Raw genomic sequence first — 114,536 nt, 5'->3', positions numbered from 1 at the left:
GATGCGCGCGCTGCGCGACGCCATCCGGAGCGGGCGGCTCGCCCCCGGCACCCGGCTGCCGCCCTACCGCTCGCTCGCCGCCGACCTCGGTGTCGCCCGCAACACGGTCGCCGACGCGTACGCCGAGCTGGTCGCCGAGGGCTGGCTCACCGCCCGCCAGGGCTCGGGGACGCGGGTGGCGCCCCGGGCCGACCCGCCTCCGGCCCGGCGGACCGGCCGTCCTGCCGTACGGACCGGCACCGCCCGCGGCGTCCACCGCGCCGACGGCGGCGGGGAGACCGCCCCGCGCCCCGTCCACAGCCTGCTCCAGGGCCGGCCGGACGCCGCCGCCTTCCCGCGCGCCGCCTGGCTGGCCTCGGCCCGGCGCGCGCTGACCGCCGCGCCCAGCGAGACGTTCGGCCCGGCGATCCGCACGGCCGCCCGGAGCTGCGCCGTGCCCTGGCCGACTACCTCTCCCGGGCCCGCGGCGTGCGCACCGCCCCGGACCGGATCGTGATCTGCTCGGGCTTCGCGCACGCCCTGCGGCTGCTGAGCGGCACCCGCGCACTGCGCCACCAGGCGGCCGTCGAGGCGTACGGCCTGGACTTCCACCGCTCGCTGCTGGCCGCCGCCGGAATCCGGACGGTGCCGCTCCCGCTGGACGAGGACGGCGCCCGCACCGAGGAGCTGGCCGCCCGCCGGGACCTGCGGGGCGTGCGGACCGTACTGCTCACCCCGGCCCACCAGTTCCCGACCGGCGGGCCGCTGCACCCGGAGCGGCGCGCCACCGCCGTCGCCTGGGCGCGGGCGAGCGGCGGGCTGATCGTGGAGGACGACTACGACGGGGAGTTCCGCTACGACCGGCGGCCGGTCGGCGCCGTCCAGGGCCTCGATCCCGACCGGGTGCTGTACGCCGGCTCGGTCAGCAAGAGCCTCTCGCCCGCCCTGCGGCTGGGCTGGATGGTGCTCCCGGACGCGCTGGTGGACCAGGTGCCGGCCGCCAAGGGCGAGCGCGAGGGGTGGGCGAGCGCCCTCGATCAGCTGACGCTCGCGGACTTCCTGGAGTCCGGCGGCTACGACCGCCACGTACGCCTGATGCGCCAGCGCTACCGGCGGCGCCGCGACCAGTTGGTGGCCGCGCTCGCCGAGCGCGCCCCGCACATCCGGGTCTCCGGCATCGCCGGCGGGCTGCACGCGGTCCTGACGCTGCCGCCCGGAACCGAGCGCTCCGCCGTGCGGGCCGCCGCCTCGCGCGGGCTCGCCCTCGACGGGCCGGCCGGCTACCGCCACCCCGATGCCACAGGACCGGCCCATGACGGCCTGGTGGTGGGCTATGCGACCCCGCCCGATCACGCGTTCGCGAAGGCGCTGGACGCGCTGTGCCGGGCGCTGCCGCCCGGTGAAAACCCTCGGTGAGGCCCCGCCGGTCCCCTGGGGAGACCGGTGGGGCCCCGGGGAGCCCCGTGGGGAGTGACGCGCGGCTACGACGCTCTGAGCAGAGAGTCCTCGCGCCACTTGAGGATCTTGTCGAAGCTCACCACCACCCCGCCGCGGCCCGGTCGGTCGCGATAGCGGACGTGATCGGTGAGTGCCTCGATGAGAAAGAGCCCCCGCCCGTGCTCCGCGTGTGCGGGAGCCGGACTGTGCGGGTGCTGCGGCCTCGGCGCCGCTGCCGGACGCCGCTCGCTCCGAGTGCGCGCCTCACGGCGCACGGTGCCACGGCCGGAGAAGCCGGGGCCCGAGTCGGTGACCTCGATGCGGCAGGTGTCGCCGTCGATGAAGGCCGTGACGCGATAGTCCCCGCCCGTACCGTCGCTGCCGCCGTGCTCCACCGCGTTCGCACACGCCTCGGAAAGGGCGACCGACAGATCGTAGGAGATTTCCGGATCGACTCCGGCCGTCTCCATGGTGCCGAGGAGCAGTCGTCGTGCGAGCGGAACGCTCGCCGCCTCGCGGGGCAAATGGAGTGACCACCAGATGCTCATGCTCCAGCCTCCCGGCCGCGGCTCGACATACCGTTACGTATTGCCTGGGTCCATGGTCCGTAAGCGTCCGATTGGCGTGACTCCGCTCATTCGGCGGACGCGCGCGGTAGGCGCATCGGTGTATAGGCCTGTCCCGGTGTGCGCCGGTACGCCCTACCCGCCGTAGAGAACGCGTTTACCCAGTGGGATGATGGCGCGGCCATGGCTTCCCCTGTCGCCCGTGCGGGTGCCGATCTGCGCATGCTGCGGGCCGCGGTGTTCACCGCGGTCTGTGTCGTGCTGTCCGCGGCGGGGCATGTGCTGGCGTCCTGTGCCACCGTGCCGCTGTGGACGCTCGGCGCGGGGGCCGCGGCGATGTTCGCGGTGGCGCTGCCGCTGGCCGGGCGGGAGCGGGCGCTGCCCGGGATCGCGGCGGTGCTGGCGCTGGGGCAGCTCGCGCTGCACTCCCTCTTCGGCTACGGACAGCAGCAGGCGGCCGCCGCCGCGGAGGCCGCCCACCGCGTGGACGCCGGCGAGGGCCGCGTCATCGGCATGGCGGCGAAGCTGCTGTGCACCACGCTCCCCGGCCGCCTCGACGCGGCCGCGGCGCACCGGATCGTCGCCCGGTCGGGCATCGACCCGTCGTCCCTGCACTCCGCGCCCGCCGGCGCGGCGCCCGGCCCCGAGCACCACATGGGCCTGACGACCCTGCTGCCGTCGCTGCCGATGACCCTGGGCCATCTGCTGGCCGCGCTCGCCGTCGGCTGGCTGCTGCGGCGCGGCGAGATGGCCGTGTGGCGGGCGGTACGGCTGTCGCTGGACGGGGCGCGCGGGGTCGCGGAGGTCGCGCTCGTGCGGTCGCTGCGCGCCGCGCTGGGCCTCGTACGGACGCTGCTCGCCGGGCTCACGGACGCCGCGTCCGGCGCCGCGCCGCCCCGCCCCCGTACGGACGGGGCCGACGAGGGCGGGACGACGGCCGTCGTCCTCCAGCACAGCGTGATCAGGCGGGGACCCCCGGCTTGCGAGCTCGCGGCCTGACGCGACACTCCTCCAGCGGGACCGGAGGGTGGCCGTGCCGGCGCCGCACGCGCGCCAACCCACCGATCACTCCTCCTCTGGAGCGTTTACATGAACGCCATGCGTCTTCGCCGTCTGCCGGTTCTCGGCGGCCTCACCGCGGGCGCCCTGGTGCTGCTCGCCGCGGGCCCCGCCTTCGCGCACGTCAGCGTGCAGCCGGGGCAGGCCGAGAAGGGCGGCTACAGCACCGTCGACTTCAAGGTGCCCAACGAGCGGGACGACTCCTCGACCGTCAAGCTCGAGGTCAGCCTGCCCACCGACCATCCGCTCGCCTCCGTGATGCCCCAGCCGGTGCCCGGCTGGGACGTGAAGGTCACCAAGTCCAAGCTCGCCAAGCCCATCGAGACCGACGACGGCAAGGTGACCGAGGCGGTCACCAAGATCACCTGGACCGGCGGCACGATCGAACCGGGCATGTTCCAGCAGTTCCCCGTCTCGGTCGGCCCGCTGCCCGAGGACGCCGACCAGCTCGCCTTCAAGGCCCTCCAGACCTACGACGACAAGCAGGTCGTGCGCTGGATCGAGGAGCCCAAGGAGGGCGCGCCGGAGCCCGAGAACCCGGCGCCGGTCCTCAAGCTCACCGACGCCGCCGACGGCTCGGACGGGCACGGCTCCGCAAGCGCGGGCGACGCCAAGGGGGCGAAGGCCACGGCGGCCGGTGACACGGCGAAGACCGCCGCGGAGCCGGACGGCGACGGCACCGACACCACCGCCCGGGTGCTGGGCATCGCGGGCATCGTCATCGGCGCCGCCGGAGTCACCTTCGGAGTGCTCGCGGGCCGCCGCCGCTCCGCCTGACCCGCATGACCCGCATGACGAGCCGAAACGCCGCGTGACGGCATGGCGTGACCGCGCGTCCTGACCCTGCGCCGCGGTACGCCCGGCGGCGGGCCCCCGGCCCGCCGCCATCACGCACCACCGATCCGACCATCTCTTTGGAGAACAGCTCCATGCGCACCAAGATCCTGGGCTCCGCCCTCGTCGCCGCCGCCGCGCTCACCCTCACCGCCTGCGGCGGCTCCGGCGACGGCGGGGACAAGGGGGACAGCGCCGCCAGCGTCTCGGGCGGCCGGAAGACCGGACAGGCGATCGTCCTGAACGGCGACGCCAAGGCCAAGCCCGACCTCGTCCTCACCGACACCGAGGGCGAGAAGTACGACCTGGTCAAGGAGACCAAGGGCCACCCGACCCTGGTCTTCTTCGGCTACACCCACTGCCCGGACGTCTGCCCGCTGACCATGAGCAACCTCGGCATCGCTGTGTCCAAGCTGCCCAAGGCCGAGCGGGACAAGCTGCGGGTCGTGTTCGTGACCACCGACCCGGAGCGCGACACCCCGCAGCGGATGCGCAAGTGGCTGAACGCCCAGGGCGGCACGGACTTCGTCGGGCTGACCGGCGACTTCGACACCATCCAGGCCGGGGCCAAGCCGCTCGGCATCTTCATCGAGAAGCCGAAGAAGGAGAAGGACGGCAGCATCACCGTCAACCACGGCGCCCAGGTGCTGGGCTTCTCGCCCAAGGACGACAAGGGGCACTGGATCTACACCACCTCGACCTCGCCCCAGCAGTACGCCAAGGACCTCCCGAAGATCATCAAGGGGGAGAACCCGTGACCGCCACCCGGCACCGGGCCGCCGCCGCGGCCGCCCTCGCCCTCGGCCTGACCGGCGCCCTCACCGCCTGCGGCGACAACGGCGGCGGGGACGGCGGGGGCAGCGGGGACCGCCCCGAGCTGTCCGTCAGCGGCGCCTACATCCCGCGACCCGCGATGGCCGACATGGCGGCGGGCTTCCTGACCGTGACGAACAAGGGGGGCGGCGCGGACAGGCTGACGTCCATCACCACCCCGATCGCCCGCGACGTCACCCTGCACACCACCAAGGGCACCCGGATGAAGCAGGTCAGCTCGCTCGACGTGCCCGCGGGCGGCCGACTCCGGCTGTCCAGCGGGGGCGATCATCTGATGCTGACAAAACTGGCCCATAAGCCGAAGGTCGGTGAGAAGGTCGAATTCACCCTGCACTTCGCCATGTCCGACCCCATCACGATCAAGGTCCCGGTCGAGCCGATGACGTACCGTCCCAAGGACTGACAGCCGATGCCCTCGCTGACCTCCCCGACCGCCCGGCCCCGAAGCGATGCCCCAACCGGTGCCCGGGCCTCCGTCGCCGCCCGGCGGCTGCTGTCGGTCCTCGGCGCCCTGTTCGCCGCGCTGCTGTGCGCGCTGAGCTTCGGCGCCGGGCCCGCGTCCGCGCACGCCGCGCTCACCTCCACCAGCCCCGGCGAGGGCGCGGTGGTGAAGTCCGCGCCGTCGGACGTCACGCTCACCTTCTCGGAAGGCGTGCTGCTCGGCCGGGACGCGCTGCGCGTCCTCGACCCCAAGGGCAAGCGCGTGGACGCCGGGAAGGCGGCCCACACGGGCGGCAAGTCCTCGACCGCGTCGGTCGCGCTGCGCTCCGGGCTGGCCGACGGCACCTACACGGTGGCGTGGAAGGCGACCTCGGAGGACAGCCACCCGGTGAGCGGCGCGTTCACCTTCTCCATCGGCGCCCCGTCCAAGACCTCGGTCGCGGCGCCGACGGGCGGGAGCGGCGACAGCACGGTCACGACGCTGTACGGCATCGGGCGGTACGCGGCCTACGGCGGCTTCGCGGCGCTGGTCGGCGCTTGTGTGTTCGCCGGGCTGTGCCGGTCCTCCCGCCCGGTCCGGAAGATCGCCGTCGGCGGCTGGGCGACGCTCTTCGGGTCCACCGTGCTGCTGTTGCTGCTGCGCGCGCCGTACGCCAATTCCGAGGGGATCGGCAAGGTCCTCGACCTCGGCGGGCTCGGCGACGCCCTCGACACCAAGCCGGGCGCGGCGCTGGTGTCCCGGCTGCTGCTGCTCGGCGTGGCGGCGGTCTTCCTCGCCGTGCTCTTCGGCTCGTACACCCGCCACACCGAGGCGGCGGAAGATGACGCCAAGCGCCGCCAGGACCTTGCCTTCGGGCTCGGCTTCGGCGGTGTCGTCGTCGCGGTGGGCCTGGCCTCGACCTGGGCGATGGCCGAGCACGCCTCGGTGGGCATCCAGCGGCAGCTGGCCATGCCGGTCGACGTGATCCACCTGGTCGCGGTCGGGGTGTGGGTGGGCGGTCTGGCCTCGCTCGCGGTGACGCTGCGCGCGGGCGTGCCGATCGAGCGGGCTGCCGTGGCCCGCTTCTCCCGGCTCGCCTTCGGTTCCGTCATCGCCCTGGTCCTCACCGGGCTGTACCAGTCGTGGCGGCAGGTCGGCTCGTGGAAGGCGCTGACCGGCACCGACTACGGGCGGGTGCTGCTGGTCAAGGTGGGCCTGGTGGCGGTGCTCGTCGGCATCGCCGCCGTCTCGCGCCGCTGGACCGCCCGTCTGTCGGATGCCACGGCCTCCGCGGACGTCCCCGCGGACGCCTCCGCTGAAGCGGAAGACGAGGCCAAGGCGGTGGTGAAGGCCGGGCAGCCGGTCCGAACCGGCGGCGCCGGGGCCGGGGAGGGCTCGGACGGGGGCTCCGACGGGGACGCCGGAACGAACGACGATCCCGTACGCAGCGCCCAGCTCGCCCGTCAGCGGGCCGCCAAGGACAAGACCGCCGCCCGGCGGGAGCGCGACGCCGACCCGCAGCGCAGCGGGCTGCGCCGCTCGGTGATCGCCGAGACCGTCGTGGCCGCCGTGCTGCTCGCGGTGACCACCGTGCTGAGCGGCACCCAGCCGGGCCGGGCGGAGACCGGGAAGCCCCCGGCGGCGGCCGCGGTGGACCCCGCAGGGCCGAACGTCGATCCGGTGAGCGTGGAGATCCCCTACAACACCGGCCCCAAGAGCGGCCGCGGCAAGGCCATCGTCATGCTCGACCCGGCGCTGCCCGGCGACAACGCGCTCAACGTCTTCATCAGCGACTTCGCCGACCGCCCGATCGACGTGCCGGAGGTGAAGGTCGCCCTGACCCTGAAGCAGAAGGGCCTGGGCCCGCTGTCGATCCCCCTCAAGCACCGGTCCACCGGGCACTGGAGCGCCCAGGGCGTGCAGCTCCCCATGCCCGGGAAGTGGCTCCTCTCCCTCACCGTACGTACCTCCGACATCGACCAGGTGACGGAGACCAGGAACGTGAAGATCGCACAATGAGCACTCAGCAGGCCCCGAAAGCCCCCGAAACCACCCAGGACCGGCAGGCGCCCCCGCCCGGGGTGTCCCGGCGCCGTCTGCTGGGCACGGCCGGCGCCGCGGGCGCGGCCGGGCTCGTCGTCGGCGGAGCGGCCGGCGCGTACGCCGCGGAGGCGACGCGGGACACCCCCCGGCCGCTCAGCTCGGTCGGCCGGGCGACCGTCCCCTTCAACGGCGAGCACCAGGCGGGGATCACCACCCCGCTGCAGGCCCATGGCCATCTCGTCGCCTTCGACCTGGCGCCCGGTGCGAACCGCCGGCAGGCCGCCGCGCTGCTGCGCCGCTGGTCCAGGACGGCGCGCGAGCTGACCGAGGGCAGGACGCCGCCGGACGACACGGGCATCGCGCTCGACGCCGGACCGTCGTCCCTCACCGTCACCTTCGGCTTCGGCCGCTCCTTCTTCGGCAAGGCCGGGCTGAAGGACCGGCTCCCGGAGGCTCTCGCTCCGCTCCCCGACTTCGCCTCCGACGCGCTCGACGCGAAGCGCAGCAACGGCGACCTGTGGATCCAGATCGGCGCCGACGACGGACTCGTCGCCTTCCACGCGCTGCGCGCGCTGCAGCGGGAGGCCGGGGGCACGGCCCGGCTGCGCTGGCAGATGAACGGCTTCAACCGCGCCCCCGGGGCCACCGGCCACCCGATGACCGTGCGCAATCTGATGGGCCAGGTCGACGGCACGAACAACCCCAAGCCGCAGGAGCCGGACTTCGACCGGCGGATCTTCGTCCCCGGCAACGGGGACCCGGCCTGGATGGCGGGCGGCTCGTACGCCGTGGTGCGCCGGATCCGGATGCTGCTCGACTCCTGGGACAACCTCTCCCTGGAGCGGCAGGAGAAGGTCATCGGCCGCCGCAAGTCGGACGGGGCGCCGCTGTCCGGCGGCACCGAGACGACCCCGGTGCGGCTCGACAAGATGAACGCGGACGGGGCGCTGGCCATTGGCGGCGCCGCCCACGTACGGGTCGCGGCGCCCGAGTCGAACCAGGGCGCGGCGATGCTGCGCCGCCCGTTCTCGTACCACGACGGCTTCCGCGACGACGGGGCGCCGGACGCGGGGCTGCTGTTCATCGCCTGGCAGGCGGATCCGATGAAGGGGTTCGTACCGGTGCAGCGGAAGCTGGACCTCGGGGACGACCTGTCCCGGTTCCTGCGGCACGAGGCCAGCGCGCTCTTCGCGGTGCCGGGCGGCTGTGCCCCGGACGGGTACGTGGGTCAGGCACTCTTGGAAGGGTGAGCGCGGGATGAACCCTCTCGTCCCCGGCCGCCGCTGGGTATCGTGGCGGCTCTCATACGATCACAGGGAGCCACCGTGATGTCGGCCAGCCACTATGCCTACCTCGGCCCCGAGGGAACCTTCACCGAGGCCGCGCTGCGGTCCTTGCCGGAGGCGGCCACGCGCGAGCTGGTCCCGATGGTCTCGGTGCCCGCGGCGCTGGACGCCGTGCGCGGCGGCGCGGCGGCGGCGGCCCTGGTCCCCATCGAGAACTCGGTCGAGGGCGGGGTCACCGCGACCCTCGACGAGCTGGCCACCGGCGAACCGCTGATGATCTACCGCGAGGTGCTGCTGCCGATCAGCTTCGCGCTGCTGGCGCGGCCGGGCACCACGATCTCGGACGTCAAGACCGTGACCGGGCACCCGGTGTCCCAGCCGCAGGTGCGCAACTGGCTCGCGGCGAACCTGCCGGACGCCCTGTGGGAGTCGGCGGCGTCGAACGCGGACGGCGCGCGGCTGGTGCAGGAGGGGCGCTACGACGCGGCGTTCGCGGGCGCGTTCGCGGGGCCGAAGTACGGCCTGGAGCCGCTGGTCACCGACATCCACGACGCGCAGAACGCGATGACCCGCTTCGTGCTGGCCGGCCGCCCGGCCCGGCCCGCCGCCCGGACCGGCGCGGACAAGACATCCGTGGTGATCTGGCTGGGCGACGACCACCCGGGCGCGCTGCTGGAGCTGCTGCAGGAGTTCTCGGCGCGCGGCGTCAACATGATGCGGATCGAGTCGCGCCCGACCGGCGAGGGCATCGGCCGCTACTGCTTCTCGGTGGACTGTGAGGGGCACATCACGGACCGGCGGGTGGGGTCGGCCCTGATGGGGCTGCGGCGGATCTGCCCGAAGGTGCGCTTCCTGGGCTCGTACCCGCGCGCGGGGGTGGAGGCGGCGGACCTGGCTCCGCTGCGCCACGGCACCTCGGACGAGGCGTTCGCTGAGGCGGCGGAGTGGCTGGCCCGCTGCCAGGACGGGCGGGGCTGATCCCGGCCGGAAGCGCCGCGTCCCGGTCCGGTCAACGCCGGGCCCGGGCGTCACCGTGGAAAAGTTATCCACAGGCTCGGCTCCGCGCTGGGGACAAGTCGACAACGCCCATCAGACAATGTCGACACATCACCACAGTCGCCTCATCGGCTTACATCACTGGATATTGCACATCTGTCACCACAATTCCATCGATCCGCTCTTTGGAGTGAGGGATTCCTCTCTTAAAGAGTGTGTGAACGCGGTTCGATAGGGGAATCCATCGCCGAGCACTCGGCGGACTAAACGATCACCGCGACATCCACAGATCTCACACACAGGCTGTGGATAACTCGCGGGTATACCAACAGGCCTGTGGACAACGAAACGCCAACTCGCCCCGCGCGCAGGGGAAGACAGTCATCTCTTTGCCCCTTTTCAGGGAATCCGCGCGCATTGCTTGACGTCGACCCACACAGGAATTCCCAGGTTTTCCCACAGCCCTAAATGGGGGCAAAAAGGGGCACACCGGAATATCGCGTCGAGCCCCCGAGGTCACACCGGTAACCTGGGGGGGTGATTGACCTTCGCCTGCTCCGTGAGGACCCCGACCGTGTGCGCGCCTCCCAGCGCGCCCGTGGAGAAGACGTCGACATCGTCGACGCGCTCCTGGCAGCCGACGAGCGGCGCAGGTCCTCCAGCGTCCGCTTCGACGAGCTGCGCGCCGAACAGAAGGCGCTCGGCAAGCTCGTCCCCAAGGCCTCCGGGGACGAGAAGGCCGAGCTGCTGAAGAAAGCCGGTGAGCTGTCCGCCGCGGTCAAGGCGGCCGACGCCGAGCAGGACGCGGCGGCCGAGGAGACCCAGACCCTGCTGCGCCGGCTGGGCAATCTGGTCCACCCGGACGTCCCCGTGGGCGGTGAGGACGACTTCACCGTCCTGGAGACGGTCGGCACCCCGCGCGACTTCGCGGCCGAGGGCATCACCCCCAAGGACCACCTGGAGCTGGGCGAGCTGCTCGGCGCGATCGACACCGAGCGCGGCGCCAAGGTCTCCGGATCGCGCTTCTACTACCTCACCGGCGTCGGCGCGCTGCTGGAGCTCGCGCTGGTGAACGCGGCGATGGCACAGGCCACCGCGGCGGGCTTCACCCCGGTGCTCACCCCGGCGCTGGTCAAGCCGAAGGCCATGGAGGGCACCGGCTTCCTGGGCCAGGCCGCGGAGGACGTCTACCACCTGGACAAGGACGACCTCTATCTGGTCGGCACCTCCGAGGTGCCGCTGGCCGCGTACCACATGGACGAGATCCTGGAGGCGGAGCAGCTGCCGCGGCGCTACGCGGGCTTCTCCTCCTGCTTCCGCCGCGAGGCCGGGTCGTACGGCAAGGACACCCGGGGCATCTTCCGGGTGCACCAGTTCGACAAGGTCGAGATGTTCGTCTACACGACGCCGGAGGAGGCCGAGGCCGAGCACCAGCGGCTGCTGGAGTGGGAGAAGCAGTGGCTGACCTCGCTGGAGCTGCCGTTCCGGGTGGTCGACCTGGCCTCGGGTGACCTGGGCTCGTCCGCGACGCGGAAGTTCGACTGCGAGGCGTGGATCCCGACCCAGGGGAAGTACCGCGAGCTGACCTCGACGTCCAACACCACCGAGTTCCAGTCGCGGCGGCTGTCGATCCGGATGCGCGAGGGCAAGAAGGTGCGTCCGCTGGCGACGCTGAACGGCACGCTGTGCGCGGTCACCCGGACCATCGTCGCGATCCTGGAGAACCACCAGCAGGCCGACGGTTCGGTGCGGGTGCCCGAGGTGCTGCGGCCGTTCCTGGGCGGGCGCGAGGTTCTGGCGCCGGTCGCCCGGTGAGCGCCGGCGCCCTTCCGTATCGCCTGGTCGCGACGGATCTGGACGGGACCCTGCTGCGTTCCGACCACACCGTCTCGGCCCGTACCCGCGCCGCGCTCGCCACGGCCACCGCTGCCGGGGCCGCCCATATCGTCGTCACCGGGCGCACCGTCCCGGTGGCCCGGCACATACTGGACGACCTCGGCTACGAGGGGCTCGCGGTGTGCGGCCAGGGCGCGCAGCTCTACCACGCGGGCGAGCACCGGCTGCTGACCTCCGTCACGCTGGACCGCCAGGTGGCCATGCTGGCGCTGGAGAAGATCGAGGCGGAGACCGGTCCGCTGCTGCTGGCGGCGGCCCGCGACGGGCTCGACGGCGAGGTGCTGTTCGGCCCGGGGTATCGGGTCGGGCACGGGGAGATGCCGGTCAGCTCCTTCAGCGACCCGGACGAGGTGTGGTCCGCGCCCATCAGCAAGCTCTACATCCAGCACGCCGAGCTGGGCGACGACGCGCTCGCGGACGCCGCGCGGATCGCCGCCGGGGGTCTGGTCGGGGTGACGATGGCGGGCGCGGGTCTGGTGGAGCTGCTGCCGCTGGGGCTGACCAAGGCCACGGGCCTCTCACTGGCCGCCCGAAGGCTGAAGGTGACGGCCGCGGACACCATCGCGTTCGGCGACATGCCCAACGACATCCCGATGTTCGCCTGGGCGAAGCACGGGGTGGCGATGGCAGGCGCGCACGACGACCTGAAGGCCGTCGCCGACGAAATCACCGCCTCCCATGACGAGGACGGCATCGCCGTGGTGCTGGAGCGCCTCTTCGGCTGAGCCATCGGCGGATGACGCGTGACGACGGGCGGCCCCTGGCGGGCCGCCCGTCGTCATTTCTCCTGCGGGGTCCGGCTCAGCCGAGGTTCTTCACGGCCTGGTAGTAGGTCCACGCGGTGCCGTCGCAGGTGGTCTTCGTGGCACCGGTGTAGGCGGTGCACACCCGCTTGAGGTCCTCGTAGAAGGCGCTGTCGAGACGGGCCTTGTTGGCGTCGAAGATGCCGAGCGCCTTGTGGTTGCGGTACCCGAAGTCGTGGCGGGCGCACGAGGTCTGGAAGGGGAAGCCGAAGGGGTTGTCGGGCGAGCTGCTGCAGTAGTCGGTGGACCAGTCGAACGCGTACGCGGCCCACGCGCCCTGGTTGCCGCGGGCCGCGAGCCAGGTGTTGTAGCTGGCGGCACTGGTCTGGGTCCAGCCGGCGAGCACCTGCGCCTTGTCGGCGGGGACGGCCTCGGCGGGGGCGGCCAGGGCGACGGTGGCGGCCGCGGTGACCGCGGTGGCGGCAAGACTCGTGGCGAGACGACGCATTTCGGGTTCCCTCCGTTGGTTGCTGACGGCAGCTCAAACCGCCAGCTCGGGTGGCGGGTTGCGGAACGGTGTGAGGTGGCGCACAACCAGAGTTCGGCAGGTTCCTGACAAGCGTCAAGATCTGGACAGGCGTATGGATGAACAGAGTTCGACCAGCGGAGGTTCGGAGGTTCCTCCAAGTGGACCGGAAGAACGGCCAGTTCACCCCGTCCTTCGGCCCGCCGGTTCAGAAAGGAAGGCGCGACGGGTCGCGCGGCGTGGGGGGCAACGGCCCCGGCCCCTTGATCCTGCGGATGATCGGCGAGGTCTCCATATGCCGTACCGCGGGCAGCGCGGCGATCCGCGTCGTCAGATAGGTGTACAGCGCGGAGACGCCCTCGCACACCACGCTCGCCATCAGGTTGGTGGGCCCGGTGGTCGCGCACGCGAACGCGACCTCGGGGTGGTCCGCGAGCGCCTGGCCGGTGGCGGCCAGATCGGAGGGCGGCACCGACAGCCACAGCACGGCCGTGATGTCGTACCCGAACATGCGCTGACGCTGATCGACGTCGAAGTACAGCGTGCCGTCGGCGCGCAGCGCGGCGAGCCGGCGGCGTACCGTCGACTGCGACCAGCCGGTGGCGGCGGCGAGTTCGGCCAGCGGCGCCCGCCCGTCGCGCGCGAGGACCGCCAGCAGCTTCCGGTCCTCGGCGGTCAGGGCCCCGGCGGAACCCCCGGGGTGGTCCACCCCGGGAAAGGCGAGCCGTGCCGCCTGCTCGGGGCTCAGCGCACCCGACTTGTTGACCAGACCCAGCGCACCACCGAAGAACTGGTGCAGGACACAGTGCGCGCTCACCCCCGTCACTCGGGGCGTATGGGGCAGTTTGCGCAGCAGCAGCGCGTCGTTGTCCTGGCCGGACGCCGCCCGCGTCGTCGCGACGACCTCGGTCCCGTCGGACAGCACATGCACCCAGGAGGTGTCGGTGCGGCGGGCCAGCGCCTCGGCGACCGGCACCGCCGCGTCCGGCAGGCACCGCACCCGCACCATCCACGCCACCTCGCCGACCGCCATGGGGTCGGTCAGGCCCAGCACCCGGATCGCCCCCGTCGTCCGCAGCCGGGTGTAACGGCGCGCCACGGTCTGGTCGGAGACGCCCAGCACCTCGGCGATGCGGCTGAAGGGAGCCCGGCCGTCGAGCTGGAGGGCGTGCAGCAGCGCCCGGTCCAGATCGTCGCACGCGTCGGATTTCACCGATCAAAACTAGCCGGTGTCGGATAACGCCACCAGGCCCGGGCCGGCTGGAGGTGGAACCGGACCCTTGGCGACGGTGAGGGCCGCGGGGCCACGGCGACGGGCCGGCCCCCGGTTACCTCTTGGAGACTTTCCATGCGCAGCACATGGTGGCCACTGGCCGCCATCACACTCGGCAACTTCATGCTGCTGATAGACGTGACCATCGTGAACACCGCGCTGCCCCAGGTGGCGCACGGACTCGACGCGTCCTTCGCCTCCCTGCAGTGGGTGATGGACATCTACGCGCTGGCGCTCGCCGCGCTGCTCATGGTGGCCGGTTCGGCGGCCGACCTCTTCGGACGGCGGCGGCTGTATCTGCTCGGCCTCGCCGTCTTCGCCCTCTCCTCGCTGATCTGCGGGCTCGCCCCCGACGCCGGGGTGCTGATCGCCGCCCGCGCGGTCCAGGGCGCCGGGGCCGCGGCCATGTTCGCCACCAACACACCGCTGCTGATGGCCACCTACACCGGACGCGCCCGCGGCATCGCCTTCGGGGTGTGGGGCGGTACGAGCGGGGCGGCCGCGGCGGTCGGCCCGGTGCTGGGCGGGGTGCTCACCGAGTACGTCGACTGGCGGGCCATCTTCCTGGTCAACCTGCCGCTGACGGCCATCGCAGTGTGGATCACGGTCCGTACGATCGGCGAATCGCGCGGTGCGCCGGGGGCGCGCATCGACTGGCCGGGCGCCGCCTTTTTCACCGCGTGCGCCGGCGCGCTGACGTACGGGCTGATGCGGGGCGGCGAAGAGGGCTGGTCCGACCCCGGGGCGGTCGTCGCCCTGGCCGGTGCCGCGCTCGCGCTGATCGTCTTCGTCGCGGTGGAGCGCGGGGCCCGGCAGCCCCTGCTCGACCTGCGGCTTCTGCGCCGCCCGTCCTTCGCGGTGCTGATGGGCGCGGCCCTGCTGCTCCAGGCGGCGGCCTTCCCGTACCTCACCTACGCCGGGCTGTGGCTGCAGTCCGTACTCGGCATGAGCCCGGTACGGGCGGGGCTCGCGGTGACACCGATGGCGGGCGTCTCGCTGGTCGTCGGAGCGGCGGGCGGGCGCCTGCTGGAGAAGGCCGCGCCGGGGCGCACGCTCGGCGGCGGACTGTTGCTCGTAGGGGCGGGCGCGCTCGTCAACGCCACACTGGTGGACGCCACTTCGGACGGGACGGCCCTCGCCCCCGGCCTGGCGCTCGCGGGTCTCGGCATCGGCCTCGCCATGCCGGTCCTGGTGTCGGCGGCCCTCGGCGCCGCCCCGCCCGAGCGGGCGGGCATGGCCAGCGGCGCGGTGAACACCTTCCGCCAGCTGGGATACGCGCTCGGCATCGCGGTCCTGGGCACGGTCTTCTCGTCGCGGGTACGGGACGTGGTCACCGACAGCGGCACCGTCCCGTCCCGGGCATCAGGCCGGGCGGCCGACGCGATCAGCGGCGGTCACGCCGACGCCGTCATCACCGCCGCCCCGCCGCACCACGCGGCCGCGGCGCGCTCGCTGGTCCACGAGTCGTTCGCCGCCGGCCTCGACCGGATCTGCGTGATCTCCGGCATCACGGCCCTGGTGGCGGGCCTCCTCGTCCTCACCGTCGTCCGCGGCCGCCCGAAGCCCCCGGCCCCCGCCGGGCCACGGGCCGAACCGTCCCCGACGGAGCCGGTCGCGGCGTGAGCGCCCACCCATCCGGACGCACGCCGTCAACACGGCGGAATCGCGTAACCCTGCTGCAGTCGGATCGTTGTTCTAGATACGCGTTATGCGCGGAGGCAACGCGAGTTCGAGCTTCGGACGGGCGACGGATCGCCGGATGGCACGGCGGTTGGGTCTGAAAGAGGTATGGCAGCCTCCGCTCCTGGTCCCTGGATACGGGCGGCCATTGGTCCCTGGCTAGTGGGGCACGACACCACCCGTATCCACACCGGAAGGCACAGCCATGCCTACGCCACCCGAGACCGCGCTGCTGGAGTCGCGCGCGCTGCGCGACAGCGTGATCGAACGGACCGACATCCTCGACAAGGTCAAGATCCTCGCCATGCTCCCCGACGGGGTCCACGTCACCACACGCGTCGTCGCGGCGTACTTCGAGGTTGGGGAAGAAGCCATCAAGAGCCTGGCCAAGCGACACCGGGAGGAGTTCCACAGCAACGGGATGCACACGCTCCGAGGCTCTGACCTGCAAGTCTTTGAAAGGTCCAACATGGACCTTTCAGATTCGAGTTATCCACAGGGTCGCGCTCACCTCACCCTCTACCCCCGTCGCGCGGTGCTCAACATCGCCATGCTGCTGCGGGACAGCGATATCGCCAGGCGGGTACGGAAGTATCTGCTCGACGTCGAGGAGCATGCCCGGGCGGGGCAGGAGTCCGGCGCCGGGCGGCTTCCGCTCGAACAGATCCTGACCGAGCGGCTGCTGGAGGGGCCGGTCGGCAGCCGTCTCGACGCCGTCGAATCGCGGCTGGCCGATGTCGGTTCGGCGCTGCGGGAGCTGACCCCGTGGCTGGCCAGGATGTCGGCCCGGCTGGACGGCGTGGACCAGCGGCTCGACGCGCACGGCCGGGTGATCTGCGCCATGAGCGAGCGGCTCTGCGACCTCGGCGAGGACATGAAGGAAGTCCGCCGGGATGTCGCCCGGCTCAAGATCGCGGTGGAGCCCGGGCGTGCGGTCCGGGGCAAGGGGCGGCGTCGGCGGTAGCCACCGCCTGTCCGGTGGGCCGGTGCCCGTCCGGCTCACCGGGCAATGTAGGTGTCATAGCCATCTAGATTGTAGGATGACTGGGCAACCGGTTGAATCGAGGATGGAGCCACAGGACATGGCCTTGCGTGCCGCCGGGCGGCAGTCGCTCGTGGACACCGTCGTGGAGCAGTTGCGCGCACAGCTCGCCGAGGGCGAGTGGCGGGTCGGCGATCGCGTCCCGACCGAGCACGCGCTCGCCGAACAGCTCCAGGTCGGCCGGAACACGGTCCGGGAGGCGGTGCGCGTCCTCGTGCACGCCGGAATGCTCCAGTCCAGGCAGGGCGAGGGCACCTTCGTGATGTCCACCACCGACCCGGCCGAGGTGATGCGGGACGTACGGCGCGCCGGGATCCGGGACGTGCTGGAGCTGCGCATCGCGCTGGAGGCGGAGGGCGCCCGGCTCGCCGCGCTCCGGCATCAGCCCGGCGATCTGGCGCGGATGCGCGCGGCGCTGGCCTCGCAGGCGGCCTTCGAGGACGCCGAGGGGCAGCCGGAGTCCGGCAGCCATGAGCTGTACGCGGCGCATGACGTCGCGTTCCACACCGCCGTGGTCGACGCCGCGCACAACGCCGCGCTGAGCGCCACGTACGGCTGGTTCAGCAGTTCGGTGCGCGATGCGCTGGTGGCGTCGCTCGGCGACCGCGAGATGCCACGCATCGTGCCCGGCGACCACCACGCCCTCATCGACGCCATCGCGTCGGGCGACCCGACGGCTGCCGAGGACGCGGCGCGCGCCCTGCTGGAGACGCCGAAGCGCGCCGTCGAGACGCTGCTCGCCAACGGCTGAATTCCACCCCACCACCCACACCCCCACCACCACGGAACGGAGCCGTCCTTGTCACGCCCGCACACCCCCGCCCCCGAGGCCGGGATCGAGCCGCCGCTCGTCGACGCCGAGACGGATCTGCGGCCGACCCCGGAGGTGGCCGCCGCCCGGCGCACGCTGCGCGCCCACCCGGCGCTCGTCCTGGTCGGCATCGTGCTGGCGTCCCTCAACATGCGCGCCTCGCTCGCCGGGGTCTCCCCGCTGCTCGGCGAGATCAGCGGGGACTTCGGGCTGAGCGCGACCATGGGCAGCCTGGTCACCACGATCCCGCTGATCTTCATGGGGGTGGCCTCGCCGCTCGCGCCGAGGCTGGCCCGGCGCTGGGGCACCGAGACCGTGCTGCTGGCGGCGCTGGTGCTGCTGGGCGGCGGGATCCTGCTGCGCGTCGCGCCGCCGCTGGTCGCGCTGTTCGCCGGGTGCGCCCTGGTCGGCAGCGGGATCGCGCTGCTGAACGTGCTGATGCCGGGCCTGATCAAGCGGGACTTCCCGGACCGTGCGGCGGCCATGACCGCCCTCTACACCACCGCGATGATCGCCGGGGCGACCACCTCCGCCGCGGCCGCCGTCCCGCTGGAAAACGCGCTCGGCGGCTGGCGCGGCTCCCTCGCCTCCTGGTCGCTGCTGGCCGCCGTCGCGGCGCTGCTGTGGCTCCCGCAGGCGGTCCTCGCCCGGCGCGGCACGCAGCACGGTCAGGCCGCCGCGACGCCGGTCCGCAACAGGGACGGCAAGGGGGACGGCAACGGGGCCAGGGGCACGCTGTCCCGTTCGCCGCTGGCCTGGCAGGTGACGCTGTTCATGGGGCTGCAGTCGCTGATGGCGTACGTCACCATCGCCTGGATGCCGACGATCCTCACCGACCACGGCATGGACAAGGCCACCGCCGGTCTGGTCTTCGCCTTCAGCACGCTGGTACAGATGTCCGGTTCGTTCGTGGTGCCGCTGCTGGCCGGGCGGATGCGCTCGCAGCGGCTGCTGGCGGTCGTGGTGGCCGGAGTGATGGCGGCCGGGGTCACCGGGCTGCTGCTGGCCCCGGTGGCCGGGGCCTGGGCGTGGGCGGCGCTGATCGGTGTGGGGCAGGGCGGCACGGTGGGCCTCGCGCTCACCTTGATGGTGCTGCGGACCAGGGATGCCCACACCTCGGCGCGGCTGTCGGGGATGGCGCAGACCTGGGGGTATCTGCTGGCCGCCGCGGGCCCGCTGGCGCTCGGCGCGGTACACCAGGCCACCGGCGGCTGGACGCTGCCGCTCCTGCTGATGCTCGCGGTGTGCGCGGCGCTGGCCCTGCTGGGGCTGGGCGCGGGGCGCGACCGCACGATCGCGTCCTGACGCGCACCGCGCGCCACCCCCGGACACAGCGGGGCGGCGGTCGTCGTGACGACCGCCGCCCCGGGGGATACCGGCCGCCTCGTCAATCGCCGGCGGCCGTCATCGACCGTGTCGCGCTCACTCCTCCCCGGCGAGGGTGAGGGAGCGCATCTTCTGCCCCGCGTACCAGGTGGCGGCCCCGGTCACGACGATCAGCAGGATGACGCCGGTCGTCAGGCCCACGTCCGAGGTGACCGCCTCGTCCGTGATCTTCTGGGCGATCGCCAGCGACCACTGCTGGACGCTGAGGGTCTTGGCCCCGGCCACCAGGCTGCCGAAGAAGGCCTCCCAGACCAGGGCGTAGACCAGGCCGAACACGACCGCGTGCCGGGTGATCGTGCCCAGCAGCAGGAAGATCGCGCTGTAGGCGACGGACGCCACGGCGGCGGCCACGGCGTAGCCGACCGCCAGGTTGTGTCCGTTGCCGCCCAGGATGAAGCCCGCCAGCAGGGTGGGCAGGGCCGAGAAGGCGACCGTGACGCCGATCGCGACGATCAGCTTGGTGACGATGATCGTGGGCCGCTTCACCGGCTTGGCCAGCAGATAGATGACCGAGCCGTCGTCGATCTCCGGTCCGATCGCCCCGGTCCCGGCGATCACGCCGATCAGCGGGACCATGGTGGCGATCGCGAAGCCGCCCAGGACGGAGTTGGTGGTGGAGTCGTCGCCTCCGGTCAGCAGCCGTACGGCGAGCGAGATGGCCACCAGCAGCGCGGGCAGCAGGAAGAGGATCAGCGCGCGGCGGCGGCCGAGCAGGGCTCGGTAGGTGAGCCGGGCGACGGTGGGATGGTAGAGCGCGGGCATCGCAGGGGCTCCTTTCAGGCCGCGACGAGGTAGGAGAACACGCTCTCCAGGGACTCGTCGGAGGGCGAGACCGTGAGGAGCCTGATGCCCTGTTCACGGGCGACGCGGGGCAGCAGTTCGGTGAAGCGTGTGAAGTCGACGGCCTGGATGTGGAGTCCGCCGTCGGCGCCGTCGCTCGCGTCCACCTGGATCCCGGCGGTCGACGGGTCGGCGATGAGGGCGGCAGCGAGCGCGCGGTCGTCGCTGGACCGTACGAGATAGCGGTGCGGACGGTCCGTCATCAACCGGCGGATCTTGCGGAAGTCGCCGGAGGCGGCGTGCCGTCCCGCGACGATCACCTCGATGTGCGAGGCCAGTTGCTCGACCTCCTCCAGGATGTGCGAGGAGAACAGCACGGTGCGGCCCTCCGCGCCCATCCGCCGCAGCAGCTCCATCAGCTGCATCCGCTGGCGCGGGTCCATGCCGTTGAACGGCTCGTCGAGGAGCAGCACCGACGGCTCGTGGACCAGGGCGGAGGCCATCTTCACGCGCTGGCGCATGCCCTTGCTGTACGTGGAGATCTTGCGCGCTCCCGCGTAGTCCATCTCGACGGTGTCGAGCGCCTTGCGGGCGGCGGCGCGGGGGTCGGGCAGTCCGTGCAGTTCGGCGTTGGCGATGACGAACTCGCGGCCGGTGAGGAAGTCGTACATCCCCTCGCGCTCGGGGACGATGCCGATGTGGCGGTAGGCCTGTTCGTTGCGCCAGATCGCGGCGCCGTCGAGGGTGACGCTGCCGGTGGAGGGGGCCAGGAAGCCGCCCATCATGTTGATGAGGGTGGACTTCCCCGCGCCGTTGGGGCCCAGCAGCCCGGTGACCCCGGGGCCGATCGTCATGGTCACGTCGTTGACGGCCACGACGTTCCCGAACCAGCGCGAGACGTTGTCGATGGCGATCGTGGTCACAGCCCGACCTTTCGGTAGCGGCGCAGCAGCAGCCCGAACGAGCCGGCGATCAGGCCGAGAAGGACGAGGACGTAGACGGCGCCGGGCCCGGCACCCGGGCCGAAGCCGCCGGGGAAGGAGGAACTGGCGCCGAGGAACGCCGTCTGCACCCCGTCGATGATCGTGATCGGCGAGAACAGTCCGAGCCAGCGCACCGGGCCGGTGGCGTCCTGGGCGAACGCGATGGCCTGGACGGTGGACACCGCGCCGTAGGAGATGGTCAGCACGGCGATGACGGCGGCGACGCCGAAGCCGCGCCGCGGGGTGGCCGCGGCGATGACCAGGCTGATGCCGGCGAAGAGGAGCGAGAGCAGTCCCACGGAGACCAGTCCTTGCGCGAAGCCCTTCGTCTGGTCGGCGAAGTCGAGCTTGGCGAGCAGGGCCCCGGCGTACAGGATCACCAGGGGCGAGGCGGTGAGCAGGAAGAGGGCGGAGGCCATGGCGCCGAACTTGGCCACCACGTAGTCCACCGTCTCGATCGGGCGCGAGAAGTAGAGCGGGATCGTCTTGAACCGCAGATCGCGGGAGACGGCCTGCGGCGCCTGGGCGGCGATGTACAGGCCGATGACCGCCTGGAGCATGATCGCGTAACGGGTGTACTCGACCGGGAGCTTCTTGAGGTCGGTGGCGATGGCGACCGAGACGCTGATCGCCGCGGGCGCGCACATGACGGCGAACAGCAGCATCGGCGCGACCTTGGACTTCGCGGAGCGGCCGAGGCCGTAGGCGCCGCGCAGGGTCTGCGCGAAGAGCGAGCGGCGGGCGTAGGCGCGGCCGAGCCGGGGGCCGTCGTAGTGGCGGTAGCCGATGTTGTGAATGACGTCGGCGCGCTGCTGGGGCACGGTCTCAGACGGCATCGACGGCACCTCCGTTTCCCTTGCTGGTCCCGTGTGCGACGCCTTGACCGCCGCCCTGACCGCCGCCGTCTTCGGAGCTGAAGATCTCGGCGATGCGGTGGCGGCGCTGCTCCATGCGGACCAGGCCGAGACCGAGACCGGCGATGGCGTCCCGGACCGTGTCGTACGTCTCCTCGCCCGCGACGTCCACGAGCAGCAGATGGTCGGAAGCCGGCGCCCCGTCCGCTCCGCGGCGCGCGGGCGAGGCGGTGAGCCCGGCCCGGTCCAGGGCGGCGCGCAGCGCGGCGGTGCCGTCCGGGTGCTCGTCGGTGTCGGTCACCTCGACCGCGAGGGAGGCCGTCACCTGGGTGAAGTCGCTGGTGGAGCTGGAGCGCAGCAGCTTGCCGCCGTCGATGACGACGACGTGGTCGCAGGTGCGCTCCAGCTCACCGAGCAGGTGCGAGGTGACCAGGACCGAGATGCCGAAGTCGGTGTGGATGCGGCGGATCAGGCCGAGCATGTCGTCGCGGCCGACCGGGTCGAGGCCGTTGGTCGGCTCGTCCAGCAGGACCAGCTTCGGGTCGTGCACCAGCGCCTGGGCGAGCTTGACGCGCTGCTTCATCCCGGTCGAGTAGCCGCCGATGGGGCGATATCGCTCCTCGTACAGCCCGACGTGGCGCAGCGTGTCGGCGGTGCGCTCGCGGGCGGCGGACGGCGGCAGGCCGGACATGCGCGCCATGTGGACGACGAACTCCGTCGCCGACACATCCGGCGGCAGGCAGTCGTGCTCGGGCATGTAGCCCACGCTCTCGCGGATGGCACTGCCCTCGGTGGCGACGTCGAGGCCGAGGACGGCGGCGCGGCCCTCGCTGGCGGGGGACAGCCCGAGCAGGATCTTGATCAGGGTCGACTTGCCGGCGCCGTTGGCACCCACCAGGCCCGTGACGCCCGGTGTGATGTCGACGGACAGCCGGTCGAGCGCGGTGACCCTGGGGAACCGCTTGCTCAGGCTTTCGGTGGCGATCACAGTCACGTGTTCGACGGTAGTGGTGTGAGCCATGGTCCACGTCACCCCAGACGGCTGGTTTTCCCTACTCCTCGGGTCTGACACGCCCGTAGGGGGGAGGGGGTGCCTCTCCGGCGGCGTCCCGGGGCGTCACGCCCGGGCGGCGTCCGGGGCGAGCCGGGCCCGGGCGCGCTCGGGGCAGCGAGCGGTGAACAGGACCGGCAGGACGAATCCGGCGGCCCGCACCACCAGCGGCACCCGGCTGCCCAGACCGCCGGCCACCGAGGCGGCCGGCGCCGCGGCGGTCGGGGTGAGGACCGCCCAGACCGAGGAGATCACCCGTTGATCCGCCGGACACGGCGGTGTGCCACGCCTCGTGCGGTGCCTGCCGCCGGGCGATACCGGTGGTGAAGGGGTGCCCGACCACGAGCGTCGCCCAGGCGGTGACGGCCGGCCTGCCCATCGACAGCCCCCGCCCCCGCGGGCGTCAGAGCCCCGGCGCGCCCCACACCGGGAACCACCGGCTCAGGTCCTGCTCGATCCGCAGATCGTCCCCCAGCAGCGCCCGGGCCTGGAGTTCCAGGGCGTTGTCCCGCTTCTCGGCGGCGCCCGGCAGCGGGGCGAAGGGATAGAACGTGCCGCGCTTGTACAGGTAGACCAGCGCGAGCGAACGCCCCGCCGCCTCGTGGAAGCCGAGCAGCGAACACAGCAGCTGCGGGCCGAACCCGCCGTCCTGGAGCAGTGTGTTGACCGCGTGCAGGTCGTTCACCAGGGCCGCCACGTCGTCCGGCGGCTGCCGTGCCAGCAGCCAGGTGTAGCCGTATCCGTCCTGGCTGAACTCCACGGGCACCCCGCCCCGGCCGGTGTCAGCGTCCAGCAGCTCCCGTACGTCCTGCTGGAGCCGGCCGAAGGCACCGCCCTCGACGCTCGCGAAGCAGACCGACCCGAGTCCGGTCGGGGTGAACCCGGCCCCCGCCTCCAGGGTGACGGCGGCCGACGGCAGCCCGAAGAGCTGGTCGAGGTCGGGCCGTACGGGCTTGCTGCGGCCGAGGATGATGTCGAGGAGTCCCACGCGCCCTCAGCTCCTCCCCGGCTGGCCCAGCTGGGCGGCGATGCGCCCGAGCTGCCCGAGCCGCTGCTCCAGGCTCGGGTGCGAGGACAGCAGCCGGCTGAGGCTTTCCCCGGAGAGGGCGGGGGCGAAGAAGAAGGCGTTGAACGGCTCGGCCTTGCGCAGATCGCGGGTCGGGATGCGGGCCATCTGCCCGGTCACCTTGGTGAGGGCCGCGGCCAGCGCCGAGGGGCGGCCGGTCAGCAGGGCACCGGCCCGGTCGGCGGACAGCTCGCGGTAGCGGGACAGCAGCCGGGTCAGCAGAAAGCTGATCGTGTACACCACGGCGCTGACCAGCGGGATCAGCAGGACCGCTATGCCTACGTTGCTGTTGCGGCTGCCGCGGGACAGCCCGCCCCACAGGGCGGCCCGGGTCATGATTCCCGCCAGCACCCCGAGGAACGAGGCGATGGTCATGACCGCCACATCGCGGTGCGCGACATGGGACAGCTCATGGGCGAGGACGCCTTCGAGCTCGTCCGGCTCCAGCCGCCGCAGCAGCCCCGTCGTCGCGCACACCAGCGCGTTCTTCTGGCCGCGGCCCGTCGCGAACGCGTTCGGCACATCGGTGTCGGCGATCGCCACCCGCGGCTTCGGCATGTCCGCCAGCGCGCACAGCCGGTCCACCGCGCCGTGCAGCTCGGGCGCCTGCTGCGGGGTGACCTCCCGGGCGCCCATGCTGAACGCCGCGATCCGGTCGCTGAACCAGAACTGCGCGACGAACAGCCCGCCCGCGATGAGCAGGATCAGCGGCCAGGCACCGCGCAGCAGCGCGATCAGCACACCGACGAAGACCACGTAGAGCAGGCCGATGAAGAACATGGTCATGACCATGCGGGTGGTCAGCCCTCGGTCGGGGGCATAGCGGGTACGCGGCATGGGTGCCTCCACAGTCACTGCGGCAGCGGGAGCCTCTACACCCGATTCTGCTCCTCATTCCGGCATTCGCCGCATTCACGGCTTCCACCGGAATTCCCGGCATACCCGCCGGAACCCGGTGTCAGAGGGCGGCGACCCGCTCCGCGCCCTCCGTGGCGATCTTCTCGAAGACCCCGGGGTCGGCCGCGAAGACCGAGTCGGCGATCGGCCAGTGCAGCACGATCTCGTCGATGCCCAGCCGCGCGTGCTCGCCCGCGAAGTCGACGAAGGCGTCCACCGAGCTGAGCGGACGGGTCCCGTCCGGGGTGAAGCCGGTGAGCAGGATCTTGTGCGGCTCGTCCGCGTCCCGCCCGGTGTCGGCGCACGCCTTGCCGAGCCGCTCGATCTGGCAGCCGATGGCGGCCAGCGAATCGGCGGGCGTACCCGTCTCGAAGAGCTTCGGGTCGCCCGTGGTCACCCACGCCTGCCCGTACCGCGCCGCGAGCCGCATCCCGCGCGGGCCGGTGGCCGCGACCGCGAACGGCAGCCGGGGGCGCTGCGCGCAGCCGGGGATGTTGCGGACCTCGCGCGCGCTGTAGTACCCGCCCTCGTGACTCACCACGTCGTGCGTCAGCAGCCGGTCGAGCAGCTCGACGAACTCGCCGAACCGATCCGCCCGCTCCCGCGGCGTCCACGCCTCCTCCGCGCCGCGCAGCAGCGCCGTCGCGTCGAAGCCGGAACCGCCCGCGCCGATGCCGAGCGTGACGCGCCCGCCGGAGATGTCGTCCAGCGAGATCAGCTCCTTGGCGAGCGTCACCGGGTGCCGGAAGTTGGGGGAGGTGACCAGCGTGCCCAGCCGCAGCCGGGAGGTCGCCGCGGCGGCCGCCGTCAGCGTCGGCACCGCCCCGAACCAGGGCCCGTCGCGGAAGCTGCGCCAGGACAGGTGGTCGTAGGTGTACGCCGCGTGGAAACCCAGCTCCTCGGCGCGCCGCCATAGCTCCCTGCCGCCGTCGGCCCAGCGGTGGACGGGCAGGATCACGGTGCTCACTCGCATGGCGTCGAGCCTAAGCGGTGCCGGTGACAGCGGCGCACGGTCCGGCCGCAGGAAGGGCCGCGGAGCACGATCGAGCGCCCTTCCCGCACCCATGAGCGGCCCATGCGGGAGGATGGTTGCCGTGACTCCAGCGATCGAGCAGCCCGAGAACCCGGCCCCCGGCCGTTCCTCCTCCGCCCCGCCCCGGCCCCGGCTGATCGCCACCGACCTCGACGGCACGCTGCTGCGGGACGACAAGACGGTCTCCGACCGCACCGTCGCGGCGCTCGACGCGGCCGAGCGGGCGGGCATCGAGGTGTTCTTCGTCACCGGCCGCCCGTCCCGCTGGATGGACGTGGTCAGCGCCCATGTGCACGGGCACGGCCTGGCGATCTGCGCGAACGGCGCCGCCGTGGTCGACCTCCACCAGGGCGGGCTGCTGGTCGAGGTCCGCCCGCTGGCCGCCGACCGGGCGCTGGCCGTCGTGGAGGAGCTGCGCCGGGCCGCCCCCGGCACGTCCTTCGCGGTCGAGCGCAGCGGCGGCATCTTCTACGAGCCGGAGTACCCGCCCTTCCACCTCGACCCCGGCGCGATCATCGCCCCCGCCGAGAAGCTGCTCGGCGACGGCTTCCAGCACGCCGGCACCCCGGTCCTCAAGCTGCTCGCGCACCACAAGGAGCTGGCCCCCGACGCGTTCCTCCGGCTCGCCCGCGCCGTCGCGGGCGACCACGGCGACTTCACCCGCTCCAGCCCCTCCGCCCTGCTGGAGGTCAGCGGCCCGGGCGTCAGCAAGGCCTCCACGCTGGCCATGTGCTGCGCCGAGCGCGGCATCGCCGCGGAGGAGGTCGTGGCGTTCGGCGACATGCCCAACGACCTGGAGATGCTGACCTGGGCGGGCACCTCGTACGCGATGGCCAACGCCCACCCCGACGTGCTCGCCGCCACCACGCACCGCACCGGCGCCAACACCGAGGACGGCGTCGCCGCCGTCATCGAGCGGATCCTGTCCCGGTGAGAACCGGCACCGCCCCCGGCCGCCGCGCGGCCGGGGGCGGTCGTGTCCGACCGGAGCCGGTTTACCAGAAGATGACGGCGTACCCGTTGCCCCCCGCGGTGCCGTTGCCGCCCGCGGTCCCCGGGGTGGTGCCGCCGCCGGCGATGCCGCCGGTGCCGCCGTTGCCGCCCGCGCCGGTGTTCGTCAGGGGAAGCCCCACGATGCCGTCGACCGCGTCGCCGCCCGCGCCGCCGTCGTCGCCGTCCTGGCCGTCCTCACCGGTCCGGTTGACCGCGTAGATGCTGTTGCAGGCACCGGTGCCGCCGGCACCGCCGGCGCCCGGCGTGCCCTGGACCGCACCGGTCGCTCCACCGCCGCCGGTGCCGCCGAGGCCGCCGCCGGCGATGAGCTGGGTACCGCTGAGGGAGGCCAGGGTCGTCTGGCCGCCGTTGCCACCGGTCGTGCCGGCGGTACCGCTCGCGGTGCCACCGGTACCGCCGGTACCCAGGTCCACCGAGTAGGTGGCGAACGGCGTGACCGGAATGACGCACCAGGTGAAGCCGCCGGCCCCGCCGCCACCACCGGTGCCACCCCCGGCGGCGCTGCTGGCGCCGCCACCGCCGCCACCGCCACCGCCCGCGCCCCATGCCTGGATGTGCACCGAGGTGACCCCCGGGGGCGGCGTGAAGGTGCCGTCCGCGGTGAACTCCTGCACCCCGTGGATGATGGTCGGCGGCTTCGGGGGCTTGGGGTGGCCTCCACCGGTCATCGCGGTGTCGTCCGCCTGGGCCGGCGCCATGGTCAGCAGCTGGCTGGACATGGCCGCCGCGGTCGCGACGGAGGCGAAGAAGACCCGGCGGCGCGTCCGGGAGCGCCGAGGAGTAGGACTCTGGCTGTTCACGTGATGACTTCCTTCCCCGCAAGAAGCTGTCGCGGAGTGTGAAGGGATACGGAGGACCGAGCGGCCCGCGAGGCTCATCCCATCCGCGGTTCCGGAAGCCCGCATTCTGACGGACCGATAGTTGGACCGCGTAGGTGAGGAGTTGGGCCGCCCGGACGACGTACGCCCTACAGCGGCACCTGCCAGACCACCGTCGTGCCGCCCCGGCCGGACCCGCTCCCCGCTCCGGGACCCGGCCCGTAGGTGCTCCACCCGCCCAGCGCCTCCGCCCGCCGGGCCAGGTTCGCGAGCCCGCTGCGCCGCCCGCCCGCCGGAACGCCCACCCCGTCGTCCGCGACCGTCAGCCGCACCACCGGACGCCCGTCGGCGAGCCGGGCCGTCACGTCCACGACCACCTCGATGCGCGTCGCCCGGGCATGCCGGAAGGCGTTGGACAGCGCCTCGCGCAGCGCCGCGACGAGACTGCTCCCGGCCGGTTCGCCGACCTTCGTGTCGACCGGGCCGATGAAGCTGAGCGACGGCTGGAACCCGAGCGGCACCGCGGCCGCCCCCACCTCCCGCAGCACCCGGGTACGCAGCCCGGACGGCGCGCTCTCCGGGCCCTGCTGCAGCGCGAAGATCGCCGTCCGTATCTCCCGGATGGTGGCGCCCAGTTCCCCGGCGGCCCGCTCCACCTGTTCCCCCACCTCCGGCGCCTGCGCGTGGCGCCGCACGCTCTCCAGCAGCATCCCCGTGGCGAACAGCCGCTGGATGACCAGGTCGTGCAGATCACGGGCGATCCGGTCCCGCTCCTCCAGCACCGCCAGCCGCTCCCGGTCGCGCTGCGCCTCGGCGAGCACCAGCGCGACCGCGGCCTGCGCCGCGAACTGGAGGGCGAGCCTGCGTTCGGTGGCGGTGAACGGCCGGGCGCCGGAATCGCGCGGGGTCGCGAGCACGCCCAGCACCCGGTCGCCGCCGCTCAGCGGCAGCATCATGTTCGGCCCGTAGCGGCCCAGGACACCGGCGACCGGCCGGGGTTCGGCGGCCGGGTCGTCGATGAACACCGGCTCCCCGGCCAGCAGCCGCGGCACGGCCGGGGACCGGGCCGGGACGACCGTGCCGAGCAGCGCGGTCCCCCGCCGCGGATCCGCGGCGTCCACCGCCACGACCTCCAGCCCGCCGCCCTCCTCCGGCACCAGCACGATGCCCGCCGCCGAACCGGCCAGATGACGCGCCTTCTCCGCCACCACCACCAGGGCGTCCTCGGCGTCGCCGGACAGCAGGGAGTGGGTGACGGCCACCGAACCGTCGATCCACCGCTCCCGCTGCCGGGTCGCCTCGTGGAAGCGGGCGTTGCCGATGGCGATCCCCGCCTCCGTCGCCAGCACCTTGACCAGGTGCAGATCGGACACGCTGAACGCCCCGCCGTCCCGCTTCTCGGCGAGGCACAGATGGCCGAAGGCCTCGTCCCCGACCCGGATCGGCACCCCGAGGAAGGACCGCGGCAGCGGATCGGCCGGCAGCGCCCCCGCCCCGGCGGACCGCCCGGCGAGCAGCGAGCGGCACCGCGCCCGGTCCGCCTCGGTCACCCCGTACGTGATGACATCGGCGAGCCCCTGGCCCACCGCGTCGTTCACGCCGATCGCCGCGCACCGCGCGCCCGCCAGCTCGGCCGCGGTCTCGGCGATCCGGTCGAGGACCACGCGCAGCTCCAGGCCGGTGCCGATGGAGCGCATCGCCTCCAGCAGCCGCGGTACGCGCGCGGTCAGCTCGGTGGACAGCCCCTGGAGCCCACGCGTCGCCTCCGCGGCGATGTCCAGGGGGTCCGGTGAGGGTGCCGAGGCCGCCATGGTCCGAGCCTATTTTTTCCCCGCCCGATCCGCCTGGCGGGGCAGTGGCTCGCCGGTCAGGCGAGCGCCACGCGGTGGGGTCCGGCCTCCGCGGCCTCGCGCTCCAGCATGCGGCGGAACGGCCCGTCCGCCGCGGCCAGTTCCGAGTACGGGCCGCGCTGCACCGCACGGCCGCCGTCGAGCACGATCACCTCGTCGACCGCTTCCAGCCCCGCGAGCCGGTGGGTGATCAGCACGGTCGTACGGCCCCGGGTCGCCGTCAGCAGGTCGGCGGTCAGCGCGTCGGCCGTCGGCAGGTCCAGGTGCTCGGCGGGTTCGTCCAGCACCAGCACCGGGAAGTCCGCCAGCAGCGCGCGGGCCAGCGCGAGCCGCTGCCGCTGGCCGCCGGAGAGCCGGGCGCCCAGCTCCCCGACGTGGGTGTCGAGACCGTCCGGCAGCCCGTCCACCCACTCCAGCAGCCGCGCGGCGGCCAGCGCCGCGCGCAGCTCGTCGTCGCTCGCGCCGGGGTGTGCGAGCCGCAGGTTCTCCCGCAGCGAGCTGTCGAAGATGTGCGCGTCCTGGGCGCACAGCCCGACCAGCCGCCGCACCGCGTCCCCGTCCACGGCCGCCGCGTCCCGGCCCGCCAGGGTGTACGTACCGCTCTCGGCGTCCAGGAAGCGCAGCAGCACCTGGGCCAGCGTGGTCTTGCCGGAGCCGGACGGGCCGACGACCGCGACCCGGCGGCCCGGGCGCAGCTCCAGGTCGAACCCGTCCAGCGCCCGGGCGCGCTGCCCCGCGTGGCGCGCCGACAGCCCGCGCACCACCAGCGGGAAGGCCGTCCGGGGCGGTTCCCCGGTGCCGCCGTCCCGTACCGGAAGCGGCGCGTCGATCACCTCGTACACCCGCTCGGCGGCCCGCCGCACCCGCTGCCGGTGCTGCACCGCGAGCGGCAGCCCGGCGACCGCCTCGAAGGCGGCCAGCGGCGTCAGCACCACGACGGCCAGCCACACCCCGTGGATCCGCCCGTCGGCCACCGCCCCGACCCCGGCCCACGCGGCGACGGCGACGGTCAGACCGCATACGAGGGCGGACAGCCCGGCGCCCGCGCCGGTGGCGGCGGCGCCCCGCCGGGCGATCCGGGTGAGCACCCCGTCGGCCCGCCGCACCGCGTCCAGCCGGCGCGGCAGCGCACCCGCCACCGTCAGCTCGGCGGTTCCGGCCAGCAGATCCACCACCTGCGCCGACAGCGCGCCGCGCGCGGGCGACAGACGGCGCTCCGCGCGCCGGGCCAGCGCGCCCGACACGGCGGGCACCACCGCCCCCGCCACCAGCAGCCCGACGGCGAGCACGGCCCCGGCCGCGGGCAGCACCCAGGCGGTGAACGCGACCGAGGCGGCGCTCACGACCAGCGCCGCGCCGACCGGCAGCAACCAGCGCAGGAAGTAGTCCTGGACGGCGTCCACATCGGCCACCAGCCGGGAGAGCAGATCCCCGCGCCGGGTCTCCTTCAGCCCCGCGGGCGCCAGCCGCTCCAGCCGCCGGTAGACGGCGACCCGCAGCTCGGCCAGCACCCGGAGCGCGGCGTCGTGCGAGACCAGCCGCTCGGCGTAGCGGAAGACGGCCCGGCCGATCCCGAACGCCCGCGTCGCGGTGACCGCCACCATCAGATACAGCACCGGAGGCTGCTGCGACGCCCGCGCGATCAGCCACCCGGACACGGCCATCAGCCCGACGGCGCTCAGCAGCGCGAGGCTCCCGAGCAGCAGCGCGAGCCCGAACCGCCCCCGCCCGCCCCGCGCGGCCGCCCGCATCCGGGCGAGCACTCCGGCAGCCGCCGTGTCCGTACCGCGGGCCGCCGTGTCGTCCGGACCCGTCAAGCGCGCCTCGGCACGCGCAGGCGCAGCCGTCCGCGCGGCGGCGGTGTCGCCCCTGGCGCGCCCGAGCGTGGCGCCTGCGGCGGCCTCGCGCTCGCCACTCGCCGCACCCGGGTCGTGCGCCGACACCCCGGAACCCGCGGCAGTCCCGCCATCGGCGCGCCGCGCGGGCAGGCCCCCGGCAGCCGCGTCACCCGCCTCCACGAGACGTGCCACATCACCGGTCCCGTCCCGCCCCACGCCCGGTCCGCCGTCACCGCACCCGGCCGCGGACGCGGGCGCGGACGCGGACGCGGACGCAGGCCCCGGCAGGGCGATGACGCGGTCGGCCAGCGGCAGCAGCGCCGGGCGGTGGACGACCAGGAGGACCGTGCGGCCCTCGGCCAGCCGCCGCACCGCGTCGACGACCGCCGCCTCCGTCGCACCGTCGAGGTTCGCGGTGGGCTCGTCCAGCAGCAGCACCGGACGGTCGGCCAGGAAGGCGCGGGCCAGGGCGATCCGCTGGCGCTGGCCCGCGGACAGGCCCGCGCCCATCTCGCCGAGCCGGGTCCCGGCCCCCTCCGGGAGCGCGGAGACGAAGCCGAGGGCGTCGGCCTGCCGCAGGGCGTCACGCACCGCCGCGTCGTCGGCGCCGGGCCGTGCCAGCCGGACGTTCTCCGCGATGGTCCCGGCGAACAGATACGGACGCTGCGGCACCCAGGCGATCTGGCGGCGCCAGCTCTGGGGGTCGAGCGACGCCAGGTCGCGGCCGCCCGCCAGCACCCGGCCCCCGGACGGTTCCGCGAAGCCCAGCACGGCGTTCAGCAGGGTCGTCTTGCCCGTGCCGCTGGGGCCGGTGATCGCCACCGTCTCCCCGGGGCGGACCTCGAACGAGACCGGGGCCAGGGAGGGCGCGGCGCGCCCGGGGTGACGGACGGTCAGTCCGTCGACCGTGAGCGCGGCACCCCGGGCGTCGGGCGCGGGGAGCACACCGGCGGCGGCCGGTTCCCGCTCCAGCACGGCGAACGCCTCGTCCGCCGCCGCCAGGCCCTCGGCCGCCGCGTGGTACTGCGCGCCCACCTGCCGCAGCGGCAGATACGCCTCGGGCGCGAGGACGAGCACCATCAGCCCGGTGTACAGGTCCAGTTCGCCGTGGACGAGACGCATGCCGATGCCGACCGCGACCAGCGCGACGGACAGCGTGGACAGCAGCTCCAGGGCGAAGGAGGACAGGAAGGCGAGCCGCAGCGTCTTCAGCGTGGCCCGCCGGTAGTCGGCGGTGATGGACCGGATCGCGGCGGCCTGGGCCTTGGCGCGGCCGAAGACCTTGAGGGTCGGCAGTCCGGCGACGACGTCGAGGAAGTGGCCGGACAGCCGGGACAGCAGCCGCCACTGGCGGTCCATCCGGGCCTGGGTGGCCCAGCCGATGAGCACCATGAACAGCGGGATCAGCGGCAGGGTGGCGACGATGACCACCGCCGAGACCCAGTCGGCGGTGACGATCCGGGCGAGCACCGCCGCCGGGACCACCACCGCGAGACCGAGCTGGGGCAGATAGCGGGCGAAGTAGTCGTCCAGCGCGTCGACGCCACGGGTGGCGAGGGTGGTGAGTTCGCCGGTGCGCTGGGAGTCCAGCCAGCCGGGCCCCAGCCGCACGGCCCGCTCCAGGAGCCTCAGCCGCAGCTCCGACTTGACCGCGGCGCTCGCCCGGTGCGCGGCCAGCTCGGTCAGCCAGGAAACGGCGGCCCGGCCCCCGGCGATCAGCGCCAGCCAGATCAGCGGCGTGGTCAGGGCACCGGTGCCCTGACCCCGTTGGAACGCGTCCACCACGATCTCGGCGATCAGCATGGCCTGCGCGATGACGAGCCCGGCCCCGGCGAGCCCCAGCGCCACGGACGCCGCCAGGAAGAACCGGGTCGCCCGCGCGTACCGGAGCAGCCGGGGGTCGATTGGTTTCACGTGAAACACACCACCTGAAGCATCGCGTGCGTCAGTGCGCCGCGGGGATGTGCCGGGTGCCGATGCGCTTGCGGAAGACCCAGTACGTCCATGCCTGGTAGGCCATGATCAGCGGCATCATGATGACCCCGACCCACGTCATGATCTTCAACGGGTAGGCGCTGGCGGCCGCGTTCGCCGCCGTCAGGCTCCACTTCGGATCCAGCGACGAGGGCATGACGTCCGGGAAGAGCGCCAGGAAGAGCATCGCGACCGACGCCGCGATGGCCGCCCCGGACAGGCCGAACGCCCAGCCCTCACGCCCGCGCGCGTTCATCACCAGGGCCGCGGCCAGCGCCGCCACCACGACGGCCACCGCGACCAGGCTGCGCCCGTCGCCGCTGTCGGCCTGGGTCCAGCCCAGGAACGGCAGCGCGGCCACGGCCGCGACGGGGCCGAGCCGGGCCGCGTACCGGCGCGACCGCGTCCGGATGTCCCCGGTCGTCTTGAGCGCGGCGAAGACCGCGCCGTGGAAGGTGAACAGCAGCAGCGTGACGAGGCCGCCGAGCAGGGCGTACGGGGTGATCAGGTCACCCAGGCCGCCCACGTAGTTCTTGTCCGGGCCGATCGGCACCCCGTGCACCAGGTTCGCGAAGATCGCGCCCCACAGGAACGCGGGAAGCAGCGAGCACCAGAAGATCGCGTGCTCCCAGTTGCGCTGCCAGCGGTCCTCGGCGCGCTTGTGCCGGTACTCGAAGGCGACGCCGCGCAGGATCAGACAGACCAGGATGGTCAGCAGCGGCAGATAGAAGCCGCTGAAGAGGGTCGCGTACCAGTCGGGGAAGGCGGCGAAGGTGGCACCGGCGGCCGTGATCAGCCAGACCTCGTTACCGTCCCACACCGGCCCGATGGTGTTGATCAGCACACGGCGCTCGGTGCGGTCCCGGGCGAGCAGCTTGGTCAGCACGCCGATGCCGAAGTCGAAGCCTTCGAGGAAGAAGTAGCCGGTCCACAGGAAGGCGATCAGCAGGAACCAGAAGTCGTGAAGGTGCATGAGTCTCTCCGGCCGTCGTGATGCGCTCAGTACGCGAAGGTCAGCGGCTTGTCGGCGTCGTCCTCCGCGGCGGACCCGCCACCCGGGCCACCCGGGCCGCCCGAGGGCAGCCGCAGCTTGGGGTCCTCGGCGGGCGGCTTCTCGTCGGTGTCCGGCCCGGCCTTGGCGTACTTGGCCAGCAGCCGCACCTCGATCACGGCGAGCACGCCGTACAGCAGCGTGAAGACGCCGAGCGAGATGAGGACCTCGGTCTGGCTCACCCCGGGGGAGACCGCGTCGGAGGTCTTCATCAGCCCGTACACCGCCCAGGGCTGGCGGCCCATCTCGGTGAAGATCCAGCCGAAGGAGTTGGCGATCAGCGGGAAGCCCATGGTGAGGATGCCGATCCGCCAGGACCACCGGGTCAGCAGTGGGCTCATCTCGCGCGTCCTGGTGAGCATGAGCCGGGGGACCTCGTCCTCGGCGGTGCGGAAGGCGGGGTCGAGCCAGCGCTTCTTCCGGGTCGTCCACAGCCCGATGACTCCGGCGGCGAACGAGGTCATGCCGAAGCCGATCATCAGCCGGAAGCCCCAGAAGGTCATGAAGATGCTGGGGATGTAGTCCTTGGGCTCACCGCCGTAGGCGGCGGCCTCCTTCTGGGCGACGTCGTTGATGCCGGGGACGGCGTCGGTGAAGTTGCTGTGCGCGAGGAAGGACAGCGCCGCCGGGACCTCCAGCTCGACGCTGTTGTGCCCCTTGCTGACGTCGCCCACCGCGAAGACGGAGAAGGGCGCGGGCGCCTGGGTGTCCCACAGCGCCTCCGCCGAGGCCATCTTCATCGGCTGCTGCTCGAACATCACCTTGCCGAGCGAGTCACCGCTGATCGCCGTGCCGAGCCCGGCGATGACGGCCACGATCAGACCGACGCGCAGGGAGGCCCGCATCGCCCCGATCTGCTTCTTCTGCTTCGGCTGCAGTTCCTCGCCGCGGAGCTGCTTGCGCTTGGCCCGCCACAGGTGCAGGGAGGCGATGCCGACGACGAAGGCACCACCGGTGAGGAAGGCGGCGGTGAGGGTGTGGAAGACCACGACCAGGGTGGTGTCCTGGGTCAGCACCGCCCAGATGTCGGTCAGCCGGGCCTTTCCGGTGGCCTTGTCGATGGCGTAGCCGGTCGGGTGCTGCATCCAGGAGTTGGCGGCGAGGATGAAGTACGACGACAGGATGGTGCCGAGCGAGACGATCCAGATGCAGGCGCAGTGGATCTTCTTCGGCAGCTTGTCCCAGCCGAAGATCCACAAGCCGATGAAGGTCGACTCGAAGAAGAAGGCGAGCAGCGCCTCCATCGCGAGCGGGGCGCCGAAGACGTCGCCGACGAAGCGCGAGTAGTCGGACCAGTTCATGCCGAACTGGAACTCCTGGACGATGCCGGTGACGACGCCCATCGCGATGTTGATCAGGAAGAGCTTTCCCCAGAACTTGGTGGCGTGGAAGTACTTCTCCTTGCCCGTGCGGACCCAGGCGGTTTCCAGCCCCGCGGTGATCGCCGCGAGAGAGATCGTCAGGGGAACGAAGAGGAAGTGGTAGACGGTGGTGATCCCGAACTGCCATCGCGCCAGCGTCTCCGGCGCCAGAGCCAGCTCCACGTGAATCTCTCCTTACGGTCTTGCCGTGCTGCCCCCGCGAGGCGAGCTTGTGAACGTATTCACATTCACAAGCAATGATACGCATACGCCTTCGCCCCCTCCCACCTGGGGGTGGGAGGGGGCGAAGCGGACACGCTTGGGTATCCTTCCGGGCTCACAGCTCCTTGCGGAACTCCTCGGCGGCCCGCAGGAAGAGGTCGTTCGCCTCCCGCTCGCCGATCGTCACGCGCGTCCCCTCGCCCGGGAACGGCCGCACGACCACGCCCGCCGCCTCGCACGCCGCCGCGAAGTCGGCCGTACGCTCCCCCAGCCGCAGCCAGACGAAGTTCGCGTGCGCCTCCGGCACCGTCCAGCCCTGCCCGGTCAGCTCCCCGGCCACCCGCGCCCGCTCGGTGACCAGCGCCTCCACCCGCTCGCGCAGCGCGTCCTCGCTGTGCAGCGAGGCGACCGCGGCGTCCTGGGCGAGCTGGCTGACGCCGAAGGGGACCGCGGTCTTCCGCAGTGCCGCGGCGACCGGCTCATGGGCGATCGCGAAACCGACCCGCAGCCCGGCCAGGCCGTACGCCTTGGAGAAGGTGCGCAGCACGCAGACGTTCGGCCGCTCGCGGTAGAGGTCGATGCCATTGGGGACCTGATCGTCCCGGATGAACTCGATGTACGCCTCGTCCAGCACCACCAGCACATCGGACGGCACCCGGTCCAGGAACCGCTCCAGCTCCGCCCGGCGCACCACGGTGCTGGTCGGGTTGTTGGGGTTACAGACGAAAATCAGCCGGGTACGGTCGGTGATCGCATCCGCCATCGCGTCCAGGTCGTGGACCTCCGCGTCGGTCAGGGGGACCCGCACCGAGGTCGCGCCCGCGATCTGAGTGATGATCGGATATGCCTCGAAGGACCGCCAGGCGTAGATCACCTCGTCGCCCGGCCCGGCCGTCGACTGGACGATCTGCTGAGCCAGCCCGACCGAACCCGTCCCGGTGGCCAGATGCTCCAGCGGTACGTCGAACCGGCTCGCCAGCTCGGCGATCAGCGCGGTGCAGGCGAGGTCGGGGTAGCGGTTGAAGGACGCCGCGCTGTTCGCGACCGTCTCCAGCACCCCGGCCAGCGGCGGATACGGGTTCTCGTTGGAGGACAGCTTGAAGGACCGGGGGCCGTCCCCGGCGGCCGGCTTACCGGGCTTGTACGTAGGAATCCCGTCCAGCGCGGCGCGCAGCTTGGGGCTCTTCTCACTCACCGGCAGTCCTCCTCGGCCCTTCCCTCCGGCTCCGTGCGCAGGCTTCGCACACGGCAGTACTGCACACCTTATGAGGATCGCCCCGCCCCGCGTACCCGCCGGAGGCGCCCGCGTACCCGCCGGGGGAGCGCCCCGCTCATCCGCGCGCGCCGGTGGCGAGCGCCGTGGCGCGCATCCCTCGTGCAGGTGAGTTGAGACCTCTTCGAGACATCGAACAATCGCCAGGTATGGATATGCCAGAGGCGACCACACCCCTCCCCAGCACCCCAACTGGCTTCCATTCCAAGGGAATTGGCCGGAGCGCTCATGCAGAAACGTGCCTTCCGAATACCGATGGCGGAATCGCGCAGACCGGGCACTCGGGCCCTACTATCGGCTGGCCATGACAGCAGCAGGGAAGCACCAGGTGAGCCGGTCGGCCGGCCGCCGGTTAGGCAGGGCGGGCATCCGGGACGTGGCCGCCGCCGCCGGGGTCTCGATCACGACCGTCTCCGACGCGCTCAACGGCAAGGGACGGCTCCCGGATGCCACCCGCCGCCACGTCCGCGAGGTCGCCGAGCGGCTGGGCTATCGCCCGTCCGCCGCGGCCCGTACCCTCCGTACCGGCAAGTCCGGCCTCATCGGCCTGACGGTGACCACGTACGGGGATGAACCTTTCACCTTCACCGAGTTCGCCTACTTCGCCGAGATGGCGCGGGCCGCGACATCCGCCGCGCTGGCCCGGGGCTACGCCCTGGTCATCCTCCCGGCCACCTCACGCCACGACGTGTGGTCCAACGTCGCCCTCGACGGCACCATCGTGGTCGACCCGTCCGACCACGATCCGGTGGTCACCGAACTGCTCCGCCAGGGCCTCCCCGTGGTCAGCGACGGCCGCCCGGCCGGCACCCTCCCCGTGACCGCCTGGGTCGACAACGACCACGAGGCGGCCGTGCTCGGCATCCTGGACCACCTCGCCGAGGCCGGCGCCCGCCGCATCGGACTGCTCACCGGCACCACCACCGACACCTACACCCGGCTGTCGACCGAGGCGTATCTGCACTGGTGCGAGCGGGTGGGCCAGGACCCGGTCTACGAGGCGTACCCGGCCCACGACCCGTGTGCCGGGGCCGTCGCCGCCGACCGGCTGCTCGCCCGCCCCGACCGCCCCGACGCGGTGTACGGGCTCTTCGACCCCAACGGCACCGATCTGCTCGCCGCCGCCCGCCGCTACGGGCTGCGCGTCCCGGAGGACCTGCTGCTGGTGTGCTGCAGCGAGTCCACGGTCTACCGGACCACCGAACCGCCCATCACGACGCTCTCGCTCAAACCGCGCCGGATCGGCACCGCCGTGGTCCAGTTGCTCATCGACGCCATCGAGGGGCTCGACAGCGACCGCCCCGTCGAGCAGGTGATACCCACCGAACTGATCGTGCGGACGTCGTCCCAGCGCCGTCCGCCGCGTACGACCGTCAGCCCGCCGCGCAGCCGCGCAGGAGGATGATCTGAGAGCGACTCAAGGATGACCCGAGAAGGACCTGAGGCCCTTGGGCTTCCCCTACCGGTCCAATCCGGGATAAAAGACCGTCCAGGCAGGACCGAGTACCAATTGACGGCACCCTGGTGCGTCACAAGCCCTCACGGTCATTCCTATGATGGGCGGACGACACCGCGGACCGCCGTCGACCAGGCAAGGTCCACAAGGTGGCACGGCGGCGCGATGGTGGAGGGGTCGATGACTCAGGGGGCCGGTCTGGAAGCCACGGCAGGGACCATGGCGGCGGTGCCGCCCGTGCCCGCGTACGGGGCGTCCACGCCGCCCGGCCCGGTGCCTCCCGCGCCCGCGCCCGCGCCCCTGCCGGACGGGTACACCCCGACCGAGAAGCTGCCGGTCGTGGGCCCGGGGCACACCATCGCCGACACCCGGCTGGTGCCCCCGCAGGACCGCCCGACGGTCGCCCTCACCTCGGTCACCGAGCCCGGCGCCGACCCGCTCGCCGACGGCGAAGGACCCGGCCCGCTCTACGTCGTGGGCGACGTCCACGGCTACCACGACGAGCTGCGCCAGGCGCTCGCCGCCCAGGGCCTGATCGACGACAAGGGCAGCTGGGCGGCCGGGAACGCCCGGCTGTGGTTCCTCGGCGACTTCACCGACCGCGGCCCGGACGGCATCGGCGTCATCGACCTGGTGATGCAGCTCTCCGCCGAGGCCGCCGCCGCGGGCGGCTACTGCAAGGCGCTGATGGGCAATCACGAACTGCTCCTCATCGGCGCCAAGCGGTTCGGCGACACCCCCGTCAACTCCGGGGCGGGCACCGCCTCCTTCCAGGCCGCCTGGCTGCTCAACGGCGGCCAGCGCACGGACATGGAGCGGCTGGAGGACCATCACCTCCAGTGGATGTCACGGCTGGACGCGATGGCCGAGGAGGACGGGCACCTGCTCGTGCACTCCGACACCACCGCCTATCTGGAGTACGGCGACTCGATCGAGGCCGTCAACGACACCGTCACCGAAACGCTGCAGCGCAGTGACGCGGACGAGTGCTGGGACCTGTTCCGCAAATTCACCAAGCGCTTCGCCTTCCGCGACGAGGACGCCGGGCCGACGGCCGTGCGCGAATTGCTCGGCACCTACGGTGGGGAGCGCATCGTCCACGGGCACAGCCCGATCCCGTATCTGCTGGGCGAAGTCGGCTCGGAGGACGGTGAGGACGATGGCGCGCCCGCGGTCGAGGGCCCGCACGTCTACGCGGACAATCTCGCGGTCGCGATGGACGGCGGCGTCACCATGGCCGGGAAACTGCTGGTCGTACAACTGCCGCTCGACACCTGAGGGTGATACGGAGACCCAGGGGAAAGGCCGGACGGCGCCGCCGGGATTGAGCAAATCACGAAACTTGCTGTCACCTCGCGCCGGATCGGCTCTACCATCGGTTTATCCGTCGCAGGCTCTCCTCCGTTTCCGCCCGACCGCCCGGTGAAAGCCGGCACCGAGGCCCTACGGAGTATCGGGGGATGCACCATGAAAAGCGCTCCGCACCTGTTCGCCGAGGACCGCCCGGAGTTCGAGCGAGTTCTCGACGAGGTGCTGCGTACCGCGGACCACCGACCGGACCTGAAGGGCATAGGACAGCGGCTCACCGCCGAGCAGCTGCGCACCATGGCGCTCAGCGCCTCGGCCGCCATCACCGCGTGCGCGGCCGCCGAATACCAGGACTACGTCCTCGCCCGCACCAAGCTGCGCGAGCCCGCCCCACCGGGGCCGATGGCGCAGGGTCCGGAGGACGCCGGCGAGCACACGCACCCCGCCGGGTTCACCGGCGCCGTCCTGGACGCCTCCGGAGCGGGGCTGGTCCCCATGCTCGCCGTCCTGGCCCCGGTGCTGGCCGGGACCGCCGCGATCATCTTCCTGCTGGTCGGCTATGTGCTGCACGTCCTGGACCCCGCGCCGTCCATCGCCCAGCCGATGATCACCGCGGGCTGGTTCTTCGCCACACTCACCGCCGCGGGCATCCTGCTCGCCGGCGTCGGCCTCCTCATCACCGCCCTGCGCAACGGCTCCAGCGCGATCCGCGGCGAGGCCCTGGCCGAGCAGCTGGAAGAGGTGGACCGCGCCAGAGAGGCATGGCGGCAGGCCCTGCTGGAGCGGGGCGTGCTGCCCTTTCTGCGCGAGGCGCTGAGCAACCCGTCGGCCCCCGCGCCCTGGACCGCGCCGACACGTTCGTCCTCGGCCTACGTCCCCGGGCACTCCGAGGCGGCGGGCCGCACCCCCCACCTCGGCTACAGCCGCCCGGGCTTCAGCACCGACGACGAGGGCCCCAGGACCCGCCCCCGCTACAGCAGCCCGGACTACACCAGCCCCGAGTACGGCGGCCCGGAGAACCAGCCGGACTGAGGAACTGGGGGCGTGCGTCTCGCGGTGAGCGCCCCTACATTCCGGAATGCTCCGCTCCCCACCCATCGAGCGAACTTCCGCTTATGTGGAGCAATGTGCTCACAACCGCTGCTTACAGTCCGGGGCGGAGGTGATGCGCATATGCGCGAACGCAACATGCCGCCGGGCCGGTCCCGTCGGCGGGACGCTTTGGACGTCAACGACTTCGTGTACGCGGCCACGGGGGCCCGTGTCCGGAGACTGACACTGCCCAACGGAGAACACTGGTTTCCTGCGGCGGATGTATGTCGAGAACTCGGCTACACGACTACCCGAAAAGCTCTACTGGATCATGTGCCGGAGGAGCGACGAGAGTCTCTCGAGACTGTGACTACAAGTCACAGTCTCGAGATTCCCGCAGGTAGAGAGTGGCGCCGAGACTTGCAGCTGGTCGATCTCCAAGGTCTCATCCTGCTGGTCAACGGATGCACGAAGCCGTCGTGCCTGCCCTTCAAGCAGTGGGTGTCGAGGGTGATCGCCACCGTCCAGCGGGACGGCTCGTACGCGCTGGAGGTGTCCGAGCTCTCCCGCGCCGAGCCACCAACGCCGCCGGCCCCCGAGTCCGTGGTCGCTCCGAGCGAGATCATCGACGCGGTCGCCCGGCTGGAGGTCCAGCACGAACGGTTCCAGGCCGAGGTGATGGCTTCCCTGCGCCGTTCCGAGCACGCCTGGGCACAGATCCTCGACGCCCTGGGATGTCGGCCGGCCGAAGAGCCGGAAGCCGACAAGCGCGAGCTGAGGCTCAGGACGGAAAACCTGTTCGCGCAGTGGCAGTCCCGGCTGAGCATCACCGAGGATGTCTGGGCCGTGGCCATCTACATCCTGCCTACGCTGGCGGCGGCCGGGCAGGTCGGCCACTCTCTGGAGACCCTCGCGGACCGGACGGGACTGACCCGGCAGCGGGTGCACGCCTGTCTGCGCTTCCTCCAGAAGCACCGCTGCATCCGGCAGAGCGGACTGACGGACAGCGGGAATCCGGTCTACGTGACTGAACTGCCGCCCCGGTAACCGACCACGCCGAGAAGGCCCGAAGTCGCAAACTGACGTTGCGGCTTCGGGCCCGGGGCGTAGCGTACCGGCCCGTTCAGTCCGCGAGCGGCAGATACACGCGGTTGCCCGCCTCGGCGAACTCCTTGGACTTCGCCAGCATCCCCGCCTCGATCTCCTCGGCCGTCGCTCCGGCATCACCGCCGAACTGCTCCGTGATGCTTCTGCTGATCTTCATGGAGCAGAACTTGGGCCCGCACATGGAGCAGAAGTGCGCCGTCTTCGCGGGCTCCGCCGGAAGCGTCTCGTCGTGGAACGAGCGTGCCGTGTCCGGGTCGAGGGCCAGGTTGAACTGGTCCTCCCAGCGGAACTCGAAGCGCGCGTCGGAGAGCGCGTCGTCCCAGGCCTGGGCGTCGGGGTGGCCCTTGGCCAGATCGGCGGCGTGAGCGGCGATCTTGTAGGTGATCACGCCGGTCTTCACGTCGTCGCGGTCCGGCAGCCCCAGGTGCTCCTTGGGGGTGACGTAGCAGAGCATCGCCGTGCCCCACCAGGCGATCATGGCGGCGCCGATCCCCGAGGTGATGTGGTCGTAGGCGGGCGCGACATCCGTGGTGAGGGGGCCCAGGGTGTAGAAGGGGGCCTCCTCGCAGATCTCCTGCTGGAGGTCGACGTTCTCCTTGATCTTGTGCATCGGGACATGGCCCGGGCCCTCGATCATGGTCTGGACGCCGTGCTCCTTGGCGATCCGGTTGAGTTCGCCGAGCGTGCGCAGCTCCGCGAACTGGGCCTCGTCGTTGGCGTCGGCGATGGATCCGGGGCGCAGTCCGTCACCGAGCGAGTAGGTGACGTCGTACGCCGCGAGGATCTCGCACAGCTCCTCGAAGTGGGTGTAGAGGAACGACTCCTGATGGTGGGCCAGGCACCAGGCGGCCATGATCGAGCCGCCGCGGGAGACGATGCCGGTCTTGCGGCGGGCGGTCAGGGGGACGTACGGCAGCCGCACGCCCGCGTGCACCGTCATGTAGTCGACGCCCTGCTCGGCCTGTTCGATGACGGTGTCCTTGTAGACCTCCCAGGTCAGCTCCTCGGCCTTGCCGTCGACCTTCTCCAGCGCCTGGTAGAGCGGCACGGTGCCGATGGGCACCGGGGAGTTGCGCAGCACCCACTCGCGGGTGGTGTGGATGTTGCGGCCGGTCGAGAGGTCCATGACCGTGTCGGCGCCCCAGCGGGTCGCCCAGGTCATCTTCTCGACCTCTTCCTCGATGGACGAGGTGACGGCGGAATTGCCGATGTTGGCGTTGACCTTCACCAGGAACCGCTTGCCGATGATCATCGGCTCGATCTCCGGGTGGTTGACGTTGGCGGGCAGTACGGCCCGGCCCGCCGCGATCTCCTCGCGGATCACCTCGGGGGAGACGTTCTCGCGGAGCGCCACGTACTCCATCTCCGCGGTGACCTCGCCCCGGCGGGCGTAGGCCAGTTGGGTGACGGCGGCGCCGTCACGGGCCCGGCGTGGCTGGCGCGGCCGTCCGGGGAAGACCGCGTCGAGGTTGCGCAGGCCGCCGCGGGGCGCGGTGTGTTTGATCCCGTCGTCCTCCGGCCGGGCCGGGCGGCCGGAGTACTCCTCGGTGTCGCCGCGGGCGATGATCCAGTTCTGCCGCAGCGGCGCGAGGCCACGGCGGACGTCGGTGTCGATGTGGGGGTCGGTGTACGGGCCGGAGGTGTCGTACAGCGTCACGTCCTGGCCATTGGTGAGGTGCACGCGGCGCACCGGGACCTGGATGTCCGGGCGGGAACCCGTGACATATCCCTTGTGCCAGCCGAAATCACCGGCGTTTTCGCGCATGTGTGCATCCTGCTGAGTCATGAGACCCACTCCCTACGCCGGCATTACCCGGTAACAGGTTCAGCGGTCGGCGCAGCTGTCACGTCAGCGCCCTCTCAGCCCGGTGCTCCGAGCTCCCGCGATTGCAAAGGTGCCCCCACGCTAACGGTTTCCCCGCATCCCTGAACAGGGGGCCTCATACTCTTGCGATGATGCGACGGTGACCGCGACACAGCAGGACCATCCGCCCGAGCAGCCCCGCGTGCCCGGACAGGCCCACTCCCACGGCCATAGCCATGCCCATGCGCACGGTCCGGCCGCCCCCGTCTCCGCACGCCTCCGCAAGGTCATCGCGGTGGTGCTCATCCCCTTCGCCGTCGCCGTCCTCGCCGGGCTGGTCGCGCTGTGGCCGGGCAGCCCGGAGCACACCACGCACGGCCGCAGCGGGCTCGGCTTCGACCAGGAGACGGCCGCCGGACGGGTGGTGAAGGTGGAGGAGGTCGACTGCGCCGACGTCAACGCGCAGCCGCAGGCGCCCACCGAGCCGGGTCAGCAGGGCGGCGGGACGGCGCCCGGCGGCGGGGCGGGCGGGGCCACGGGCAGTGGCGGCGGCGGGAAGAGCGTCTGCGAGCGGGCCACCATCGAGGTCACCTCGGGCAAGGACAAGGGCCGTACGTTCCCCGAGATCGTCCAGCCGAACGCCTCACGGAAGTTCAGCGCCGGGCAGGAGCTGAAGCTGAGTTACGCGCCCAAGGCGCCGAAGAACCTCCAGTACTCGGTCTCGGACGTGGACCGCTCGTTCCCGATGGCGCTGCTCGCCGGGCTGTTCGCGCTCGTGGTCGTGGCCGTCGGCCGGCTGCGCGGCGTCTTCGCGCTGGTGGCGCTGGCCATCAGCTTCGGGGTGCTGACGCTGTTCATCCTCCCGGCGATACTGCAGGGCTCCAATCCGCTGGTGGTCGCGGTCATCGGGGGCAGCGCGATCATGCTGCTCGCGCTCTACATGTGCCACGGGCTGAGCGCCCGGACCTCGGTCGCCGTGCTCGGCACCCTGGTCTCGCTGCTGCTGATCGGGGTGCTCGGCTCGCTGTTCATCGGCTGGGCGGCGCTGACCGGCAACACCGACGACCAGACCGGTCTGGTGCACGGCCTCTATCCGGACATCGAGATCAAGGGACTGCTGCTGGCAGGGGTGATCATCGGTTCGCTGGGGGTGCTGGACGATGTGACGGTCACCCAGACCTCGGCGGTGTGGGAGCTGCGGGAGGCGGACCCCACGACGAGCCGCCGCAAGCTCTACGCGGCCGCGATGCGCATCGGGCGGGACCACATCGCGTCCGTCGTGAACACCCTGGTGCTGGCCTACGCGGGCGCCTCGCTTCCGCTGCTGCTCCTCTTCTCGATCGCGGACAGCGGGGTGGGAACGGTGGCGACGAGCGAGATCGTCGCGGAGGAGATCGTCCGCACGCTGGTGGGCAGCATCGGGCTGGTCGCCTCGGTGCCGGTGACCACGGCGCTGGCCGTGCTGGTGGTCTCCGCGGACCACGCGCCGGACGGCGGCGGGGCGAACGGGGGCGCGCCGAGCGGGAGTGCGGCGAGCGGGAACGCTGTGAACAAGGGGGCGGTGAGCGGAGGCGGACGGGGGCGCGGGCGGCGGCGCAAGGCGCGCGCACGCTGACCGGCGCTACGCGAAGCGGTCCTCGGCCAGGATGCGGTCCAGTTCGGCGTCGAGGTCGCCGACCGGATCGCAGGCCGCGGGCTCCTCGCCGAACGGGACGAGCCGGTCCGTACGGTCCAGGAAGGCCACCAGCGGCGCCGCCCCGGCCCGGAACAACGCTCTCTCGGTCCCCACCTGCAGCCTGATGAACACGTCCGAGAGTCCTTCGGGCGCGGCCGGCGCGATCCGCACATCGCCCTCGCCGGAGGGTTTGCTGAGCCCGTCCAGCAGCAGCTCACGGGCGAAGGCCCAGCTCACCGGCGCGTCGCCGGGCAAGTGGAAGGTGATCTCGACCGCGTAGGGGTCGCCGCTGTCGTACGACAGCTCGACCGGGATCCGGAAGGACAGTTCCTGCGAGACCAGAAAGGTCATCGTCACTTCCGCCTGGACTGTGTCACGCATGTCACGCATCGTTCGCCGCCCCGGGTAGTTCAGACTTGGCCGACTCTGGAGCGTAGCGACTCGACTGCGGGGCGGAGTCGCTTTGCCTCATGTGAGGGAACGGAAATGGCCAGTGTTGCCGTGGTGGAACCCACGGGGCCGGACGACGCCGGCCCGGTGCGCGGGCGATCAGGGCCGGTCCAGCGGCCGTGTCGATGTTCGCTGTCGTCAACAGGCACCCCCGGGGTGTTGTTGCGAGGCAGACGCCGAGATGGGGAACGTCGCGGACTCGCACTCTAACCACAGTGGTGCCTCGGGGCCGATGTTTGGCTCCGCGGTATCCCTCGCGCGGCGTACCCGCCGGGCGAGGGCGCGGGGTCACCGGCGGCGCCTCACCAGTCGTCGCGCGACGAGGACGAGGTGAACTTCCGTACGACGTAGATCAGACCGCCGATCAGCGCCACCAGCAGCAGCGCCTTGAAGAGCAGGCCGACCACGAAGCCGACCACGCTCGTGATCAGCCCACCGAAGACGGCGAGGACGAGAACCGGCACCGCGATCCATGTCACCCACCACGGCAAGCCCTGGAATATCCCCTTCGCGGCCACGTGCGCTCCTTGCTTCGTCCTGGCTGGCGGGGCCCGCCTCACGGCTCCGGTCCCCCTGCCCTCGATGCTAGGGCGGGCAGGAAGCGGACGGAGGTCTTCCACCCCGCGTCCGTCCCTGACCGTACCCGTAGGGGATGCGGAGCGCTCCCGTCAGCTCTCCGGGGGAGAGAACACCACCATGACCCGCAGGTCCTCGGTGATGTGATGGAACTTGTGCGCCACCCCCGCCGGTACGTACACCACACTGCCGCGCGCCACCTGCGTCGTCTCCATGCCGACCGTGATCGACGCCCGGCCGCTCATCACCAGGTACACCTCGTCCTGGCCGTGCGGCGCCTGCGGATCGGTCTGGCCCGCGTTCAGCGCGTACAGCCCGACCGACATGTTCCGCTCGCGCAGGAACTGCAGATACGCGCCCTCGTTCGCGGCCCGCTCCGCCTCCAGCTCGTCCAGCCGGAACGCCTTCATTCGCCTCTCCACCCCTGACTGCACTGCCCCTGCCCGTCGCCGGGCCTGTCTGCGACGATCTCAACCATGAAGAATTTGCTCGTCAAGACGCTCGCCAACGCCGGCGCCCTCGGCGTCGCCATCTGGCTGCTCAAGGACATCACGCTGACCGGTGAGAACACCGGACGTAAGACGATCACCCTCATTCTCGTCGCTCTGCTCTTCGGCGTGGTGAACGTGGTGGTGAAGCCGATCGTCAAACTGCTGGCATTTCCGCTGTTCATCCTCACCCTCGGGCTGATCACCCTGGTGATCAATGCCCTGATGCTGCTGCTGACGTCCTGGCTGGCCGGGAAATTCGATCTCAGCTTCCACGTCGACGGGTTCGGCACGGCCGTCCTCGGTGGCCTGATCGTTTCCATAGTCGCTTGGGCGCTGCACGTCGTGCTTCCCGATGACAAGGACTGACCGCGGCCGGGGATGATGACAGGTATGAGAGCCCCGTCGCCTTATCGTGTCTGCTTCGTCTGCACCGGCAACATATGCCGCTCGCCGATGGCCGAATCCATCGTCCGCGCCCATGTCGCGGAAGCCGGATGGGACGGCCTCGTCGAACTGGACAGTGCGGGCACCGGCCCCTGGCACGAGGGCGACGGGGCCGACCGCCGCGCGATCACCGTGCTCACCGGCCACGGCTATGAGCAGAATCACATCGCGCGGCAGTTCCAGCCCGCGTGGTTCGATCACCTCGATCTGGTGATCGCGCTGGACAGCGGCCATCTGCGCGACCTGCGCGCGCTGGCGCCGACTTCGGGGGACGCCGCGAAGGTGCGGCTGCTGCGCCACTACGACCCGGACGCCGACCGGGACGCGCCGGGCGGTCTGGACGTACCGGACCCGTACTTCGGCGGGACGGACGACTTCGAAGAGGTCCTGGAGATGGTCGAGGCCGCGAGCGGCGGACTGCTGGACGCGATCGCCGAAGCCCTCGGCGCCGACGACCGGACGGGGGCGAGCGCCGGGTCTCCGGCGTCCGACGCGTCCGACGAGGAGCGGGTATGACCGGCGACGGCACCCGGGCCGTCCGTGCCGGACTGCCCGAGGCGGAGGCGTACGAACCGGCGCTGCCCGGCCCCGTCTTCGCCGCGCACTACCACCTCCCCGGCGAGGCCGCCGGGCCCTTCACCTACGGCCGCGACGCCAACCCCACCTGGTCCCGGCTGGAGCGGGCGATCAGCGAGCTGGAGTCCCCGGACGCCGACGCCGAGACCGTCGTCTTCGCGTCCGGCATGGGCGCAATCGCCGCCGTCCTCCTGTCCCAGCTGCGGCAGGGCGACACCGCCGTCCTGCCGTCCGACGGCTACCAGTTGCTCCCCGCCCTCGCCGAGCGGCTGCGGAGCTTCGGCGTCCGGGTGCGCACCGCCCCGACCGCCGGCGACGCCCAGCTGGCGGCCCTGGACGACACCACCGGGCTGCTGTGGCTGGAGACCCCGTCCAACCCCGGCCTCGACGTGTGCGACATCCGCGCGCTCGCCGAGGCCGCGCACGCGCGCGGCGCGCTGGTCGCCGTCGACAACACCCTCGCCACCCCCATCGGCCAGCGCCCCCTGGACCTGGGCGCGGACTTCTCCGTGGCGAGCGGCACCAAGGCGCTCACCGGCCACGGCGACGTCCTGCTGGGCTACGTCACCTGCCGCGATCCGCGGCTGGCCGCCGCCGTGCGCGGCTGGCGCAAGACCGTCGGCGCGATCCCCGGCCCCATGGAGGCCTGGCTCGCCCACCGCTCCCTGGCCACCCTCCCGCTGCGCGTCGACCGGCAGGCCCGGACCGCCCTCGCCCTCGCCGGGGCGCTGCGCGACCGGCCCGAGGTCACCGGCCTGCGCCACCCCGGGCTGCCGGACGATCCGGCGCACCCGGTCGCGGCCGGGCAGATGCGCGGCGGGCGCTTCGGCTGTGTGGTCTCCTTCACCCTGCCCGGCAAGGAGCACGCGGAGCGGTTCCTCGCCGCGCTGCGGCTGGTCGACGACGCCACCAGCTTCGGCGGCGTACGCTCCACCGCCGAGCGGCGCGGCCGGTGGGGCGGCGACGCGGTGGCCGAGGGCTTCATCCGCTTCTCGGTGGGCGCCGAGGACCCGGACGATCTGATCGCGGACGTGCGGCGCGCGCTCGACGCGGCGCGCCAAGGCGGCTGAAACTCGCCGTACGGCGTGCGCGCGGGTACGCCTGACGGGCGTCTCAAGCCTCCCCCCTCGTGGCTTGAGACGCCCCGGTTCTTCTCGTGGAGAACCGCTTGAACAAGGCTAGTTGACTCAGCGTCAGTGTCCAATCACAGTAGCGACATGAACCTATCGGCATTTTTATAGTTGGCATGCGGCGGGGGTGCGCCGACACGAGGGGAACCGCATGGATCTGGCCCTCTTACGCACGTTTGTCACGGTGCACCGCGCCGGGTCCTTCACCCGTGCCGCCGCGCTGCTCGGCCTCTCCCAGCCCGCCGTCACCGGCCAGATCCGCACCCTGGAGCGGCAGGTGGGACGGCCGCTGTTCCTCCGTACGGCGCGCGGGGTCATCCCCACCACCGTCGGGGAGGAGCTGGCCCACAAGACCGCCCCGCACCTCGACGCGCTCGTGGAGATCACCGAGACCGGTCTCGACGACCACTCCGCACTGCGCACCCTGCATCTCGCCGGTCCCCCGGAGTTCACCGCGTTGCGCGCGCTGCCCGCGCTCACCACGCTCGTCGCCCAGGGGCTCGCGCTGCGGTGCGCCTTCGGCGCTTCCGAGGAGCTGTTCAAGGGGCTCGGGGCGGGCCACCACGACCTGGCCATCAGCACCGCCCGGCCGCGCGGGCGGCCGCTGGCCGCCACCCCACTGTGCGACGAGGAGCACGTGCTGATCGCCTCCCCGCGCTGGGCGGCCCGGCTCGGCGGCTCCGCAATGCTCCAGGTCAAGGGCGCGAGCGCGCTGGAGGCGCTGCCCGTGGTCGAGGTCCACGAGAGCCTGCCGCTGGTCAGCCGCTACTGGTCGGCCGTCTTCGACGCCCGCCCGGTCACCTCCGGCACGGTCATCGCCCCCGATCTGCGGGCGGTGCTGGCGTGCGTCGCGGAGGGCGCGGGGCTCGGCGTGCTGCCGCGCTATCTGTGCATGGACGCCCTCGACGCCGGGGAAGTGGTGGCGCTGCTCAACCCGCCGGTGCCGCCGCTGCGCACCTACTTCCTGGTGGTGCGGACCGGTGGGCTCGCGGTGCCGCATGTCGCCCGGGCGCACGAGTGGCTGCTGCGCGCCGCCGTCGACTGGTGAGCCGGTCCACTGGTGAACCCCTGTCCACTGGTGAGCATGGGGTTTCAGCCGGGGACGGCTGCGGCAGATGTCCTGCATGACCGAACGACCTGTGGTCAAACGCACCGCCCGCGCCATCCTGCTCGACGGCGACACCGACCCGCGCATGATCCTGATCAAGCGGACCAAGCCCGGTCAGCAGCCGTACTGGATCACTCCCGGCGGTGGTGTGGAGCCCGAGGACGGCACCGTCGTCGAGGCCCTGCACCGCGAGGTGGACGAGGAGCTGGGCGCGAAGGTGACGGATGTGGTCCCCGCCTTCGTCGACACCGTTCCGCACCCGGAGGGGGGCGCCCCGGACGGGGTCAAGGTGCAGCACTTCTTCGTCTGCAGGCTCGCCTCGATGGACCTCAGCCGGCGGCACGGCCCGGAGGTGGAGGAGCCCTGCGGGGAGTACGAGGTGGTGCGGATCCCGTTCACCCGGGAGGGGATCGCCTCCGTCGGCATGGTGCCGCCGTCGCTGCGCGCCTATCTCGACGCCAACGTCGAGGGCGTGCGCGCCCTGCTCGCCGACGACCTCGGCTGATCAGCGGAACCAGCCGCTGAACGGCTGCGGTCCCTTCTCGGCCGCCCGTCGGCGGGCGTCGGCGAGCACCCGCTCGGCCTGCTCCAGCCACTTCTCGGGACGCGCCGCCGGCCGCCGCGCCCCCGAAACCCACTCGGTGGGAACCGGTGCCTGGGGCGCGGGCGCCTGGGCAGCCGGTACCGGGGCCGCCGACGCGGCGGGAGACTCGGCGGGGGTCTCGGCGGGGGTCTCGGCGAGAGGCGCGGCGGAGGGCTCGGCAGGGTGCTCGGCAGGGGGCGTACGGCGCCGCTCGCGCGCCTCCGCGGCGGCGCCGAAGAAGTCGCCGCCCTTGCGCTTGGCGTCGTCCGTCCCCCAGGCCCGGCCCTGCTGCGGGTCACGGGGCCGGTCGGGGCCCGGCCCGTCCCCGGCGCGGGCGTGCCGCCGCGCGGGCACCTTCTGCAGATGGGGGATGTGCTTGGCGCAGTGGATGTACGCCTCCTCGACGGTCACCTCGACCCATACGACCGCGCGGCGGCCGGGTATCGGGTCGACCGGCAGGCCGGGGTAGCGGGCGCGCATCTCGTCGTCCTGGACCACCCGGGCCCAGCCGTTGACGTGCAGTCCGATGCGGTCGCGGAAGAAGTCGATCAACATGATGCCGACGTGCGGGTTCTCCTCGATGTTGCCGAGGCTGGCCAGCACGCCGTTCCCCCGGTATTCGGGGTAGGCGAGGGTGCGTCCGTCGAGCACGCTCAGAAAGCCGGGCGGTCCGGCCCGGAAAGTGCTGTCGCACTCCCCGTGCCGGTCGGCGGTGGCCAGGAAGAACATCTCCTGGCGCGCGATGAACTCCCGCATCCGGACGTTGAGGTGGTCCAGCACTTGCTGGTCGTAGAAGCGGTCGGCGCGGTCGGCCGTCCCCAGGCGCTGCTGGAGGAGGTGCTCACCGTCGCTCCCCGGACGGTCCGCGCGGTCCGTGCTCTCCAGGCTCTCCAGTCGCTCCGCACGGTGGCCGGGTGCCGGCGCGGCCGCCCTCTCGTGCCCGATGTCGTCCACAGTCCCTCGTCCCCGTCCTGACATCGCCGTCTGTCCACCGCCCCGTTTCCCTGACCGCTCCGCCGCCCTGCCCCGCGCTACTCCGCCGCCGCCATCAGCTCTTCGATGGAGTCGTGCCGGATGCGATGGGACGGGACGCCGACGCCCATCAGGGCGTCCACACCGCTGCGGATCATGCCGGGCGGGCCGGAGAGGTACGCGTCGAACGCGTTCCACGGGCCGTACTGCCGCACGGCGTCCGGAAGTCTGCCGCTGAGTCCGCTCGTCGGGCCGTCGGAGACCACCGGACGGACCGAGAGCCAGGGGTGCCGCTGGGCGAGCCGCAGCATGGTGTCGATGTCGTAGAGGTCGTGGTCGTTGCGGGCGCCGTAGAAGACCTCGACCGCCCGCTGGCGGCCGTGCTCGGCGACGTCCTCGACCAGCGCCTTGATCGGTGCGATACCGGTGCCGCCGCCCAGGCACAGCAGCCCGTTGTCGGACGCGTGGTCGACCGTCATCGAACCGGCGGGCGGCCCGAGGCGGATCACATCACCGGGGCGGGCACGGTGCACCAGCGCGGAGGAGACCCAGCCGGCCGGTATCGCCTTCACGTGGAAGGACAGCAGCCCGTCGGCACGGGGTGCGGAGGCGAAGGAGTAGTGCCGCCACACCCGCGGCCACCAGGGGGTCTCCACCGAGGTGTACTGCCCCGCGAGGAAGGGGTACGGCTGGTCCGGGCGGACGGTGATGACGGCGATGTCGGCCGTGCGCGATTCGTGCCCGACGACCTCGGCCTGCCACCACGCGGGCGCGCGCAGCTCGTCCTCGGCCGCCGCGTCGATCATGATCTGGGAGATCGAGGTGTAGGCCCGGACCCAGGCCGCCTCGGCCTCGTCGCTCCAGGTGCTGGTCGCGTACCGGGTCAGCGCGGCGATCAGGCACTCGCCGACGGCCGGATAGTGCTCGGGCTGGGTGCCGTACTTGCGGTGCCCGCGGCCGAGCCGGGACAGGAAGTCGCTGAGGATGTCGTGATCGTCGATGAGCCGGGCGGCGGTGAGGATCGCCTTGAACAGCCGGTCGCGCTGGGCGTCCATGGCGGCCGGGAAGAGCGGCCGCAACTCGGGATGCTGGACGAAGAGCAGCGCGTAGAAGTACGAGGTGACCTTGTCGCTCACCGGCTCGATCTCGGCCATGGTGCGGCGCAGCAGGATCGCGTCGGGCGAGGCGGTCTCGGGCGCGGTGAAGACGGACTCGGCGGCCGGGCGCAAGCGGTGCGGGGCCGACGCCTCGTCGGGGCGCTGATGCTCCTCGCGTCCGCCCTCGCGCCCCGTCTCGGGCGGCACGGCGGACGCGGGGGCGATGGGGGAGGCGGGGGCCGGTACGGGCGGCGCCGCGCGGCGCCCGGCCTGCGTACCGGCCGGGTGTATCGGGCTCACCCGGCGGCCGGCCGGCCGGTCCTCGGACGCGCCGTCCGTTTCCGGGGAACGGGGCTGGTCATCGGCCGGTTTCCTGCTCGGGGTGAACCAACCCCAGTCGCCACTGTCTCCCCCGCCGTCGTTACCGGCCGACGATGTGGTGGTCGGAGCGTCCATGGTTGCCTCGCCTCGAACATCTTTCTGTCGGTCTTCGCACTTCCGCTGCCGGAATGTGCCCGCAATTCCCCGCTCTGGTCGACTGGTTCACGTGAGATTGGTCCTGTCGGCCCGCTCCGTACTCTGTATCCGGCAGCATGCCACGCTCCTTCCGTGCCCGAGAACTTCGCCCGAAGTCCGGGTAACAGGGGCTGTGTTCCCGATATGCTGGTTGGAGCGGGTTGCCCGGTTGTGGCCCCGCCACGGCTTTGCCGGGACGGAACTGCCCCGACCCTACCGGGCCCGGACGAATTCACAAGCCCTATGGATGCCGCGTCCGTTACACCTGGCAGCGCACGTAATTACCCGTAGTTACTTGCGGTTACCCGCTATTTCGTAAGCCTCTCGGAGATCGTTGCCGCGATACCAGCCGGATGCGATTTCGCTCACATGGTGATCCGCGTTCACCGCGACCGAGAAGGGCACCACCGCGAACAGCTCGGCATCCGACATCGAATCCCCGTAGGCGACGCAGTCCGCCCTGGTCAACCCGAACTTCCCACAGAGTTCATCCGCGATCCGCACCTTAGCGGCCGGGTTCAGAATGCCCGCGGGATCCAGCCGCTCCCGGAACGGCACCGGCGGCCACGCCGACCCGTGCGCCGCGTCGGCGCCCCAGTCGAGCAGCCGCTCCACGAAGAACCCGGGCGAGAGCGAGATCACGGCACACCGCTCACCGCGCGCCCGGATGTCCGCCCACACCTCCCGAATCCCCATCAGCCACGGCGCCCCCTCGAACGCCGCCGCCACCTGCGCCCGCGTCAGCTCCCCCCACAGCGCACAGGCCCGCTCGGCGAACCGCGCCGGGGCCAGCCCGCCCGCCGCGAACTCCCGCTCCAACTCCCCGATCTCCCGCTCCACACCGAGCTGACGCGATATCTCGACGGCCGCGGCCGAACCACGGATCAGCGTCCCGTCCAGATCGAACAGATGCAGTCTGGTCATGGAGCCCGAGCGTAGGGCGTGTCCCGCGCGGGTCATCCCCGGATTCCGGGAGTAGCCGCGGATACTCCCGCCGTCCGACGCGGCGAGCGGCCCGGGCGGGCCACGGTGAGCGCATGCAACAGCTGAAACGGCCCGCGCGCCGGGCCCTCCTCGTCGTGCATGTGGTCGTCTCCGTCGGCTGGCTCGGACTGACGCTCGGCGTGCTGGCCCTGGGCATCACCGGGGCCGCGGCGGGATCGGCCGAGGCCGCCGCGGGGGCGTACCGGTCGATGCACGTCCTCGGGGACTGGCTGCTCATCCCGGTCAGCCTGCTCTCCCTCCTCAGCGGAGTGGTGCTCTCCCTCGGCACGCCCTGGGGCCTGGCCCGCCACCGCTGGGTGTACGTGAAGTTCTGGCTGACCCTGGTGACCACCGCCGCCACCGCCTTCGCGCTGCGCGCCCGGATCGACGCGGCCATGGCCGACGTCTCGGCGGGCCGGGCGGTCGGCGCCACGACGGATCTGGTCCTGGCGCCGTCGGTCAGCCTGGGCGTCTACGTCTTCCTGACCGCCATCTCGGTGATCAAGCCATGGGGCATGACGGCGTGGGGGCGGCGGCTGCGCGGAAACGGTCGCCTGAGCGGGGCCGGGAGCGGCCGCGTAGGCTCGCGGGCGTGACCGACTTCGAGATCCGGCGCGCGACCGCCGAGGACATATCCGCGATCGTCGCCATGCTCGCCGACGATCACCTGGGCACCCGGCGGGAGTCGCCAGAGGACCTGGCTCCGTACCGGACCGCGTTCGAGCGGCTGGACCGGGAACCGAACCAGCACCTGGTCGTCGCGGTCCGCGACGGGCGTACGGTCGGCACCCTCCAGCTCACCGTGGTGCCCGGGCTCTCCCGGCGCGGCGCCACGCGCTCGATCATCGAGGCCGTACGGATCCACGCCGGCGAACGCGGCAACGGTCTGGGCACCGAGCTGATCGCGTGGGCGGTCGAGGAGTCGCGCCGCCAGGGCTGTGCGCTGGTGCAGCTCACCTCGGACGCGACCCGCGTCGACGCCCACCGCTTCTACGAGCGGCTCGGCTTCGAGGCCAGCCACATCGGCTTCAAGCTGCCGCTCGCCTGACCACACCCGGCGAACGGGCCACCCCCCGACGGACGGCCTCCCGACGGACGGCTACAGCGGACGCCAGCCGTCCGGATCGACGCCCCCGGGCACCGCGTCCTCCGGGGCGTACGGCTCCCGCGTCAACACGAAGGTGCCGAGGTCGAGATGGCCGGGCGCGCCGTCCTCGCGCCCCGCGACCACCCGCAGCGTCTCCCCCGCGTAGTAGCCGTCGAGGCCCGTCCAGGTGCCGTCCGGCTCGGCCCGGAAGCGCGAGCCGCGGCCCGCTCCGCCGACCGGCGACAGCTCCAAGCCGCGGTCTGCGCGCAACCGCAGCAGGAAGGGCGTGGGCCCCCAGTACCAGGGCCCGGTCAGCGCCAGCAGCTCCGGATCGGCCTCGGGCAGCGGCCGCCAGGGGGCGGGAATCCGCGGCTCGTGCTCCGCGGTGATCCGTACGAGGTCGGCGGCGACGGAGGCGACGGACGGCCCCGAGGTGACGTTGGCCAGCGCGATCCCGGCCAGCCGGTCGTCCTCGCTGACCCACAGGGCGGCGAGGAAGCCGGGCATGGAGCCGACGTGGCCGTACAGGAACCGGCCCTCGCGGTGTGCCAGCTGCACCCCGAGCCCGTAGCCGCCGTCCCGGTCCCGGCCCTCGGGCGGGGCGGCGGGCCCGCGCATCTCGGCGAGCGTCGCGGCGCCGAGCACCCGCTCGTCCCCGTCCAGCAGGAAGGCGGCGAAGCGGGCCAGGTCGGCGGCGGTCGACCACAGCTGCCCGGCGGGCGCCATCCGCCCGGTGTCCTCGGCGGGCTCCGGCAGCAGCACATCGGCCCAGGGATGGACGGCCCAGCCCCCGGCGTGCGGGGCGCGCGGATCGAGGGACGTCCGCGTCATCCCCAGCGGCTCCAGCACCTCGCGGGCGAGGACATCGCCCCAGGCCGCGCCCCGCAGCCGCTCGACGAGCGCGCCGAGCAGGGCGAAGCCGGTGTTCGAGTAGTGGTGGCGGCGTCCGGCGGGGTGGACCAGGGGGCGCGCGCCGAAGAGATCCGCCGTGGTGGGGCGCAGCGCGCCCGGTGTGCGCTCCCACCACGGGCCGGGCGCCTCGGCGGCCAGTCCCGAGGTGTGGGCGAGGAGCTGGGCGACGGTCGCGCCCTCCGCCTGGGGGGCCTCCAGATGCTTGGCCAGCGGATCCCCGAGGTCCAGCAGCCCCTCGTCGCGCAGCCGCATCACCAGCACCGCGGTGAGCGTCTTGGTCAGCGATCCGATCCGGTACTGGGTGTCGGCGTCGGGCGCCCGTCCGTCCGTACGGCCCCGCGCCCCCGTCCACACCAGCCGCCCCTCCCGCACCACGGCCCCCACCAGGGAGGGCGCCCGGCCCTCGGACTGGCCGACGGCGACGCGGTGGAGCAGGGCGCGGCGAGTGGCGGGCAGCAGCTCCGCGCAATCCTCGGATGGGGTCATGCCCGCACCCTACGGCCCGGATTCCGCGCCGTCAGGGGTGACGGAAAAGACCTGGCCTTGACGTCGGCGGCAAGGTCTACCGTCGAGTCATGCGGATCGGAGAGCTGGCCGAACGGGCGGGTACCACCACCCGCACCCTGCGCTATTACGAGTCGATCGGACTGCTGCCCGCGCGGCGCTCCGGCAACGGGTACCGGGCGTACGACGAGGACGACCTCCGGCTGGTCCACCAGATCCGCACCCTGCAGGACTTCGGCTTCGGCCTGGAGGAGACCCGTCCGTTCGTGGAGTGCCTGCGCTCCGGCCACCCGGCCGGTGACTCCTGCCCGGCGTCGCTTGAGGTCTACCGGCGCAAGCTGGCCGAGCTGGACGACTGCATCGCGCGGCTGAGCGCCGTACGACGGCAGGTCGGGGCGCAGCTCGTCCAGGCGGAGCGGGCCCGCGCGGCGCTGGAGGCGGCGGCGACGGCGCCCGGCGGAGCGCCGGATCCACGCTGCGAGCTGACGCCGTACGACCCGCCCGTGAGCGGCGGGAACCCAAGACGATGAGGGGAAGAGCTGAGATGACACGGACTCGCGCCGCGGAAGTACCCGCGGTCACGGACGCCACCTTCGCCGAGGAGGTGCTGACGGCCGGGTTGCCGGTGCTCGTGGACTTCACCGCCTCCTGGTGCCCGCCGTGCCACATGATCGCGCCGGTGCTGGCGGAGATCGCCCGGGAGGAGGGGCACCGGCTGAAGGTGGTGCGGTTGGACGTGGACACCAACCCGGAGACGACGGCGGCGTACGGAGTGCTGTCGATGCCGACCCTGATGCTGTTCCGGGCGGGCGAACCGGTGCGGTCGATGGTCGGCGCCCGGCCCAAGCGGCGGCTGGTGCAGGAGCTGGAGGACGTGCTCTGAGCCGCCGCCTGGCCCCCTATGCCTTCTCCGGCTTACGGGCCAGGAGGATGGCCTGCGGAACCACCTCCCTGCCCTCGGGCTCGCGCACCTGCCGGGCCCGTACGGCGAACCCGGCCCCGCCGAGCAGCCCGGCGATCCCGTCGGGCGACAGCCTGCGCACGTCGAGCGACACGGGATGGCCGAACGGCTCGGCCACGCGCAGCGGTTCGTCGCCCACCTGGAAGGCGACCAGCAGATGGCCGCCGCGGGCGCCGTTCGGCAGGCCCAGCTCGGTCATCGGCCCCTCGTCGAACCGCAGCTCCGGATACTCCGCCGGGCCACCGCCGGCGTCTTCGGGGACCGGCCGACACCGAAGACGCCCAGGCCGAGCCGGTGCAGATACACCGTCACCGGGGAGGCCGGCGCCCACGCGGGACGGCCACTGCCGGATGGCCGAAAGCGGATCGCTGAGGGCGGATCGCTCAAGGCGGGTTACCGAAGGCGCCGCGCTCGCAGGACGGTGTCGTGGGCGTGGTGGGTGCCGGGCGGGGCGGGAGCGGTGCGCGGGCGGGTCTCGTTGATCTCGACGGTCCAGTCGCCGCCGAGGAGCCCGGTGACGTCGCCGGGCTGGTAGTAGGCGTCGGGGTCGAAGTCCAACTCCTCGTGCGGGGGCAGATCGGCGAGGTCGTGGCCGACGAAGAGCAGGGTGCCGCCGGGGGCGACGGCGTCCAGCAGGCCGCGCAGCGCGGTGTGCTCCGGCTGGCGCGGGAGCGGGAAGTACTGGGCGGAGACCAGGTCGAACGCCGCGGCCGGGGGCGGCGTGACGGTCAGGTCGGTCCGGGTCCACGCCACCCGGCCGGACAGCTCCCCGGCGGTGGCGGCGGCGCGGTCCAGGGCGGTCCGGGAGATGTCGAGCGCGGTGACCCGCCAGCCACGCCGGGCCAGCCAGAGGGCGTCGGCGCCTTCCCCGCAGCCGACGTCGAGCGCCTGTCCCGGCGGCAGGTCGGTGACCTCGGTGACGAGCACCCCATTGGGGTTGCCGCTGTGGAGCTGGTCGGCGCTGCGATACATGTCGTCCCAGAACTGCGCGTCCATCGGTCCTGCCTCCGGTAGGGGCCCGTGGCACCGGTCGCCCACGGCCTGTGCGCACACCGTGGCCGCATCCGTGCCCCCACGCCAAGATTCCTTGCCGGAACGGCAAAGGACGGGGCGCGCCTCCTCACTCCTGGTCCGCGTCGTCCGGGGAGTGGGGCAGGAGGGGGAAGAGCCGGGCGATGAGGGCCACCGGCCGAGCGCCCTCGGGCCGGGCCAGGGGGCGCTGCTCGCGGTCCTGGTAGGGCGCGAGCGCTCGCCGGATGGCGTCCGTGACCCGGCTCATCTCCTCGGGCGTCAGATGGGCGACGGCGCTGAAGGCTTCGTCGTGGCGCCATGCCGGCGGCGCCTCGTCCCGCCGGCTCAGCCATCGCCGCCAGCTCTCGTCCTCCAGCCCCCGGGCCAGTTCGCCGAATTCCTCCGCCGCGGTCCCGCGGGCCGCCGTTTCGGGGGTGTGCCGCCTCAGACGCCAGGGGCGTGCCCGGCCCCCGCTGTGGGGTGCCTCTTCGATGTATCCGTGACGTGCGAGCTGCCGCAGGTGGAACGAGCAGAGCCCGGAGCTGTATCCCAGCCGGGAAGCGGCTTCGGTCGCCGTGACGGCGCCGACTTCGGCGAGCAGGTCGAGCAGGTCGGTGCGGACATGGTGCGCGGGCAGTTCTTCGCCCGCTCCGGCTCTCCGGCGTTGCGCGGCGTGGACGTCGTCTTCAGTCACTTTGCAAAGCCTGCTACTTTGCAAAGTACTTGGCAAGCAGGAGCCCTTGGGGGGACATCATGTCTGTACGTCATGAGCGGCCCGGCCCCGTCGACCGGCGGGTCCGTGTACAGGGCCTCCCCGTCGACACCTTCCCGGCTCTGCCGCCGGAGGCGGAGCGGGGTGCGGTCCGCAGGATCACGGTGGTGGGCGAGGAGGTCCTGAGCCGTCCGTGCGGGGAGGTGACCGGGTTCGGGACCCCGGAGCTTTCGGCGTTGATCGACGACATGTTCCTGACCATGTACGTGGCCGATGGCGCCGGGCTGGCCGCCAATCAGGTGGGCGTCTCCTTGAGACTGTTCGTGTACGACTGCCCGGACGAGGACGGGATCCGGCATGTCGGCCACATCGTGAACCCGGTGCTGGAGCTGCCCGATCCGGGTGACCGCCGACTCGTCGAGGAGACCGAGGGCTGCCTGTCCGTGCCGGGCGCCGCCATGGAGGTCCCGCGCACCGATCGTGCCGTCGTCCGCGGGTTCGACAAGGACGGCGGCCCGCTCGTCATCGAGGGAACGGGGTATTTCGCCCGGTGTCTGCAGCATGAGGCCGACCACCTCGTCGGCCATACGTACCTCGACCGGCTCTCCAAGCGGGACCGCAAGGACGCCCTGCGGCAGATGGAAGAGCGCCGCGAGGACGTCTTCGCGCGCCGCGCGCTCAAGGCCGCCCAGCTGAATCCGTAGACGCCATGGAGCCATGGCCGTGCCCTGCGAAGGCGGAGCGCGCGGATCAGGTCTGGGCCATGTCCACGAAGCGGGAGTAGTGGCCCTGGAAGGCGACGGTGATGGTGGCCGTCGGACCGTTACGGTGCTTGGCCACGATCAGGTCGGCCTCACCCGCGCGCGGGGACTCCTTCTCGTACGCGTCCTCGCGGTGCAGCAGGATGACCATGTCGGCGTCCTGCTCGATGGAACCACTTTCGCGCAGGTCCGAGACCATCGGCTTCTTGTCGGTGCGCTGCTCGGGGCCACGGTTCAGCTGGGAGAGCGCGATCACCGGCACCTCCAGCTCCTTGGCCAGCAGCTTCAGGTTTCGCGACATGTCCGAGACCTCCTGCTGACGGCTCTCGGGGCGCCGGGCGCCGCCGGACTGCATCAGCTGGAGGTAGTCGATGACGACCAGCTGCAGATCGCTGCGCTGCTTGAGCCGACGGCACTTGGCGCGGATCTCCATCATCGACAGGTTCGGCGAGTCGTCGATGTACAGCGGGGCCTGGGACACGTCCGGCATCCGCCGGGCGAGCCGGGTCCAGTCCTCATCGGTCATGCTGCCCGAACGCATATGGTGCAGCGCCACCCGGGCCTCGGCGGACAGCAGGCGCATCGCGATCTCGTTGCGCCCCATCTCCAGGGAGAAGATGACGCTCGGCATGTTGTTCTTGATCGAGCAGGCGCGGGCGAAGTCGAGGGCGAGGGTGGACTTACCCATGGCGGGCCGGGCGGCGATGACGATCATCTGGCCGGGGTGGAGGCCGTTGGTCAGCGAGTCCAGGTCGGTGAAGCCGGTGGGCACTCCGGACATCTGGCCGCTGCGCGAACCGATCGCCTCGATCTCGTCGAGCGCGCCCTCCATGATGTCGCCGAGCGGCAGATAGTCCTCGCTGGTCCGCTGCTCGGTGACGGCGTAGATCTCCGCCTGGGCGTTGTTGACGATCTCATCGACGTCCCCGTCCGCCGCGTATCCCATCTGGGTGATGCGGGTGCCCGCCTCGACCAGGCGGCGCAGCACGGCCCGCTCGTGGACGATCTCGGCGTAGTACTCGGCGTTGGCCGCGGTGGGGACCGACTGGACCAGGGTGTGCAGATACGAGGCGCCGCCGACCCGGGCGATCTCGCCGCGCTTGGTCAGCTCGGCCGCGACCGTGATCGGGTCGGCCGGCTCGCCCTTCGCGTACAGGTCCAGGATGGCCTGGTAGACGGTCTCGTGGGCGGGCCGGTAGAAGTCGTTGCCCTGGAGGACCTCCACCACATCGGCGATGGCGTCCTTGGAGAGCAGCATGCCGCCGAGCACGGACTGCTCGGCGTCGAGGTCCTGCGGGGGGACGCGCTCGAAGCCGGACCCTTCCCACGAGCCGCCGTCACGGCCGCGGTCATGCTGGTCGTCGCGGCCCCGGCCGCCCTCACCGCGGCCGCCGCCCTCACCGCGGCGGAAGCGGGGGGCAGGGAACTCGGCCGGACCGGAGTCCGCCCATGGGTCGTCCATGGGCTCGGGCACGCTCACCCCGCCACCTCCTCCCGCCCGCGGTACGGATCTCGCCGCGACGCCTCAAGTCTTACGACACGGCTATGACAAACAGGGCGCCCGGCTTCCGCTCACGACGCGTCGAGTTCTGGTGGGTTCGAGGCCGGAACAGATGGCGGGCGCCGGATAACGGTAGGCCCGTCAGGGCCACCGGCCAACTCGGTTATCCACAGGCCATGTGGATGATGCGATCCATCCTGTGGAGAAGTCGCGCGAACCTGTGCACGGGCCGGGGGACAGCGCTGTGGACAAACACACAATCACTCCAGGACTATCGCTCTGACCTGCTGTTTCTCTATCCAGGGGCTGTGCAGAAGAAAAACTTCCACACCCGATGCAAGATCACGACAAACGGCGCAGAGGAGAGCGTCGCGAGCGCCGCCATGTAAGAACTGCACAGGGCTTGTGCCTCTTACCTGTGGAAGATTAGATTGCCTCCATGACTCAGGCCCCCACGAGCGCGCGGAGCACCGTCCGCCGGCACGACCGCGAGATCGTCGCCCTCGCCGTACCCGCCTTCGGCGCACTCGTGGCGGAGCCCCTCTTCGTCATGGTCGACAGCGCCATCGTCGGCCATCTCGGCACCCCGCAGCTCGCCGGTCTGGGCGTCGCCGCCGCCCTGCTGACCACCGCGGTGAACATCTTCGTCTTCCTCGCCTACGCCACCACCGCCGCCGTGGCCCGCCGGGTCGGCGCCGGCGACGTCCCCGGCGCGATCCGGCAGGGCATGGACGGCATCTGGCTGGCCCTGCTGCTCGGCGCCGCCGTCATCACCGCCGCCCTGCCCACCGCCCCCGGTCTGGTCGACCTCTTCGGCGCCTCCGGCACCGCCGCCCCGTACGCCATCACCTATCTGCGCGTCAGCGCCCTCGGCATCCCCGCGATGCTTGTGGTGCTCGCCGCCACCGGTGTGCTCCGAGGCCTCCAGGACACCCGGACCCCGCTCTACGTGGCCCTCGGCGGCTTCACGGCCAACGCCGCGCTGAACGCGGGCCTCGTCTACGGCGCCGGACTCGGCATCGCGGGCTCCGCCTGGGGCACGGTGATCGCCCAGTGGGCCATGGCCGCCGTCTACCTCGCGGTGGTCGTCCGGGGAGCCCGGCGCCACGGCGCCTCGCTGCGTCCCGACATCGCCGGGATCCGGGCCTGCGCCCACGCCGGGGCACCGCTGCTGGTCCGTACGCTGTCGCTGCGCGCCGTGATGCTCATCGCGACGGCGGTGGCGGCCCGCCTCGGGGACACCGAGGTCGCGGCCCACCAGATCGTGCTGACCCTGTGGACGCTGCTGGCGTTCGCGCTGGACGCCATCGCCATCGCGGGTCAGGCCATCATCGGGCGCTACCTGGGGGCGGAGGACGCCGAGGGGGCTCGCGCCGCCTGCCGCCGCATGGTGCAGTGGGGCATCGTCGCGGGCATCGTGCTCGGCCTGCTGGTGGTCGCCTCCCGTCCGCTGTTCATCCCCCTGTTCACCACGGACCCCGGTGTGAAGGACGCCCTGCTGCCGGTGCTGCTGGTGACGGCCGCCATCCAGCCGGTCTCGGGTGTGGTCTTCGTCCTCGACGGGGTGCTGATGGGCGCGGGCGACGGTCGCTACCTCGCCGGGGCCATGATCGTCACTCTCGCGGTCTTCGCCCCGGTCGCGCTCCTCGTCCCCATCTGGGGCGGGGGACTGACCGCCCTGTGGTGGACCATGGCGCTGATGATGTCGCTCCGGCTGGCGACCCTCTGGCTGCGCGCCCGCTCCGGGCGATGGATCGTCACCGGCGCGACCCGGGCCTGAGCGTCACACAGCGGAACCACGGCGAGGCGACCGTTACCCGTCGAGAACCCGATGCGAAGGGCCGCACCCCACACGGGGATGCGGCCCTCTCACATGCCCGGCTCAGCCGGGCGCTGCGTTACGCGGCGACGACCTCGACGCCGACCTTCGCGGCAACCTCGGAGTGCAGCCGCACCGACACCTGGTGCGCGCCCAGGGTCTTGATCGGCTGCTGCACCTCGATACGGCGCTTGTCGACGTCCGGGCCACCCGCGTCCTTGATCGCCGAGGCGATGTCGGCCGGGGTGACGGAGCCGAACAGCCGGCCGGCCTCGCCGGCGCGGGTCTTCAGCTGCACCTTGACGCCCTCGAGCCGCGCCTTGACCTCGTTGGCCTGCTCGATCGTGGCGATCTCGCGGATGCGACGACCGCGGCGGATCTGCTCGACGTCCTTCTCGCCACCCTTGGTCCAGCGGATCGCGAGACCACGCGGAACCAGGTAGTTACGGGCGTATCCGTCCCGGACGTCCACGACGTCACCGGCGGCGCCGAGGCCGGAGACCTCGTGGGTGAGGATGATCTTCATGACTCGGTCACCCTTCCCTTATCGCGCGGTGGACGTGTAGGGCAGCAGCGCCATCTCACGGCTGTTCTTCACGGCCGTGGCGACATCGCGCTGGTGCTGAGTGCAGTTGCCGGTGACCCGGCGGGCACGGATCTTGCCGCGGTCGGAAATGAACTTCCGCAGCAGGTTCGTGTCCTTGTAGTCGACGTAGGAGATCTTCTCCTTGCAGAACACGCAAACCTTCTTCTTAGGCTTGCGAGCAGGCGGCTTCGCCATTGTCTCTCTCCAGTGTGATCAAGAAGTTTGTGCTGGTCGCCCAGACCAGGCCGGGCGATGTTTCACGTGAAACCGCGTGAAACATCGCATCCGGACCTAGAAGGGCGGCTCGTCCGAGTAGCCGCCGCCGCTGCCGGAGCCACCGCCCCAGCCGCCGCCACCGCCGCCGCCCTGGCCGCCACCGGCCGGTGCGCCGGTCGCCCACGGGTCATCGGCCGGAGCGCCGCCGCCCTGCTGCTGGCCGCCGCCGGGGCCACCGCCCCAGCCGCCGCCACCGCCGCCGCCCTGGCCGCCACCGCCGCCGTAGCCACCCTGGCCACCACGTCCGGTGGTCTTGGTGACCTTGGCCGTGGCGTTGCGCAGGCTGGCACCGACCTCGTCGACATCCAGCTCGTAGACCGTGCGCTTGATCCCCTCACGGTCCTCATACGACCGCTGCTTCAGCCGGCCCTGCACGATGACGCGCATACCGCGCTGGAGCGACTCGGCCACGTTCTCCGCGGCCTGCCGCCACACCGAGCACGTGAGGAAGAGGCTCTCGCCGTCCTTCCACTCGTTGGTCTGGCGGTCGAACGTACGAGGAGTGGACGCGACACGGAACTTCGCGACCGCCGCACCGGAGGGGGTGAAGCGCAGCTCGGGGTCGTCGACGAGATTGCCGACGACCGTGATGACGGTCTCGCCTGCCATTGGGGAACCTCTCGGCGGGTACTGCTGGGCTGCTTGCTACTCGTTGCGATACGGCCCGGTGACCGCTGAACGCTTACGCGGTCAGTGGGTCTCGGGACGGAGGACCTTGGTCCGGAGGACCGACTCGTTCAGGTTCAGCTGGCGGTCGAGCTCCTTGACGACCCCCGGCTCGGCCTGCAGGTCGATGACCGAGTAGATGCCCTCGGGCTTCTTGTTGATCTCGTACGAGAGACGACGACGCCCCCAGGTGTCGACCTTCTCGACCTTGCCGTTGCCCTCGCGGATAACGGAAAGGAAGTTCTCGATCAGCGGGGAGACAGCACGCTCCTCGAGATCGGGGTCGAGGATGACCATCACCTCGTAGTGACGCATGTGGAACCCACCTCCTTTGGACTCAGCGGCCACGGTCGTTCCGTGGCAGGAGGGTCGTGATGCGTTGTGCCGCGGCGCCTGTACAGACACCACCGCAGACGGTACACAGTACCCGGCTCGTGCCTCCCGCTTGAAATCCGGGCGTCTTGGCCCGCAATCTGTACACATCGGGTGTGAGCGGCGTTACAGTTCGCCGCCCTGCCTTCATGTGCCTACCTGGAGGTGCCCCATGGCACAGGCAGCACGACCGCAGCACGGACTGCTCTCCTTCCTGGACACCGATGGCAAGTCTCATCCCGTCGAGAACACCATCGCGGTGGCGACGCTGATGATCGGCTTGATCTCCTTCGTCACGGCTCGTTTCCCCGGCCTCCACCTGGTCAGCTCGTGGACGGGACTGATCGGCATGCTCGGCGGGGCATGGGGTCAGCTGATCTCCGCGACCACCGGAGAGCGGTTCCTGCTGATCATCGGACTCGGAGCCTCGGGCGTCGGCTTCTACCTCGGCATGGCGCATGGCGGGCTCTTCGGCGGGCTGCTGGGCTGACTCCCCGAGGGCGGGTTGGCCCCAGGCCCAAACGGGGCACGCCCCGGTCGCAGTAGGCTTCGGCGCGAGAGCCGGAGCCCCGACCCTGGGGACAAACCTGCCGAGGAGCGCCCCACAATGAGCCTGACCCTGAGGACGATCAGCCGAGAGCAGCATCTGGCGTACATCCAGAGCCTGCCCGCGGCAAGCCACATGCAGGTCCCGGCATGGGCTGACGTCAAGTCGGAGTGGCGCTCGGAGAACCTCGGCTGGTTCGACGCCACCGGCCAGCTGGTCGGCGTCGGCCTCGTCCTCTACCGCCAACTGCCCAAGATCAAGCGGTATCTGGCCTACCTCCCCGAGGGCCCGGTCATCAACTGGTACGCGCCCAACCTGGAGGAGTGGCTGCGGCCGATGCTCGCGCATCTCAAGCAGCAGGGCGCCTTCTCCGTGAAGATGGGCCCCCCGGTCATCATCCGCCGCTGGGACGCCTCCGCGATCAAGTCCGGTATCCAGAACCCGGATGTGAAGCGGCTGCGCGACATCGAGGCCACCCACATCGAGCCGCGGGCCTTCGAGGTCTCCGACCGGCTGCGGCGGATGGGCTGGCAGCAGGGCGAGGACGGCGGCGCGGGCTTCGGTGACGTCCAGCCGCGCTACGTCTTCCAGGTGCCCCTGGAGAACCGCTCCCTGGAGGACGTGCACAAGAGCTTCAACCAGCTGTGGCGCCGCAACATCAAGAAGGCCGACAAGGCGGGCGTCGAGGTCGTCCAGGGCGGCTACGAGCACCTGGGCGAGTGGCAGCGGCTCTACGAGATCACCGCGGAGCGCGACCACTTCCGGCCCCGCCCGCTCAGCTACTTCCAGCGCATGTGGACGGCCCTCAACACCGAGGACCCCAACCGGATGCGGCTGTACTTCGCCATGCACGAGGGCGAGGCGGTGGCCGCCGCCACGATGCTGGTCGTCGGCGGCCACGTCTGGTACTCCTACGGCGCCTCCGCCAACCACAAGCGCGAGGTCCGGCCCTCGAACGCGATGCAGTGGCGGATGCTCCGCGACGCGTACGCGCTCGGCGCGACCGTCTACGACCTGCGCGGCATCTCCGACTCGCTCGACGAGACCGACCATCTCTTCGGCCTGATCCAGTTCAAGGTCGGCACCGGCGGGCAGGCTGCCGAGTACCTCGGCGAGTGGGACTTCCCCCTCAACAAGCTGCTCCACAAGGCACTCGACATCTACATGTCCCGCCGCTGACCCTGATTTCCTGCTCCCCCGAAAACGCTGCATATCTCGAATACACCGCGGCAACGAGAAAGGTTCCGGGACCGGCCAATGGCGCTCACCCTCTACGTCGACACCGCGCGCTGGCGGGCGCACCAGCAGATGGTGATCCAGCAGTTCCCGGGGATAGTCCCGGTCTGCAAAGGCAACGGATACGGCTTCGGCCACGAACGGCTGGCCGAGGAAGCCGCCCGTATCGGCTCCGACGTCCTCGCCGTGGGGACCACGTACGAGGCCGCCCGGATGAAGGACTTCTTCAGCGGCGACCTGCTCGTCCTCACCCCGTTCCGCCGCGGCGAGGAGCCGGTGCCGCTGCCGGACCGGGTGATCCGTTCGGTCTCGTCCGTCGACGGCGTCTACGGCCTGGTGAACGCGCGCGTCGTGATCGAGGTCATGAGCAGCATGAAGCGGCACGGGGTCACCGAGGAGGACCTGCCCAAGCTGCACGCCGCCATAGAGAACGTCCGGCTGGAGGGGTTCGCCATCCACCTCCCGCTCGACCGGACCGACGGCATCGACGCGGTCGAGGAGGTCATCGGGTGGATGGACCGGCTGCGCGCGGCGCGGCTGCCGCTGCACACCATGTTCGTCAGCCACCTCAAGGCGGACGAACTGGCGCGGCTGCAGCAGCAGTTCCCGCAGACCCGGTTCCGCGCCCGCATCGGCACCCGGCTGTGGCTGGGCGACCACGACTCGACGGAGTACCGGGGCTCGGTGCTCGATGTCACCCGGGTCGCCAAGGGCGAACGCTTCGGCTACCGCCAGCAGAAGGCCGCCTCCGACGGCTTCCTGGTGGTCGTCGCGGGCGGCACGTCCCACGGCGTCGGTCTGGAGGCCCCCAAGGCGCTGCACGGGGTGATGCCCCGGGCCAAGGGGGTCGCCCGCGCCGGTCTCGCCACCGTCAACCGCAACCTCTCGCCCTTCGTCTGGGCGGGCAAGCAGCGGTGGTTCGCCGAACCGCCGCACATGCAGGTGTCCATCCTGTTCGTGCCGGGCGATGTCACGGCACCGCAGGTGGGGGACGAGCTGGTGGCGCATCTGCGCCACACCACGACGCAGTTCGACCGCCTGCTCGACCGCTGAGCCCCGTCGCCGGGGTGGGCGCCCGCAGGGCGGCTCACCCCCGGCCGGTGCCCCAGTCCGCCAGCGCCGCGCCCTCGTACCGCGCCGTGCGCCGCGCCCCTCCCAGCACGAACGCGTCCGGCGCCCGGTCCAGCACGCCGCCGGACGGGTCGTCCGAGCCGTCCCGGCGCACCGGATCCCGGTCCGGCACCAGTGCGTCCCGCACGACCATCGCGCACAGGAAGAGCGTCCCCGCCAAGTGCAGCGCGATCGCGAGCTGGTAGCCCTCGGGCGGCAGACCCCGGTGCTGATCGCCGCTGTTGGTGTACGCGAGGTACATCCAGATCCCGAGGAAATACATCACCTCGCACGCCTGCCACACCAGGAAGTCCCGCCACCGCGGCCGTGCCAGCGCCGCGAGCGGGATCAGCCACAGCACGTACTGCGGTGAGTAGACCTTGTTGGTGAGGACGAAGGCCGCGATGACCAGGAAGGCGAGCTGGGCGAAACGCGGCCGGCGCGGGGCGCACAGGGCGAGGGCGGCCACTCCGGCGCAGGCCAGCGCCATGAGGATCATGGCGTAGGTGTTGACGTCGTCCATGGGGTTGCCGGTGCGCTGCGAGATGATCAGCCAGAGCGATCCGAAGTCCACCGGGCGTTCCTGGCTGAACGTGTAGAACTGCTTCCAGCCCTCGCGGATGTGCAGCCCGCCCTGCGTAGTGATCATCACGGGGACGTTCACCACCAGCCAGGCGGCCGCCGTGCCGCCCGTCGCCGCCCAGAACGCACGCCACCGGCCGGCGCGCAGGCACAGCACCAGCAGCGGCCCGAGCAACAGCACCGGGTAGAGCTTCGCGGCCGTCGCGAGACCGAGCAGCACACCGGCGGCCAGCGGGCGGCTGCGGGACCACATGAGCATGGCGGCGGCGGTGAGGGCGACCGCGAGCAGGTCCCAGTTGATCGTGGCGGTGAGCGCGAAGGCGGGGGCCAGGGCGAGGAGCAGCGCGTCCCAGGGGCGGCGGCGGTGCGTACGGGCCACGCAGACCGCCATGACCGCGGTGCACGCCATGAGCATGGCCACGTTGGCCAGCCAGTAGACCTGTTCGCGGTTCTGCAGGTCGCCGCTGTGCGGCGTGAGCCAGGAGGCGACCTCCATCAGGAGGCCGGTGAGGACCGGGTACTCCAGGTACTCCATCCCGCCGGAGACGCTGTCCGGTATGCGGTTGAAGTACGGGACGAGGTCGTCGGCGAAGCCGCGGCCGTTGTAGAGGTGCGGTATGTCGGAGTAGCAGGCGTGGGTGTACTGGGTGGTGGCGCCGTAGAACCAGCCGCCGTCGTAGCAGGGCAGCTTCTGCACCATGCCCAGGGCGAACATCCCGATGGCGACGAGCGCGATGATCCGCACCGGGGTCCACCAGCTCGTGCCCAGCAGCGCCCGGCGCCCGACCGGGCCGCCGATCAGCTCGCTGCCCGCCGCGGCCACCGCGTCCTCCGTGGTCGGCCGTACGGGCTGGGCCTGTGGGTCCTCGCGCACGCTCATGGGGCCCATCCTGCCGTACGCGCCGGACGCGAGGGGTGAGGACCGCCTCAGCGGCCCGCTGAGCGCCTCGTGACGTCCTGGCCGCCCCCGGGCTGCTCGCGGGCCTGCGAGACCCCCAGAGAGCCGCAGGAGCCCCCGAACGGCGGCGGCCGCGCCGGAGCGGGATGCTCCGGCGCGGCCGCCGATCGTGGTGCGGGGTTCGGTCCTATTGGTTCTTGCGGGAGCCGGACGGGCCCCCGAAGATCCCGCCGCCCGGTGGCTCCGTGGTCGGCGAGGGCGAGGGTCCGCCCGGGCCGCCACCGGTGCCCGCGTTGTCACCGCCGGCGTTCTGGTTGCCCTGGTCGGTGCCGCCCGTGTTGTCGTTGCACTTGAGGTCCAGCGGATCACACGACCGCGTGGGGGTCGGGAGGCTGGAGGGCGTCTGCGACTGAGTCTCGGACGGCGTCGCGGACGGCTTCTCGGACGGCGGCTGCGTCGGCTTCTGGGTCGTCGGCGTCGGGCTCGCGCTCTCGCCGTAGATCTTGTCACCGATCGGCGTGGCCGCCGGGAAGTCCTTCACCGGCTGGCCCGCCATGGCCTGGCGCATGTAGTCGGCCCAGATCTCGGCGGGGAAGGACGCACCGTGGATGGTCTTCTGACCGCCCACACCGCGCATGGAACGGAAGACCTGCCGCTTGGCCTGGTCGTCGACCCGCCACATGCCGATCGACGTGGACAGCTGCGGGGTGTAACCGGCGAACCAGGCCGACTTGTTCTGGTCGGTGGTCCCGGTCTTGCCCGCCGCGGGGCGGCCGATCTTCGCGGAGGTGCCGGTGCCGTGCTCGACGACGTTCTTCAGCACGTCCGTGACGTTGTTCGCCACGTTCGCGTCGAAGGCCCGCTTGAGCTTGGCGTCCTCCTTGTGGTTGTAGACCTCGCCGTCCTTGTCCTCGACCCGCTCGACCGAGTACGGATCGGCCTGCTGGCCGCTGGCCGCGAAGGTCGCGTACGCCCCGGCGAGCCGGATCGCGCTGGGCGCGGAGGTGCCGAGGGAGAACGTCGGGGTGATCGAGGCCAACTGCTCCTTGCTGAGGCCCGCGTCCAGGGCCGCGTCCCGCACCTTGTCTGTGCCGACGTCCATGCCCAGCTGGATGAAGGGCGTGTTCACCGAGTACTGCATCGCGGTGCGCAGGCTGATCTTGCCCTTGTCCTCCTCACCGTCGTTGCTCTGGTGCCACTCCTTGTTGTTCTTGTCCTTCCAGACCGAACCGTCGTAGTCGCGCAAGGTCAGCTTGTTGTCACCGTTGTAGACACTCGACGGAGAGACCTTGGTGCGCTCGGAATCCGGTTGGTCACGGGGCCCGTTGCGGTCCCGGACACCGTCCCTCATCGCCGCGGCCAGCACGAAGGGCTTGAAGGTCGAACCCACCTGGACACCGGTGTAGTCCGCGTTGTTGCGATAGTGCTGCAGCGCGTCGCTGCCACCGTAGATGGCCTTGATCTTGCCCGTCTTGGGCTCCACCGAGGCACCGCCGAACTGCACGAACTTGTCCTGTTCACGCAGTTTCGGCTTGATGTTCTCCTTGGTCACCTTCTCGACCGCGTTCTTCAGTTCACTGATCTTCTTGCGGTCGAAGGTGGTGTGGATCTGATAACCACCCTTGTCCAGCTGGGCCTTGGAGATGTTGGTGTTGGCGACGACGTAGTTGTCGGCGAGGTCGGTCAGGTAACCGATCTGGCCCTGCTTGTTCGTCGCCACCTTCGGGCTCTTCGTCCGCGGAAAACCCTTGGCGAGATAGTGCTGGGCGTCGGACTTGCCCAGCCGGCCCACCTGAACCTCCCGCTTGAGGATCCACGACCAGCGCGCCATGGCCCGCTTGGTGTTCGCCTCCGCGCTCGCGGCCGGTCCGTAGCCGCCGTTCGGGTCGTACAGGTTGGGCCCGTTGAGCGTCGCGGCGAGGAAGGCGCTCTGGCTCGGGTCGAGCTTCTCGCAGTCCTTGTCGAAGTACGCGCGGGCCGCCGCCTGACAGCCATAGGCACCGCGGCCGTAGTAGGCCGTGTTGAGGTACCCCGCGAGAATGTAGTCCTTGCTCTTGGTCGAGCCGACCTTGACGGAGATCAACAGCTCCTTGAGCTTGCGCGTCACCGTCTGCGACTGGTCGAGGTACGTGTTCTTCACGAACTGCTGGGTGATGGTCGACCCACTCTGGGTCGCCCCGCCCCGCGCCATGTTGACGACGGCGCGCGCGATACCCATCGGGTCGACGCCCGAGTCCTGGTAGAAGCTGGCGTTCTCGGCCGAGATCACCGCGTTCTGCATGGACTCGGGGATCTTGTTGAGCGGCACGATCTGCCGATTGAGATCACCGCCGCCCGAGACCACCATCTGCTTGCCGTCGCCCCAGTAGTAGACGTTCTTCTGGGCCTGCGACGCGGCCTGCGCGGTGGGAACGTCGACGATCATCCACCCGATGCCCACGGCGCTGATGAGCGCCGCGAAGAAGAAGATGAAGGTCCCGGTGACGAGCCTCCACGACGGGACCCAGCGGCGGAAGCCCGACTTGCCCGCGCGCGGGTAGTCGATGAACCGCTTCTTGGCGGGCGGACCGTCACCGCCCCCGCCCCGCCCGCGGCCACCGCCGGTGGCCCGCCGGCCGCCGCCACGCCCTCCGCGGCCCGCGCCACCGGCGGCCGGATCTGATCCTCGTCTACGGCCGCCGCGTTGCGCGGCGCGCCGGGCCTCTGCCCTGCCGCCGTGGGAACTCTCCCTCCCGTAGGAGGCCGAGCCCGACTCGGCGGCGGCGTTGTGCGATGGTGCTGCGCGACGGCCGGACGACTGCTGTCCGGCACGCCGGGCCGCTGCTCGGCCGCCGCCCTGGGGCTGCGGCGGCTTGCGACGGTGCTCGCTCATGGAACGACTACTCCTCGGGCAGGCGCTATCGCCTGAAAGCGGCAGGTGGCTTCCGGTCCCCCCGATGTGCCATCCGGCCACACCTGGCAACCGGACGCACTGCCTCCAGGACGAGGACGCAGGACAGCGTCACACGGTTCCCTTTGGTCTGCATGGCGAACAGAGTACGCACGGCCAAACCTTGCCCCCTCGGCGCCTTCACTCCATAACGGTCCGGTTGAGTACCACGAACCGGTGATGTGACGCCGTTCACCCTGGCCGCTCTTGTCCCACCGGGATCACGGTTCTATCGTCTGGATGTATCGAGTCGATACATCAGGTCGACATAGTGGGTCCAGGAGAGGGGAGAGGCGGGCGATGAGCAGACGCTCCGGCATCCTCGAGTTCGCCGTCCTCGGCCTGCTCCGCGAGTCCCCGATGCACGGATATGAGCTGCGAAAGCGCCTCAATACCTCACTCGGGGTCTTCCGTGCTTTCAGCTACGGCAGCCTCTACCCCTGCCTCAAGACGCTGGTCGCCCAAGGCTGGTTGATCGAGGAGCCCGGGAACGCCTCCGAGGAAGCCGTCGCGGCAACCCTCGCCGGCCGCCGGGCGAAGATCGTCTACCGGCTGACGGCGGAGGGAAAGGAGCGCTTCGAGGAGTTGCTCTCCCACACCGGCCCGGACGCTTGGGAGGACGAGCACTTCGGCGTCCGCTTCGCCTTCTTCGGACAGACGTCACGAGACGTACGGATGCGCGTACTCGAAGGGCGGCGCAGCCGCCTGGAGGAGCGCCTGGCGAAGATGCGGGCCTCCTTGGCCCGCACCCGCGAGCGGCTGGACGATTACACCCTCGAACTCCAGCGGCACGGCATGGAGTCGGTGGAGCGCGAGGTCCGCTGGCTGAACGAGCTGATCGAGAGCGAGCGGGCCGGGCGCGACCAGCGCGACGAGCCCGCCGGGCAGGACCGGACGCCTGAGCAGGGGCCGGGCCGGTCACCGGAGCAGGACCGGTCAGGAGAGGCGGACGGCCTGCCCCGGCACCGGGGTGGTTCCCGGCCGGACCCGTCCGATGACACCGCCAAGTGAGGCCCCGCACCCCGCGGGGCTTCGTCGAGTACAAACAGGGAGCAACCGGAATGGGTTCGGTTCGTGTAGCCATCGTGGGCGTGGGCAACTGCGCCGCGTCGCTGGTGCAGGGCGTCGAGTACTACAAGGACGCCGACCCGGACACCCGCGTGCCGGGTCTGATGCATGTGCAGTTCGGCGACTACCACGTCCGTGACGTGGAGTTCGTCGCCGCCTTCGACGTGGACGCGAAGAAGGTCGGGCTCGACCTCTCGGACGCCATCGGCGCCAGCGAGAACAACACCATCAAGATCTGCGACGTGCCGTCGACCGGTGTCACGGTCCAGCGCGGCCACACGCACGACGGTCTCGGCAAGTACTACCGGCAGACCATCGACGAGTCCGACGAGACCCCGGTCGACGTGGTCCAGGTCCTCAAGGACAAGCAGGTCGACGTTCTGGTCTGCTACCTGCCCGTGGGTTCGGAGGACGCCGCCAAGTTCTACGCCCAGTGCGCCCTCGACGCCAAGGTCGCCTTCGTCAACGCGCTCCCGGTCTTCATCGCCGGCACCAAGGAGTGGGCGGACAAGTTCACCGAGGCGGGTGTGCCGATCGTCGGTGACGACATCAAGTCGCAGGTCGGCGCCACGATCACGCACCGGGTGCTGGCGAAGCTGTTCGAGGACCGGGGCGTCATCCTGGACCGCACCATGCAGTTGAACGTCGGCGGCAACATGGACTTCAAGAACATGCTCGAGCGCGAGCGACTGGAGTCCAAGAAGATCTCCAAGACGCAGGCCGTCACCTCGCAGATCCCGGACCGCGATCTGGGCGCCGACAACGTCCACATCGGCCCGTCGGACTACGTGGCCTGGCTGGACGACCGCAAGTGGGCGTACGTCCGCCTCGAGGGCCGGGCGTTCGGCGATGTCCCGCTGAACCTGGAGTACAAGCTCGAGGTGTGGGACTCCCCGAACTCCGCGGGCGTCATCATCGACGCGCTGCGCGCCGCGAAGATCGCCAAGGACCGGGGCATCGGCGGCCCGATCCTCTCCGCCTCCTCGTACTTCATGAAGTCGCCGCCGGTGCAGGTCTTCGACAACGAGGCCCGGGAGAACGTCGAGAAGTTCATCAGGGGTGAGGTCGAGCGCTGAGCCACGCCACTGAGCCACCACGTGCGCCATGAGGCGCTGATCTCCGCCGCTTGATCACGGGCCTTCGGGAATCCCCCCGGAGGCCCGTGCGGTGTGTGAAGGTGGCGTCATGCCCGTTGTGCGTGATCTCCGCGTGCTGCTGCAACTGCGCGACTTCCGCCATCTTCTGGCCGTCCGGCTGATGTCCCAGTCGGCCGACGGTGTCTACCAGGTCGCGCTGGCCACCTACGTGGTCTTCTCCCCGGAGAAGGAGACGTCCGCCGCGGCCATCGCCTCCGCCATGGCCGTCCTGCTACTCCCCTACTCCCTCCTCGGCCCCTTCGCCGGTGTGCTGCTGGACCGCTGGCGCCGCCGCCAGGTCCTGCTCCACGGCAATCTGCTGCGCTCCGGGCTGGCCGCCGGAACCGCCGTACTGGTCCTGGCCCAGGTGCCGGAGTGGCTCTTCTACCTCTCCGCCCTGTCGGTGACGGCGGTCAACCGCTTCGTCCTGGCCGGCCTGTCGGCCTCGCTGCCGCGGGTGGTGGACAGCCAGGAGCGTCTGATCATGGCCAACTCCCTCTCACCGACCGCGGGTACCCTCGCCGCGACCGCGGGCGGGGGTGTGGCGTTCGTGGTCCGGCTCTCCGGCCCGGGCGGCTCCTCTTCGGACGCGTTGGTCGTGCTGCTGGGGGCCGTGCTCTACCTCCTCGCCGGGCTCTCGGCGCTCCGCATGCCCTCCGGCCTCCTGGGGCCCGATCCGGCAGCCCTGCAACCGCACCTGGGAGCGGCACTGGCGAGCACCGTCCGCGGACTGGTGGCCGGGGTACGCCATCTGCTGCACCGCAGGGATCCCACCCTGGCCCTGACCGCGATGACGCTGATGCGCTTCTGCTACGGCGCCCTCACCGTCACGGTGCTGATGCTCTGCCGGTACGCGTGGGCCGACACCGAGTCGGGCGGGCTGGCGCTCCTCGGCATCGCGGTCGGCGTCTCGGGCGCGGGCTTCTTCGCCGCGGCGCTGATCACTCCATGGGCGGTGGGCCGGCTTTCCTCGCTCGACGCCTCCCGACCGGACGGTCAGCTCCACTGGGTGATGGTGTGCGCGGCGATCGCCGCCGTTCTGGAACCGGGTCTGGGACTCCCCTTCGAGCCCGCCCCGATGCTGATTGCCGCCTTCGTACTCGGCGTGATCACCCAGGGCGCGAAGATCGCCACCGACACGGTCGTCCAGTCCGCGATCGAGGACGACTTCCGCGGGCGGATCTTCTCCCTCTATGACGTGCTCTTCAACGTCGCCTTCGTGGGAGCCGCGGGGATGGCCGCCCTGATACTGCCGCCGGACGGGGCATCGGCCATTCTGGTGAGCGGGGTGGCACTGCTCTACGCGGCGACCGCCGCCCTGCTGATGTTTCACGTGAAACACCGCCCCGGGAAACCCACAGGGGTCAATGTTTCACGTGAAACGTGATGCGTCGCGGGCGCGGCCTCAGCCCTGGGACTGGGCCGCCCACCACTCCTTGAGCGCCTCGACGGCGGCGTCCCGGTCCATGGGACCGTGCTCCAGCCTCAGCTCCAGCAGATGCTTGTACGCCTTGCCGACCTCGGGCCCCGGAGCGACACCGAGCACCTTCATGATCTCGTTGCCGTCGAGGTCCGGGCGGATCGCATCCAGCTGTTCCTGCTCCTGCAGCCGGGCGATCCGCTCCTCCAGACCGTCGTACGCCCGCGAAAGCGCCATGGCCTTCCGCTTGTTGCGCGTCGTGCAGTCCGAGCGGGTGAGCTTGTGTAGCCGGTCCAGCAGCGGCCCCGCGTCGCGCACATAGCGCCGCACGGCTGAATCGGTCCATTCGCCGGTGCCGTAGCCGTGGAAGCGCAGATGCAGCTCGACCAGCCGGGAGACCTCCTTGACCAGCTCATTGGAGTACTTGAGCTTCGTCATCCGAGACTTGGTCATCTTGGCGCCGACCACCTCGTGGTGGTGGAAGGAGACCCGGCCGTCCTTCTCGAAGCGGCGCGTCTTCGGCTTCCCGATGTCGTGCAGCAGCGCGGCCAGCCGCAGCACCAGATCGGGCCCGTTCTCCTCCAGGTCGATGGCCTGATCCAGCACGGTCAGCGAGTGCTCGTACACGTCCTTGTGCCGGTGATGCTCATCGCGCTCCAGCCGCAGCGCGGGGATCTCCGGCAGTACGCAGTCGGCGAGCCCGCTCTCGACCAGCAGCCGCAGCCCCTTCCGGGGGTGGGCGCCCAGGACCAGTTTGTTCAGCTCGTCACGGACCCGCTCCGCCGAGACGATGTCGATCCGTCCGGCCATCGCCTTCATCGCGGCGACCACCTCGGGCGCCACCTCGAAGTCCAGCTGGGAGGCGAACCGCGCCGCGCGCATCATCCGCAGTGGATCGTCGGAGAAGGACTCCTGCGGGGTTCCCGGGGTCCGCAGCACCCGCGCGGCGAGATCTTCGAGCCCGTTGTGCGGGTCGATGAACTCCTTCTGCGGGAGTGCCACCGCCATCGCGTTGACGGTGAAGTCCCGGCGGACCAGATCTTCTTCGATGGATTCGCCGTAGGACACCTCGGGCTTCCGGGATGTCCGGTCATAGGCTTCCGAGCGATATGTCGTGATTTCGATCTGGAAGTTCTGATGCGACCCGTTGTCGCCCGGCCCTTCCTTCTGGCAGCCGACCGTGCCGAAGGCGATGCCCACCTCCCACACGGCGTCCGCCCAGGGCCGGACGATCTTCAGCACCTCGTCGGGGCGGGCATCCGTCGTGAAGTCCAGATCGTTACCGAGCCGGCCGAGCAGCGCGTCCCGTACCGAGCCGCCGACCAGCGCCAGGCTGAACCCGGCCGTCGAAAAGCGTCGGGCAAGATCGTCGGCGACGGGAGAGACCCGCAGGAGTTCGGCCACGGCGCGGCGCTGCACCTGGTTGAGCTCATTGGTGGACTGCGGGGATCGGCTGTCATTGTTGGCGTTCGGCACAACAGAACAGGGTACGTGGCCGCGCGCCCCGGGGCCTCCACGTTGATCGTCGGTTCCATCACGGTGACGATCTTGTGGAGCCGTCCACAGCACTTCGTCACAGCGGGCATCGTTACCATTCCGTGGACGCACATTGCGACGACCACTGACGATCACTGACGACAAGGGACGGGCGAGCGCGTGGCCGATGCGGCAGACCTCCGGGAGACGACGTCCTCTCGCGCCCGTCGATGGCTACGGCGGACCGGGGCGCTGCTCGCAGCGGCTCCGGTACTCGCGGGCGTGCTGCAGGCCCCGGGGGCTCCCGCCGCCCATGCGGCGGGCAAACCCACCGGCTCGCGCTCCGTGGACGTCGACATCACCTCGTTGACGCCCACCGCACCTGCCAAGAGCGACACGCTCACCGTCAGCGGCACCGTCACCAACGACAGCGGTTCGACGGTCTCCGGCGCCCATGTCGGCCTCCGGGTCGGCCCCACCATGGAGGGCCGCAACGCGATCGACAGCGTCTCCCGGCGGACCGGCTACCAGCAGGGCGCCGACGGCACCGAGATCGGCGGCAAGTACGCCGAGAAGATCGGCAAGCTGGGCGCGGGGGTCAGCCGGGACTTCACGCTCTCCATACCGGTGAACGAGCTGCACCTCGGGGAGAACGGCGTCTATCAGCTCGGCGTCTCCCTCAGTGGTCAGACCCGGAGCCGCCCCTGGCAGCAGGTGCTGGGCATCAAGCGCACCTTCCTGCCCTGGCAGTCGAGTGCGCCGGCGAAGAAGTCCCAGCTCACCTATCTGTGGCCGCTGATCTCCACGCCCCATATGACCTCGCGCACCGACGCGGACGAGGACCGGACACCGATCTTCCGGGACGACCGTCTCAAGGCGGAGCTGGCCCCCGGCGGCCGGCTCCAGCAGATGGTCAGCCTGGGAAAGAACCTCCCCATCACCTGGGTGATCGACCCCGATCTGCTCGCCACGGTCGACGCGATGACGCGGGAGTACGAGGTCCAGAACCGGCACGGGGACGGCACCACCGCGGGTAGCGGCCAGGCCGTCGCCAAGCGGTGGCTCAACGACCTGCAGAAGGCCGTGCAGGGCCATCAGGTGGTCGCCCTGCCGTTCTCCGACCCCGACCTCGCGTCGCTCGCCCACCACGGCAAGAACGTCCCCGGCGCCCTCAGCCACCTCCGGGACGCCACCGAGTTGGCTTCGACGACCGTGGAGACGGTCCTCGGAGTGAAGCCGCGCACCGACTTCGCCTGGCCCGCCGACGGCGCGGTCGACTCCTCGATCGTCGATGTCGCCACCTCCGCGGGCGCCCACAACGTCATCGCCCGGAGCGACAGCCTCCGGGAGACCGGCAGCCTCTCGTACACCCCCACCGCGGCCCGGCAGATCGGCGGCGGCAACACGGCGGTGGTCGCCGACGCCCGGCTCTCCACGGCCTTCACCGGCGACATGTCCAAGGCGGACAACTCCACGCTCGCCATCCAGCGGTTCCTCGCCCAGAGCCAGATGATCAACCTGCAGTCGCCGGACCGGCAGCGCAGCATCGTCGTGGCTCCGCAGCGCATCCCCACCACCAGCCAGGCGCAGGCCATGGCGGCGGCCCTGGACGGCCTGTCCGGGCAGTGGACCCAGCCGATGAACCTGGGGCAGGCCGTGAAGGCCAAGCCCGACCCGAACGCCACCCAGCGCGTGCCCAGCACCCGCGCGTACCCCGCCTCGCTCCGCCGCCAGGAGCTGCCGACCCAGGCGTTCGAGGACGTCCGGAAGACCCAGGGCACGCTCGACCGGTTCGTGACCATCCTCACCGCCAAGTACCACGTGGTCTCTCCCTTCGGAAACGCGATCCGGCGGGAGATGTCCACCTCATGGCGGGGCGATGCCCGGGGCGCCACCCACTTCCGCGAGGGCGTGCAGGGGTATCTGGAGGGGCTGACCAAGAAGGTGCGCCTGATCCCGAAGACGGACATGACCCTGTCCGGGCGCAGCGCGACCATCCCGGTGACCGTGCAGAACAACCTGGTGCAGGGCGTTCAGCTGCGGCTGATCCTCCGCTCCCAGCAGGGCAACCGCCTGGCGGTCAGCGAGCCCCAGGTCGTCAACGTCGAGGGCGGGCACAGCCAGTCCGTGAAGTTCGGGACGACGGCCAACGCGAACGGCCCGGTATGGGTGTCGGCCCGGTTGGTCACGCCGGACGGGCAGCCGTACAGCGGCGAGATGGCGTTCGAGGTGAATGTCACCGAAATCACATCGACCGTCATCCTCGTCATCGCGGGCGGTGTACTGCTGCTGGTACTCGCCGGAATCCGCATCTACCTCCAGCGCAAGCGGACCGCCACCGCGGACGGCGGCGACGAGGACGCGCAGGAGAACGAGGTGAAGGACGCGGAGACCGACGGAGACGACCCCGCCTCCGCCCTCGTGCCCGAGCAGCCGAGTGACCCGGCGCCGGACACCGGTTCGCAAAGCGCCGGGGCATCCGGCGCGGGTGAGAAAGTGGACCATTGAGCAATTCCGGGGCCGGTCGGCCGCAGCGGACGATGAGGTGGGGTAGCGATGAACGCGCCGTATGACGGTGAGAGGCGGATGCCACCGCCTTCCCCCCACGCGCCCCAGGAACCGTACGGGCAGGAGCCGCACCAGAACGATCCGTACCTGGGCGACGGCCACCAGGCACCCGCGGGCGATCCGCGCCAGGATTACGGGCAGTACTACGTGCAGGATCCGTACGCGGACGACCCGTACGCCACCGGCAGCTTCACGCCGCACCCCTATCCGGCCCAGGACGCGTACGGCCATGACCCGCTGACGGATCCGCTGTACGACCGGTCCGCCCCCCAGCAGGACGGCTACCAGCAGCAGTCCGCCGCACCGCAGGGCGCCGATCCGCAGGCCTGGCCGGTGGCACCCGGCTCCCAGGAGCCGGCGCGGCAGAGTTACGCGGCCGAGCCCACCGCCACGGGCTACGGTGACCAGGGCGGCTACGGGGCGGGGGAGCAGCCGCAGCAGGACGCCTTCGCGCACCTCTACCGCGACCAGCAGCAGCCCTACGACCCGCGGCGCGCCCAGGGGCAACCGCAGGGCGCCGCCCAGGGCTATCCGCCCGTGCCCCCACCGGGCCAGCCACCGATGCCCGGCCCCGCGCGGCACGAGTCCGCGCCCCCGTCGGCCGCCGCTCCCACGGTGACCGCTCCGGTGGTGAGCCCCCCCGAGACCGACGAGCAGGCCGAGGCCGCCCCGAAGCGCTCCGGCGGCCGTGCGGCCAGCCTCCTTCAGTCCAGCGCCCTCATGGCCGCCGGCACCCTGGTCTCGCGGCTGACCGGCTTCGTCCGCCAGATGGCGATCGTCGCGGCCCTCGGCGCCGCCTCCGTGGGCCAGACCTACGCGGTCGCCTACCAGCTGCCCGCGATGATCTACTTCCTCACCGTCGGCGGCGGCCTGAACTCCGTCTTCGTCCCGCAGCTCGTGCGCGCGATGAAGGAGGACAAGGACGGCGGCGTCGCCTACGCCAACCGTCTGCTCACCCTCGCGATGGTCGCCCTCGGCAGCCTGGTCGCCCTGTCCATGCTCGCGGCGCCGCTCCTGATCCGGATGCTCTCGCCGTCCATCGCGAACGACCCGCCCTCCAACGAGGTCGCGGTCGCCTTCGCCCGCTACTGCCTGCCCACCATCTTCTTCATGGGTGTGCACGTCGTGGTCGGCCAGATCCTCAACGCCCGCGGCAGGTTCGGCGCGATGATGTGGACCCCGGTCCTCAACAACATCGTCGTCATCGCCACCTTCGGCCTCTTCATCTGGGTGTTCGGAACCTCCAGCACCTCCAAGATGGGCGTCACCACCATCACGGACGAGGGCATCCGGCTGCTCGGCATCGGCACCCTGCTCGGCCTCACCGTCCAGGCCCTGGCGATGTTCCCCTACCTCCTGGCCTCCGGCTTCCGCTTCCGCCCCCGCTTCGACTGGCGGGGCCACGGCCTCGGCAAGGCCGCCAAGCTCGCCAAGTGGACCGTGCTGTTCGTGCTCGCCAACCAGGCCGGCAACATCGTGGTGACCCAGCTCGCCACCGCGGCCGGTTCCGACGCCGAGAACATGGACGCTCCCGGGGCCAGCTACGTCGGCTACACCAGCGCCCAGCTGATCTGGAACATGCCGCAGGCCATCATCACCGTCTCGGTGATGGCCGCGCTGCTGCCCCGGCTTTCCCGGTCGGCCCACGACGGCGACCCCGGGGCGGTCCGCGACGACATCTCCCAGGGCCTGCGCACCTCCGCCGTCGCCATCGTCCCGCTCGCCTTCGGCTTCGTGGCGCTCGGCATTCCCCTGTGCACCCTGCTCTTCGGCACCTCGGGCACCGCGACGGCCCAGAACATGGGCTACATCCTGATGGCGTTCGGCGTCGGACTCATCCCGTTCTCGGTGCAGTACGTCGTCCTGCGCGGCTTCTACGCCTACGAGGACACCCGAACCCCCTTCTACAACACGGTCATCGTCGCCGCCGTCAACGCGGCCGCCTCCGCCCTTTGCTACTTCGTTCTTCCGCCCCAGTGGATCGTGGCCGGTATGGCCGCCTCCTACGGCCTGGCGTACGCCGCCGGCGTGGGCGTGGCCTGGAAGCGACTGCGCAACCGGCTGGGCGGCGACCTCGACGGCCGCCGTGTCGTGCGCACCTACACCCGTCTGGTGGGCGCCAGCGTCCCCGCCGCTGTGCTGAGCGGCGCTGCGGCTTATGCCATCACTCAGGCGCTGGGTTCCGGCATGTCCGGGTCCGTAGCCTCATTGGCGGGCGGAGGTCTCGTTCTTATCGCGGTCTTCTACATTGCTGCGAAACGGATGCGCATTGAAGAGCTGACGGCCATGGTCGGTATGGTGCGCGGACGACTCGGACGCTGATCGTTGAGCACAACCATCGTCCGTCATCGTGTGTCGTGCATAGCGGCGGACTGTGGGCACAATTGTCTTGGCTCGGAGTAGGCGCAACGGATGGGGAGGCAGGAACGACGGTGGCGGAACGGAGCACGGCTGCCGTCGACGTGGCCGACAGCGACGGCGAGGAGTCGCTGACCGCCGAGGCGGGAAAGGCCACGGCCGACGGGGCGGGGACGCAACAGAAGGCCGGTACGGATACAGAGGCCGCGGGCAACCGGGACAAGGGTGCCGCGGCCGACGTAAATCCCCCCGAGCTGCACAGCGGCCACAAGCTGGCCAGACGCTACCGTTTGGAGGAATGCGTCACCCGACTGGACGGATTCAGCAGTTGGCGTGCGGTGGACGAGAAACTGCGCCGGGCCGTCGGCGTACACGTCCTGCCCGCCGACCATCCGCGGGCCCGCCCGGTGCTGGCCGCCGCCCGCTCGGCGGCGCTGCTGGGTGACCCCCGCTTCGTCCAGGTACTCGACGCCGTCGAGGAGAACGACCTCGTCTACGTCGTCCACGAATGGCTTCCCGACGCCACCGAGCTCACCGCCGTGCTCGCCTCGGGGCCGCTCGAGCCGCATGACGCCTATCAACTGGTCAGCCAGGTCTCCCAGGCCATGGCCGCCGCCCACCGCGAGGGCCTGGCCCATCTGCGGCTGAACCCCGGCTCCGTCCTACGCACGGAATCGGGCCAGTACCGCATCCGCGGCCTCGCCGTCATGGCCGCGCTGCGCGGCATCAGCTCCGAACACCCCCAGCGCACCGACACCGAGTCGATCGGCGCACTGCTCTACGCCGCGCTCACCCAGCGCTGGCCCTACGACAAGGACGCCCACGGCCTCTCCGGGCTTCCCAAGGGCGTCGGCCTGATCGCGCCCGACCAGGTCCGCGCGGGAGTCCACCGGGGGCTGTCCGAGCTGGCGATGCGCGCACTGGTCAACGACGGCGCCACCGCATCCCGTCAGGACCAGCCCTGCACCACCCCGGAGGAGCTGTCCAAGGCGGTCGCGGCCATGCCGCGCATCCGGCCGCCCGAGCCCGTCTTCACGCCCTCCCCGGCGTACCAGCACACGACCTACCAACAGGGCTACGGCCAGCCGCCCGCCCACGGCGGCCCGTCGCGCACGGCCCGCCCGGTCGCGGCCCCCCTGCCTCCGCCACCCCCGCTGCAGAGCCGTACCGGCAAGGCCCTCAAGTGGACCGTCTCGGCCCTGTTGATCGCGGCCCTGGGCCTCGGCAGCTGGCAACTCGCGGACACCCTTCTGAAGGAAGAAAACAAGCCGGACCCCGGTAGGTCCACCAGTCAGAAGGACGACGACAAGCCCGGTCAGGTTGCCAGCAAGCCGATCCAGATCCAAGACGCCGCCGAGTACGCCCCGGACGGCAAACCGCAGAACGCCGACCAGGCGAAGCTCACCCATGACGGAGACGCCTCCACCCTCTGGCGCACCTACGGCTACAACGACGGTCCGCGGCTCGCCCCGTACAAGAAGGGCGTCGGGATCGTCTACGACCTCGGTTCCGAGCAGAGCCTGAAGGGCGCCTCCATCGGGCTGCACTACGGCGGCTCCTACACCGAGGTCTCGCTGTACGCCACGGACTCCCTGACCCCGTCGGCCTCGGGCTCCGATCCCGTCGGCTCGTTCAAGAAGCTGGCGACGGAGAAGACATCGGGCAAGAGCGTCGACCTGAAGGTCAAGAGCGAGGCCAAGGCCCGTTACGTCCTCGTCTGGCTCACCGCTCTGCCGTACTCTCCCCCGGAGCAGTACTTCACGCGCCCCTACAAGCAGGCCATCACTGAAGTGAAGTTCACCGGCTGATCCAGAGCAGCCGGCCGACCGGGGAGGGGGCTCAACGTTGGACGACGCCACCATCGGCGGAGCAAGCGACGGCGAGCTCCTCGCTCAGCACGTGGCCGGTGATCCGCATGCCTTCGGTGAGATCGTGCGGCGCCACCGCGACAGACTCTGGGCGGTGGCGCTGCGCACCCTCGGCGACCGGGAGGAGGCCGCCGACGCGGTCCAGGACGCGCTCGTCTCCGCCTACCGCGCCGCGCACACCTTCCGGGGCCAGTCCGCCGTGACGACCTGGCTCCACCGCATCACGGTCAACGCGTGTCTGGACCGGGCCCGCAAGGCCGCCTCCCGCCGCACCTCCCCCGTCGACGACACCGAACGGCTCGAGCAGCTTCTGGAGCCCCACGAGTCGGCCGCCGCGCCCGCCGAGCGCGGTGATCTCCATCGCGAGCTGCTGGGAGCGCTGCGCACCCTCCCGCCCGAGCAGCGCGCGGCCCTGGTGCTGGTCGACATGCAGGGCTACCCCGTGGCGGAAGCCGCCAAGGTCCTGGACGTCCCCACCGGCACCGTGAAGAGCCGCTGTGCGCGGGGACGCGCCCGGCTGCTGCCGCTCCTCTCGCATCTCCATCCCAACGGGAGGGGTAGCGTCCCGTCCGACCGGGGAAGGAACCGGTCGCAGGGGACATCCGTCCCACCAGCGGCAGGACCGACTGACACAGATGCCGTGAAGGGCGGAGGTGGGCGAGCGTGACATCCTCGACGGACACGGACGAGCACCCGGAAGTCGCGGAGATCTCCGCGCTCACCGAAGGCCTGCTCTCTCCGTCCCGCACCGTCGATGTGCGCACGCACCTCGCCACCTGCGGGCTGTGCGCCGATATGCAGACCTCCCTGGACGACATCCGCTCCACGCTGGGCACCCTTCCCGGGCCGGTGCGCATGCCCGACGACATCGCGGGCCGGATCGACGCCGCACTCGCCGCCGAAGCCCTTCTCGACGCGACAGCCCCCGGTGATGACGCCTCGGTTTCACGTGAAACCGAGGCCGCCGACTCCGCAGGGCATGTTTCACGTGAAACCGAGCCCACGGCCGCCCCCTCAGCTCCCGCAGGCCCCTCAGGCCCCGCAGCCGACGGAAGGCCTTCCCCGGCCGTGGACCGGCCCGCAGGGCGACCGCGCGCCGCCACCGGACCGGGACGCAAGGCCGCTCCTCGCACCGGCACAGGAGCCCGTGGAGGGCGCGCTCGGCGCTGGCCCAAGGTGGCGCTCGGCACCGCGTGCGCTGCGGCCGTGATCGGTATCGGCAGCCTCTTCTTCCCGAGCGGTTCCGAACACGACAAGGGCGGGCCCGGCGCCACGGCCCACGCGGACCCCAGCTCCACGGCGAAGGCCACCCTCTCCACCGGGACCCTCAAGAACCGGGTGCGGGAGATGCTCGCCGACCGGAAGGCCACCCCGTCGCATGGAGTCACCACTCAGAACACTCCGGATATGCCGCTGCGTGCGGAAGACCCGGTGGTTCCGTCCTGTGTCCAGCGTGGGACCAGCCGCTCCGAGCCGGTTCTCGCCGCGCAGCAGGACACCTACGGCGGCAAGCCGGCCTACATCGTCGTGCTGCCGCATCCCTCCGACAGCTCGCTCGTCGACGCCTTCGTGATCGACGCGTCCTGCGTCTCCGCCTCTCACTCCAGCCCCGGGAAGCTTCTGGTGACCCGTACGTATCCGCGAAGCTGAGGCACACCCCACACCCACGGCCCGCCTGGCCGCACGCGGGAATGCGGGACCCGTAGGATCCGTTGGGTGGGATGGCAGCGGTTCCCCGGAAACCCGGGGAGTGCGCCGTCCAGTCAGCAGTCGGCAGTCGGCAGAGACAAGGAAGACATCCGTGAGCGACGTCCGCAACGTGATCATCATCGGTTCCGGGCCCGCGGGCTATACGGCCGCGCTCTACACCGCCCGCGCTTCCTTGAAGCCGCTGGTCTTCGAAGGATCCGTGACCGCCGGTGGTGCCCTGATGAACACCACCGATGTGGAGAACTTCCCCGGCTTCCGCGAGGGCATCATGGGCCCCGACCTGATGGACAACATGCGGGGGCAGGCCGAGCGCTTCGGCGCCGAGCTGATCCCGGACGATGTGGTCGCGGTCGACCTCAGCGAGGACATCAAGACCGTCACCGACTCCGCCGGTACGGTGCACCGCGCGAAGACCATCATCGTCAGCACCGGCTCCCAGCACCGCAAGCTGGGGCTGGCCCGCGAGGACGAGCTTTCGGGACGTGGCGTCTCCTGGTGTGCCACCTGTGACGGGTTCTTCTTCAAGGACCAGGACATCGCCGTCATCGGCGGCGGTGACACCGCGATGGAAGAAGCGACCTTCCTGTCGCGGTTCGCCAAGTCGGTCACCGTGGTCCACCGTCGGGACACGCTGCGGGCCAGCAAGGCGATGCAGGAGCGTGCCTTCGCCGACCCGAAGATCTCGTTCGTCTGGGACAGCGAGGTCACGGAGATCCACGGCAATGGCAAGCTGTCCGGCCTGACCCTGCGCGACGTCAAGAAGGACGAGACCTCCGAGCTGCCGGTTACCGGTCTCTTCATCGCGATCGGCCATGACCCGCGGACCGAGCTGTTCAAGGGCCAGCTGCACCTGGACGACGAGGGCTACCTGAAGGTCGAGTCGCCCTCCACTCGCACGAACGTGCCGGGTGTCTTCGCCGCGGGTGATGTCGTGGACCACACCTACCGTCAGGCGATCACCGCCGCCGGCACCGGTTGTGCGGCCGCCCTGGACGCCGAGCGCTTCCTGGCCTCCCTGGGCGACAGCGAAGACGCGACTGTCTGAATCCGCTTCCATCCCTGCACCAACGATTAAGGAGAGTAGCCATGGCCGGTGCCACGGTCACCGTGACGGACGCCGACTTCGAGGAGACCGTCCTCAAGAGCGACAAGCCGGTACTCGTCGACTTCTGGGCCGCGTGGTGCGGTCCGTGCCGGCAGATCGCCCCCTCTCTGGAGGCCATCGCCGCCGAGCACGCCGACAAGATCGTCATCGCCAAGCTCAACATTGACGAGAACCCGGCCACGGCCGCCAAGTACGGCGTGATGTCCATTCCGACGCTCAATGTCTACCAGGGCGGCGAGGTCGCCAAGACCATCGTCGGCGCCAAGCCGAAGGCCGCGATCGAGCGCGATCTGGCCGACTTCATCGGCTGAGCCACCACCCGCATACACGAAGGGGCTGCCCGAGAGGGCAGCCCCTTCGTGTTTCACGTGGAACGCTCAGAGCGGACGGAGAGCGGGCTCCTTCTGGACCGCCCCGAGCAGGCGGTCCAGCGCCAGCTCGACGTCCTCCTTCCAGGAGATCGTCGTTCTCAGCTCAAGCCTCAGCCGGGGATACCGCGGATGCGGCCGCACGGTTTTGAAGCCCACCGCGAGAAGGTGGTCGGCGGGCAGCACACACGCCGGTTCCTTCCAGGTGGCGTCTCCGAACGCCTCGATCGCCTTGAAGCCCCGGCGGATCAGGTCCTTCGCGACGGTCTGGACCATCACCCGGCCCAGCCCCTGACCCTGGTAGCCCGGCATGAGCCAGGCGGTCATCAGCTGCACGGCATCCGCCGCGACCGGGCTCGTCGGAAAGGCCGTGGACCGCGGCACATACGCGGGCGGCGCGTAGAGCACGAAGCCCACCGGCACATCATCGACGTAGACCACTCGGCCGCAGGATCCCCACTCCAGCAGAACGGCCGAGATCCAGGCTTCCTTCTCCAGCTCCGGACGTCCGGCCCTTACGGCAGCCTCGCCGCTGACCGGGTCGAGCTCCCAGAAGACACACGCGCGACAGCGCTTGGGGATGTCCGGGAGGTTGTCCAGCGTGAGCGGTACAAGCCGACGCCCCATGAAGCCAGTCCCTCACTTCCGTGACCAGCCGCGGCACGGGCGGCTGACAGCGCACTACGCTCCCTGATCAGACTACCGACAAAACCGCCGACAGCGCCCAGGCCCAACCCTGTGGCCACCAGTCCGGTGCGGCTCACCGATCGCATGGCCCTGCCCTTCGCATGAGGTGCCTCCCCATGGAACCGCCCTACCTGATCGCATCGTATCCGTGCGGAGATTGCACCGATACCGCCCGTGGGAAAAGAGCGGGTCGTGTCCCGATGTCATCGGAACACGACCCGCCCCACTCCGCGCTTTCCCACGGCCGAGCCGCACGGTCAGCGCCTCATTCGCCCTCGTCCGCCGCCTCGTCCTCGGCGGACAGCGGCTGCTCCAGTACCGGGCCTTCGCCCGGGGCCAGGGTGCCGAGAATCCGCTCCAGATCGTCTATCGAGGCAAACTCGACGACGATCTTCCCCTTCTTCTGACCGAGGTCGACCTTCACCCGGGTCTCGAACCGGTCCGACAGCCGGGACGCCAGATCCGTCAGCGCGGGGGACACCCGGGTACCGGCCCGCGGCCCCTTCGCCTTGGGAGTGCCACCCGACGTCGAACCCATCAGGGTGACGATCTCCTCGATCGCGCGCACCGACAGCCCTTCGGCAACGATGCGATGCGCCAGCCGGTCCTGTTCGTCCGCGTCCTCCACGGAGAGCAGGGCCCGGGCATGGCCCGCGGAGAGCACACCCGCCGCGACCCTGCGCTGGACAGAGGGAGAGAGCTTCAACAGCCGCAGCGTATTGGAGACCTGCGGACGCGAACGCCCGATCCGGTCCGCCAGCTCGTCATGCGTGCAGTTGAAGTCCTTCAGCAACTGATCGTACGCCGCGGCCTCTTCGAGCGGATTGAGCTGAGCCCGGTGCAGGTTCTCCAGCAGCGCGTCGAGCAGAAGCTTCTCGTCGTCGGTGGCCCGGACGATCGCGGGGATCTTCTCCAGCCCCGCCTCACGGCAGGCCCGCCAGCGCCGCTCGCCCATGATGAGCTCATAGCGCTCCGGCGCCAACTGCCGCACCACAACCGGCTGGAGGAGGCCGACCTCCTGGATCGAGGTGACCAGCTCGGCCAGGGCGTCCTCGTCGAACACCTCGCGCGGCTGTCGGGGGTTGGGCGTGATGAAGTCGAGCGGCAGCTCGGCGAAGTGCGCCCCGGCCACCTCATCCACCGGGGACGCCGGCGCGGCCTCGGGTTCCTTCTCCGGCGGGGCGGGCGGCTCGGTTTCACGTGGAACGCTCTGCGGGGACAGACCTGCCACCTTGGCCGCCGCCACCCCGCGCTCCTGGGTGAGCACCGGGACCGCGGTCGGCGAGGTCGTAGCCCCTGAGGTGGTGGTCGTTCCCCCGCCCGTCGCGGGTCCGGCGTTATCGGCCCCCTTCGGCGCGGGAGGGATCAAAGCACCGAGCCCACGGCCCAGTCCTCTGCGTCGCTCACTCACTGAATCCCCTCCTGCATGCTGTGCTGGTCGTGCTGGCTGATCTCGGGCATGGGCAAGGCATGAGCGTGCTGAGCGTCGTACTGCACGCTGACCCCCCGAAGCGCGATCTCCCGGGCCGCCTCGAGATAGGAGAGCGCTCCGCTCGATCCCGGGTCATAGGTGAGAACCGTCTGCCCATAGCTGGGGGCCTCGGAGATGCGCACCGATCTCGGGATGCTCGTCCGGAGCACCTCGCCGCCGAAGTGGCTGCGGACTTCGTCCGCCACCTGGGAGGCCAGCCGGGTCCGGCCGTCGTACATCGTAAGCAGGATCGTCGAGACATGGAGCTTGGGGTTGAGATGACCCCGCACCAGATCGACGTTGCGCAGGAGCTGCCCGAGCCCCTCCAGCGCGTAGTACTCGCACTGGATCGGGATCAGCACTTCCGCCCCGGCGACCAGCGCATTGACCGTCAACAGCCCGAGCGAGGGCGGACAGTCGATGAGGATGTAGTCCAGTGGCTGCTCGTAGGCCTGGATGGCCCGGTCCAGCCGGCTCTCCCTCGCCACCAAGGAGACCAGCTCGATCTCGGCTCCGGCGAGGTCGATGGTGGCCGGGGCACAGAACAGCCCCTCCACGTCCGGTACCGGCTGCACCACATCGGACAGCGGCCTGCTGTCGACCAGCACGTCGTAGATCGAGGGGACTTCGGCGTGGTGATCGATCCCCAGCGCCGTCGAGGCATTGCCCTGTGGGTCGAGGTCGATCACAAGGACCCGTCCGCCGTGCAGGGCGAGAGACGCCGCCAGATTGACCGTGGTCGTGGTCTTCCCGACCCCGCCCTTCTGGTTGGCGACCACCATCACCCGGGTCTGCTCCGGCCTGGGCAGTCCCTCACCAGCCCGGCCAAGCGCGTCCACCGCCAGTTGAGCGGCACGGCCAATAGGGGTGTCGTCCATCGGGGGCGGAGTTTCACGTGAAACGTCCTCCCCCGCCGATTCGGTACGGGGGCCGGGGACCGGGTCGGTCATCGGCCCCGCGATGTTGGCGTCGGACCGCAAGGATTCACTCTCCTCGACATCAGGCTCGCGATGCACAGAGCCTGCCATGCTTTGGGGGTTGTGAACCAGCGAGGCCCATTCTCCTGTGGATGAATCCACGTCTTTACGGGGGCGGCGGTCGCGGGGCAGAGCCGCCGCACGACCGCGACTGATGATTCCATGCAGCAGGGAGCGACGTTTCACGTGAAACACGATGCACGGACAGGCCCGTTGATCCGTCGCGACACTCCGGTATGCGTAGTTTAGGCAGCTTGTATGGAGCACCCCGTCAAGCCGCCCGGTCTACGTCCGAGCACTCAGGGCCGACGCCGTGGCGCCTTGCGCGCCGCCTTGGCGCGCTTCGCGGCGAAGCGCACACCCCCGGGGCTCTCCCCGACCTCGACCCGCACCACGGTGGACAGCGGATCGACGACGCCCTCGCCGACATGCAGCACCGACGTCCCCACCACACCGAGCTTACTCAGCGCCGCCCGGGCATGCTTCAGCTCCTCCTCGGCCGTATCACCCTTCAGCAGCAGCATCTCCCCGTACGGCCGCAGTAGCGGAACCCCCCAACCGGCCAGCCGGTCCAGCGGGGCCACCGCCCGAGCCGTGACCACGTGCATCGGGGGCAGCTTCCCCAGGACCTCCTCGGCCCGGCCACGCACGACCGTGACATGGTCCAGGCCCAGCAGCTCCACCACCTCCCGCAGGAAGTTCGTACGCCGCAGCAGCGGTTCCAGCAGAGTGATCTGCAGATCCGGGCGGGTCAGGGCGAGCGGAATACCGGGGAGACCGGCGCCGGAGCCCACATCGCAGACGGTGACCTCCTCGGGCACCACCTCGGAGAGCACGGCGCAGTTCAGCAGATGCCGCTCCCACAGCCGCGGCACCTCGCGCGGGCCGATCAGCCCGCGGGTCACGCCCACATCGGCCAACAGCTCGCCGTACCGAACGGCCTCCGGGAAGCGGTCACCGAATACATCCCGAGCCTCCTCGGGCGCCGGGGGGAGCTCCGCTGCTTCCGTCACGGGGACCGTCCTTCCGTACCGAGCACTGTGGTGAACGCTGATGTAAGGCTGACAAGATTCGGCCCCGCCTGCGCGCAGACGGGGCCGGGTCGACCATGGGACCGGGCCTGGTCAGGCCGGGAGTACGACCACGCAGCGCTGGGGCTCCTCGCCCTCGGACTCGCTGTGCAGTCCAGCGGCGGCCACCGCGTCGTGCACCACCTTGCGCTCGAAGGGCGTCATCGCCTTGAGCTTCACCGGCTCACCGGTGCCCTTCGCCTCTTCCGCGGCCTTGGTGCCCAGCTCGGTCAGCTCGGCACGCTTACGGGCCCGGTATCCGGCGATGTCGAGCATCAGCCGACTCCGGTCGCCGGTCTCCCGGTGCACCGCGAGCCGGGTCAGCTCCTGAAGGGCCTCCAGCACCTCGCCGTCCCGGCCGACCAGCTTCTGCAGGTCGCGGCTGGTCGAGTCGCTGATGATCGACACCGCTGCGCGGTCGGCCTCGACGTCCATGTCGATGTCACCGTCGAGGTCCGCGATGTCCAGCAGACCTTCGAGGTAGTCGGCCGCGATCTCCCCTTCCTGTTCGAGGCGGGTCAGGGTGTCGACACCCTCGGCGGCGGGGGTGGTGCCTTCCGTCACGGATGGACTCCTTCGTTACTTCTTGGACGGGTGCTTGGGACGCTGCTGACCCTTGCGCTGCCCGGACTTCGTGTTCCGGGAGCCGGAGGCCGAGCCGCCGGCAGGCTTGCCGCCCTGCGAGCCCTTCTTCTCCGCCGCGCTCTGCTGCGTCGGCTCCTGGTCGGACTTGTCCAGCTTCGCCGCGGACGCCGACTGCGCCGTCGCCCTGCTGTGGCCGTGGCCGCCGGCGGTGGTGCGCTGCGACTTGGTCTGCCGCTTGGGCTGCTGGCGGTTGGCGCGCGCGGTCTCGACGGCCTTCTTGGCGGCGACCTCGGCCGGCTCCTCCTTCAGCTTGCCCTTGGCCCGCAGGCGCTCCTGGCGCGCCTTGTAGGCGACGCTGCCCGGGGTCGGGTTGCGGCGGATGACGAACATCTGCTGCCCGAGGGTCCAGACGTTGGTGGTCAGCCAGTAGACGAGGACACCGACGGGGAAGTTGATGCCGAAGACGGCGAACATGATCGGGAAGACGTACATCAGCATCTTCTGCTGCTGCATGAACGGCGTCTTCACCGTGAGGTCGACGTTCTTGGTCATCAGCTGGCGCTGAGTGAAGAACTGCGACGCCGACATCAGCACGATCATGGTGATCGTCACGATGCGGACGTCCGTCAGCGAGGCTCCGAGGGACTCGACCTTCGAGGCGGAGTCCATGAACTTCACGGACAGGGGAGCGCCGAAGATGTGCGCGTTACGGGCGCTGTCCAACAGCGACTGGTCGATGACGCCGACCGTCCTGTTGTTCGCGATGTGGTTGAGGACCTGGTAGAGCGAGATGAAGAACGGCGACTGCGCGAGGATGGGCAAGCAGCTGGAGAGCGGGTTGGTGCCCGTCTCCTTGTACAGCTTCATCATCTCTTCGGACTGTCGCTGCTTGTCGCTCTTGTAGCGCTCCTGGATCGCCTTCATCTTCGGCTGGAGCGCCTGCATGTTCCGCGTCGACTTGATCTGCTTCACGAAGAGCGGGATCAGGCAGATGCGGATCAGCACCACCAGCGAAACGATGGACAGACCCCACGCCCAGCCACTGTTCCGGTCGAAAATGAGGCTGTAGAACGAGTGGAACTGGACGATGATCCAGGAAACTACGTCATAAAGAGGACCGAGGATCGTGTCCACGAATCAGGCTCCTTGGGCGTTGGGCTGGGTCTCGGGCTGTGCGGCAGGTTCCACAGCGGAGTGCCCGCCGAAGCGGTTCCGCAGCCGCTGGTGCCACACCGGATGCTTCCGGGGCGGCACGTGGTCGACGCCACCGAGCGACCACGGGTTGCAGCGCAGGATGCGCCACGCCGTCAGCGCCGTTCCTTTCACCGCGCCGTGCCGGTCGATGGCCGTATAGCCATAGTGCGAGCACGACGGGTAGTACTTGCAGACCGGTCCCAACATCGGGCTGATGGTCCACTGGTACAGCTTGATCAACCACAGCAGCGGGTACTTCATCTCGGCACCCCTCCCAGTAGCCGCTGGACCGCGGTGTCGAGGTCGCGGGCCAGCTGGTCGTGACCCGCCTCACCCGCACCGGGCAGCGCCCGTACGACCACAAGGCTACCTGCGGGAAAATGATCGAGTCGGTCCCGCATGAGATGGCGCAGTCTGCGCTTCACCAGATTACGGACGACGGCACCGCCGACCGCCTTGCTGACGACGAAACCCGCACGCGTCGGGGGAGCACTCTCCCCAGATGCGTGCGGGTCCGTGTTTTTGCTGGTGAGGCCGCTGCGAAAGTGCACGACAAGAAGCGGGCGACCAGCCCTGCGTCCTCGGCGTACCGCGGCCGCGAAGTCCTCGCGCCGCCTCAGCCGATGCTCGGTAGGCAGCACGTCATGGACCTTGGGTCAGGCTGCTCAGGCAGACAGGCGGGCGCGACCCTTGCTACGGCGAGACGCGAGGATCGCGCGGCCGGCACGGGTGCGCATACGCAGCCGGAAGCCGTGGGTCTTCGCGCGGCGGCGGTTGTTCGGCTGGAAGGTGCGCTTGCTCACTCGGGGGCTCCAGAAATGAATCGGGTAGTGGCGGTACATCGCCTGGCTGTCACCGTGCGCCCACGAGTAGCTCGCAATACGCCCGAGTGCACCGCTTCACGATCACGGATCATGAAGTCCGTGACCCTTGCCCATCGGAGGCAGGCGGCAGCAGCCATCGACAACTCGACCTGGTTACGGTACGCGCGGTTACGCCATCCGGTCAAACCGACAGACGGCCCGGAGGACGCCCCGCCCGGCCCGCCCGCGGGGGCAAGGGAACGACCGGCGACATCACATGGCACATTTGTACACACCCTGTGGACAACGACTTGAACCCTGAACCCCGGCCTGACTACCGTGGCCGGGCTCCGATTCCTTCCCACCCGTCCCGAGAACCACCTTTCGTGGGACATGTCGGCGTCCCCCACCCAGCGAGTGAGAGAGCGTGCCCTGTGGCTGACGTACCTGCCGATCTTGCCGCAGTGTGGCCACGCGTGCTCGAGAGGCTTCTGGGAGAAGGCACGGGTCAGGGAGGACAGGGCGTCGAGGCCAAGGACGAGCACTGGATCAAACGGTGCCAGCCCCTCGCGCTCGTCGCCGACACCGCGCTGCTCGCCGTCCCCAATGAATTCGCCAAAGGCGTGCTGGAAGGCAGGCTGGCCCCGATCGTCAGCGAGACGCTGAGCCGGGAGTGCGGCCGCCCGATCCGCATCGCGATCACCGTCGACGAGTCGGCGGGCGAGCCGATCGTCCCGCAGCAGCCGCAGCGCGACAGCCGGGACGGCTATGAGAACCGCCGCGACGGTTACGGAAGCCGCGACGGTCGCGACGGCTACGAGGGATACGAGAGCCGCGACGGCTACGGCCGCCAGACGCCCGACGGGCTGCCGACCGCCCGCCCCGCGTACCCCGGCTACCAGCAGCAGCGCCCCGAGCCCGCCGCCTGGCAGCGGCCCCATGACGACTACGGCTGGCAGCAGCCCCGGCTCGGCGGTTTCCCCGAGGCCGATCCGTACGCGTCGCAGCGCTCCTCATCCGGCTACGAGCAGCAGCCGTACGACCAGCAGCAGCGCGGCGAGTACCGGGGCCCCGGCACGGAGCGCCCCGGCCCGGGCGGACCCGGGGGAGGCCCGGGGAACCATGGCGGCCCCGGTGGCCACGGCGGCGTACCCGAGCGGCCGCCGTACGAGCAGCAGCGCCACGACCTCCCCGACCCGCTGGAGCGCGCCCGCGGCGGACCGCCCGTCCTGCCCTCGCAGACCGGCGCCCCCGGCCCGCTCGCCGCGCAGCCCGCGCCCACGTCCGGCCCCGGTGAGCCGACCGCCCGGCTGAATCCCAAGTACCTCTTCGACACCTTCGTCATCGGCGCCTCCAACCGCTTCGCGCACGCCGCGGCGGTCGCGGTCGCCGAGGCGCCGGCCAAGGCGTACAACCCGCTCTTCATCTACGGGGAGTCCGGGCTCGGCAAAACGCATCTGCTGCACGCCATCGGGCACTACGCCCGCAGCCTCTATCCCGGCACCCGGGTGCGCTACGTGAGCTCCGAGGAGTTCACCAACGAGTTCATCAACTCCATCCGCGACGGCAAGGCGGACGCGTTCCGCAAGCGCTACCGCGACATGGACATCCTGCTGGTCGACGACATCCAGTTCCTGGCGAGCAAGGAGTCGACGCAGGAGGAGTTCTTCCACACCTTCAATACGCTCCACAACGCCAACAAGCAGATCGTGCTCTCCTCCGACCGGCCGCCCAAGCAGCTGGTGACCCTGGAGGACCGGCTCCGCAACCGTTTCGAGTGGGGTCTGATCACCGATGTGCAGCCGCCGGAGCTGGAGACGCGTATCGCGATCCTCCGCAAGAAGGCGGTGCAGGAGCAGCTGAACGCGCCGCCGGAGGTCCTGGAGTTCATCGCCTCCCGGATCTCCCGCAACATCCGGGAACTGGAGGGCGCGCTGATCCGGGTCACGGCCTTCGCGAGCCTGAACCGGCAGCCGGTGGATCTCGGCCTCACCGAGATCGTCCTCAAGGACCTGATCCCCGGCGGCGAGGACGCGGCCCCGGAGATCACCGCCACCGCGATCATGGCCGCGACCGCCGACTACTTCGGGCACACGGTGGACGACCTGTGCGGCGCCTCCCGCAGCCGGGTCCTGGTCACGGCGCGGCAGATCGCGATGTACCTGTGCCGTGAGCTGACCGACCTCTCGCTCCCCAAGATCGGCGCACAGTTCGGCGGCCGGGACCATACGACGGTGATGCACGCGGACCGCAAGATCCGGGCGCTGATGGCCGAGCGGCGCTCCATCTACAACCAGGTCACCGAGCTGACCAACCGCATCAAGAACGGCTGAGCGGGCCGCACAGCCGCCACACGGCGGCACCAGAGGCACGCGCGGCGCTCCGTACGGACAGCCGCTGAGGCGCCGCGGAAGGTCGCAGAGGCACCGCAGAGACGGACAAGGGCGCTCCGGGACGGACAACTCCCGGGGCGCCCTTCGTCGTTCGGCCTCCCCAGCTGTTCGATTCCCTGTCCTGACAGGCCAGTTCTCCACAGATCCACAGCGGATGGGCCGTCCACACCTTGGGGACTTCTCCGTTGTCCAGAATTCGTCCACAGGCTTGGGGTGCAGGATGGGATCTGTCGAGGTCAGCAGGGTGTGGAATTGTGGCAAACCGTGGTCCACAGTCTGTGGACGACGGGATGGCCCACAGGCCGTGCTTCGCGTTGTCCACCGGCCGCCCACAGCCACGGGCCGGTTGCCCACAGCTTCTCCACACGCCTGTCCACTGTTCGGCAACGAAATGGCCTCTCTCACCGAACCGAGTGAAAGGCGTCACACCAAGGAGCCGGGTTGGGCTGTGGGGAAGGTGGGTAAAACTGGGGACGCCGCTGGGGAGAACCGGGTGTCTCCTGTGCATCGCGTGTGCAGAACTTCCCGGCGTCCACAGAGCGCGTGAGTTGTCCACGGGCGCCGCCCACAGGCCCGGTGGACAAAAAAGCAGCCCTGAGCTGCGCAAAGTCAGTTATCCACGGTTTCCACAAGCCCTACTACTACGACCACAGAGTTAGAGCAGGGAAATCGCTTCGAAGTGGGGCCTGTGCACAACTTCGGGCCGGGCGGCCCGACACGTCGCGCACCGACTTGACCCCGAGCCGCGCCGACTGTCAGCGGCGTGCGTCAGACTGGTCTCCGGCACATCAGCCGACGACGAAGGCCAGCAGGGCGAGCCAGCAACAGCAGGAGGCGGTTTCCGGTGAAGATCCGGGTGGAGCGCGATGTACTCGCGGAGGCAGTGGCCTGGACGGCCCGCAGCCTCCCGGCCCGTCCGCCGGTGCCCGTCCTCGCGGGCATCCTGCTGAAGGCGGAGGAAGGCGCCCTCAGCCTCTCCGGCTTCGACTACGAGGTCTCGGCCCGCGTCTCCGTCGAGGCCGACGTGGAGGACGACGGCACGGTCCTGGTCTCCGGCCGCCTCCTCGCCGACATCTGCCGCGCTCTCCCCAATCGCCCTGTGGAGATCTCCAGCGACGGTGTGCGCGTGACCGTCGTCTGCGGCTCGTCGCGCTTCACCCTTCACACACTGCCTGTGGAGGAGTACCCGGCGCTGCCGCAGATGCCGACCGCCACCGGCACCGTCCCCGGTGAGGTCTTCGCCGCCGCCGCCGCCCAGGTCGCCATCGCGGCCGGCCGGGACGACACCCTGCCGGTGCTCACCGGTGTGCGCATCGAGATCGAGGGCGACACCGTCACGCTGGCCTCCACCGACCGCTACCGCTTCGCGGTCCGCGAGTTCCTGTGGAAGCCGGAGACGCCGGACGTCTCCGCCGTCGCGCTGGTCCCCGCCAAGACGCTGCTCGACACCGCCAAGTCCCTGACCAGCGGCGACACGGTCGCCCTGGCGCTGTCCGGCTCGGGTGCGGGCGAGGGACTGATCGGCTTCGAGGGCGCCGGGCGCCGTACGACCACCCGGCTGCTCGAAGGTGACCTGCCGAAGTACCGCACGCTCTTCCCGACCGAGTTCAACTCCGTCGCCGTGATCGAGACCGCCCCCTTCGTGGAGGCCGTCAAGCGTGTGGCGCTGGTCGCCGAGCGGAACACCCCGGTGCGGCTCAGCTTCGAGCAGGGCGTGCTGATCCTGGAGGCCGGCTCCAGCGACGACGCACAGGCTGTGGAGCGCGTCGACGCGCAGCTCGACGGCGACGACATCTCCATCGCCTTCAACCCGACGTTCCTGCTCGACGGGCTCAGCGCGATCGACTCCCCGGTCGCCCAGCTGTCGTTCACCACGTCGACGAAGCCCGCCCTGCTCAGCGGCAGGCCCGCGATGGACGCCGAGGCGGACGACGCGTACAAGTACCTGATCATGCCGGTCCGGCTGAGCGGCTGAGCGGCCGAAGACCGAGCGGATGAGCAGGTGTAGCCAACATCTGTGCGGACACTCGCGGGCGTAGGCTCGGTCCCAGGTACGAAAACCGCACTGACTACGGCATAAGGATCTCTGATGGAGCTCGGTCTCGTCGGCCTCGGCAAGATGGGCGGCAATATGCGCGAGCGCATTCGCCGCGCAGGCCACACCGTCATCGGATACGACCGCAACCCGGACGTCGCCGATGTTCACAGCCTCGGTGAACTGGTGAGCAAGCTCAAGGGTCCGCGAGTGGTCTGGATCATGGTTCCGGCCGGTGCCGCCACCCAGACCACCATCGACGAGCTGGCCGAACTCCTGTCGCCCGGCGACGTCGTCGTGGACGGCGGCAACTCCCGCTGGACGGACGACGAGAAGCACGCCGAGGAGCTGAAGGCCAAGGGCATCGGCTTCGTCGACTGCGGTGTCTCCGGCGGCGTCTGGGGCCTGGAGAACGGCTACGCGCTGATGTACGGCGGCTCGGCCGAGCACGTCGCCCAGGTCCAGCCGGTCTTCGACGCGCTCAAGCCCGAGGGGAGTGCCGGCGCCGTCCACGCGGGCAAGGTCGGCGCGGGCCACTTCGCCAAGATGGTCCACAACGGCATCGAGTACGCGATGATGCAGGCGTACGCCGAGGGCTGGGAGCTGCTGCAGGCCGTGGACTCGGTCACCGACGTCCGCGAGGTGTTCCGCTCCTGGCAGGAGGGCACCGTCATCCGCTCCTGGCTGCTGGACCTGGCGGTCCGCGCCCTGGACGACGACGAGCACCTGTCCCGCTTGCGCGGATACGCCGAGGACTCGGGCGAGGGCCGCTGGACCGTGGAGGCCGCGATCGACAACGCGGTGCCGCTGCCCGCCATCACGGCGTCCCTGTTCGCCCGCTTCGCCTCGCGTCAGGACGACTCCCCGCAGATGAAGATGATCGCCGCGCTGCGCAATCAGTTCGGCGGTCACGCGGTCGAGAACACCAAGTAAGCAGCCCCACAGGGGTGTAGTACTGCCGGGGGAGGTCGGCGCAGCCCACCATGCACGTCACGCATCTGTCGCTCGCCGACTTCCGCTCGTACGCCCGGGCCGAGGTCGCCCTGGGCCCGGGCGTCACCGCCTTCGTCGGGCCCAACGGCCAGGGCAAGACCAACCTGGTCGAGGCCGTCGGTTATCTCGCCACCCTCGGCAGTCACCGCGTCTCCTCGGACGCCCCGATGGTGCGCATGGGGGCCGAGCGGGCGGTCGTCCGGGCCGCGGTGGTCCAGGGGGACCGGCAGCAGCTGGTCGAGCTGGAGCTCAACCCCGGCAAGGCCAACCGCGCCCGCATCAACCGGTCCTCGCAGGTCAGACCGCGCGATGTGCTCGGCATCCTGCGCACGGTGCTGTTCGCGCCCGAGGATCTGGCCCTGGTCAAGGGCGACCCGGGTGAGCGCCGCCGCTTCCTCGACGAGCTGATCACCGCCCGCGCGCCGCGGATGGCCGGGGTCCGCTCGGACTACGACCGGGTGCTCAAGCAGCGCAACAGCCTGCTGAGGACGGCCGCGTTGGCCCGCCGGCACGGCTCGCGGGGCGGAAGCGGCGGCGACGCGGCGCTGTCCACCCTCGACGTCTGGGACCAGCACCTGGCCCGGACCGGCGCCGAACTGCTCGCCCAGCGCTTCGACCTGATCTCCGTGCTGCAGCCGCTCGCCGACAAGGCGTACGAGCAACTGGCCCCGGGCGGCGGCCCGGTCCTGCTGGAGTACCGCGGTTCGGCCGGTGAGGACCTGACCGCGGCCGGCAGCCGCGAGGAGCTGTACGAGCGGCTGATGGCAGCCCTGGCCGACGCGCGCAAGCAGGAGATCGAGCGCGGCGTCACGCTGGTGGGGCCGCACCGGGACGATCTCGTCCTCAAGCTCGGGCGGCTTCCGGCCAAGGGCTACGCGAGCCACGGCGAGTCCTGGTCGTACGCCCTCGCGCTGCGTCTCGCCTCGTACGACCTGCTGCGCGCGGAGGGCGCCGAACCGGTGCTGGTGCTGGACGACGTCTTCGCCGAACTGGACGCCCGGCGCCGGGAGCGGCTGGCCGAGCTGGTCGCCCCCGGTGAGCAGGTGCTGGTCACGGCGGCCGTGGAGGAGGACGTCCCGGAGGTGCTGGCGGGCGTGCGCTACGCGGTGGCCGAGGGCGAGGTGCGGCGGGTATGACGGACCCCAGGACCCCCGAGCCCTCGGGCGTCGATCTGGCGCGCGTCGCGCTGCGCGCCGCCAAGGAGCAGGCGCGGGCCCGCGGAGCGGCCGCCCAGCAGAAGAAGCAGGCGCGTCGAGGGGGCTTGCGTTCCGGCGCGCGCGCCGATGGGCGCGATCCGCTTCCGCTGGGGACGGCGATCAACCGGCTGATCACCGAGCGGGGCTGGGAGGCGCCGGCGGCGGTCGGCGGGGTGATGGGCCGCTGGCCCCAGATGGTCGGCCCGGAGGTCGCCCAGCACTGTGAGCCGCAGCGGTACGACGAGGAGGCCCGGGTGCTGACCGTGCGCTGCGACTCCACGGCGTGGGCGACCCAGCTGCGGCTGCTCGCACCGCAGCTGGTGGCCCGGCTCAACGCCGACCTCGGGCAGGGCACGGTGCGGTTGATCAAGGTGCTGGGCCCGGGCGGCCCGCCCCGGCGCTATGGTCCGCTGCGCTCCCCCGGCAGCACCGGCCCGGGCGACACCTACGGCTGACCGTGCGCCCCGGGGGCCCGTGAGGAGCCCTCCGGGGCCCGTATGGACGCCTGAGCACAGGGTGACGGCTTAAGCCCCCGGTCACGGTCGCCGGTGGTTGACAGCCCGAAGCGCTGAGTGGCGGTGTGAGCCTCCTGGAGCCCATCCCCGCATATGGGGAGTCGCTGGCGACCGGTTCAGGGCGGCACATGCGGACTCAGGCGCCAGCAAGCCCCCATTCTTGTCGGAGCTACCGGTAGACTGGGCGAGTACACCGTCGCCGCTGGCGCACCGAGCGCTTGCGGACACATGTTGAACGACGCAGCCGCTCCTGCCTGCCCGGAGACGGCATGTGCTGTGCCAGAAAGGGCGCTTCGTGGCCGATTCCGGCAACCCCATCGAAAACATCACGTCCACCCCCGACGGCGAGGCTCTGGCTCCGCCGTCGTACGACGCCAGTGCGATCACCGTCCTGGAGGGGCTGGACGCGGTCCGCAAGCGACCCGGTATGTACATCGGTTCCACCGGTGAGCGCGGCCTGCACCACCTGGTCCAGGAAGTCGTCGACAACTCCGTCGACGAGGCCATGGCCGGTCACGCGGACACCATCGACGTGACGATCCTTCCCGACGGCGGCGTCCGCGTCGTCGACAACGGCCGCGGGATCCCGGTGGGCATCGTCCCCTCGGAGGGGAAGCCGGCCGTGGAGGTCGTGCTGACCGTCCTGCACGCGGGCGGCAAGTTCGGCGGCGGCGGCTACGCCGTCTCCGGTGGTCTGCACGGCGTCGGCGTGTCCGTCGTCAACGCCCTGTCGTCGAAGGTCTCGGTCGAGGTCAAGACGGACGGATACCGCTGGACCCAGGACTACAAGACCGGGGTGCCGACCGCGCCGCTGGCCCGGAACGAGGCCACGGACGAGACCGGCACGACGGTCACCTTCTGGGCCGACGGGGACATCTTCGAGACCACCGAGTACTCGTTCGAGACGCTGTCCCGGCGCTTCCAGGAGATGGCGTTCCTGAACAAGGGACTGTCGATCTCGCTGAAGGACGAGCGCGAGGCCCATGTGGACGAGGAGGGCAACCCGCTCTCCGTGAAGTACCACTACGAGGGCGGCATCGTCGACTTCGTCACGTACCTCAACTCCCGCAAGGGCGAGCTGGTCCACCCCACGGTGATCGGCTTCGAGGCCGAGGACAAGGAGCGGCTGCTCTCCCTCGAGATCGCGATGCAGTGGAACACCCAGTACTCCGAGGGTGTCTACAGCTTCGCGAACACCATCCACACCCATGAGGGCGGTACGCACGAGGAGGGCTTCCGGGCCGCGCTGACGTACCTGATCAACAAGTACGCGCGTGACAAGAAGCTGCTCCGCGAGAAGGACGACAACCTCACCGGTGAGGACATCCGCGAGGGCCTGACCGCGATCATCTCGGTCAAGCTGGGCGAGCCGCAGTTCGAGGGCCAGACGAAGACGAAGCTGGGCAACACCGAGGCGAAGACCTTCGTCCAGAAGATCGTCAACGAGTATCTGGCCGACTGGCTGGACCGGAACCCCAACGAGGCCGCGGACATCATCCGCAAGGGGATCCAGGCGGCGACGGCCCGGGTGGCGGCCCGCAAGGCGCGCGATCTGACCCGCCGCAAGGGGCTGCTGGAGACCGCGTCGCTGCCGGGCAAGCTGAGCGACTGCCAGTCCAACGACCCGTCGAAGTGCGAGATCTTCATCGTCGAGGGTGACTCCGCCGGCGGCTCGGCCAAGTCCGGACGTGACCCGCAGTACCAGGCGATCCTTCCGATCCGAGGCAAGATTCTCAACGTCGAGAAGGCCCGGGTCGACAAGATCCTCCAGAACAACGAGGTCCAGGCGCTGATCTCGGCCTTCGGCACCGGTGTGCACGAGGACTTCGACATCGCCAAGCTCCGCTATCACAAGATCATCCTGATGGCGGACGCCGATGTCGACGGCCAGCACATCAACACCCTGCTGCTGACGTTCCTCTTCCGCTTCATGCGTCCGCTGGTCGAGGCCGGGCACGTCTTCCTCTCCCGCCCGCCGCTCTACAAGATCAAGTGGGGGCGGGACGACTTCGAGTACGCGTACTCGGACCGGGAGCGGGACGCTCTGATCCAGGCCGGCCGCGAGCAGGGCAAGCGCATCAGGGATGACTCGGTGCAGCGCTTCAAGGGTCTGGGCGAGATGAACGCCGAGGAGCTGCGCGTGACCACCATGGACCTCGACAGCCGGGTCCTCGGCCAGGTCACGCTGGACGACGCGGCGCAGGCCGACGATCTGTTCTCGGTCCTGATGGGCGAGGACGTCGAGGCACGGCGCTCGTTCATCCAGCGCAATGCCAAGGATGTCCGCTTCCTCGACATCTGAGTCGGCCACCCGCAGCCGTAGACGACAGAAGGACTTGACCAGCAATGGCCGACGAGAACAACCCGACCACGCCCGACGAACTCGCCGACGGCGCCGCCATGCGCATCGAGGCGGTCGGCCTCGAGACCGAGATGCAGCGCTCGTACCTCGACTACGCGATGAGCGTCATCGTGAGCCGTGCGCTGCCCGACGTCCGGGACGGCCTCAAGCCGGTGCACCGGCGCGTGCTGTACGCGATGTACGACGGCGGATACCGCCCCGAGAAGGGCTTCTACAAGTGCGCCCGCGTCGTCGGCGACGTGATGGGCACGTACCACCCGCACGGTGACTCGTCCATCTACGACGCCCTCGTGCGGCTGGCCCAGTCGTGGTCCATGCGCATGCCGCTGGTCGACTCCAACGGCAACTTCGGCTCCCCGGGCAATGACCCCGCGGCGGCCATGCGGTACACCGAGTGCAAGATGGCCCCGCTGGCCATGGAGATGCTCCGGGACATCGACGAGGAGACCGTCGATTTCCAGGACAACTACGACGGCCGTAACCAGGAGCCGACGGTCCTCCCGGCCCGGTTCCCGAACCTGCTGGTCAACGGCTCGGCGGGGATCGCGGTGGGTATGGCCACCAACATCCCGCCGCACAATCTGCGCGAGGTCGCCGAGGGCGCCCAGTGGTTCCTGGCGAACCCGGAGGCGACCCCGGAGGAGCTGCTCGACGCCCTGATCGACCGGATCAAGGGCCCGGACTTCCCGACCGGCGCGCTGGTCGTGGGCCGCAAGGGCATCGAGGAGGCGTACCGCACCGGCCGTGGCTCGATCACGATGCGCGCGGTCGTCGAGGTCGAGGAGATCCAGGGCCGGCAGTGCCTGGTGGTCACGGAGCTGCCGTACCAGGTCAATCCGGACAACCTGGCGCAGAAGATCGCCGACCTGGTGAAGGACGGCAGGATCGGCGGCATCGCGGATGTCCGTGACGAGACCTCGTCGCGCACCGGCCAGCGCCTGGTCATCGTCCTCAAGCGGGACGCGGTCGCCAAGGTCGTCCTCAACAACCTCTACAAGCACACCGATCTGCAGACGAATTTCGGCGCCAACATGCTGGCGCTGGTCGACGGCGTGCCGCGGACCCTGTCGCTGGACGCGTTCATCCGGCACTGGGTCACCCACCAGATCGAGGTCATCGTCCGCCGGACCCGCTTCCGGCTGCGCAAGGCCGAGGAGCGGGCGCACATCCTGCGCGGCCTGCTCAAGGCGCTGGACGCGATCGACGACGTCATCGCGCTGATCCGGCGCAGCGACACGGTCGACACCGCGCGCGGCGGCCTGATGGAGCTGCTGGAGATCGACGAGATCCAGGCGAACGCGATCCTGGAGATGCAGCTGCGGCGGCTGGCCGCCCTGGAGCGTCAGAAGATCATCCAGGAGCACGACGAGCTGCAGGCGAAGATCAACGAGTACAACGCGATCCTCGCCTCGCCCGAGCGACAGCGGCAGATCATCAGCGAGGAGCTGACCGCGCTCGTCGAGAAGTTCGGCGACGACCGGCGCTCCAAGCTGATCCCCTTCGACGGCGACATGTCCATCGAGGACCTGATCGCCGAGGAGGACATCGTCGTCACGATCACCCGTGGCGGCTATCTGAAGCGCACCAAGACCGAGGACTACCGCTCGCAGAAGCGCGGCGGCAAGGGCGTGCGCGGGACGAAGCTGAAGCAGGACGACATCGTCGACCACTTCTTCGTCTCGACCACCCACCACTGGCTGCTGTTCTTCACCAACAAGGGGCGGGTCTACCGGGCGAAGGCGTACGAACTCCCGGACGCGGGCCGGGAGGCGCGCGGCCAGCACGTCGCGAACCTGCTGGCGTTCCAGCCCGACGAGCAGATCGCCCGGATCCTGGCGATCCGGGACTACGAGGCGGTGCCGTATCTGGTGCTGGCCACCAAGTCGGGTCTGGTGAAGAAGACGCCGCTGAAGGACTACGACTCGCCGCGCTCCGGCGGTGTGATCGCCATCAATCTCCGTGAGATGGAAGACGGCCGCGAGGACGAGCTGATCGGCGCGGAGCTGGTCTCCGCCGAGGACGATCTGCTGCTGATCAGCAAGAAGGCGCAGTCGATCCGGTTCACGGCGACCGACGAGTCGCTGCGGCCGATGGGGCGCGCGACCTCGGGCGTGAAGGGCATGAGCTTCCGCGAGGACGACGAGTTGCTCTCGATGAATGTCGTCCGGCCCGGTACGTTCGTCTTCACCGCCACCGACGGTGGGTACGCGAAGCGTTCGAACGTCGACGAGTACCGCGTCCAGGGTCGCGGTGGCCTCGGAATCAAGGCCGCCAAGATCGTGGAGGACCGGGGTTCGCTGGTCGGAGCGCTGGTGGTCGAGGAGAGCGACGAGATCCTCGCCATCACGCTCGGGGGCGGTGTGATCCGGACACGGGTCAGCGAGGTCAGGGAGACGGGCCGTGACACCATGGGCGTCCAACTGATCAACCTGGGCAAGCGCGATGCCGTCGTCGGCATCGCCCGGAACGCCGAGGCCGGTCGTGAGGCTGAAGAGGTCGAGGACGTCATCGAGACCGCGATCGAGGCAGCCGAGGAGGCCGCGTCCGAGGCGGCCGGGGGCAGGCCGTCCCCGGCCGATGAGACGACCGAGGAGTAAGTCGTGAGTGGAGCCACGGGCGGAGCGGGTGGCGGCACGGGAGCCGAAGGGCGTCCGGGATCGAAGACCCCGCCCTCCGCGGGCGGTGCGTCCGCCGCGCAAGACGCCCGTGGCCCCGCCGCCGACCCCCGGGACGGAGCGGACTCCGGGAGCACGGTGACGGACACGCGGAAGCTGCGTCCCGTGCCCGCGTCGGATCCCCAGCCCGAGCGGCACACGTCGAGCCCGCTGCCCAGTGAGCGGGCCGCCCAGCCGCAGCCCGAGCGGCCGTACCACCCGCCGCAGGCCTACGCCCCGCCGCCCGGCGGCGGCGCGGCCACGGCCGGGCGCGGCACCTCCGCGCAGCCCGCCGTGCCCGGGCAGCAGCCCCATGGGGCTGCTGCGCGCCGTCCGGGCGCCGGCGCCGGTGGTGCGCCCGCCGCGCGTCCGGCGCCGCGTACGCGCAAGGCGCGGTTGCGGGTCGCGAAGGTCGACCCGTGGTCGGTCATGAAGGTCAGCTTCCTGCTCGCGATCGCGCTCGGGATCTGCACGGTGGTCGCGGCGTCGGTGCTGTGGATGGTCATGGACGCCATGGGCGTCTTCAGCGCGGTGGGCGGGACCGTCAGCGAGGCGACCGAGGGACAGCAGGGCGGCGGCTTCGACCTGGAGTCGTTCCTGTCGCTTCCCCGCGTCATCACGTTCACCTCGGTGATAGCTGTGATCAACGTGGTGCTGGCCACCGCGCTGGCCACGCTGGGCGCGTTCATCTACAACCTGTCGTCGGGCTTCGTGGGCGGCGTGGAGCTGACGCTCGCGGAGGACGAGTAGCCGAGCGGGGGCGGCCGCGTTCACCGATTTTGGGACTGGGCTGGTGGTGCGCTAATCTTTCGGTGCAGCGCGGGGCTATAGCTCAGACGGTTAGAGCGCTTCCCTGATAAGGAAGAGGCCACAGGTTCAAGTCCTGTTAGCCCCACCGGCACGATCAGCCTGGACGGAGATTCTCCGTCCAGGCTGATTCATTTGGGTGCCCGGGAGTTGATGACCGGATACCGACCGCCCGATGCCGGGCATAGGTCACCGAACGGTATCGGCCGGTGTGTATCATCGGGCGCCAGAGGTCCCCTACGTCAAGAAAGAGACGAGGTAGCGCGGTGAAGAAGCTTCTCCTGGTCGCACTGGCCGCCATCGGCGGGCTCCTCGTGTACCGCCAGATCCAGGCGGATCGCGCCGAGCAGGATCTGTGGACGGAGGCGACCGACTCCGTGCCCGCAGGTTCGGGTGTGTGACCCCCACAGTCCCGTTACGAGGGCCCCGATCGCTGCAGCGGTCGGGGCCCTCGTCTTTACTCTCGCAAATGAATCGCTTGCATAAGTGAATGTGACGTGCTGGTCGACCGGTATGACGCCCGGTATGACGAGGGGGGACGCGATGAAGCACCGCAGCAGGGACAGGGCCGGTCTCACCGCGGTGACGGCGCTGTGCGCCGTGGCGACGATGGCGGTGCAGATCCCGGTCGCTGCCGCCGACAGCCCCGCGGGGGCCCGGGAGTACCGGGTCCAGGGCACCCCGGTGCAGGGCTCCGGGAGCGGCGCGGGCGCCCCGTCCCTGAGACCCGGCCGCACGTACGCCGACAGCCTCGGGCCCGGCGAGAAGCGGTTCTACGGCGTCGACCTCGACGCGAAGTCCACCGCCTACGTCTCGGCCGTCGCCGCGCCCCGGCCGGGCGCCGGCGTCGTCTCCTACCGCGACGGCGTCACGGTGACGCTGAAGAACCCCGCGGGTGGTGTCTGCGGCACGGTCCCCCGGCGGATCGAGACGAAGGGGGTCGCCTATCCCCTCGCCGACTACGTCACCCGGCAGACCGGCTCGGGTTCGGTGGCGTCCTGCCGCACGGCGGGCCGGTATCTGGTCACCGTGGAGCGCCAGGCGGGCTCCGCGGACCCCGACAGCTGGCCGCTGGAGCTGCGGCTGATGGTGGAGCCGCCGGTGAAGGGCGGCTCCACGGGCCCGGCTCCGGAGGGCAGTTGGCACACCAAGCCGCCCCAGCCGCCGTCCGGCGGCCCCAGGCCGCGCCAGGGCGGGCAGGGGTTCTCCGACGCGCCGCTGGTGTCCACAGGGGTGTGGCGGGACGATTTCGAGCCGGGGGAGACGCACTTCTACCGGGTGCCGGTCGACTGGGGACAGCAGATATCCGCCATCGCCGAACTCCCCGCCGACGCGGCGGACAAGAGCACCGGTCCACTCGGCCAGGCGGTGGCCATGCGCGCCTACAACCCGGCGCGGGGGCTGGCCAAGCGGGGCACCGCCCTGGCCCAGGAGAGCGAGCGGCCGCGGACCGAGGTCAGCACCGCCCCGGCGGCGTACGGGAACCGGTACGCGAAGTCCGACTACTCGGTGCGCGCCATGAGCCTCACTGGCGGGTACTACCTGGCGGTCACGGTCAATCCCCCGAACGTGGAACCCCACTTGGACGGTACGGTCCCGATGACGTTGCGGGTACGGGTCGCGGGGCAGGCCCGCGGTGGCCCGGCCTACGACGGGAACGCGGTCAAGGCGGGCTTCGGGCTCACCGACGCCGAGAAGCGGGAGGCCCGCAAGGCGGCCTCGCCGCTCCAGCCCGAGCCCATGGGCCGCCGCCCGGGCGCCGAGGATCGCGACACGCTCCAGGCGGTGGCCTACACGAGCTTCGGGACGGGTTCGCTCCTGCTGATCGGGCTGGGCGCGTGGATCCTGACCGCCCGGCGCCGCACGGCGGCCGAGGGCCCGCGGGGAGGTCCGGGGGGAGATCCGGACGCGGCGGATCCGACGACCGGACAGCACCGGTACGGGCCGCCGCCCGCCTGGTAGTTCGGCCTGCTGGCCCAGCCTTCGGCTTCGCCCCGCTGTTTCAGCCCGCGGCGACCAGGGCCCACGCCCCCACGGCGAAGCAGAGCACCGCGACGATCAGGATCGAGAGCGTCGTTTTCCGGGACGGTCCCCGCCGCCGCGCGGCGGCGGGTGGAACCCGGGGGCTCTGAGCGGTGTATGCACGGGTGAGGGGGTAATCACGCGGCGTCGGCAGGGGCGCGGCGGCCGGCACGGGCGTGGGAGTGGGGGGAGGCGTATGCAGGTGCGCGGGCTGGGGCGATGGGCCCCGTTGGCCGGGCTGTGGCCCCTGTGGCTGGTGTACGGGCGGCTGGGGCGGCTGCGGGAGCGGGGCCGCGGTCGACGGGGTCGGCGGCTGTTGCGGGGGCTGAGGGTGCGGTGTCTGCGGCTGCGGTGTCCGCGGGTGCTGGGGCGGTGGTGTGTGCGGGAGTGGCGTCCGGGGAGGCGCCGGGGGAGGCGATATCTGCGGGGGTGGCGTTCCCGTCTGCGGTGCCGGAGGTTGTGCGGTTTGGGGATGCGGCGTCCGTGGCTGCGGCGGCGGGAGCGTGAAGCTGCCGGTGTCCGACATCGAGGTCTGCGCGGGCGGCCCGGCGGCGGGTTCGTTGGCCGGCTCTGCGGCGGGTCCGGCGGATCGGCCGGCATCGCTGGATTGACCGGGCTCGGCTGGTCCGGCGGCGGGCGGCGCGGGGCGCGGCGCCGCACCGTTGTCCTCGGGAGGGTCGGCCTTCGCATGGCGGCGGCCCGGCCGGGCCGGGCCGTTCGAGCCGAATCCGGCCGGCAGCGGTCCGAGATGGTCGAAGACCTCGATCACCTCGTCGTCGAGATCGCCCTCCGGCAGCATCTCGACGGCCGACAGGAGCGCCTTGCGCGCCCCCGTGGCGGAACGGAACCGGTCTTCCGGGTCCGGCTGCAGCAGTCCGGCGATCACCTGCCACAGCGGCTCGGGTACGCCTTCGGGAGCGTGCGGCACACCGTGCTCGCCGAACAGCTTCACGATCGCTTCCCCGTCGGGCTTGTGCCCGCGGAGCAGATACAGCGCCACCAGGCCGACCGCGAACAGGTCGGCCGGGAAATCAGGCTCCTCGCCCATCATCTGCTCGGGCGCGAAGTAACCGGGTGTGCCCATCACGTAGTTGGCCTCGGTGAGGCGGGGCTCGCCCTTGGTGAGCGCGATGCCGAAGTCACCCAGCCGGACATGGGGCCGGCCCGTTCCGGTGGACTCCAGCAGGATGTTCGCGGGCTTGATGTCCCGGTGGACCACGCCCTCCGCGTGGACGGCGGCCAGCCCGGAGAGCAACTGGTCCAGCAGTGTGCACACATAGCGTGGCGGCAGGGGACCGTAGTCGCCGATGAGGTGTGCGAACGAGCCGCCGGCCACCAGGTCCATGGTGAACAGCACCTTGTCGTCGTCCGCCGCCCAGCTCGCCGGCGCCAGTACGTGGGGGTGGTCGATCCGCAGGGCCTGCTCCCGTACGAAGCGCAGCAGCGTATGCGCGTCCCGCTGCTGAAGCACCTTCGCCGCGACGTAACGGCGCCGGCGATGGTCCCAGACCCGCCATACGGCGCCCACGCCCCCGCGCCCGATCGGGTCCACCAGTTCGTACCGGCCCGCGAAGATCTCACCCATCGCGCCGTGCCCGCCCCGTCATCGACTCGTCAGCAGTCCATCAGCCCGTCAGCTCTGGTGCGCCTCGTAGTGCGCGACCGCCTCAGCGGTCCGCCCTGCGCCGTACACACGGAGGAACTCTGCCAGCTCGGGGTGGGTGTGGGTGAGGGAATCCGCCGCATCGATGATGTCCCCGGCGGCGGCCACGGACCGCAGCAGCGACTGGATTTCACGGACCACGCGCCGTACGGTCGGGGCCCCTGTGCTGGCGGCGGTCTGGGTGGAGTTGAGGACCGACCCACCGGCGGTCTTCTTGATCTCCTCCATGCGCTCCGCGGCCTCGGCGGCGCTGACCCGGCCGTCCGCCGCCTGACTGGAGAGTTCCTGGAGCGCCTGCACCCGCTGGACCACCGCCGGATTGCCGATCTTGGCGCGCTGGCCGCTCATGAGCTGGGACAGCATGGGCGCGGAGAGCCCGAGGATGGCAGCCAGGCGCGCCTGGTTGAGGCCGAGGTCGTCGATGAGACGGCGAAACAGCGCCCCCAGCGGCTCCCCGTACCAACTACGCTGCAGCTCTCGTGCGCGCGCGGTGGCATCCTGCTGTGTTGCGTCCATCTCGCTCTCCCCTTCGCTTCGCTGCCGCGAATCTTGCGTGGCATCCTACGGAGAGCGGTACCCGCGAGCGATACCCGGTCGGGAAAGGCCCCCGGTACCGGGTATCCTGATCGGCGAAGGGGCCTTAGCTCAGTTGGTAGAGCGCCGTCTTTGCATGGCGGATGTCAGGAGTTCGACTCTCCTAGGCTCCACTTTATGAGAGGTCTCCTGACCTGCAAAAATGCAGGCCAGGAGACCTCTTTTCGTGTGACTGGGACCTCGGGCGGGAGCCGGAGCGGGCGGCGCGTACCCCGCGGGAGCCATCGGGGTCGTCCGCCGTAGGTGATGTGCGGACGTGGCCGGATTTCTCGTGCGGTCCGTGGCTCGCCGCCGGTGCGGCCGATGTCCGTGCCGGAGATCACCCGGCACGGGGCGGGGCGCGAGGCGTCGGCGGCCACCGTCGCGGCGGGTGGGGCGGTCATGGAGCAGCCGCTGGTTTTTCCGCGATCTGGCGTCGCGCGATGTGGTGACCCATCAGGTGACGGTCATGGGGGCCGGGGCCGATGCGGCCTCCTCGACGACCCGGTGCGGCGCCGCCACATGCGCTTCGAGGGCGTCCCGGGCCGGGCGCGGGCGAGGGGTCCGGCGAAGCCGAGCAGCACCACGGCGGCGATCGCCGGCTGGGCCATCGGCACGAAACGCGAGGAGAGTTCGCGTTCGCGTACGGAGGCGCCGCGATAGGGGTGAGATAGGGGGGGAGGGCGTCGAGGAAGGCGTCAGGCGCTTCTTCGGGGACGAAGTGCCGGTACGACGTCGACGTCGGCGGAGTGGCTGGTGAGTGGATCGGCTGATCTGTGACCGATTCGGTGTTGCCGCTCCTGGTGTTGGCCCGCGCAACACCTCCCCGATGCCCCACCCTGTCTCACAACTCGGGCAAGCCGCCCGGGAATCGTCTGATCGGCGCGAGTCGCCGCACAGGGGGACGCAATGGGTGAGCTGCATCCGCTGGGGGAGAACCTGCCCGAGGAGTGCCGGGCGTTCGCCGTGGAGCTGAGGAAGCTCTTCGACGGGCTGGGGGTCTCGGTGCGCCGGTACGCCGCACGCAGGTTCCGGGACCCCAGTACGATCTCGCGCTATCTCAGCGGGACGAGAGTCCCGCCGTGGGAGTTCGTGATCGATCTGCTGGCGGACCTCGCGGAGTGCCGGGGCTCCGCGGCCACCCCGGCCGCCATCGAGGTGGTGCGGGAGCTGCACCGGTCCGCGGTGCGCACCAGCGGCTCCCCGGGGCACGCCTTGGAGATCCTGCAGATCCAGCTGGCCGACGCCGACCGGGAGGCGCGGCGCTCCAGCGCGAAGGAGGACGTGCTGGGCGAGGCGCTGCTCGACCTCCGGCACCGCATCGCCGACCTGGAGGTGCGGCTGAGTCAGACCGAGGCGGCCTGGGCGGCGGAGCGGGCCCGCGCCGATGCCCTGGAGATGACCTCCCCGGATCACCAGGAGCTGGTGAAGGAGCGGGACCTGTTGCGCCAGGAGGTGCACCGGCTCACCGAGGAACTGGAGGACGTACGGCAGCGGGGGCGGCTGGCCGAGGACCGCTGCCAGATGCTGGAGCGGCAGCTCGCCATGGTGGAGTCACAGCGGACCTCGGCGGTCCGGCCGCAGGACGAGGAGCCCGTCGTCCTCGCGGGCCCGGTCGTGCCGGGGCCGTGCGCCGGGCCGCGGCCCAAGATCCTGGTCGTCGACGACCAGCAGAACAACCTGCTGGCCATGGAGGCGGTGCTGGCCACCCTCGACCAGGAGCTGGTGACCGCGACCTCCGGGCAGGAGGCGCTGAAGGCGCTGCTGGACCACGACGACTTCGCGGTGATCCTGCTGGATGTCCAGATGCCCGAGATGGACGGCTACGAGACGGCCGCCCACATCAAGCGGCGCCCGCGCAACCGGGATGTGCCCATCATCTTCCTGACCGCGATGGGCGCCGATCCGGAACACTCCTCGCGCGGCTACGCGGCGGGGGCGGTGGACTACATGGCGAAGCCCTTCGACCCCTGGGCGCTGCGGGCCAAGGTGTCGGTCTTCACCGAGATCTTCCTGGAGCGGCGCCGCTACGGCGGACGGGACGGCCGGGAGTAGTCATCGAAGGGGCCGAGGGGCGGAAGGACCTCGTGGTCCTCCGCCCCTCGGCCCCCTCCGGCCCGGCCGGGTGCGACGGGTGCGACGAGCGCGACGAGCGCGACGAGCGCGACGACGAGGGCGTCAGCGCTGTTCGTCGTCCTTCCCGGTCTCGGCCTGCTTGGCCTGCACCTCGGGGTCGAGGGTGGACTGGTCGCTGCCGTCCACCGCGGCCAGCCGCTCGCGGTCGTCCACCTCGGTCGCCGCCGGGGGCTCGACCAGCCAGTCGGGGTTGGCCTGCCGGTCCCACCACTTCCAGGCGGCGAAGGCACCGGCGCCCACCAGGCCGATGAAGGTGGCCCGCTTGGCGACGCGGCCCATGCGGGCCCGGCGGCTGCGCTTGCGGGCGAGCTTCTCGATGTCGGCCGCCGTCACATGGGTGCGCAGTGCCGCGACGGCCGCGCCCGCACGGGTGACCGCCTCCTCGCGGACCGGCCCGGCGGCCGCGCGCGCTCCGGCGACCGCGTGCTCGACGCGCGGCCCGGTGTAGTCGGCGGCCTGCCGCGCGGCCTTGCGGGTCCGCTTGGCGGCGCGGACGGCGGCCGCGTCCACCTTGGGCGGCAGGGTGCCCCGGGCCTGGTTGAGCCGGGGCGCGACATGCGCGTGGTATTGGCTGCCCGCGGTGCAGCGGGCTTGGTGCGCGGCGTGGGAAACCTTCGGCGCCAGCCGTACGCGCGCCTCGTGCGCGTACTGCGTGGCGTGGTCCTTG

The 114,536-nt window shown here is 71.0% G+C and carries 102 protein-coding genes, 2 tRNA genes, 1 pseudogene and 1 riboswitch (2 of these 106 only partly in view); of the genes and pseudogenes, 57 read left to right on the top strand and 48 right to left on the bottom strand.

Annotated elements, in window-relative coordinates; all coding sequences use genetic code 11:
* Positions 1–1,395 (top strand): annotated as a pseudogene (locus tag ASC60_RS02160) (PLP-dependent aminotransferase family protein) (it extends 89 nt beyond the left edge of the window).
* Positions 1,396–1,460: 65 nt separating this feature from the next.
* Here ASC60_RS02160 and ASC60_RS02155 read toward each other — a convergent pair.
* Positions 1,461–1,964 (bottom strand): ATP-binding protein, encoded by a 504-nt coding sequence (locus tag ASC60_RS02155; RefSeq protein WP_055546083.1) that lies wholly within the window; start codon positions 1,962–1,964, stop codon positions 1,461–1,463.
* A 201-nt stretch (positions 1,965–2,165) separates the two neighbouring features.
* Here ASC60_RS02155 and ASC60_RS02150 point away from each other — a divergent pair, with 201 nt between their 5' ends.
* The 9 genes from ASC60_RS02150 (at position 2,166) to ASC60_RS02110 (ending at position 12,076) form a co-directional block, all read left to right on the top strand.
* Complete coding sequence (locus tag ASC60_RS02150) at positions 2,166–2,981, top strand: hypothetical protein (RefSeq protein WP_055546081.1); 816 nt, start codon at positions 2,166–2,168, stop codon at positions 2,979–2,981.
* 99 nt (positions 2,982–3,080) lie between these two features.
* Positions 3,081–3,818 (top strand): YcnI family protein, encoded by a 738-nt coding sequence (locus ASC60_RS02145; RefSeq protein ID WP_055547126.1) that lies wholly within the window; start codon positions 3,081–3,083, stop codon positions 3,816–3,818.
* Positions 3,819–3,970: 152 nt separating this feature from the next.
* Complete coding sequence (locus ASC60_RS02140) at positions 3,971–4,633, top strand: SCO family protein (protein WP_055546079.1); 663 nt, start codon at positions 3,971–3,973, stop codon at positions 4,631–4,633.
* Complete coding sequence (locus ASC60_RS02135) at positions 4,630–5,112, top strand: copper chaperone PCu(A)C (protein ID WP_055546077.1); 483 nt, start codon at positions 4,630–4,632, stop codon at positions 5,110–5,112. Before ASC60_RS02140 ends, ASC60_RS02135 begins: the two co-directional genes overlap by 4 nt.
* Before the next feature lie 6 nt (positions 5,113–5,118).
* Entirely contained in the window at positions 5,119–7,149 is a 2,031-nt protein-coding gene (locus tag ASC60_RS02130; RefSeq protein WP_079038099.1) for a copper resistance CopC/CopD family protein, read from the top strand.
* Entirely contained in the window at positions 7,146–8,423 is a 1,278-nt protein-coding gene (gene efeB / locus ASC60_RS02125; RefSeq protein WP_079038098.1) for an iron uptake transporter deferrochelatase/peroxidase subunit, read from the top strand. Before ASC60_RS02130 ends, efeB begins: the two co-directional genes overlap by 4 nt.
* Before the next feature lie 78 nt (positions 8,424–8,501).
* Positions 8,502–9,437 carry a prephenate dehydratase gene (pheA, locus tag ASC60_RS02120; protein ID WP_055546075.1) on the top strand — a complete coding sequence of 312 codons (936 nt, stop codon included), beginning with the start codon at positions 8,502–8,504 and terminating at the stop codon, positions 9,435–9,437.
* A 555-nt stretch (positions 9,438–9,992) separates the two neighbouring features.
* The gene (gene serS / locus ASC60_RS02115) at positions 9,993–11,270 is read left to right on the top strand and encodes a serine--tRNA ligase (RefSeq protein WP_055546073.1); all 1,278 of its coding nucleotides are present in this window, start codon (positions 9,993–9,995) and stop codon (positions 11,268–11,270) included.
* Positions 11,267–12,076, top strand: a complete 810-nt coding sequence (locus ASC60_RS02110; protein WP_055546072.1) for an HAD family hydrolase — start codon at positions 11,267–11,269, stop codon at positions 12,074–12,076. The genes serS and ASC60_RS02110 overlap by 4 nt, the downstream gene beginning before the upstream one ends.
* A 76-nt stretch (positions 12,077–12,152) precedes the next feature.
* Here the strand turns inward: ASC60_RS02110 and ASC60_RS02105 are convergent, their stop codons facing one another.
* Together ASC60_RS02105 and ASC60_RS02100 are read right to left on the bottom strand one after the other, a co-directional pair.
* The gene (locus ASC60_RS02105; RefSeq protein ID WP_055546070.1) at positions 12,153–12,602 is read right to left on the bottom strand and encodes a phospholipase; all 450 of its coding nucleotides are present in this window, start codon (positions 12,600–12,602) and stop codon (positions 12,153–12,155) included.
* 226 nt (positions 12,603–12,828) lie between these two features.
* Entirely contained in the window at positions 12,829–13,833 is a 1,005-nt protein-coding gene (locus tag ASC60_RS02100) for an Lrp/AsnC family transcriptional regulator (protein WP_055546068.1), read from the bottom strand.
* Between the two features lie 135 nt (positions 13,834–13,968).
* On the opposite strand from ASC60_RS02100, the gene ASC60_RS02095 reads away from it, so the two are divergent.
* The 4 genes from ASC60_RS02095 to ASC60_RS02080 all read left to right on the top strand — a co-directional run bounded on the left by ASC60_RS02095 (position 13,969) and on the right by ASC60_RS02080 (position 18,731).
* A complete protein-coding gene (locus tag ASC60_RS02095; protein WP_055546066.1) occupies positions 13,969–15,516 on the top strand; it encodes an MFS transporter in 1,548 nt (515 codons plus the stop codon).
* Positions 15,517–15,778: 262 nt separating this feature from the next.
* Positions 15,779–16,537 (top strand): hypothetical protein, encoded by a 759-nt coding sequence (locus ASC60_RS02090; RefSeq protein ID WP_055546064.1) that lies wholly within the window; start codon positions 15,779–15,781, stop codon positions 16,535–16,537.
* A 118-nt stretch (positions 16,538–16,655) separates the two neighbouring features.
* Complete coding sequence (locus ASC60_RS02085) at positions 16,656–17,366, top strand: FadR/GntR family transcriptional regulator (RefSeq protein WP_055546062.1); 711 nt, start codon at positions 16,656–16,658, stop codon at positions 17,364–17,366.
* Between the two features lie 48 nt (positions 17,367–17,414).
* A complete protein-coding gene (locus ASC60_RS02080; RefSeq protein WP_055546060.1) occupies positions 17,415–18,731 on the top strand; it encodes an MFS transporter in 1,317 nt (438 codons plus the stop codon).
* Between the two features lie 117 nt (positions 18,732–18,848).
* On the opposite strand, the gene ASC60_RS02075 is transcribed toward ASC60_RS02080, so the two are convergent.
* From ASC60_RS02075 to ASC60_RS02040, 8 genes are all read right to left on the bottom strand, one after another.
* Entirely contained in the window at positions 18,849–19,574 is a 726-nt protein-coding gene (locus ASC60_RS02075) for an ABC transporter permease subunit (protein WP_055546058.1), read from the bottom strand.
* 14 nt (positions 19,575–19,588) lie between these two features.
* Positions 19,589–20,515 carry an ABC transporter ATP-binding protein gene (locus ASC60_RS02070; protein WP_055546056.1) on the bottom strand — a complete coding sequence of 309 codons (927 nt, stop codon included), beginning with the start codon at positions 20,513–20,515 and terminating at the stop codon, positions 19,589–19,591.
* Positions 20,512–21,411 (bottom strand): ABC transporter permease subunit, encoded by a 900-nt coding sequence (locus tag ASC60_RS02065; RefSeq protein WP_055546054.1) that lies wholly within the window; start codon positions 21,409–21,411, stop codon positions 20,512–20,514. The genes ASC60_RS02070 and ASC60_RS02065 overlap by 4 nt, the downstream gene beginning before the upstream one ends.
* Complete coding sequence (locus ASC60_RS02060; protein WP_055547120.1) at positions 21,401–22,450, bottom strand: ABC transporter ATP-binding protein; 1,050 nt, start codon at positions 22,448–22,450, stop codon at positions 21,401–21,403. Before ASC60_RS02060 ends, ASC60_RS02065 begins: the two co-directional genes overlap by 11 nt.
* A 96-nt stretch (positions 22,451–22,546) precedes the next feature.
* Positions 22,547–22,735, bottom strand: coding sequence for a hypothetical protein (locus ASC60_RS02055; RefSeq protein ID WP_055546052.1), 189 nt, complete (start codon positions 22,733–22,735; stop codon positions 22,547–22,549).
* A 148-nt stretch (positions 22,736–22,883) separates the two neighbouring features.
* Positions 22,884–23,468, bottom strand: coding sequence for a hypothetical protein (locus ASC60_RS02050; RefSeq protein ID WP_055546050.1), 585 nt, complete (start codon positions 23,466–23,468; stop codon positions 22,884–22,886).
* A gap of 6 nt (positions 23,469–23,474) precedes the next feature.
* Complete coding sequence (gene htpX / locus ASC60_RS02045; RefSeq protein WP_055546048.1) at positions 23,475–24,383, bottom strand: zinc metalloprotease HtpX; 909 nt, start codon at positions 24,381–24,383, stop codon at positions 23,475–23,477.
* Positions 24,384–24,504: 121 nt separating this feature from the next.
* Complete coding sequence (locus ASC60_RS02040; RefSeq protein WP_055546046.1) at positions 24,505–25,416, bottom strand: LLM class flavin-dependent oxidoreductase; 912 nt, start codon at positions 25,414–25,416, stop codon at positions 24,505–24,507.
* Between the two features lie 112 nt (positions 25,417–25,528).
* Here ASC60_RS02040 and ASC60_RS02035 point away from each other — a divergent pair, with 112 nt between their 5' ends.
* Positions 25,529–26,410 carry a Cof-type HAD-IIB family hydrolase gene (locus ASC60_RS02035; protein WP_199830840.1) on the top strand — a complete coding sequence of 294 codons (882 nt, stop codon included), beginning with the start codon at positions 25,529–25,531 and terminating at the stop codon, positions 26,408–26,410.
* A 61-nt stretch (positions 26,411–26,471) separates the two neighbouring features.
* Here ASC60_RS02035 and ASC60_RS42000 read toward each other — a convergent pair whose 3' ends face one another.
* The 6 genes from ASC60_RS42000 to hisC all read right to left on the bottom strand — a co-directional run bounded on the left by ASC60_RS42000 (position 26,472) and on the right by hisC (position 36,799).
* On the bottom strand, positions 26,472–27,290 hold the full coding sequence (locus tag ASC60_RS42000; RefSeq protein WP_055546042.1) for a hypothetical protein: 819 nt from the start codon (positions 27,288–27,290) through the stop codon (positions 26,472–26,474).
* Between the two features lie 167 nt (positions 27,291–27,457).
* Complete coding sequence (locus ASC60_RS02025; RefSeq protein WP_199830839.1) at positions 27,458–29,119, bottom strand: GAF domain-containing sensor histidine kinase; 1,662 nt, start codon at positions 29,117–29,119, stop codon at positions 27,458–27,460.
* Between the two features lie 56 nt (positions 29,120–29,175).
* Positions 29,176–32,910, bottom strand: coding sequence for a thiol reductant ABC exporter subunit CydD (gene cydD, locus ASC60_RS02020; protein WP_055546040.1), 3,735 nt, complete (start codon positions 32,908–32,910; stop codon positions 29,176–29,178).
* A gap of 31 nt (positions 32,911–32,941) precedes the next feature.
* The gene (gene cydB / locus ASC60_RS02015) at positions 32,942–33,943 is read right to left on the bottom strand and encodes a cytochrome d ubiquinol oxidase subunit II (RefSeq protein ID WP_055546038.1); all 1,002 of its coding nucleotides are present in this window, start codon (positions 33,941–33,943) and stop codon (positions 32,942–32,944) included.
* 26 nt (positions 33,944–33,969) lie between these two features.
* On the bottom strand, positions 33,970–35,565 hold the full coding sequence (locus tag ASC60_RS02010) for a cytochrome ubiquinol oxidase subunit I (protein ID WP_055546036.1): 1,596 nt from the start codon (positions 35,563–35,565) through the stop codon (positions 33,970–33,972).
* A gap of 154 nt (positions 35,566–35,719) precedes the next feature.
* Complete coding sequence (gene hisC, locus ASC60_RS02005; RefSeq protein WP_055546034.1) at positions 35,720–36,799, bottom strand: histidinol-phosphate transaminase; 1,080 nt, start codon at positions 36,797–36,799, stop codon at positions 35,720–35,722.
* Positions 36,800–37,181: 382 nt separating this feature from the next.
* Between hisC and ASC60_RS02000 the strand changes: the two genes are divergently transcribed.
* The 4 genes from ASC60_RS02000 to ASC60_RS01985 all read left to right on the top strand — a co-directional run bounded on the left by ASC60_RS02000 (position 37,182) and on the right by ASC60_RS01985 (position 41,720).
* Entirely contained in the window at positions 37,182–38,282 is a 1,101-nt protein-coding gene (locus tag ASC60_RS02000; protein WP_055546032.1) for a LacI family DNA-binding transcriptional regulator, read from the top strand.
* A 231-nt stretch (positions 38,283–38,513) separates the two neighbouring features.
* Positions 38,514–39,611 (top strand): metallophosphoesterase family protein, encoded by a 1,098-nt coding sequence (locus ASC60_RS01995; RefSeq protein WP_055546030.1) that lies wholly within the window; start codon positions 38,514–38,516, stop codon positions 39,609–39,611.
* A gap of 189 nt (positions 39,612–39,800) precedes the next feature.
* Complete coding sequence (locus tag ASC60_RS01990) at positions 39,801–40,673, top strand: hypothetical protein (protein ID WP_055546028.1); 873 nt, start codon at positions 39,801–39,803, stop codon at positions 40,671–40,673.
* 93 nt (positions 40,674–40,766) lie between these two features.
* Positions 40,767–41,720 (top strand): Bro-N domain-containing protein, encoded by a 954-nt coding sequence (locus ASC60_RS01985; protein WP_370592860.1) that lies wholly within the window; start codon positions 40,767–40,769, stop codon positions 41,718–41,720.
* A 76-nt stretch (positions 41,721–41,796) separates the two neighbouring features.
* Here ASC60_RS01985 and thiC read toward each other — a convergent pair whose 3' ends face one another.
* Positions 41,797–43,566, bottom strand: coding sequence for a phosphomethylpyrimidine synthase ThiC (thiC, locus tag ASC60_RS01980; protein WP_055546022.1), 1,770 nt, complete (start codon positions 43,564–43,566; stop codon positions 41,797–41,799).
* Positions 43,559–43,675, bottom strand: a riboswitch (TPP riboswitch). It overlaps the preceding gene by 8 nt.
* 69 nt (positions 43,676–43,744) lie before the next feature.
* On the opposite strand from thiC, the gene ASC60_RS01975 reads away from it, so the two are divergent.
* Complete coding sequence (locus ASC60_RS01975) at positions 43,745–45,199, top strand: YibE/F family protein (RefSeq protein ID WP_055546020.1); 1,455 nt, start codon at positions 43,745–43,747, stop codon at positions 45,197–45,199.
* A gap of 6 nt (positions 45,200–45,205) precedes the next feature.
* Here ASC60_RS01975 and ASC60_RS01970 read toward each other — a convergent pair whose 3' ends face one another.
* From ASC60_RS01970 to ASC60_RS01960, 3 genes are all read right to left on the bottom strand, one after another.
* Positions 45,206–45,640 carry an SsgA family sporulation/cell division regulator gene (locus tag ASC60_RS01970; protein WP_055546019.1) on the bottom strand — a complete coding sequence of 145 codons (435 nt, stop codon included), beginning with the start codon at positions 45,638–45,640 and terminating at the stop codon, positions 45,206–45,208.
* Between the two features lie 371 nt (positions 45,641–46,011).
* Positions 46,012–46,227, bottom strand: a complete 216-nt coding sequence (locus ASC60_RS01965; protein ID WP_055546017.1) for a DUF5326 family protein — start codon at positions 46,225–46,227, stop codon at positions 46,012–46,014.
* Positions 46,228–46,377: 150 nt separating this feature from the next.
* Positions 46,378–46,695 (bottom strand): cupin domain-containing protein, encoded by a 318-nt coding sequence (locus ASC60_RS01960; protein ID WP_055546015.1) that lies wholly within the window; start codon positions 46,693–46,695, stop codon positions 46,378–46,380.
* Between the two features lie 66 nt (positions 46,696–46,761).
* Between ASC60_RS01960 and ASC60_RS01955 the strand changes: the two genes are divergently transcribed.
* The 5 genes from ASC60_RS01955 to ASC60_RS01935 all read left to right on the top strand — a co-directional run bounded on the left by ASC60_RS01955 (position 46,762) and on the right by ASC60_RS01935 (position 50,539).
* Positions 46,762–47,142 carry a phage holin family protein gene (locus tag ASC60_RS01955; protein ID WP_055546013.1) on the top strand — a complete coding sequence of 127 codons (381 nt, stop codon included), beginning with the start codon at positions 46,762–46,764 and terminating at the stop codon, positions 47,140–47,142.
* An 87-nt stretch (positions 47,143–47,229) separates the two neighbouring features.
* Positions 47,230–47,736: a low molecular weight protein-tyrosine-phosphatase gene (locus ASC60_RS01950; protein WP_370592859.1), complete on the top strand. Its 507-nt coding sequence runs from the start codon at positions 47,230–47,232 to the stop codon at positions 47,734–47,736.
* Entirely contained in the window at positions 47,733–48,866 is a 1,134-nt protein-coding gene (locus ASC60_RS01945) for a cystathionine gamma-lyase (RefSeq protein WP_055546007.1), read from the top strand. Before ASC60_RS01950 ends, ASC60_RS01945 begins: the two co-directional genes overlap by 4 nt.
* A 211-nt stretch (positions 48,867–49,077) precedes the next feature.
* On the top strand, positions 49,078–49,974 hold the full coding sequence (locus tag ASC60_RS01940) for a LysR family transcriptional regulator (RefSeq protein WP_055546005.1): 897 nt from the start codon (positions 49,078–49,080) through the stop codon (positions 49,972–49,974).
* 76 nt (positions 49,975–50,050) lie between these two features.
* Positions 50,051–50,539, top strand: a complete 489-nt coding sequence (locus ASC60_RS01935; protein WP_055547116.1) for an NUDIX domain-containing protein — start codon at positions 50,051–50,053, stop codon at positions 50,537–50,539.
* Here the strand turns inward: ASC60_RS01935 and ASC60_RS01930 are convergent, their stop codons facing one another.
* The 3 genes from ASC60_RS01930 to ASC60_RS01920 all read right to left on the bottom strand — a co-directional run bounded on the left by ASC60_RS01930 (position 50,540) and on the right by ASC60_RS01920 (position 54,126).
* Positions 50,540–51,439: a pyridoxamine 5'-phosphate oxidase family protein gene (locus ASC60_RS01930; RefSeq protein WP_234356793.1), complete on the bottom strand. Its 900-nt coding sequence runs from the start codon at positions 51,437–51,439 to the stop codon at positions 50,540–50,542.
* A gap of 209 nt (positions 51,440–51,648) precedes the next feature.
* Positions 51,649–53,142: a globin domain-containing protein gene (locus ASC60_RS01925; protein WP_055546003.1), complete on the bottom strand. Its 1,494-nt coding sequence runs from the start codon at positions 53,140–53,142 to the stop codon at positions 51,649–51,651.
* 351 nt (positions 53,143–53,493) lie between these two features.
* Positions 53,494–54,126 (bottom strand): HAD family phosphatase, encoded by a 633-nt coding sequence (locus tag ASC60_RS01920; RefSeq protein ID WP_055547112.1) that lies wholly within the window; start codon positions 54,124–54,126, stop codon positions 53,494–53,496.
* A 113-nt stretch (positions 54,127–54,239) separates the two neighbouring features.
* Here ASC60_RS01920 and ASC60_RS01915 point away from each other — a divergent pair, with 113 nt between their 5' ends.
* Both ASC60_RS01915 and ASC60_RS01910 read left to right on the top strand, forming a co-directional pair.
* The gene (locus tag ASC60_RS01915; protein WP_055546002.1) at positions 54,240–54,782 is read left to right on the top strand and encodes a hypothetical protein; all 543 of its coding nucleotides are present in this window, start codon (positions 54,240–54,242) and stop codon (positions 54,780–54,782) included.
* On the top strand, positions 54,779–55,234 hold the full coding sequence (locus ASC60_RS01910) for a GNAT family N-acetyltransferase (protein WP_055546000.1): 456 nt from the start codon (positions 54,779–54,781) through the stop codon (positions 55,232–55,234). Before ASC60_RS01915 ends, ASC60_RS01910 begins: the two co-directional genes overlap by 4 nt.
* A 51-nt stretch (positions 55,235–55,285) precedes the next feature.
* Here ASC60_RS01910 and ASC60_RS01905 read toward each other — a convergent pair whose 3' ends face one another.
* The gene (locus ASC60_RS01905) at positions 55,286–56,671 is read right to left on the bottom strand and encodes a serine hydrolase (RefSeq protein ID WP_055545998.1); all 1,386 of its coding nucleotides are present in this window, start codon (positions 56,669–56,671) and stop codon (positions 55,286–55,288) included.
* A gap of 89 nt (positions 56,672–56,760) precedes the next feature.
* Here ASC60_RS01905 and ASC60_RS01900 point away from each other — a divergent pair, with 89 nt between their 5' ends.
* Complete coding sequence (locus tag ASC60_RS01900) at positions 56,761–57,219, top strand: MerR family transcriptional regulator (protein WP_055545996.1); 459 nt, start codon at positions 56,761–56,763, stop codon at positions 57,217–57,219.
* Between the two features lie 14 nt (positions 57,220–57,233).
* Positions 57,234–57,572, top strand: a complete 339-nt coding sequence (trxA, locus tag ASC60_RS01895; RefSeq protein ID WP_055545994.1) for a thioredoxin — start codon at positions 57,234–57,236, stop codon at positions 57,570–57,572.
* Positions 57,573–57,588: 16 nt separating this feature from the next.
* On the opposite strand, the gene ASC60_RS42550 is transcribed toward trxA (ASC60_RS01895), so the two are convergent.
* The 3 genes from ASC60_RS42550 to ASC60_RS01880 form a co-directional block, all read right to left on the bottom strand.
* A complete protein-coding gene (locus tag ASC60_RS42550; protein WP_055545992.1) occupies positions 57,589–57,849 on the bottom strand; it encodes a hypothetical protein in 261 nt (86 codons plus the stop codon).
* A gap of 194 nt (positions 57,850–58,043) precedes the next feature.
* On the bottom strand, positions 58,044–58,646 hold the full coding sequence (locus ASC60_RS01885; RefSeq protein WP_055545990.1) for a bifunctional 2-polyprenyl-6-hydroxyphenol methylase/3-demethylubiquinol 3-O-methyltransferase UbiG: 603 nt from the start codon (positions 58,644–58,646) through the stop codon (positions 58,044–58,046).
* A 124-nt stretch (positions 58,647–58,770) separates the two neighbouring features.
* Complete coding sequence (locus ASC60_RS01880) at positions 58,771–59,355, bottom strand: winged helix-turn-helix domain-containing protein (protein ID WP_055545988.1); 585 nt, start codon at positions 59,353–59,355, stop codon at positions 58,771–58,773.
* A gap of 59 nt (positions 59,356–59,414) precedes the next feature.
* On the opposite strand from ASC60_RS01880, the gene def reads away from it, so the two are divergent.
* Positions 59,415–60,077 (top strand): peptide deformylase, encoded by a 663-nt coding sequence (def, locus tag ASC60_RS01875; protein WP_055545986.1) that lies wholly within the window; start codon positions 59,415–59,417, stop codon positions 60,075–60,077.
* A gap of 46 nt (positions 60,078–60,123) precedes the next feature.
* Here def and dnaB read toward each other — a convergent pair whose 3' ends face one another.
* On the bottom strand, positions 60,124–61,614 hold the full coding sequence (gene dnaB, locus ASC60_RS01870) for a replicative DNA helicase (RefSeq protein ID WP_055545985.1): 1,491 nt from the start codon (positions 61,612–61,614) through the stop codon (positions 60,124–60,126).
* 460 nt (positions 61,615–62,074) lie between these two features.
* Here dnaB and ASC60_RS01865 point away from each other — a divergent pair, with 460 nt between their 5' ends.
* Positions 62,075–63,415, top strand: coding sequence for an MATE family efflux transporter (locus ASC60_RS01865; RefSeq protein ID WP_055545983.1), 1,341 nt, complete (start codon positions 62,075–62,077; stop codon positions 63,413–63,415).
* Between the two features lie 118 nt (positions 63,416–63,533).
* On the opposite strand, the gene rplI is transcribed toward ASC60_RS01865, so the two are convergent.
* The 4 genes from rplI to rpsF form a co-directional block, all read right to left on the bottom strand.
* Positions 63,534–63,980, bottom strand: a complete 447-nt coding sequence (gene rplI, locus ASC60_RS01860) for a 50S ribosomal protein L9 (protein WP_055545981.1) — start codon at positions 63,978–63,980, stop codon at positions 63,534–63,536.
* 18 nt (positions 63,981–63,998) lie between these two features.
* A complete protein-coding gene (rpsR, locus tag ASC60_RS01855) occupies positions 63,999–64,235 on the bottom strand; it encodes a 30S ribosomal protein S18 (RefSeq protein ID WP_003978893.1) in 237 nt (78 codons plus the stop codon).
* A gap of 96 nt (positions 64,236–64,331) precedes the next feature.
* On the bottom strand, positions 64,332–64,925 hold the full coding sequence (locus tag ASC60_RS01850; RefSeq protein WP_055545979.1) for a single-stranded DNA-binding protein: 594 nt from the start codon (positions 64,923–64,925) through the stop codon (positions 64,332–64,334).
* Between the two features lie 81 nt (positions 64,926–65,006).
* A complete protein-coding gene (gene rpsF / locus ASC60_RS01845) occupies positions 65,007–65,297 on the bottom strand; it encodes a 30S ribosomal protein S6 (protein ID WP_055545977.1) in 291 nt (96 codons plus the stop codon).
* A 229-nt stretch (positions 65,298–65,526) separates the two neighbouring features.
* On the opposite strand from rpsF, the gene ASC60_RS01840 reads away from it, so the two are divergent.
* The 3 genes from ASC60_RS01840 (at position 65,527) to ASC60_RS01830 (ending at position 68,190) form a co-directional block, all read left to right on the top strand.
* On the top strand, positions 65,527–65,844 hold the full coding sequence (locus tag ASC60_RS01840) for a hypothetical protein (protein ID WP_055545975.1): 318 nt from the start codon (positions 65,527–65,529) through the stop codon (positions 65,842–65,844).
* Between the two features lie 117 nt (positions 65,845–65,961).
* Positions 65,962–67,080 (top strand): peptidoglycan bridge formation glycyltransferase FemA/FemB family protein, encoded by a 1,119-nt coding sequence (locus ASC60_RS01835; protein WP_055545973.1) that lies wholly within the window; start codon positions 65,962–65,964, stop codon positions 67,078–67,080.
* Positions 67,081–67,158: 78 nt separating this feature from the next.
* Positions 67,159–68,190 (top strand): alanine racemase, encoded by a 1,032-nt coding sequence (locus ASC60_RS01830; protein ID WP_055545971.1) that lies wholly within the window; start codon positions 67,159–67,161, stop codon positions 68,188–68,190.
* Positions 68,191–68,224: 34 nt separating this feature from the next.
* Here the strand turns inward: ASC60_RS01830 and ASC60_RS01825 are convergent, their stop codons facing one another.
* The gene (locus ASC60_RS01825) at positions 68,225–69,709 is read right to left on the bottom strand and encodes a glycosyltransferase family 87 protein (protein WP_055545969.1); all 1,485 of its coding nucleotides are present in this window, start codon (positions 69,707–69,709) and stop codon (positions 68,225–68,227) included.
* Between the two features lie 205 nt (positions 69,710–69,914).
* On the bottom strand, positions 69,915–72,599 hold the full coding sequence (locus ASC60_RS01820) for a transglycosylase domain-containing protein (protein WP_055545967.1): 2,685 nt from the start codon (positions 72,597–72,599) through the stop codon (positions 69,915–69,917).
* A 357-nt stretch (positions 72,600–72,956) separates the two neighbouring features.
* Here ASC60_RS01820 and ASC60_RS01815 point away from each other — a divergent pair, with 357 nt between their 5' ends.
* The 3 genes from ASC60_RS01815 (at position 72,957) to ASC60_RS01805 (ending at position 76,247) form a co-directional block, all read left to right on the top strand.
* Positions 72,957–73,667 carry a PadR family transcriptional regulator gene (locus ASC60_RS01815; RefSeq protein WP_055545965.1) on the top strand — a complete coding sequence of 237 codons (711 nt, stop codon included), beginning with the start codon at positions 72,957–72,959 and terminating at the stop codon, positions 73,665–73,667.
* A 50-nt stretch (positions 73,668–73,717) separates the two neighbouring features.
* On the top strand, positions 73,718–74,800 hold the full coding sequence (locus tag ASC60_RS01810; protein ID WP_055545962.1) for an inositol-3-phosphate synthase: 1,083 nt from the start codon (positions 73,718–73,720) through the stop codon (positions 74,798–74,800).
* Positions 74,801–74,909: 109 nt separating this feature from the next.
* Complete coding sequence (locus ASC60_RS01805; RefSeq protein WP_055545960.1) at positions 74,910–76,247, top strand: MFS transporter; 1,338 nt, start codon at positions 74,910–74,912, stop codon at positions 76,245–76,247.
* 18 nt (positions 76,248–76,265) lie between these two features.
* Here the strand turns inward: ASC60_RS01805 and ASC60_RS01800 are convergent, their stop codons facing one another.
* Entirely contained in the window at positions 76,266–77,756 is a 1,491-nt protein-coding gene (locus ASC60_RS01800; protein WP_055545958.1) for a CCA tRNA nucleotidyltransferase, read from the bottom strand.
* Between the two features lie 180 nt (positions 77,757–77,936).
* Between ASC60_RS01800 and ASC60_RS01795 the strand changes: the two genes are divergently transcribed.
* From ASC60_RS01795 to trxA (ASC60_RS01765), 7 genes are all read left to right on the top strand, one after another.
* Positions 77,937–80,264 (top strand): DUF6049 family protein, encoded by a 2,328-nt coding sequence (locus tag ASC60_RS01795; protein ID WP_079038095.1) that lies wholly within the window; start codon positions 77,937–77,939, stop codon positions 80,262–80,264.
* 48 nt (positions 80,265–80,312) lie between these two features.
* Positions 80,313–82,646 carry a murein biosynthesis integral membrane protein MurJ gene (gene murJ / locus ASC60_RS01790; protein ID WP_055545956.1) on the top strand — a complete coding sequence of 778 codons (2,334 nt, stop codon included), beginning with the start codon at positions 80,313–80,315 and terminating at the stop codon, positions 82,644–82,646.
* A 110-nt stretch (positions 82,647–82,756) separates the two neighbouring features.
* Positions 82,757–84,490, top strand: a complete 1,734-nt coding sequence (locus tag ASC60_RS01785) for a protein kinase family protein (RefSeq protein WP_055545954.1) — start codon at positions 82,757–82,759, stop codon at positions 84,488–84,490.
* A 37-nt stretch (positions 84,491–84,527) separates the two neighbouring features.
* Complete coding sequence (gene sigM / locus ASC60_RS01780; protein WP_055545952.1) at positions 84,528–85,217, top strand: RNA polymerase sigma factor SigM; 690 nt, start codon at positions 84,528–84,530, stop codon at positions 85,215–85,217.
* On the top strand, positions 85,214–86,200 hold the full coding sequence (locus ASC60_RS01775) for a hypothetical protein (protein WP_055545950.1): 987 nt from the start codon (positions 85,214–85,216) through the stop codon (positions 86,198–86,200). The genes sigM and ASC60_RS01775 overlap by 4 nt, the downstream gene beginning before the upstream one ends.
* 151 nt (positions 86,201–86,351) lie before the next feature.
* On the top strand, positions 86,352–87,305 hold the full coding sequence (trxB, locus tag ASC60_RS01770; protein WP_055545948.1) for a thioredoxin-disulfide reductase: 954 nt from the start codon (positions 86,352–86,354) through the stop codon (positions 87,303–87,305).
* 41 nt (positions 87,306–87,346) lie between these two features.
* Positions 87,347–87,676, top strand: a complete 330-nt coding sequence (gene trxA, locus ASC60_RS01765) for a thioredoxin (RefSeq protein WP_009716492.1) — start codon at positions 87,347–87,349, stop codon at positions 87,674–87,676.
* Positions 87,677–87,742: 66 nt separating this feature from the next.
* Here trxA (ASC60_RS01765) and ASC60_RS01760 read toward each other — a convergent pair whose 3' ends face one another.
* From ASC60_RS01760 to rpmH, 9 genes are all read right to left on the bottom strand, one after another.
* Positions 87,743–88,360 (bottom strand): GNAT family N-acetyltransferase, encoded by a 618-nt coding sequence (locus ASC60_RS01760; RefSeq protein WP_055545947.1) that lies wholly within the window; start codon positions 88,358–88,360, stop codon positions 87,743–87,745.
* Positions 88,361–88,685: 325 nt separating this feature from the next.
* The gene (locus ASC60_RS01755; protein WP_079038094.1) at positions 88,686–89,831 is read right to left on the bottom strand and encodes a ParB/RepB/Spo0J family partition protein; all 1,146 of its coding nucleotides are present in this window, start codon (positions 89,829–89,831) and stop codon (positions 88,686–88,688) included.
* Positions 89,828–90,919 (bottom strand): ParA family protein, encoded by a 1,092-nt coding sequence (locus ASC60_RS01750; RefSeq protein WP_079038093.1) that lies wholly within the window; start codon positions 90,917–90,919, stop codon positions 89,828–89,830. The genes ASC60_RS01755 and ASC60_RS01750 overlap by 4 nt, the downstream gene beginning before the upstream one ends.
* Before the next feature lie 248 nt (positions 90,920–91,167).
* Positions 91,168–91,881: a 16S rRNA (guanine(527)-N(7))-methyltransferase RsmG gene (rsmG, locus tag ASC60_RS01745; protein ID WP_055545944.1), complete on the bottom strand. Its 714-nt coding sequence runs from the start codon at positions 91,879–91,881 to the stop codon at positions 91,168–91,170.
* 111 nt (positions 91,882–91,992) lie between these two features.
* Positions 91,993–92,502 (bottom strand): R3H domain-containing nucleic acid-binding protein, encoded by a 510-nt coding sequence (locus tag ASC60_RS01740; RefSeq protein ID WP_055545943.1) that lies wholly within the window; start codon positions 92,500–92,502, stop codon positions 91,993–91,995.
* A 15-nt stretch (positions 92,503–92,517) separates the two neighbouring features.
* Positions 92,518–93,657, bottom strand: coding sequence for a membrane protein insertase YidC (gene yidC / locus ASC60_RS01735; RefSeq protein ID WP_055545942.1), 1,140 nt, complete (start codon positions 93,655–93,657; stop codon positions 92,518–92,520).
* Positions 93,658–93,660: 3 nt separating this feature from the next.
* Positions 93,661–93,978 carry a membrane protein insertion efficiency factor YidD gene (gene yidD / locus ASC60_RS01730; RefSeq protein WP_009716485.1) on the bottom strand — a complete coding sequence of 106 codons (318 nt, stop codon included), beginning with the start codon at positions 93,976–93,978 and terminating at the stop codon, positions 93,661–93,663.
* The gene (gene rnpA, locus ASC60_RS38670) at positions 93,975–94,358 is read right to left on the bottom strand and encodes a ribonuclease P protein component (RefSeq protein ID WP_079038092.1); all 384 of its coding nucleotides are present in this window, start codon (positions 94,356–94,358) and stop codon (positions 93,975–93,977) included. Before rnpA ends, yidD begins: the two co-directional genes overlap by 4 nt.
* A gap of 24 nt (positions 94,359–94,382) precedes the next feature.
* Positions 94,383–94,520 (bottom strand): 50S ribosomal protein L34, encoded by a 138-nt coding sequence (rpmH, locus tag ASC60_RS38665; protein ID WP_003956500.1) that lies wholly within the window; start codon positions 94,518–94,520, stop codon positions 94,383–94,385.
* Positions 94,521–94,954: 434 nt separating this feature from the next.
* On the opposite strand from rpmH, the gene dnaA reads away from it, so the two are divergent.
* The 11 genes from dnaA to ASC60_RS01680 all read left to right on the top strand — a co-directional run bounded on the left by dnaA (position 94,955) and on the right by ASC60_RS01680 (position 109,437).
* Positions 94,955–96,853 carry a chromosomal replication initiator protein DnaA gene (dnaA, locus tag ASC60_RS01725; RefSeq protein ID WP_055545941.1) on the top strand — a complete coding sequence of 633 codons (1,899 nt, stop codon included), beginning with the start codon at positions 94,955–94,957 and terminating at the stop codon, positions 96,851–96,853.
* 904 nt (positions 96,854–97,757) lie between these two features.
* A complete protein-coding gene (dnaN, locus tag ASC60_RS01720; RefSeq protein WP_055545940.1) occupies positions 97,758–98,888 on the top strand; it encodes a DNA polymerase III subunit beta in 1,131 nt (376 codons plus the stop codon).
* 114 nt (positions 98,889–99,002) lie between these two features.
* On the top strand, positions 99,003–99,881 hold the full coding sequence (gene gnd, locus ASC60_RS01715) for a phosphogluconate dehydrogenase (NAD(+)-dependent, decarboxylating) (protein WP_055545939.1): 879 nt from the start codon (positions 99,003–99,005) through the stop codon (positions 99,879–99,881).
* Between the two features lie 50 nt (positions 99,882–99,931).
* Positions 99,932–101,077: a DNA replication/repair protein RecF gene (gene recF / locus ASC60_RS01710; protein ID WP_055545937.1), complete on the top strand. Its 1,146-nt coding sequence runs from the start codon at positions 99,932–99,934 to the stop codon at positions 101,075–101,077.
* Positions 101,074–101,592, top strand: a complete 519-nt coding sequence (locus tag ASC60_RS01705) for a DUF721 domain-containing protein (protein ID WP_055545935.1) — start codon at positions 101,074–101,076, stop codon at positions 101,590–101,592. The genes recF and ASC60_RS01705 overlap by 4 nt, the downstream gene beginning before the upstream one ends.
* 331 nt (positions 101,593–101,923) lie before the next feature.
* Entirely contained in the window at positions 101,924–103,954 is a 2,031-nt protein-coding gene (gene gyrB, locus ASC60_RS01700) for a DNA topoisomerase (ATP-hydrolyzing) subunit B (protein ID WP_055545933.1), read from the top strand.
* 44 nt (positions 103,955–103,998) lie between these two features.
* Positions 103,999–106,611 carry a DNA gyrase subunit A gene (gene gyrA / locus ASC60_RS01695; protein WP_055545931.1) on the top strand — a complete coding sequence of 871 codons (2,613 nt, stop codon included), beginning with the start codon at positions 103,999–104,001 and terminating at the stop codon, positions 106,609–106,611.
* Between the two features lie 156 nt (positions 106,612–106,767).
* Positions 106,768–107,418 (top strand): DUF3566 domain-containing protein, encoded by a 651-nt coding sequence (locus ASC60_RS01690; RefSeq protein WP_370592879.1) that lies wholly within the window; start codon positions 106,768–106,770, stop codon positions 107,416–107,418.
* A gap of 71 nt (positions 107,419–107,489) precedes the next feature.
* A tRNA-Ile gene (locus tag ASC60_RS01685) sits at positions 107,490–107,563 on the top strand.
* A 178-nt stretch (positions 107,564–107,741) separates the two neighbouring features.
* Positions 107,742–107,876, top strand: coding sequence for a DLW-39 family protein (locus ASC60_RS42545; protein ID WP_003958712.1), 135 nt, complete (start codon positions 107,742–107,744; stop codon positions 107,874–107,876).
* 124 nt (positions 107,877–108,000) lie between these two features.
* Positions 108,001–109,437, top strand: coding sequence for a hypothetical protein (locus ASC60_RS01680; protein ID WP_234356741.1), 1,437 nt, complete (start codon positions 108,001–108,003; stop codon positions 109,435–109,437).
* Positions 109,438–109,477: 40 nt separating this feature from the next.
* Here the strand turns inward: ASC60_RS01680 and ASC60_RS01675 are convergent, their stop codons facing one another.
* Entirely contained in the window at positions 109,478–111,082 is a 1,605-nt protein-coding gene (locus ASC60_RS01675; RefSeq protein ID WP_055545927.1) for a serine/threonine-protein kinase, read from the bottom strand.
* Between the two features lie 48 nt (positions 111,083–111,130).
* Complete coding sequence (locus tag ASC60_RS01670) at positions 111,131–111,676, bottom strand: DNA-binding protein (protein ID WP_055545925.1); 546 nt, start codon at positions 111,674–111,676, stop codon at positions 111,131–111,133.
* Between the two features lie 118 nt (positions 111,677–111,794).
* Here ASC60_RS01670 and ASC60_RS01665 point away from each other — a divergent pair.
* Positions 111,795–111,867, top strand: a tRNA-Ala gene (locus ASC60_RS01665).
* Between the two features lie 775 nt (positions 111,868–112,642).
* A complete protein-coding gene (locus tag ASC60_RS01660) occupies positions 112,643–113,788 on the top strand; it encodes a two-component system response regulator (protein WP_055545923.1) in 1,146 nt (381 codons plus the stop codon).
* 123 nt (positions 113,789–113,911) lie between these two features.
* Here the strand turns inward: ASC60_RS01660 and ASC60_RS01655 are convergent, their stop codons facing one another.
* Positions 113,912–114,536, bottom strand: partial view of a DUF5324 family protein gene (locus ASC60_RS01655; RefSeq protein ID WP_055545921.1) — the 3' portion only. Its footprint extends 95 nt past the window's final position; 625 of the gene's 720 nt are visible here — the last part of the coding sequence; the start codon falls outside the window, past its right edge; it ends in the stop codon at positions 113,912–113,914.

Source organism: Streptomyces sp. NBRC 110028 (assembly GCF_001417735.1).
Lineage (GTDB): Bacteria > Actinomycetota > Actinomycetes > Streptomycetales > Streptomycetaceae > Streptomyces.
Note: the sequence above shows the minus strand (reverse complement) of the source record. Positions and strands in the feature narration are given on the sequence as shown.

What these genes read in the sequence shown, in the direction of transcription:
- ASC60_RS02155 (WP_055546083.1), bottom strand. Translation starts at nt 1,964, where the DNA reads ATGAGCATCTGGTGGTCACTCCATTTGCCCCGCGAGGCGGCGAGCGTT.
- ASC60_RS02150 (WP_055546081.1), top strand. Translation starts at nt 2,166, where the DNA reads ATGGCTTCCCCTGTCGCCCGTGCGGGTGCCGATCTGCGCATGCTGCGG.
- ASC60_RS02145 (WP_055547126.1), top strand. Translation starts at nt 3,081, where the DNA reads ATGCGTCTTCGCCGTCTGCCGGTTCTCGGCGGCCTCACCGCGGGCGCC.
- ASC60_RS02140 (WP_055546079.1), top strand. Translation starts at nt 3,971, where the DNA reads ATGCGCACCAAGATCCTGGGCTCCGCCCTCGTCGCCGCCGCCGCGCTC.
- ASC60_RS02130 (WP_079038099.1), top strand. Translation starts at nt 5,119, where the DNA reads ATGCCCTCGCTGACCTCCCCGACCGCCCGGCCCCGAAGCGATGCCCCA.
- efeB (WP_079038098.1), top strand. Translation starts at nt 7,146, where the DNA reads ATGAGCACTCAGCAGGCCCCGAAAGCCCCCGAAACCACCCAGGACCGG.
- pheA (WP_055546075.1), top strand. Translation starts at nt 8,502, where the DNA reads ATGTCGGCCAGCCACTATGCCTACCTCGGCCCCGAGGGAACCTTCACC.
- ASC60_RS02105 (WP_055546070.1), bottom strand. Translation starts at nt 12,602, where the DNA reads ATGCGTCGTCTCGCCACGAGTCTTGCCGCCACCGCGGTCACCGCGGCC.
- ASC60_RS02095 (WP_055546066.1), top strand. Translation starts at nt 13,969, where the DNA reads ATGCGCAGCACATGGTGGCCACTGGCCGCCATCACACTCGGCAACTTC.
- ASC60_RS02090 (WP_055546064.1), top strand. Translation starts at nt 15,779, where the DNA reads ATGCCTACGCCACCCGAGACCGCGCTGCTGGAGTCGCGCGCGCTGCGC.
- ASC60_RS02085 (WP_055546062.1), top strand. Translation starts at nt 16,656, where the DNA reads ATGGCCTTGCGTGCCGCCGGGCGGCAGTCGCTCGTGGACACCGTCGTG.
- ASC60_RS02075 (WP_055546058.1), bottom strand. Translation starts at nt 19,574, where the DNA reads ATGCCCGCGCTCTACCATCCCACCGTCGCCCGGCTCACCTACCGAGCC.
- ASC60_RS02065 (WP_055546054.1), bottom strand. Translation starts at nt 21,411, where the DNA reads ATGCCGTCTGAGACCGTGCCCCAGCAGCGCGCCGACGTCATTCACAAC.
- ASC60_RS02060 (WP_055547120.1), bottom strand. Translation starts at nt 22,450, where the DNA reads ATGGCTCACACCACTACCGTCGAACACGTGACTGTGATCGCCACCGAA.
- htpX (WP_055546048.1), bottom strand. Translation starts at nt 24,383, where the DNA reads ATGCCGCGTACCCGCTATGCCCCCGACCGAGGGCTGACCACCCGCATG.
- ASC60_RS02040 (WP_055546046.1), bottom strand. Translation starts at nt 25,416, where the DNA reads ATGCGAGTGAGCACCGTGATCCTGCCCGTCCACCGCTGGGCCGACGGC.
- ASC60_RS02035 (WP_199830840.1), top strand. Translation starts at nt 25,529, where the DNA reads ATGGTTGCCGTGACTCCAGCGATCGAGCAGCCCGAGAACCCGGCCCCC.
- ASC60_RS02025 (WP_199830839.1), bottom strand. Translation starts at nt 29,119, where the DNA reads ATGGCGGCCTCGGCACCCTCACCGGACCCCCTGGACATCGCCGCGGAG.
- cydB (WP_055546038.1), bottom strand. Translation starts at nt 33,943, where the DNA reads ATGCACCTTCACGACTTCTGGTTCCTGCTGATCGCCTTCCTGTGGACC.
- ASC60_RS02000 (WP_055546032.1), top strand. Translation starts at nt 37,182, where the DNA reads ATGACAGCAGCAGGGAAGCACCAGGTGAGCCGGTCGGCCGGCCGCCGG.
- ASC60_RS01995 (WP_055546030.1), top strand. Translation starts at nt 38,514, where the DNA reads ATGACTCAGGGGGCCGGTCTGGAAGCCACGGCAGGGACCATGGCGGCG.
- ASC60_RS01990 (WP_055546028.1), top strand. Translation starts at nt 39,801, where the DNA reads ATGAAAAGCGCTCCGCACCTGTTCGCCGAGGACCGCCCGGAGTTCGAG.
- ASC60_RS01985 (WP_370592860.1), top strand. Translation starts at nt 40,767, where the DNA reads ATGTGCTCACAACCGCTGCTTACAGTCCGGGGCGGAGGTGATGCGCAT.
- thiC (WP_055546022.1), bottom strand. Translation starts at nt 43,566, where the DNA reads ATGACTCAGCAGGATGCACACATGCGCGAAAACGCCGGTGATTTCGGC.
- ASC60_RS01970 (WP_055546019.1), bottom strand. Translation starts at nt 45,640, where the DNA reads ATGCGTGACACAGTCCAGGCGGAAGTGACGATGACCTTTCTGGTCTCG.
- ASC60_RS01960 (WP_055546015.1), bottom strand. Translation starts at nt 46,695, where the DNA reads ATGAAGGCGTTCCGGCTGGACGAGCTGGAGGCGGAGCGGGCCGCGAAC.
- ASC60_RS01955 (WP_055546013.1), top strand. Translation starts at nt 46,762, where the DNA reads ATGAAGAATTTGCTCGTCAAGACGCTCGCCAACGCCGGCGCCCTCGGC.
- ASC60_RS01950 (WP_370592859.1), top strand. Translation starts at nt 47,230, where the DNA reads ATGGCCGAATCCATCGTCCGCGCCCATGTCGCGGAAGCCGGATGGGAC.
- ASC60_RS01945 (WP_055546007.1), top strand. Translation starts at nt 47,733, where the DNA reads ATGACCGGCGACGGCACCCGGGCCGTCCGTGCCGGACTGCCCGAGGCG.
- ASC60_RS01940 (WP_055546005.1), top strand. Translation starts at nt 49,078, where the DNA reads ATGGATCTGGCCCTCTTACGCACGTTTGTCACGGTGCACCGCGCCGGG.
- ASC60_RS01935 (WP_055547116.1), top strand. Translation starts at nt 50,051, where the DNA reads ATGACCGAACGACCTGTGGTCAAACGCACCGCCCGCGCCATCCTGCTC.
- ASC60_RS01925 (WP_055546003.1), bottom strand. Translation starts at nt 53,142, where the DNA reads ATGGACGCTCCGACCACCACATCGTCGGCCGGTAACGACGGCGGGGGA.
- ASC60_RS01920 (WP_055547112.1), bottom strand. Translation starts at nt 54,126, where the DNA reads ATGACCAGACTGCATCTGTTCGATCTGGACGGGACGCTGATCCGTGGT.
- ASC60_RS01915 (WP_055546002.1), top strand. Translation starts at nt 54,240, where the DNA reads ATGCAACAGCTGAAACGGCCCGCGCGCCGGGCCCTCCTCGTCGTGCAT.
- ASC60_RS01905 (WP_055545998.1), bottom strand. Translation starts at nt 56,671, where the DNA reads ATGACCCCATCCGAGGATTGCGCGGAGCTGCTGCCCGCCACTCGCCGC.
- ASC60_RS01900 (WP_055545996.1), top strand. Translation starts at nt 56,761, where the DNA reads ATGCGGATCGGAGAGCTGGCCGAACGGGCGGGTACCACCACCCGCACC.
- trxA (WP_055545994.1), top strand. Translation starts at nt 57,234, where the DNA reads ATGACACGGACTCGCGCCGCGGAAGTACCCGCGGTCACGGACGCCACC.
- ASC60_RS42550 (WP_055545992.1), bottom strand. Translation starts at nt 57,849, where the DNA reads ATGACCGAGCTGGGCCTGCCGAACGGCGCCCGCGGCGGCCATCTGCTG.
- ASC60_RS01885 (WP_055545990.1), bottom strand. Translation starts at nt 58,646, where the DNA reads ATGGACGCGCAGTTCTGGGACGACATGTATCGCAGCGCCGACCAGCTC.
- def (WP_055545986.1), top strand. Translation starts at nt 59,415, where the DNA reads ATGTCTGTACGTCATGAGCGGCCCGGCCCCGTCGACCGGCGGGTCCGT.
- ASC60_RS01865 (WP_055545983.1), top strand. Translation starts at nt 62,075, where the DNA reads ATGACTCAGGCCCCCACGAGCGCGCGGAGCACCGTCCGCCGGCACGAC.
- rplI (WP_055545981.1), bottom strand. Translation starts at nt 63,980, where the DNA reads ATGAAGATCATCCTCACCCACGAGGTCTCCGGCCTCGGCGCCGCCGGT.
- rpsR (WP_003978893.1), bottom strand. Translation starts at nt 64,235, where the DNA reads ATGGCGAAGCCGCCTGCTCGCAAGCCTAAGAAGAAGGTTTGCGTGTTC.
- ASC60_RS01850 (WP_055545979.1), bottom strand. Translation starts at nt 64,925, where the DNA reads ATGGCAGGCGAGACCGTCATCACGGTCGTCGGCAATCTCGTCGACGAC.
- rpsF (WP_055545977.1), bottom strand. Translation starts at nt 65,297, where the DNA reads ATGCGTCACTACGAGGTGATGGTCATCCTCGACCCCGATCTCGAGGAG.
- ASC60_RS01840 (WP_055545975.1), top strand. Translation starts at nt 65,527, where the DNA reads ATGGCACAGGCAGCACGACCGCAGCACGGACTGCTCTCCTTCCTGGAC.
- ASC60_RS01835 (WP_055545973.1), top strand. Translation starts at nt 65,962, where the DNA reads ATGAGCCTGACCCTGAGGACGATCAGCCGAGAGCAGCATCTGGCGTAC.
- ASC60_RS01830 (WP_055545971.1), top strand. Translation starts at nt 67,159, where the DNA reads ATGGCGCTCACCCTCTACGTCGACACCGCGCGCTGGCGGGCGCACCAG.
- ASC60_RS01825 (WP_055545969.1), bottom strand. Translation starts at nt 69,709, where the DNA reads ATGAGCGTGCGCGAGGACCCACAGGCCCAGCCCGTACGGCCGACCACG.
- ASC60_RS01820 (WP_055545967.1), bottom strand. Translation starts at nt 72,599, where the DNA reads ATGAGCGAGCACCGTCGCAAGCCGCCGCAGCCCCAGGGCGGCGGCCGA.
- ASC60_RS01815 (WP_055545965.1), top strand. Translation starts at nt 72,957, where the DNA reads ATGAGCAGACGCTCCGGCATCCTCGAGTTCGCCGTCCTCGGCCTGCTC.
- ASC60_RS01810 (WP_055545962.1), top strand. Translation starts at nt 73,718, where the DNA reads ATGGGTTCGGTTCGTGTAGCCATCGTGGGCGTGGGCAACTGCGCCGCG.
- ASC60_RS01805 (WP_055545960.1), top strand. Translation starts at nt 74,910, where the DNA reads ATGCCCGTTGTGCGTGATCTCCGCGTGCTGCTGCAACTGCGCGACTTC.
- murJ (WP_055545956.1), top strand. Translation starts at nt 80,313, where the DNA reads ATGAACGCGCCGTATGACGGTGAGAGGCGGATGCCACCGCCTTCCCCC.
- trxA (WP_009716492.1), top strand. Translation starts at nt 87,347, where the DNA reads ATGGCCGGTGCCACGGTCACCGTGACGGACGCCGACTTCGAGGAGACC.
- ASC60_RS01760 (WP_055545947.1), bottom strand. Translation starts at nt 88,360, where the DNA reads ATGGGGCGTCGGCTTGTACCGCTCACGCTGGACAACCTCCCGGACATC.
- ASC60_RS01750 (WP_079038093.1), bottom strand. Translation starts at nt 90,919, where the DNA reads ATGGCAGGCTCTGTGCATCGCGAGCCTGATGTCGAGGAGAGTGAATCC.
- yidD (WP_009716485.1), bottom strand. Translation starts at nt 93,978, where the DNA reads ATGAAGTACCCGCTGCTGTGGTTGATCAAGCTGTACCAGTGGACCATC.
- gnd (WP_055545939.1), top strand. Translation starts at nt 99,003, where the DNA reads ATGGAGCTCGGTCTCGTCGGCCTCGGCAAGATGGGCGGCAATATGCGC.
- recF (WP_055545937.1), top strand. Translation starts at nt 99,932, where the DNA reads ATGCACGTCACGCATCTGTCGCTCGCCGACTTCCGCTCGTACGCCCGG.
- ASC60_RS01705 (WP_055545935.1), top strand. Translation starts at nt 101,074, where the DNA reads ATGACGGACCCCAGGACCCCCGAGCCCTCGGGCGTCGATCTGGCGCGC.
- gyrA (WP_055545931.1), top strand. Translation starts at nt 103,999, where the DNA reads ATGGCCGACGAGAACAACCCGACCACGCCCGACGAACTCGCCGACGGC.
- ASC60_RS01680 (WP_234356741.1), top strand. Translation starts at nt 108,001, where the DNA reads ATGACGAGGGGGGACGCGATGAAGCACCGCAGCAGGGACAGGGCCGGT.
- ASC60_RS01675 (WP_055545927.1), bottom strand. Translation starts at nt 111,082, where the DNA reads ATGGGTGAGATCTTCGCGGGCCGGTACGAACTGGTGGACCCGATCGGG.
- ASC60_RS01670 (WP_055545925.1), bottom strand. Translation starts at nt 111,676, where the DNA reads ATGGACGCAACACAGCAGGATGCCACCGCGCGCGCACGAGAGCTGCAG.
- ASC60_RS01660 (WP_055545923.1), top strand. Translation starts at nt 112,643, where the DNA reads ATGGGTGAGCTGCATCCGCTGGGGGAGAACCTGCCCGAGGAGTGCCGG.